98 protein-coding genes and 1 riboswitch (2 of these 99 cut by a window edge) are annotated in these 115,343 nt (G+C 39.5%); of the genes, 67 read left to right on the forward strand and 31 right to left on the reverse strand.

Annotated features, from left to right (window positions below):
• The 6 genes from HS960_RS00245 to HS960_RS00270 all read left to right on the forward strand — a co-directional run.
• Positions 1-682, forward strand: partial view of a hypothetical protein gene (locus HS960_RS00245; RefSeq protein ID WP_159728221.1) — the end only. The gene continues 983 nt to the left of window position 1, outside the view; only the last 682 of its 1,665 coding nucleotides appear in the window; its start codon lies off the left edge, out of view; its stop codon occupies positions 680-682.
• A 257-nt stretch (positions 683-939) separates the two neighbouring features.
• Positions 940-1,122: a hypothetical protein gene (locus tag HS960_RS00250; protein ID WP_120336403.1), complete on the forward strand. Its 183-nt coding sequence runs from the start codon at positions 940-942 to the stop codon at positions 1,120-1,122.
• Between the two features lie 103 nt (positions 1,123-1,225).
• Complete coding sequence (locus HS960_RS00255) at positions 1,226-2,398, forward strand: helix-turn-helix domain-containing protein (RefSeq protein ID WP_153846465.1); 1,173 nt, start codon at positions 1,226-1,228, stop codon at positions 2,396-2,398.
• A gap of 258 nt (positions 2,399-2,656) precedes the next feature.
• Positions 2,657-4,246, forward strand: a complete 1,590-nt coding sequence (locus tag HS960_RS00260; RefSeq protein WP_182330942.1) for a TonB-dependent receptor plug domain-containing protein — start codon at positions 2,657-2,659, stop codon at positions 4,244-4,246.
• 92 nt (positions 4,247-4,338) lie between these two features.
• The gene (locus HS960_RS00265) at positions 4,339-5,457 is read left to right on the forward strand and encodes a TonB-dependent receptor domain-containing protein (RefSeq protein ID WP_182330943.1); all 1,119 of its coding nucleotides are present in this window, start codon (positions 4,339-4,341) and stop codon (positions 5,455-5,457) included.
• A gap of 9 nt (positions 5,458-5,466) precedes the next feature.
• Positions 5,467-6,705: a Ca2+-dependent phosphoinositide-specific phospholipase C gene (locus HS960_RS00270; protein ID WP_202883724.1), complete on the forward strand. Its 1,239-nt coding sequence runs from the start codon at positions 5,467-5,469 to the stop codon at positions 6,703-6,705.
• A 180-nt stretch (positions 6,706-6,885) separates the two neighbouring features.
• Here HS960_RS00270 and HS960_RS00275 read toward each other — a convergent pair whose 3' ends face one another.
• From HS960_RS00275 to HS960_RS00290, 4 genes are all read right to left on the reverse strand, one after another.
• Positions 6,886-7,686: a 3-keto-disaccharide hydrolase gene (locus HS960_RS00275; RefSeq protein WP_153846462.1), complete on the reverse strand. Its 801-nt coding sequence runs from the start codon at positions 7,684-7,686 to the stop codon at positions 6,886-6,888.
• A gap of 152 nt (positions 7,687-7,838) precedes the next feature.
• Positions 7,839-8,519 (reverse strand): hypothetical protein, encoded by a 681-nt coding sequence (locus tag HS960_RS00280; protein ID WP_202883725.1) that lies wholly within the window; start codon positions 8,517-8,519, stop codon positions 7,839-7,841.
• A gap of 122 nt (positions 8,520-8,641) precedes the next feature.
• A complete protein-coding gene (locus HS960_RS00285) occupies positions 8,642-9,004 on the reverse strand; it encodes a VOC family protein (protein ID WP_153846461.1) in 363 nt (120 codons plus the stop codon).
• A 43-nt stretch (positions 9,005-9,047) separates the two neighbouring features.
• Positions 9,048-9,212, reverse strand: coding sequence for a hypothetical protein (locus HS960_RS00290; protein WP_202883726.1), 165 nt, complete (start codon positions 9,210-9,212; stop codon positions 9,048-9,050).
• 197 nt (positions 9,213-9,409) lie between these two features.
• Between HS960_RS00290 and HS960_RS00295 the strand changes: the two genes are divergently transcribed.
• Entirely contained in the window at positions 9,410-11,428 is a 2,019-nt protein-coding gene (locus HS960_RS00295; protein ID WP_182330944.1) for a recombinase, read from the forward strand.
• A gap of 87 nt (positions 11,429-11,515) precedes the next feature.
• Here the strand turns inward: HS960_RS00295 and HS960_RS00300 are convergent, their stop codons facing one another.
• On the reverse strand, positions 11,516-11,746 hold the full coding sequence (locus HS960_RS00300; RefSeq protein WP_182330945.1) for a hypothetical protein: 231 nt from the start codon (positions 11,744-11,746) through the stop codon (positions 11,516-11,518).
• A gap of 97 nt (positions 11,747-11,843) precedes the next feature.
• Positions 11,844-12,752: a diacylglycerol/lipid kinase family protein gene (locus HS960_RS00305; protein WP_182330946.1), complete on the reverse strand. Its 909-nt coding sequence runs from the start codon at positions 12,750-12,752 to the stop codon at positions 11,844-11,846.
• 51 nt (positions 12,753-12,803) lie between these two features.
• On the opposite strand from HS960_RS00305, the gene surE reads away from it, so the two are divergent.
• Both surE and HS960_RS00315 read left to right on the forward strand, forming a co-directional pair.
• Positions 12,804-13,529, forward strand: coding sequence for a 5'/3'-nucleotidase SurE (surE, locus tag HS960_RS00310; protein ID WP_182330947.1), 726 nt, complete (start codon positions 12,804-12,806; stop codon positions 13,527-13,529).
• Between the two features lie 31 nt (positions 13,530-13,560).
• Positions 13,561-14,589: an aldo/keto reductase gene (locus HS960_RS00315; RefSeq protein WP_182330948.1), complete on the forward strand. Its 1,029-nt coding sequence runs from the start codon at positions 13,561-13,563 to the stop codon at positions 14,587-14,589.
• Between the two features lie 93 nt (positions 14,590-14,682).
• Here the strand turns inward: HS960_RS00315 and HS960_RS00320 are convergent, their stop codons facing one another.
• The 6 genes from HS960_RS00320 to HS960_RS00345 all read right to left on the reverse strand — a co-directional run bounded on the left by HS960_RS00320 (position 14,683) and on the right by HS960_RS00345 (position 22,635).
• Positions 14,683-15,879 (reverse strand): GAF domain-containing sensor histidine kinase, encoded by a 1,197-nt coding sequence (locus HS960_RS00320; RefSeq protein ID WP_182330949.1) that lies wholly within the window; start codon positions 15,877-15,879, stop codon positions 14,683-14,685.
• Between the two features lie 38 nt (positions 15,880-15,917).
• Positions 15,918-16,097 (reverse strand): lmo0937 family membrane protein, encoded by a 180-nt coding sequence (locus HS960_RS00325; protein WP_075993737.1) that lies wholly within the window; start codon positions 16,095-16,097, stop codon positions 15,918-15,920.
• A gap of 175 nt (positions 16,098-16,272) precedes the next feature.
• On the reverse strand, positions 16,273-16,974 hold the full coding sequence (locus HS960_RS00330) for a hypothetical protein (RefSeq protein WP_153846454.1): 702 nt from the start codon (positions 16,972-16,974) through the stop codon (positions 16,273-16,275).
• A gap of 10 nt (positions 16,975-16,984) precedes the next feature.
• A complete protein-coding gene (locus HS960_RS00335) occupies positions 16,985-18,868 on the reverse strand; it encodes a hypothetical protein (RefSeq protein WP_153846453.1) in 1,884 nt (627 codons plus the stop codon).
• 280 nt (positions 18,869-19,148) lie between these two features.
• Positions 19,149-20,831 carry an IPT/TIG domain-containing protein gene (locus HS960_RS00340; RefSeq protein ID WP_182330950.1) on the reverse strand — a complete coding sequence of 561 codons (1,683 nt, stop codon included), beginning with the start codon at positions 20,829-20,831 and terminating at the stop codon, positions 19,149-19,151.
• Positions 20,832-20,904: 73 nt separating this feature from the next.
• Complete coding sequence (locus tag HS960_RS00345) at positions 20,905-22,635, reverse strand: IPT/TIG domain-containing protein (protein WP_182330951.1); 1,731 nt, start codon at positions 22,633-22,635, stop codon at positions 20,905-20,907.
• A 79-nt stretch (positions 22,636-22,714) separates the two neighbouring features.
• On the opposite strand from HS960_RS00345, the gene HS960_RS27080 reads away from it, so the two are divergent.
• The 6 genes from HS960_RS27080 to HS960_RS00375 all read left to right on the forward strand — a co-directional run bounded on the left by HS960_RS27080 (position 22,715) and on the right by HS960_RS00375 (position 29,306).
• Positions 22,715-22,861 (forward strand): DUF4377 domain-containing protein, encoded by a 147-nt coding sequence (locus tag HS960_RS27080; protein ID WP_227550211.1) that lies wholly within the window; start codon positions 22,715-22,717, stop codon positions 22,859-22,861.
• A 157-nt stretch (positions 22,862-23,018) separates the two neighbouring features.
• Positions 23,019-23,891, forward strand: a complete 873-nt coding sequence (locus HS960_RS00355; protein ID WP_153846450.1) for a helix-turn-helix domain-containing protein — start codon at positions 23,019-23,021, stop codon at positions 23,889-23,891.
• 124 nt (positions 23,892-24,015) lie between these two features.
• Entirely contained in the window at positions 24,016-25,236 is a 1,221-nt protein-coding gene (locus HS960_RS00360) for a TCR/Tet family MFS transporter (RefSeq protein ID WP_153846449.1), read from the forward strand.
• A gap of 241 nt (positions 25,237-25,477) precedes the next feature.
• Positions 25,478-27,826 carry a TonB-dependent receptor gene (locus HS960_RS00365; protein ID WP_153846448.1) on the forward strand — a complete coding sequence of 783 codons (2,349 nt, stop codon included), beginning with the start codon at positions 25,478-25,480 and terminating at the stop codon, positions 27,824-27,826.
• Positions 27,827-28,026: 200 nt separating this feature from the next.
• Complete coding sequence (locus tag HS960_RS00370; protein WP_182330952.1) at positions 28,027-28,392, forward strand: transposase; 366 nt, start codon at positions 28,027-28,029, stop codon at positions 28,390-28,392.
• A 29-nt stretch (positions 28,393-28,421) separates the two neighbouring features.
• Positions 28,422-29,306, forward strand: a complete 885-nt coding sequence (locus HS960_RS00375) for an IS3 family transposase (protein WP_182330953.1) — start codon at positions 28,422-28,424, stop codon at positions 29,304-29,306.
• Positions 29,307-29,424: 118 nt separating this feature from the next.
• Here the strand turns inward: HS960_RS00375 and HS960_RS00380 are convergent, their stop codons facing one another.
• Both HS960_RS00380 and HS960_RS00385 read right to left on the reverse strand, forming a co-directional pair.
• Positions 29,425-30,333, reverse strand: coding sequence for an IS3 family transposase (locus tag HS960_RS00380; RefSeq protein ID WP_182330954.1), 909 nt, complete (start codon positions 30,331-30,333; stop codon positions 29,425-29,427).
• Positions 30,330-30,728 (reverse strand): COG3415 family protein, encoded by a 399-nt coding sequence (locus HS960_RS00385; RefSeq protein WP_182330955.1) that lies wholly within the window; start codon positions 30,726-30,728, stop codon positions 30,330-30,332. The genes HS960_RS00380 and HS960_RS00385 overlap by 4 nt, the downstream gene beginning before the upstream one ends.
• Positions 30,729-30,872: 144 nt before the next feature.
• Between HS960_RS00385 and HS960_RS00390 the strand changes: the two genes are divergently transcribed.
• On the forward strand, positions 30,873-31,328 hold the full coding sequence (locus tag HS960_RS00390) for a hypothetical protein (RefSeq protein ID WP_182330956.1): 456 nt from the start codon (positions 30,873-30,875) through the stop codon (positions 31,326-31,328).
• A gap of 48 nt (positions 31,329-31,376) precedes the next feature.
• Here HS960_RS00390 and HS960_RS00395 read toward each other — a convergent pair whose 3' ends face one another.
• Together HS960_RS00395 and HS960_RS00400 are read right to left on the reverse strand one after the other, a co-directional pair.
• On the reverse strand, positions 31,377-31,889 hold the full coding sequence (locus HS960_RS00395) for an STM3941 family protein (protein ID WP_153846446.1): 513 nt from the start codon (positions 31,887-31,889) through the stop codon (positions 31,377-31,379).
• 201 nt (positions 31,890-32,090) lie between these two features.
• The gene (locus tag HS960_RS00400) at positions 32,091-34,553 is read right to left on the reverse strand and encodes an outer membrane beta-barrel protein (RefSeq protein ID WP_182330957.1); all 2,463 of its coding nucleotides are present in this window, start codon (positions 34,551-34,553) and stop codon (positions 32,091-32,093) included.
• Positions 34,554-34,828: 275 nt separating this feature from the next.
• Here HS960_RS00400 and HS960_RS00405 point away from each other — a divergent pair, with 275 nt between their 5' ends.
• The 5 genes from HS960_RS00405 (at position 34,829) to HS960_RS00425 (ending at position 39,069) form a co-directional block, all read left to right on the forward strand.
• Positions 34,829-35,470 (forward strand): MarR family winged helix-turn-helix transcriptional regulator, encoded by a 642-nt coding sequence (locus HS960_RS00405; RefSeq protein ID WP_182330958.1) that lies wholly within the window; start codon positions 34,829-34,831, stop codon positions 35,468-35,470.
• Between the two features lie 113 nt (positions 35,471-35,583).
• Positions 35,584-37,062, forward strand: coding sequence for a phytoene desaturase family protein (locus HS960_RS00410; protein ID WP_182330959.1), 1,479 nt, complete (start codon positions 35,584-35,586; stop codon positions 37,060-37,062).
• A gap of 4 nt (positions 37,063-37,066) precedes the next feature.
• Positions 37,067-37,903 carry a phytoene/squalene synthase family protein gene (locus HS960_RS00415; RefSeq protein ID WP_182330960.1) on the forward strand — a complete coding sequence of 279 codons (837 nt, stop codon included), beginning with the start codon at positions 37,067-37,069 and terminating at the stop codon, positions 37,901-37,903.
• Positions 37,904-37,912: 9 nt separating this feature from the next.
• Positions 37,913-38,371 carry a sterol desaturase family protein gene (locus HS960_RS00420; RefSeq protein ID WP_182330961.1) on the forward strand — a complete coding sequence of 153 codons (459 nt, stop codon included), beginning with the start codon at positions 37,913-37,915 and terminating at the stop codon, positions 38,369-38,371.
• Positions 38,368-39,069, forward strand: a complete 702-nt coding sequence (locus tag HS960_RS00425) for a lycopene cyclase domain-containing protein (protein WP_182330962.1) — start codon at positions 38,368-38,370, stop codon at positions 39,067-39,069. Before HS960_RS00420 ends, HS960_RS00425 begins: the two co-directional genes overlap by 4 nt.
• A 441-nt stretch (positions 39,070-39,510) precedes the next feature.
• On the opposite strand, the gene HS960_RS00430 is transcribed toward HS960_RS00425, so the two are convergent.
• Together HS960_RS00430 and HS960_RS00435 are read right to left on the reverse strand one after the other, a co-directional pair.
• Positions 39,511-41,022 (reverse strand): SusD/RagB family nutrient-binding outer membrane lipoprotein, encoded by a 1,512-nt coding sequence (locus tag HS960_RS00430; RefSeq protein WP_182330963.1) that lies wholly within the window; start codon positions 41,020-41,022, stop codon positions 39,511-39,513.
• Between the two features lie 10 nt (positions 41,023-41,032).
• Positions 41,033-44,086, reverse strand: coding sequence for a SusC/RagA family TonB-linked outer membrane protein (locus tag HS960_RS00435; RefSeq protein ID WP_182330964.1), 3,054 nt, complete (start codon positions 44,084-44,086; stop codon positions 41,033-41,035).
• Between the two features lie 149 nt (positions 44,087-44,235).
• Here HS960_RS00435 and HS960_RS00440 point away from each other — a divergent pair, with 149 nt between their 5' ends.
• Complete coding sequence (locus HS960_RS00440) at positions 44,236-45,129, forward strand: helix-turn-helix domain-containing protein (RefSeq protein WP_182330965.1); 894 nt, start codon at positions 44,236-44,238, stop codon at positions 45,127-45,129.
• Positions 45,130-45,274: 145 nt separating this feature from the next.
• Here the strand turns inward: HS960_RS00440 and HS960_RS00445 are convergent, their stop codons facing one another.
• Complete coding sequence (locus HS960_RS00445; RefSeq protein WP_182330966.1) at positions 45,275-45,682, reverse strand: DUF5367 domain-containing protein; 408 nt, start codon at positions 45,680-45,682, stop codon at positions 45,275-45,277.
• Between the two features lie 486 nt (positions 45,683-46,168).
• Between HS960_RS00445 and HS960_RS00450 the strand changes: the two genes are divergently transcribed.
• The 3 genes from HS960_RS00450 to HS960_RS00460 all read left to right on the forward strand — a co-directional run bounded on the left by HS960_RS00450 (position 46,169) and on the right by HS960_RS00460 (position 48,689).
• On the forward strand, positions 46,169-46,735 hold the full coding sequence (locus tag HS960_RS00450; RefSeq protein WP_182330967.1) for a Crp/Fnr family transcriptional regulator: 567 nt from the start codon (positions 46,169-46,171) through the stop codon (positions 46,733-46,735).
• Between the two features lie 90 nt (positions 46,736-46,825).
• A complete protein-coding gene (locus tag HS960_RS00455; RefSeq protein WP_182330968.1) occupies positions 46,826-47,431 on the forward strand; it encodes a GNAT family N-acetyltransferase in 606 nt (201 codons plus the stop codon).
• 388 nt (positions 47,432-47,819) lie between these two features.
• The gene (locus tag HS960_RS00460; RefSeq protein WP_182330969.1) at positions 47,820-48,689 is read left to right on the forward strand and encodes a hypothetical protein; all 870 of its coding nucleotides are present in this window, start codon (positions 47,820-47,822) and stop codon (positions 48,687-48,689) included.
• Between the two features lies 1 nt (position 48,690).
• On the opposite strand, the gene HS960_RS00465 is transcribed toward HS960_RS00460, so the two are convergent.
• Positions 48,691-49,287, reverse strand: a complete 597-nt coding sequence (locus tag HS960_RS00465) for a hypothetical protein (RefSeq protein ID WP_159728165.1) — start codon at positions 49,285-49,287, stop codon at positions 48,691-48,693.
• A gap of 118 nt (positions 49,288-49,405) precedes the next feature.
• Here HS960_RS00465 and HS960_RS00470 point away from each other — a divergent pair, with 118 nt between their 5' ends.
• The 3 genes from HS960_RS00470 (at position 49,406) to HS960_RS26970 (ending at position 52,648) form a co-directional block, all read left to right on the forward strand.
• Positions 49,406-49,714: a hypothetical protein gene (locus tag HS960_RS00470; protein ID WP_075993720.1), complete on the forward strand. Its 309-nt coding sequence runs from the start codon at positions 49,406-49,408 to the stop codon at positions 49,712-49,714.
• A 307-nt stretch (positions 49,715-50,021) separates the two neighbouring features.
• Positions 50,022-52,244 carry a glycosyltransferase gene (locus HS960_RS00475; protein WP_182330970.1) on the forward strand — a complete coding sequence of 741 codons (2,223 nt, stop codon included), beginning with the start codon at positions 50,022-50,024 and terminating at the stop codon, positions 52,242-52,244.
• Positions 52,245-52,525: 281 nt separating this feature from the next.
• Entirely contained in the window at positions 52,526-52,648 is a 123-nt protein-coding gene (locus HS960_RS26970) for a hypothetical protein (RefSeq protein ID WP_257787001.1), read from the forward strand.
• Between the two features lie 197 nt (positions 52,649-52,845).
• Here the strand turns inward: HS960_RS26970 and HS960_RS00480 are convergent, their stop codons facing one another.
• Complete coding sequence (locus HS960_RS00480) at positions 52,846-54,021, reverse strand: GAF domain-containing sensor histidine kinase (RefSeq protein ID WP_182330971.1); 1,176 nt, start codon at positions 54,019-54,021, stop codon at positions 52,846-52,848.
• A gap of 378 nt (positions 54,022-54,399) precedes the next feature.
• Here HS960_RS00480 and HS960_RS00485 point away from each other — a divergent pair, with 378 nt between their 5' ends.
• The 6 genes from HS960_RS00485 to HS960_RS00510 all read left to right on the forward strand — a co-directional run bounded on the left by HS960_RS00485 (position 54,400) and on the right by HS960_RS00510 (position 59,605).
• Positions 54,400-54,984 (forward strand): YciE/YciF ferroxidase family protein, encoded by a 585-nt coding sequence (locus HS960_RS00485; protein ID WP_153846429.1) that lies wholly within the window; start codon positions 54,400-54,402, stop codon positions 54,982-54,984.
• A gap of 110 nt (positions 54,985-55,094) precedes the next feature.
• Positions 55,095-55,466 carry a response regulator gene (locus tag HS960_RS00490; RefSeq protein WP_075993718.1) on the forward strand — a complete coding sequence of 124 codons (372 nt, stop codon included), beginning with the start codon at positions 55,095-55,097 and terminating at the stop codon, positions 55,464-55,466.
• A 703-nt stretch (positions 55,467-56,169) separates the two neighbouring features.
• Positions 56,170-56,844 (forward strand): PIG-L deacetylase family protein, encoded by a 675-nt coding sequence (locus HS960_RS00495; RefSeq protein ID WP_182330972.1) that lies wholly within the window; start codon positions 56,170-56,172, stop codon positions 56,842-56,844.
• Positions 56,841-57,950 (forward strand): glycosyltransferase family 4 protein, encoded by a 1,110-nt coding sequence (locus tag HS960_RS00500; RefSeq protein WP_228280140.1) that lies wholly within the window; start codon positions 56,841-56,843, stop codon positions 57,948-57,950. The genes HS960_RS00495 and HS960_RS00500 overlap by 4 nt, the downstream gene beginning before the upstream one ends.
• A 42-nt stretch (positions 57,951-57,992) precedes the next feature.
• On the forward strand, positions 57,993-59,105 hold the full coding sequence (locus HS960_RS00505) for an amylo-alpha-1,6-glucosidase (RefSeq protein WP_182330973.1): 1,113 nt from the start codon (positions 57,993-57,995) through the stop codon (positions 59,103-59,105).
• Between the two features lie 188 nt (positions 59,106-59,293).
• Positions 59,294-59,605, forward strand: a complete 312-nt coding sequence (locus tag HS960_RS00510) for a hypothetical protein (protein WP_153846425.1) — start codon at positions 59,294-59,296, stop codon at positions 59,603-59,605.
• A 283-nt stretch (positions 59,606-59,888) separates the two neighbouring features.
• Here HS960_RS00510 and HS960_RS00515 read toward each other — a convergent pair whose 3' ends face one another.
• From HS960_RS00515 to HS960_RS00525, 3 genes are all read right to left on the reverse strand, one after another.
• Entirely contained in the window at positions 59,889-60,977 is a 1,089-nt protein-coding gene (locus HS960_RS00515; RefSeq protein WP_182330974.1) for a PepSY-associated TM helix domain-containing protein, read from the reverse strand.
• A 2-nt stretch (positions 60,978-60,979) separates the two neighbouring features.
• Positions 60,980-63,121, reverse strand: coding sequence for a TonB-dependent siderophore receptor (locus HS960_RS00520; RefSeq protein WP_182330975.1), 2,142 nt, complete (start codon positions 63,119-63,121; stop codon positions 60,980-60,982).
• Positions 63,122-63,194: 73 nt separating this feature from the next.
• Positions 63,195-63,569, reverse strand: coding sequence for a hypothetical protein (locus tag HS960_RS00525; protein ID WP_182330976.1), 375 nt, complete (start codon positions 63,567-63,569; stop codon positions 63,195-63,197).
• 279 nt (positions 63,570-63,848) lie between these two features.
• On the opposite strand from HS960_RS00525, the gene HS960_RS00530 reads away from it, so the two are divergent.
• From HS960_RS00530 to epsC, 32 genes are all read left to right on the forward strand, one after another.
• On the forward strand, positions 63,849-64,409 hold the full coding sequence (locus HS960_RS00530) for an RNA polymerase sigma factor (protein ID WP_182330977.1): 561 nt from the start codon (positions 63,849-63,851) through the stop codon (positions 64,407-64,409).
• A 55-nt stretch (positions 64,410-64,464) separates the two neighbouring features.
• Positions 64,465-65,457 carry a FecR family protein gene (locus tag HS960_RS00535; protein ID WP_182330978.1) on the forward strand — a complete coding sequence of 331 codons (993 nt, stop codon included), beginning with the start codon at positions 64,465-64,467 and terminating at the stop codon, positions 65,455-65,457.
• A 12-nt stretch (positions 65,458-65,469) separates the two neighbouring features.
• Positions 65,470-68,493: a TonB-dependent receptor domain-containing protein gene (locus tag HS960_RS00540; protein WP_182330979.1), complete on the forward strand. Its 3,024-nt coding sequence runs from the start codon at positions 65,470-65,472 to the stop codon at positions 68,491-68,493.
• A 4-nt stretch (positions 68,494-68,497) separates the two neighbouring features.
• On the forward strand, positions 68,498-69,847 hold the full coding sequence (locus HS960_RS00545) for a DUF4876 domain-containing protein (protein ID WP_182330980.1): 1,350 nt from the start codon (positions 68,498-68,500) through the stop codon (positions 69,845-69,847).
• Between the two features lie 10 nt (positions 69,848-69,857).
• Positions 69,858-71,432, forward strand: coding sequence for a DUF6850 family outer membrane beta-barrel protein (locus HS960_RS00550; protein ID WP_182330981.1), 1,575 nt, complete (start codon positions 69,858-69,860; stop codon positions 71,430-71,432).
• Positions 71,422-72,591, forward strand: coding sequence for a cytochrome-c peroxidase (locus tag HS960_RS00555; RefSeq protein ID WP_228280142.1), 1,170 nt, complete (start codon positions 71,422-71,424; stop codon positions 72,589-72,591). Before HS960_RS00550 ends, HS960_RS00555 begins: the two co-directional genes overlap by 11 nt.
• Positions 72,592-73,016: 425 nt before the next feature.
• Entirely contained in the window at positions 73,017-73,640 is a 624-nt protein-coding gene (locus tag HS960_RS00560) for a TetR/AcrR family transcriptional regulator (RefSeq protein ID WP_182330982.1), read from the forward strand.
• Between the two features lie 282 nt (positions 73,641-73,922).
• On the forward strand, positions 73,923-75,026 hold the full coding sequence (locus HS960_RS00565) for an efflux RND transporter periplasmic adaptor subunit (RefSeq protein WP_182330983.1): 1,104 nt from the start codon (positions 73,923-73,925) through the stop codon (positions 75,024-75,026).
• Positions 75,027-75,076: 50 nt separating this feature from the next.
• Positions 75,077-78,244 carry an efflux RND transporter permease subunit gene (locus tag HS960_RS00570; protein WP_182330984.1) on the forward strand — a complete coding sequence of 1,056 codons (3,168 nt, stop codon included), beginning with the start codon at positions 75,077-75,079 and terminating at the stop codon, positions 78,242-78,244.
• A gap of 32 nt (positions 78,245-78,276) precedes the next feature.
• Positions 78,277-79,710 carry an efflux transporter outer membrane subunit gene (locus tag HS960_RS00575; RefSeq protein ID WP_182330985.1) on the forward strand — a complete coding sequence of 478 codons (1,434 nt, stop codon included), beginning with the start codon at positions 78,277-78,279 and terminating at the stop codon, positions 79,708-79,710.
• Between the two features lie 31 nt (positions 79,711-79,741).
• Positions 79,742-80,203, forward strand: a complete 462-nt coding sequence (locus HS960_RS00580) for a TetR/AcrR family transcriptional regulator (protein ID WP_182330986.1) — start codon at positions 79,742-79,744, stop codon at positions 80,201-80,203.
• Between the two features lies 1 nt (position 80,204).
• Positions 80,205-81,104, forward strand: a complete 900-nt coding sequence (locus tag HS960_RS00585) for a helix-turn-helix domain-containing protein (protein WP_182330987.1) — start codon at positions 80,205-80,207, stop codon at positions 81,102-81,104.
• Positions 81,105-81,936: 832 nt separating this feature from the next.
• Positions 81,937-82,533 carry an RNA polymerase sigma factor gene (locus HS960_RS00590; protein ID WP_182330988.1) on the forward strand — a complete coding sequence of 199 codons (597 nt, stop codon included), beginning with the start codon at positions 81,937-81,939 and terminating at the stop codon, positions 82,531-82,533.
• A gap of 171 nt (positions 82,534-82,704) precedes the next feature.
• Entirely contained in the window at positions 82,705-83,733 is a 1,029-nt protein-coding gene (locus tag HS960_RS00595) for a FecR family protein (RefSeq protein WP_182330989.1), read from the forward strand.
• A gap of 26 nt (positions 83,734-83,759) precedes the next feature.
• Positions 83,760-87,320, forward strand: coding sequence for a SusC/RagA family TonB-linked outer membrane protein (locus HS960_RS00600; RefSeq protein WP_182330990.1), 3,561 nt, complete (start codon positions 83,760-83,762; stop codon positions 87,318-87,320).
• A gap of 10 nt (positions 87,321-87,330) precedes the next feature.
• The gene (locus HS960_RS00605; RefSeq protein ID WP_182330991.1) at positions 87,331-88,695 is read left to right on the forward strand and encodes a RagB/SusD family nutrient uptake outer membrane protein; all 1,365 of its coding nucleotides are present in this window, start codon (positions 87,331-87,333) and stop codon (positions 88,693-88,695) included.
• 10 nt (positions 88,696-88,705) lie between these two features.
• Positions 88,706-90,709, forward strand: a complete 2,004-nt coding sequence (locus tag HS960_RS00610; protein ID WP_182330992.1) for a TlpA family protein disulfide reductase — start codon at positions 88,706-88,708, stop codon at positions 90,707-90,709.
• A gap of 21 nt (positions 90,710-90,730) precedes the next feature.
• Positions 90,731-92,365: a S41 family peptidase gene (locus HS960_RS00615; RefSeq protein WP_182330993.1), complete on the forward strand. Its 1,635-nt coding sequence runs from the start codon at positions 90,731-90,733 to the stop codon at positions 92,363-92,365.
• 28 nt (positions 92,366-92,393) lie between these two features.
• On the forward strand, positions 92,394-93,536 hold the full coding sequence (locus HS960_RS00620) for a TlpA disulfide reductase family protein (RefSeq protein WP_182330994.1): 1,143 nt from the start codon (positions 92,394-92,396) through the stop codon (positions 93,534-93,536).
• Positions 93,537-94,002: 466 nt separating this feature from the next.
• Positions 94,003-97,032: a SusC/RagA family TonB-linked outer membrane protein gene (locus tag HS960_RS00625; RefSeq protein WP_182330995.1), complete on the forward strand. Its 3,030-nt coding sequence runs from the start codon at positions 94,003-94,005 to the stop codon at positions 97,030-97,032.
• Positions 97,033-97,037: 5 nt separating this feature from the next.
• A complete protein-coding gene (locus HS960_RS00630; protein WP_182330996.1) occupies positions 97,038-98,375 on the forward strand; it encodes a RagB/SusD family nutrient uptake outer membrane protein in 1,338 nt (445 codons plus the stop codon).
• A gap of 13 nt (positions 98,376-98,388) precedes the next feature.
• Positions 98,389-99,726, forward strand: coding sequence for a DoxX family protein (locus HS960_RS00635; protein ID WP_182330997.1), 1,338 nt, complete (start codon positions 98,389-98,391; stop codon positions 99,724-99,726).
• Positions 99,727-99,745: 19 nt separating this feature from the next.
• A complete protein-coding gene (locus HS960_RS00640; RefSeq protein WP_182330998.1) occupies positions 99,746-101,353 on the forward strand; it encodes a hypothetical protein in 1,608 nt (535 codons plus the stop codon).
• On the forward strand, positions 101,346-101,957 hold the full coding sequence (locus tag HS960_RS00645) for a c-type cytochrome (RefSeq protein WP_182330999.1): 612 nt from the start codon (positions 101,346-101,348) through the stop codon (positions 101,955-101,957). The genes HS960_RS00640 and HS960_RS00645 overlap by 8 nt, the downstream gene beginning before the upstream one ends.
• Positions 101,958-101,963: 6 nt before the next feature.
• Positions 101,964-103,220: a sulfite dehydrogenase gene (soxC, locus tag HS960_RS00650; protein WP_182331000.1), complete on the forward strand. Its 1,257-nt coding sequence runs from the start codon at positions 101,964-101,966 to the stop codon at positions 103,218-103,220.
• 46 nt (positions 103,221-103,266) lie between these two features.
• On the forward strand, positions 103,267-103,716 hold the full coding sequence (locus HS960_RS00655; RefSeq protein ID WP_182331001.1) for an NAD-dependent epimerase/dehydratase family protein: 450 nt from the start codon (positions 103,267-103,269) through the stop codon (positions 103,714-103,716).
• 69 nt (positions 103,717-103,785) lie between these two features.
• Entirely contained in the window at positions 103,786-104,175 is a 390-nt protein-coding gene (locus tag HS960_RS00660) for a Rossmann-fold NAD(P)-binding domain-containing protein (RefSeq protein ID WP_182331002.1), read from the forward strand.
• A 48-nt stretch (positions 104,176-104,223) separates the two neighbouring features.
• Positions 104,224-105,480 (forward strand): YeiH family protein, encoded by a 1,257-nt coding sequence (locus HS960_RS00665; RefSeq protein WP_182331003.1) that lies wholly within the window; start codon positions 104,224-104,226, stop codon positions 105,478-105,480.
• A 226-nt stretch (positions 105,481-105,706) separates the two neighbouring features.
• Positions 105,707-105,800, forward strand: a riboswitch (SAM-I-IV-variant riboswitch).
• Between the two features lie 34 nt (positions 105,801-105,834).
• Positions 105,835-106,098, forward strand: coding sequence for a 5-oxoprolinase (locus HS960_RS00670; RefSeq protein WP_182331004.1), 264 nt, complete (start codon positions 105,835-105,837; stop codon positions 106,096-106,098).
• Positions 106,099-106,286: 188 nt separating this feature from the next.
• On the forward strand, positions 106,287-107,210 hold the full coding sequence (locus HS960_RS00675) for a family 2A encapsulin nanocompartment shell protein (RefSeq protein WP_182331005.1): 924 nt from the start codon (positions 106,287-106,289) through the stop codon (positions 107,208-107,210).
• 23 nt (positions 107,211-107,233) lie between these two features.
• Complete coding sequence (locus tag HS960_RS00680; protein ID WP_182331006.1) at positions 107,234-108,952, forward strand: family 2A encapsulin nanocompartment cargo protein cysteine desulfurase; 1,719 nt, start codon at positions 107,234-107,236, stop codon at positions 108,950-108,952.
• Between the two features lie 80 nt (positions 108,953-109,032).
• A complete protein-coding gene (gene epsC, locus HS960_RS00685) occupies positions 109,033-109,842 on the forward strand; it encodes a serine O-acetyltransferase EpsC (RefSeq protein ID WP_046675172.1) in 810 nt (269 codons plus the stop codon).
• A gap of 300 nt (positions 109,843-110,142) precedes the next feature.
• Here the strand turns inward: epsC and HS960_RS00690 are convergent, their stop codons facing one another.
• The gene (locus tag HS960_RS00690) at positions 110,143-110,352 is read right to left on the reverse strand and encodes a VOC family protein (RefSeq protein ID WP_376778395.1); all 210 of its coding nucleotides are present in this window, start codon (positions 110,350-110,352) and stop codon (positions 110,143-110,145) included.
• 280 nt (positions 110,353-110,632) lie between these two features.
• Here HS960_RS00690 and HS960_RS00695 point away from each other — a divergent pair, with 280 nt between their 5' ends.
• On the forward strand, positions 110,633-111,775 hold the full coding sequence (locus tag HS960_RS00695) for a cysteine desulfurase family protein (RefSeq protein ID WP_182331007.1): 1,143 nt from the start codon (positions 110,633-110,635) through the stop codon (positions 111,773-111,775).
• Here HS960_RS00695 and moaCB read toward each other — a convergent pair.
• The 6 genes from moaCB to HS960_RS00725 form a co-directional block, all read right to left on the reverse strand.
• On the reverse strand, positions 111,772-112,680 hold the full coding sequence (gene moaCB / locus HS960_RS00700) for a bifunctional molybdenum cofactor biosynthesis protein MoaC/MoaB (RefSeq protein ID WP_182331008.1): 909 nt from the start codon (positions 112,678-112,680) through the stop codon (positions 111,772-111,774). The genes HS960_RS00695 and moaCB overlap by 4 nt on opposite strands.
• Before the next feature lies 1 nt (position 112,681).
• A complete protein-coding gene (locus tag HS960_RS00705) occupies positions 112,682-113,122 on the reverse strand; it encodes a molybdenum cofactor biosynthesis protein MoaE (RefSeq protein ID WP_182331009.1) in 441 nt (146 codons plus the stop codon).
• Positions 113,115-114,221: a HesA/MoeB/ThiF family protein gene (locus HS960_RS00710; RefSeq protein WP_182331010.1), complete on the reverse strand. Its 1,107-nt coding sequence runs from the start codon at positions 114,219-114,221 to the stop codon at positions 113,115-113,117. The genes HS960_RS00705 and HS960_RS00710 overlap by 8 nt, the downstream gene beginning before the upstream one ends.
• 3 nt (positions 114,222-114,224) lie before the next feature.
• Positions 114,225-114,452: a MoaD/ThiS family protein gene (locus HS960_RS00715; protein ID WP_172840724.1), complete on the reverse strand. Its 228-nt coding sequence runs from the start codon at positions 114,450-114,452 to the stop codon at positions 114,225-114,227.
• Between the two features lie 132 nt (positions 114,453-114,584).
• The gene (locus HS960_RS00720; protein ID WP_182331011.1) at positions 114,585-115,319 is read right to left on the reverse strand and encodes a sulfite exporter TauE/SafE family protein; all 735 of its coding nucleotides are present in this window, start codon (positions 115,317-115,319) and stop codon (positions 114,585-114,587) included.
• 7 nt (positions 115,320-115,326) lie between these two features.
• Positions 115,327-115,343 carry the final stretch of an NTP transferase domain-containing protein gene (locus HS960_RS00725; RefSeq protein WP_228280145.1) on the reverse strand. The gene runs 1,753 nt beyond the window's last position, so only the last 17 of its 1,770 coding nucleotides appear in the window; its start codon lies off the right edge, out of view; the stop codon is at positions 115,327-115,329.

The following is a 115,343-nucleotide window of genomic DNA, read 5'->3' on the forward strand; positions in this document are numbered from 1 at the left end:
TTTCAATATTACACCGGTATTAGGAAACAGCCATCGTCTATTGGTCAATTTGTTAGAATCACCTTTAACTGTGGACGGAGTAAGATGGGCGAGACAGAATATTTACTATCAGGCAGGGCATAATCCATATCGTTTTCACCATACCTATGCACATTCAAATGCCAGAAATACTTACTTTTCATTCAAAGGGCTAGTGCCCGATCGATTTGGCGTCAATAGTGATCCTTGTAACGAAGTTTATCCTAAAGGTATGTGGCGCCAAGCTAGTGAAAGCGATTTTCGGAAGCTGACCGGCTTTTTGGGAATCGGTGGTCAGAGTCCGACATACGGGACAAGTAACGGTAGAGGTTATTTTGAATATAACGCAAGTGGAACAGCAGCACCATATCCAAATAACAAACTTCACTTCAACTTCAATGGGGGTAGTACCTCTTTCGCTGTGGTGAATGGTCTTGTACAGATCAACCTGGGCAATTTCGGAACTCGTGCGGAAATCTGGACCGGTTCCTCGGGTATTAAAATTGGAGGACTACTTGGTTTGGGTGCGTGGTATTACCACGGTGAAAAAGGAATCTTCGGGAATAATAGTGCGGATCTGACAGCAAATCTACTCAACATATCTGTCATTGGCATAGACTTGATCGAGACACAGATGAAAAATGTGCGTTGTGTAAGAAATTAACATCGCGTTCTTATGATGATTAATGAGCTATTTAATTAGAATTTTGGATTTCGTTTAAATAGCGATAAAAGCGACCTGTTTTACAGGTTGCTTTTTATAATCATAGTGACCTGTTATGTTCCCATATCGTTAATTAAAAAAGCGAGATTGTGTTAGTTCTTTGTGTTTGAAATTTATGAAAACCTTGAAATTTCAATCTTCATTTGACTTTAACGCGATATGAGCTTTCTGAATAGCCAGTTATAAAAAACAATTTAATGAACGAAAATAATAAAGTTAGACCCCGATTCACAAAAGAAGTGAAGACGGATGTGATCAACGCAATTGTTAATGGCGAGTTGTGGCTTGAAGAAGCCATGGCGAAATATAATGTACAGGATAGGAGGACAGTCATCATCTGGCTAAGGAAATATTTGCGCGATAGGTGTAAACTTGCTTAATTCTTTATTATGTCAAATACTGAATAGGGAGTGGATAGCATATTTAACAATTTGATAATACCTGATTCTTAACTTTGCGAAACAGCTTAGTCAGATTAAGGACGTGAATTATATTATTATTGTAGGGGCCACCCAGGCTTTATTGGCATTGGGTGTTTTATTAAAGAATAAAAAAAATAATGGACAGCATGATAATATTCTTTCTTATTTATTGGCCTCCATATTTTTGCATTTGGCAATCAGTTTTGCTCTGAATGTTTTTTGGCCACATTCAAAAATCCACCAACAGTTTAATACATTTATTGCTTTAGCCTATCCAGGGTTACTATGGTGTTATATGCGCTATCTCGAACATCGCGGGAAACCCATTGATATTCTCCTGGCTATGCTTCCGTCGATATGTGCTTCAATTGGTTATTTTTGGATTGCTGCTTATGTAATTAACAATGCTGGGGAGCTACCACCATTTATAAAAAAATACAATTCAATGTCAGGTTATGCTTATACGGTATTATATATTGCTTATCCTGCAAAGATTTTGGCTCAGATAAAGTCGATATCGGTGTTCTGGAAATTGGAAAAAGGTATGGTTAGGTTAGCTGCGTTTTTGCTCTTACTAATAGGTCTTGCATTTCTTATCATCACGATTTTGACTCAGCTGTTCGATATTACTGCTTATTTTTCTTTTATCCATTTGTGGCTTCGCGTCTTTATCTATTCGATATTGGCGATTATCTGTATCTCGATTATTTATGTAAAAATAAGCTCTTTCCTCTATGTCCATGTTTATCAGCCGGAAAAACCTAAGGAACAGCTATCTGTCAATGAAGAGGAAGAACTGATCCTCGTCGAAAGTAAAAAACAGCACTCTTTTCCTGTGGAAGAAAATGAAAAGAATAGCAGCTTGGACTACGCCGGTATTTTGGCTAAGGTAGAGTATTTGATGTCCAATCATAAAGTTTTTTTGGATCCCGATCTGACATTGGAAAGTCTGGCCGCAAAAGCGGATGTATCGCGCCATCACCTTTCAGAAACCTTAAATCAATACAAAGAAAAGTCTTTTTATCAGTATATCAATGAGTATAGGATTAAGGAGGTGGTGATGCTGATGGATAAGTGCAGAAAGAAAGGCGAAAGTATTAATATTCTCTCATTGGCATTTCAGGCCGGCTTCCATTCCAAATCTTCATTTAATCAATATTTTAAAAGAGTCCAAGGTTGCACTCCATCAGCCTACCTCAAGGACGCAGCGCATTTCAATCTACTCAAGGCCTAATGTAATGGCTTACTGCAGCATCTCCGAGTAACGTTATACTTTTCGCTATGAATTGGCAAAGGAGTATTTCTGCGTCGTTAGCCAGGTGCCAATTTATCGATAACCTAAGCTTAATACAAAATTAATTCTTGTAAACAGCATAAATACAGTTGTTTACGTGGTTTGTCGTAAGTGGTGGGTTCTTCTTTATCGAGGAAGACGATCGGTAGTTAATGAAATATCAATTTCGTGTCAAATAACAAAAATTGATTACATGATATGAAAAGAACGTTACTCTTTTTGATTGTGTTGATGCCTTTTTTTTTACAGGCACAACAGATTACGGGATTAGTTACTTCAACGACTGATGAAGTATTGCCCGGGGCAACAGTGCAAGTTGGAAAGCTGGCGGCACAAACCAATTTAGATGGTAGATTTACATTGATTTTAAAAGAAAAGGGACGTATTAAGCTTTCTATTTTCTATACCGGCTATCAGGTGTTCACACTTGATACAATAGTTTCCCATGAAGGGATTCATTTAGGGAACATTAAATTAGCGCCTTCCAACAATAGCCTCGGTGAAGTTTTTGTTGTTGGTTCTTCTGCGGGCTCTCAACTCAAAGCATTGAACATCAAGAAAGGGGCAAATGCTATTATGGAAGTGTTAGCGGCAGATGCCATTGGTAAACTGCCCGATCGGAATGCTGCCGAAGCTGTACAGCGTATTCAGGGGGTCTCAATTGAGCGGGATCAAGGGGAAGGACGCTATGTTTCTGTACGGGGGACACCAATCCAGTGGAGTGCTTCGTTGTTAAATGGAAATAGACTTCCTTCAGCTAGTCTTGATTATGCAGATAGGAGAATTCAGATGGATATCTTTCCCTCGGAAATGATTCAATATGTACAATTGTCAAAAGCTATTACTCCTGATATGGAAGGAGATGCTATTGGTGGATCCATCAATTTTATTACCAAGGCTGCCCCCCTTAAACGTACGCTCAACATCAATGCTGCCGGTGGGTATAATGAACAATCTCAACGAGGCTCATATAATGGTTCTGTCCTTTTTGGAGATCGTGTTGCGAAGGGTAAATTAGGGTACATTCTTTCTGCAGTAATCTGGGACCGAACAGCTGCCCAGGATCGATACAATCTAAACTATGATTTTGGAAACAGCAATAAGACTCAAGCTTTTTCCATTACAGATCTTCAACTGCGAGATTATATTGCCCACAGACGTACTGTTGGGTTTAATGGAGGGCTGGAATATGCCTTCAACGAGAAACATAAAATTATGGTCAAGGGCTTGTATAGTGAATATCTAGATGCTCAACGCGTACGGGAAAACTACTTCTATTTTAATACCAAGACAGCAACAATTACAACAAGGACGGCAGATTATCATACAAATCTGTATTCCGGAGAGCTGAGCGGACAGTCCGTTTTTTCAGAAAAATTAGGCTTGGACTGGGCAATTAGCATGGATCAATCTTCATTCAAATTTAAGAATCCAGATTATTACCCGATGGCTACTTTCTCCCAGAAAGTTTCCTACGAAGACATGGCTACAGATGGAAAGAAATACTTGGCGATGGATTCACCTGATGGAGTAGGGGATAATATTGATCGGATCCTACCACATCTTTCACCATCCTCTCCAATTAGTGCCGAGGCTATGAAGTTGACACAAGTCGTCAATATTAGGAGTAAAAACAAGGAGAGCAACAAACGTGCTGGCGTCAATTTAAAATATACGCCGAACAATTCATTGGCTGTTAAATTTGGCGGCAAATATATTCACAAAGACAAGAAAGTAGAAAACCCGTATAGTATTTATGTAGCCGGTGTTTCAGGACCCCGACCTTAGCTAGTTTAGGGACTGAACCTTATCCGTATCGTGGGGGTTTTTTGACCGAAATAGGATCACCTTATGACAATGAACTCATTGACCAGATTTCTATGGAATCCGTAAAGCAGCTTGCTTCACCAGCAGGAATTGCTGGTAACAAGTTGTATCCCTTCCGAGTCGATTCCGCTACAAATGCCTCTGGAGCGGCCAACTATTACAGTGGAAGGGAAAATGTCTACGCTATTTATGGCTCCGCGGAGTACAAACTGACTGAGCAGTTTACCCTTATTGCTGGTATACGGAACGAATATAACAAAGTCACTTTTTCGGGGAACAAAGTATCTACGCTTGCCGATAAATCTACTCATGTCGAAGCTATCAATCAGGACAATAGCTATAATGCCTTTCTGCCTATGTTGCATGTGAAGATCAATGCGACAAAAAACGATATTATTAGACTTGCATTTACGCGAAGTTTTGCGCGCCCCGATTTTGGGAATCTCAATCCAGGTACAGTTCAGGATGATATCAACCGTGTGATCACACGCGGAAATCCTAATTTGAAACCCACTTTTGCCAGCAACTTTGATCTGATGGTTGAGCATTATTTCGGTGGAATAGGGATGGTCTCAGCAGGCGCATTTTATAAAAAGCTTTCCAACCTGATTTATTCCAATCAGTCTACACAAAATATCAATGGCATCATGTTCAATGTCAACGAACCGGATAACCTCCAAAATGCTTGGCTCGCAGGCTTCGAAGCCGGCATATCAAAGAGGTTTACCGATTTGCCCGGAATATGGAAGAGATTTGGAATCGATGCAAATTATACGTTTACAGATTCAAAGGCTACAGTTCCGCGCTTCGACAATGGAAAATTAATAGAAGATAAAAGTGTGATTCCTAAACAGGCCAAGCATCTTTTCAACGTTTCTCTAATCTATGAAAATAGCAAATTTATGGCTCGTATTGCAGGGAATTATAAAGGGAAATACCTTGATGCTATTCGGCAAATAGCTGGACCTGAGCATTATCGATGGTATTCGAGTAATTTTTCGGTAGACTTTTCTTCTTCTTACGCTATTAACGCCAAGTTTAGGCTATTTGCCGAACTAAACAATATTACTGGTGCCCCAGTACGCTATTACCATGGTGTATACGATCGTGCTGAGCAGGCTGAATGGTATTCAGTCCGTGGTCAAATTGGTATCAGTGCAAAACTTTTTTAAATGACAACAATGATGAAATTGAAACAAATCACTTTAATCGCAATGTCCCTGCTTGTAGTGGGCATTGGAACAAGCTTTGGCCAACAAACCGAACTGGCAGAACTGGATCAACTAAAGATCAATCAGATTCAAGTCCTTGGGACACACAATAGTTACGCCAGACCCGTGGATCCACGTCTTTCGGCTTATGCAGACCCTATTTTTTCAAAGATGATGGAGAAGATGTCAACGTTATTCCCTCCAGATAAACTTAATTCCTTTAAGGAGTTTCACCCCAATGCGATGTCTATGAGTGAAGGATTAAAATACGACCATCCGCCTTTTGATGTGCAATTAGATAGTGGAATCCGTAGTTTAGAAATGGATGTATATTATGACCCTACTGGACATCGCTTTGATAAACCTGCAGGCTATGAACTCCTAAATAAAATGGGAGTTTCGGATCTCGCTCCATATCAAAAAGAGGATTTGGAAAAACCTGGTTTCAAGATGCTTCATATTGCTGATTTTGATTTTCGATCACATTATGCAACATTCCGTGCAGGTCTTGTAGCGCTGCGAGAATGGTCCGAACAGCATCCCCAACATCTCCCTATATTTATTATGGTCGAGGCCAAAGACAAGGGGATCCCGATTTTTCCTAATGGTGCTGAAGTACTTCCATTTGATGATAAAGCTTTTGACCAGCTGGATGCCGAAGTTGTTGCGGTATTGGAAAGAGAAAAGCTCATTACACCTGACGATGTACGTGGAAATTACAGTACTTTACGTGAAGCAATACGTTCTGGTCATTGGCCCACTGTTAAGGCTTCTCGAGGGAAATTTGTCTTCCTGCTGCTGCCAGCAACAGCAGGAATGAACCTTGAATCTGCCTATGTTAAAGATAAACCTAATCTTGAGAAGCGTATCATGTTTGTCCAGTCGGAACCCAATGATAGTTTTGCTTCTTTTATACTATTGGACAATGCTTTGGTTCGTCAGGAAGAAATCCAACGTCTGGTGAGGGAGGGGTATATCGTACGTAGTAGGTCTGATATTGAAACCTATGAAGCAAAAATAAATGATTACAGTAGGGCTAATGCTGCTTTCAGTAGTGGAGCTCAGATCATTTCCACAGATTTTTTTAGACCTGGAAATGGTTATAATACTTCTTATTATGTAAGGCTGCCCAATAGTAAGGTGGCCCGCCGGAATCCTGTAAATAGCATGATGAAAAAATCTAAGGACATGGTATCTACAAAACGTTAGGTCTATTGGTCGCTATTGCAAATACACTTGAATAAATTGAACAAGTAAGGTCACTCTCAGAAGTTTTTCGAATGATCTTACTTGTTCATACAGGATTTTTCAGAAATTGAAATAATCTGAACGGTTGTTTTTCTCTTAAAAAACTCCATTTTTGAACCTTTTTCCTTGCCTTAACCTCTTTTACTTCTTTGGTTTAGGTAGTTCCTTAATCCATATATTCTTAAAATCTACGGGTTGACCTTCACTCTGTAATGCGATAAATCCACTGCTGAGCAACTTACCATCGATCTTAATTTTGGGGTCATACCCATTGGCTGTTCCACCTCCAATCTGAGGTCTTGAATATTCTAGTACGGTATCTCCGTTAATGATATGTTTGATTAACGAATCTCCTAATACAATCAACTCCCCTTTAACCCATTGATCACCATCATAGGTCTTCGAAGTAGAATTTAAACAATGTGAGGAAGCTATTTTGCCCTGATAGACCACATTGGTTCCAGGAGAACACATATTGCCTGTAGGGCGGGGCTGACCATCGCTCAGTCCTCCCAAAAGTTGCATTTCGACAGAAATGGGCCAATCCTGTTCTTTCAACATTGTTCTGGGGTCCTGCGAATGAAACATAACGCCGCTATTACGAAGTGTATAGGAGGGGGCACCTTTATGAAGCTCGCCTACAAATCGATATTCAAATTTTAAATGATAATATGAAAAGGGTGTTTTATAATATAAATGGCCAAATTGATCATTAAAATCATCATACTGATCATATCTGACCTTAATCATTCCATCTTCAACTCTAAAAGTATTTCCGTAGTTCACACCAACATCATGATGATGAATTTTGACAAACCAATCATTGATGTCCTTTCCGTTAAACAAGGATTTCCAGCCATTATTATCGCCCTGACCTTTCATTCCTGCGCATCCTGTAAAAATAAGACCGATAGCTACTATTGAATAGATAATTCTTCGCATTGAAGTGATATTTGGTTTAAAATTGGATAGCAAGATACGATATATTCCATTAAACTTTACAGTCTAAGAAATATCGTGGACAGCCGTAGCTCATTGCCGTTAAGCGCTGGCTAGATCATAATAAGACAATTTAAACGACGAATCAGTATATATTAAGCAAGTTTCGCTTCTCTTGTTAATTTACTTTTGTCAAGGTATAGTTCACTACTGAACAGGTCTGTCAATACTTTTTCAATCTCGATTTTATTGCATGTGGTAGGGTTTCGTCTCGATTTTAAATAATTTTCCGTTGTCATTTTTTTTGCCAGTTGTCCTACCGTCTGCAAGTCAAGCACCTTACCGGTTTTGTGTGCAATCCAAAGCGAAGTGTGCGAAAACACAAGGCCTGTTAGTCCAATTGGCCAATTAAAGTAAATACCAGCTAAGGAAGAAACATAAAAAATCGCGAGTATTAGCGTTAGCCAGAAAGGGGGGCGTAGGATGTCAAGTTTAAAGCCTAAATGTCTTTCGAGTTTTTTTACCGTTAACCGCCGACTATGTTTTGGGAAAATGTCCGTAAGTACATTGTTTACCGTGATCGTTTTAGAATCGATTTGAGCTGTCGAAGCTATTGCTTCACGTAGCTTATAAAAAGCCTGTTGATTTGTACAGTCGCTTGAATGATCAAGTTGGATCTTATTTGTGATATGATCGCATAGCTCACCAAAAGTTGAGATATGCATAAGTTCTGTGCCCCTAAACTTAATGTCAAATGATTTTTCGACTTTAACGAGTACATCGCCAATATCGTCTGGGTCTATATTTTGAAGTTCACAGTCTGTCATCGCATTCATAGTATGAATTCGTTAAGTTATACGAATATACTTAAATGTTCATTTGCATAGTCATGGTATCTGCCTGAAAAAAATAAAACCCTGTTTATGAATATAAAACGTTCAGTTGGAATGTCTACTCATTAAACTTTAATTGATTTGGAATAATCTGTTATTCCAAGTTTGTTTCCGAATGGATCATTAAATTCAACCGCTAAACCCGTCATGATCTCAAATGGCTCGCTTAGAAATACGACTCCCTTTTCCTTTAAATATTCACATGTAGTTTTCACATCGTCAACAGTAAACCAAATAGTCGGTTTGTTATGTTGTACTGTACTAAGAATGATTGCAGGTTCATTTTTGCCTATTTTGAACGCAATCATTCCCTTATCCGAAAAATCGAATTTAGTTTCAAGACCAAGTTGATTTCCATAAAATTCCTTGGCGCTCTCCAGGTCCTGTGCTGGTAGAAAGAAATTGTCGTAATCTAAGAGTAAGTTCATGATGGTTACGCTTTAATTTGTGATAAGTCAACACCAAATGCTGTCAATTGGGATTCTCCGAGTTCGGTAATATAGAGGTCTTTATCGCTGGGATCGTTTTTTCTAGCCAGCCTTTTGCTATTAACGCCTCCAATAAGAGCTGGCCGAGTTTTCCGCCGATATGTTCGTAACATAATTTTGCGGACTTTACTTTATCGTAGTTTTTCATTTTTGTTTTTTTTACGTTGGGCTTAATTTTTGATTTATAGTTTCTTAGCTATAAAATTATGAAAATGCAAAGGGAAGCAAAATGATCAAAATCATCTATTCAAGTGGCTATTTGGCACAATGTGGCGTGTTATTCTTTTAGATTAAAAAAACAAAATGTGCCTAAATTTGGTATCTAAATCAGGGATTTTATAATTTATGAAAAAAGAACAGGATAAAGAGCAGCAGGTAAGCAGTTTGTTTATACGATATAAAACTCAATTAGAAGATTCTGCTTATGTAAGTGTCGATTTTTTGGTTCTACTAGTGGATATGATTCGTCCCAAGCATACCAATCTGCTTTATCAGATCGATATTCAATTTTTACTGGACTATCTCAATGCCGCACCCGAGGAGCTGGAATGCTTTCAGCTTTATTTAAAAAGAATTCTGGCTAGTAAAGATTTTGATCAGTTGATTTCAGATACAGGAATTATCAGCTATGCGGATTTTTTTTATGAACTTAAAAAAAGGATCACCGAGCGATACTTACCTTTTCAGCCACCCAAGTCTACTTTGCAATATATATTAAATCAGGTTTTTTACAAACCTCGTGATGCTGATTGGATTGCTACGGTTTCGCAAGAGCAGGTCGATGAACTGTTTCGTTTATGTAGATTCGAAACAATTTATGATGACGAAACTGGTTTTGGAATGATCGAAATATTGTATGGATTGGAACTGTTGGTTCAACGTATTACGGGGCGTGCAATGGAAACGGATGTAAACAAGATGGTACCTGAGTTTCAAAATTTTGATAGTCCATTTATAGCCATTATGCGGGAATTCACCGAATTGAATGACCGTATTTTGCAATCGGATGATAAGTTTATCTCCTCGGATGATCTGTCTTATAAACAAATTTTGGTACTTCATAAGCAGTGCGAATCGTATATTGAAACTGCCTTCGATAATTCACATCGTTTCGGAATTTCCATAAAGGTTAATCAATCACTTTTGCGCATGCGGCAGCAACTTGAAAGGATCCGAGAAATCTTGCTTTTTTTAGTGATTGATAATCCGGAAGAAAAAAAGGAAAAGACGATTGCACTAGCAATGACCCTTATTGGTTACAATTCCCGAAAAAGCAATATTCGCAAATTGGTAGGGCAGAGTACACAGCTTTTAGCGTACGAGATTACTCATCATACTGCACAGACTGGAGAACATTATATTACTTCAAGTCGGCAGGAATATTGGAAAATGTTCCGTTCTGCCTGCGGTGGCGGCCTCATTGTGGGCGTAATGTGTATCGTTAAATTATTATTAGGTAACGTACACAGCAGTGAGTTTGGTCATGCATTTTTATATAGCCTGAATTATGCTGTTGGCTTTACGTTAATTTATCTCTTTGGTGCTACCTTAGCCACCAAACAACCTGCAATGACAGCTTCGGCATTGGTCAATGCAATTGAGCAGGGGATTGCCGAACAGGCGACCAACAAGCATCGATATTGGATATTTGCTGAATTATTTGCACGATTATTTCGGTCTCAGTTTATTGCTTTTGTTGGTAATGTTTTGATGGCTTTTCCGATGAGTCTTTTTCTTGTTTGGGTGATTCAACAATTGTTTCAGGTCAATATCGCGAGTGCCAAGTGGTTGCATCTGGTCAATGACCTCAATCCGATAAAGACGCCCTTGGTCTTGCATGCCTCTATTGCAGGTGTTTTTTTATTTCTTTCCGGAATTATTGCCGGCAGTATTTCAAATCGGGACAAGCATAACTCCGTATATTATCGTATTCAGGAACACCCCATGTTGAAAAAGATATTTGGACAAGCAAAAACAAACAAAATAGCTTCGTTTTATGAAAAAAAATGGGCAGGAATCGTGTCTAACGTGTGGTTCGGGATCTTTATGGGGTCAACAGCTTCCATCGGACTTTTTTTAGGTTTAAATCTTGACATTAGGCATATTACATTTGCCAGTGGAAATTTGGCCTTGGGCTTATTTGGTCATGGGATGGAGCTCTCTACCGACATATGGGTTTGGGGCATTTTAGGGATTGGAATTATAGGGTTCTTTAATTTTATGGTCAGCTTTTCGCTATCCTTGATGTTAGCCTTCCGCTCGCGAAATCTATCGTCGAAAGAATTGATTAAAATGGGAAAGGCTGTTTGGATCTATTTTAAAATAAATCCAAAACTGTTTTTCTTCCCACCTCGAAAAGGTTAAGGGACTTAATATTATAGTTGACTGCGATGTTTCGATGCCGAGAGGTATATGCCCAAACGTAAAGATATAAGATGATTTTGCTATGATCTAAACATTGATGTCACCAGAAAGGTCGGGCTTATCTTCGTCATCTTTTTCTTTCTGTTCGGCTTGTGCTTCCTCCTTGTTATGGGTGCGATCGTCTTTGAGACCAGATAGATTGGTGTTAGGGCCCTCTTCTTCTTCTTTAGAAGCTTCCTCTTCCTGTGACTCGGACAAGTCTGGGCTTGGCTCACGTGGATCTGGATTTGGGATAGCAGTCATGAGAAGAAGCACCATGCCTAGTTTATTGTTTATGTTTTTTGATCCGTTCATTTTAACTCGTTTTTTAAAAGAGAACATTTTTCGAACCATTATCGTTGGCTGAAATCGTATCTTATTTATTGCCTGTGATAATTTCAACTATACCTTCCAGCAAGGTAAGCTTCAATTGTTGGCCGAAGTAACTCTTGCGCTCATCATCGATGTGTATTTCTTTGCCTTCCCATTCCATCGCCAATCGACTAGCCCGGATAGGTATTATTTTAAATTCGACGTTGGTTCCATTCAATAGTCCATCGATATAGCTTATAAGTTCCTGACGTTGATCGACAGTGACAATGATGATATCAAACTGTCCATCTCCAGGATCAGCATCAGTAGCAAGCACTAGCCTCGGTCCGATGCTTGGTATATTCATGATCTCAACTAGTATGCACTCTTTTTCATAGTTATTTCCAGCCACTGTAAGTCTCAGTGTGGTAGCGGGGAATGTTTCCACCAGTTTTCGGAGCTGTCTTAGTGCGGTTTTGATTTCATCTTCTGCACTAAGATCTTCCGTGTTTTTTTTATCCATTTTTTTCATTAGTATAGGAAATACCCCAAAACCGATAGATTCAATAAAATATAGGGGCTTTCTTTCTAATCCTGTGACCATCCCTACATCGAATTTTTTAAGTAGAGAGTTTCTCCATAGACCAATAGCTTTTTCAAAGTCTAGAGGAATACCAAGAGAAATAGCAATATTGTTTGCCGTGCCTTGTGGTAATATGGCGATCGGCCTCTTAAATCTTAGCTTTTTTTCCAGTAGACCCATAACGGTCATTCTTATGGTACCATCACCGCCGGCCAAGGCGATGATATCTGTCTGTGGGTCGATCTTTTTGACAGCATCTTTTTTTGTTACTACAGTGCAATTGTGGCCAAGATCTTCAATCAATTGACATAGTTCGTCTTTGTCTCCATTCGAGTCATCCCCAGCGGCAGGATTGTGTACTAACCTTATGTTTTTGCCATGTTCTTTCATAACAGCAGAACAAAGCATGCTTGAGATTGGTTTTCATAGAAAAGGACAGCTATGAATATACTTATCACCAATGACGATGGTATCTATTCACCGGGGATTGCGGCACTGGCACAGACGGCGAAAGAGTTTGGAACGGTAAAGATTGTTGCCCCCGATGTTGAGCAGTCGTCAATGGGGCATGCTATTACGCATTCTCGCCCCTTAAGCTATCGGCGTGCGCCTGTTACTTTTGCAGATATTGAGGCCTTTAGGGTCAATGGCACGCCGGCAGATTGTGTGGCCTTGGGTTTACATATGTTTCCAGATACGCAGGTTGTGCTTTCAGGTATTAATATGGGCCCAAACCTAGGCAATTCAATGTGGCACTCAGGAACATTGGCTGCGGCGAAGCAGGCCACATTGCTCGGGATTACTGGTATAGCATTGAGTACACCTGTTGGAAAGACAGAACCTGATTTTGAAGGGCTATCTTGGTGGACAATCGAGGTACTCAAGATATTACTGAAAAATAAGGGCCCTGCTCTTTATAATGTGAATTTTCCACCCAAACCCGAAGGGCTTTCCTGGACAAGACAATCAGTACGTTTATATGATGGCAGTGTGGTTCCTGGACAGGATCCCATGGGAAGGAAAAACTATTGGATCACAGTGGTGCCATTAGAACCAGCTGAAAAGGGGACTGATCGCTGGGCAGTAGAACACAATTTAGTGTCGATTACGCCTTTACGTCTTGACCTAACTGCACATGATGAACTTGCGGCCAGACAGACTAGCTAACATAAATAATAGGAAGTAATAAAAGAACAAGATGGTAACAGCCGAAAATTTAATACAAAAGAAAAAATTCCGTCCCGCCAACAAAGCTGGATTTGGCGGAGTGGCATTGGGAAATGGATTTCAGCACAACTCAGATGTCGAATGCTTAAAGGCAGTCGAAGCCGCCTGGAATGCAGGGATAAGATTGTTTGACACCTCGCCATGGTATGGTTTGGGTATCAGTGAACGTAGGATGGGCTTATTTTTAAAAGATCAGCCTCGAGAAAGTTTTACGCTGTCAACAAAAGTAGGCCGATTAATGTTGCCGCAGGAGGATTTTAAAATGGAACAATCGTTATGGAAAGGAAAATTAAACTTTGCTTACCAATATGATTATAGTGCTGCAGGAGTGAGAAGAAGTATTGAAGATAGTCTGCAGCGCTTGGGATTATCTTCCATTGATATGGTATTTATTCATGACCTTTCACCTGACAATGGAGATATGAAAGACAGCTATACACATTATTTTGAGCAAGCTATTCATGGAGCAATGCCCGAATTGACTAAGATGCGAGAAGAGGGAGTTATTAAAGGTTGGGGACTGGGAATTAATACCGTTGCGCCTATCTTACAGACATTGGAAGTTGCCGATCCAGATATTTTTCTTTCGGCCTGCCAGTATTCATTGATAAAACATGACGATGAACTGAATCAGGTTTTCCCGAAAGTTGCTGAAAGAGATATTTCCATTATTGTAGGAGCTCCATTATGTGCTGGATTTTTATCGGGTAAAGATCGTTATCTCTATGACGGGAAGTTTCCTGCCGGTGTTAAAGAAAAGCTAAATGCTTTGCAACAGGTAGCGAAAAATCACGCTGTAGATCTTCGTACAGCAGCATTGCAATTTGCAGCCGCTCCCGACGCAGTGTCTGGTGTTATACCCGGAGCACATACCGCTGAGCAGGCCGTGCAAAATGCACATTCCTTTGAGGCAAAGATTCCCGCCGACTTTTGGAAAGAGTTGAAACATGATAAACTTATTGAAGAACACGCACCGGTACCCAATCTCCAACATAACTGATAAGACTAAGGGTGTGATTAGCGCACCCTTTTTCTGTTGAATAAAGTATCTCGGCGAAAACTAATTCTCGCTGAAATCATTGTCTATACTTTATTATTGAACAACTGTAGTTGAATTTATGGGGATCATCAGGTTAAAAGTAATTTTATTGTCCTTTAAATTTACGACTATTTTTCCCTTATGAATTTTTACTATTTCACTCACAATAAATAATCCTAATCCGAGCCCATTACTATTCACTCCTTTTACGAAAGGCTTAAATAGATCTGTAAGATCTGAATATTGAGGATAGGCGACCTCATTTGTAACACTAAAAATGAAATTTTCTTTTTGAATGCATGCATTTATTTCGATATTTTCATGAGGATTACCATGTTTTATAGCATTTCCAATTAAATTAGCGAAAGCCCGCCCCATTTTCTGATGATCACAGGGTAAATCAACTGGAAGGTTGATGTTGGCGATTAGTGCTCTATTGTGTAATACTTCAAATTCCGATAAGATTTGCTTAATCAATGAATCCATGCGGTAATGATCATTAATTCTAATTAGCCTGTCTTGAAGACGGATACTACTGAAATCTAAAATATCATCTATCACACCTTTTACCCGTGATGAAGCCTCCTCTATTTTCTTTATTAAGTTTTTTTGGCTTTCATCTTTAATGTTTGCGCCAAGATATTGTGATATCACTTTTACGATGCTGACGGGATTATTTAAATCATGGGCCAAGGACGATAAAACGAGTTCTCTGTTTTTGGAATAACTAAGTTCCTGTTCTAATTTTCTTCTCGTATTTCTACGTTCAATTACAGTTTTAAAATCTATTGCAATCAAATCACTGCAAACAGGGAGCAACGTCTCCAATTTAATTGCGTCGAAGTGTACGGGTTCCGCATTCATGAAACTCAAATGTCCAACAATAGAATTATTTTTGTTAATAATGGGGTAAGAGATATAGCTTTTTAAACCGAATTCATGAAGAACTTGTGTCCATTCGTCGACAGAACATTGCTCGCTATCGTCAATGTAAATAGGTGAGAAACCTTTCCTTATTTCCTGATATATTTTAACGTAGTTTTCACTGTTTTTATTGACGATCTTCTGAGAATGATAGTCATAAACGCACCAATTCCCCCATTTACGGCCAATTTTCCTGCGTATCATGCCATACCTCATTTTCGTGTGGCCACATAAAGCCTCCAAAATTCTTTGACAGGAGTCGAAGTCGCTCTTCTTCGTATGCCTATCGTACCATTGATTTTGATTTAATTGGTTTGGGATTGTCATTTTTACTGCCGGTCTATTTGTTTACTAATAGCTTTGACTTACTGTTGAGGTTGGTGCACCTTAGAATTACTAATACCCTTTATTGCACGAAATATAAATGCTATAGCTGCAATAATTAAAAGAATATGAATAAAATCTTCTGTTATGAATCCGCCCACAAAAGTAACCGCCCAAACAATCATTACGCTAATAGCTACCGAATATAATAGGTCTTCCATATAATATTATTCTTTATTGAAGAACAATATCTAAATAGAATCGTTTCATAATTTTGTAACTTGATAAGAAAACTTACAAAAAAAAAGCCGTTTTACATTAGTATAACGGCTTTTTTTTCAATTTCTACGACTTAGGTCTAAAAAGATTTAATTTTCCAAATGATGAAACTATTCATTAATGGATCAGCTTATAATTTAGACCTAGCCCAAAGCGAGCGCCAGACCAGTCAATCTTGGTATCTCTCATTTCACTACTTTTACCAGGTATTTCAGCATTATATCCTAAACCTAGGTTAATGCCCAGGGCCTTAACTATATTCCACTGAATACCAACATAAGGAGTGATCGAAAAACCTGTGGATTTGGATTCAACAAGGTGCTTTTTGTCAATTTCATTGCGGCCAGATTGAGTTTGATAATAACCGTCTGATGTAATATTATTGATGGTTATCGCAGGAGAGATCTCTGCAAAAAGCGATAAATTTTTATCCTGTCCTTCATTTGTCTGGAAGAAAAAATTACGATATACCGCTCCGATACGATAGGCGTTCGCATTCAAGTTATAGGCAATAGCTCCGGAATAATCCGAATAGGCCAGTCGACCCCCTGTGGATAGATAAGTGAAATTGACACCATAGTCATTCTTTTTTACGGAGTATGTAATTTCACCGTAATTGGTATAATGATTTGGGAAATTATCAGTAACTGAAATAGGAACTGGATAGTCTAATTTAATTCCGCTTTGAATAACATTTAATAATGAACTCATATCGGACATTTTATAGCTACCCATGCCAAATCGATATCCGAATCCAATTTGAGCCATCGAGGTTATCGTAATGAATAACAAGGCAATACTTAAAAGTAGTTTTCTCATGATTTTTAGGCTATTGGACGATATTAACATAATTGTTGTAAAGAATAATATTGTTGTTTAGAAGTCGTACTTGATAAGGTTGGAAATAATTGCCTGTCGTCATACTAAAGAGGACATTACTATACTTATTATCTAACACATTAACGATCGAATTAGAAGAGAAGTATTCATCCTTAAAAAGGATATTTCCGGTGAATCCATCAAAGCAAAGAAATTCTCCTTGTACTTTTTTGATTACTTTTAAAGTAGGTAATTCACAAATTGAGAAATAATTATCATATGATTGAAGAATAACCTGATCTTTAATTAACGGGTGAAATATGATCTCATTTCTAGTACGGCTTCCTTTTTTCTCAGCAATCAATGTAAACTGATCATTTTCATATTTATAGATTTTGTACCAACCATTATCATAGCTTCCAGAACTTGAGGTGTATCTACCGTCTTGAGAAATAATAGGAAAGAACTGTCCGTTGTTTTCCCTTTTTTCACTCAATAATTTACCTGAATTTAGATCATATATCTCATAGTGATATAAATCATTGTTACCGACAAGGATTTTATCATCACTGGTCAAATAGTAGACTGGAAAATCATCACTAGCATAAGTTCTAAGTTTTTTACTGAACGTAAAATCCGAATACACTTCGATTTTTGGCTTCGTTTCATAAATATCACTTCTCAAATGAACTGCAACTTTTCCTGTAGCAGGAGAAACTTTAAATGAGCTAATATAATAAGGGTATTGCACAAGATCAGTATTGTTACTTTTCATAGCGAGATCATCAATTCCATAACTTCGGATTCCAAAACCATTTTTTACGCCGCGCATGGAAAGGATTAATTTGTTTTTAATATCTCCCTCAGCCATGATCATATGCGCATATTCTATTTCAGCTTCGTATTTTTGTTCTTTAAAATAGTTGATGATCTTCGGGTATTTAGCATAATCCCATTCATTAGCCTTTTCGGGCAAAATATATAATTCATAATATTGCTCTTCTTGAAAAGGGAATGCAGGCCTGTAGACCTCAGCACTATTTTTACCTACTGGGATTGTTTGTGTATTTCCTTTCCATACAAGAATATACTTGTTTGCAATGCCATCTGGGTGAGTCCACTGTATGTTCAGATTTAGATTTTTTAAGGTTTTTATTTTGAAATAATCGCTTGTGAAAACCTTATATTTTACAGAATAAAAATCTTCTTTTGGTGGAACTTTGTTACCCTTGTATTTTGTTATTATTTTATATGTTTTTGCTCCATAGGAATAATCATCGTCAACAAAGCTATTCTTATCAGGATCTGAAATTCGGTTAATCAGGATTTGATCCAAATTGCTGAAATTGTATATTTCATAACTTTCAATTTCAGCACCTTCTATGGCTGGTTTTGTCCAATAAATCTCTAATTTTTTTGAAGAATTAATCCGTTGGTTAATATTCAAATTTACCTGAGGGTTTATGTATTTTATTGGGTAGGTGAATTCAAAAGCAGATTTCTCCTGTCCTAAAACCTCAGCTAAACTTCCGGTTCCTGAAGAGAGTTCTACTTTTACTTTCAATATATCCGACGTTCCTCCTGCAAGATCGGAAGGCTTTATGCGCAATACTGCCTTTTCACTACCCACAAGTTTATTATTGAGATAAAACTCTTGTTTAGCGATAGATCCTGATGTAGCATTGATTGCATACGATAAATCGGTTGGAGCATAAATATAAACGGTTTGACCATTTGGTACGTCTGCTAGATTCATAGAAACCTTAGCATCTTTATCTGGTGGTTTAATTTCATGAAAATTAAGATCTTCGCTGTTATATTTACAGGAAATAAGACATAAAAAATTGAAACACATGTATAATTTAAAAATACATAGTAGGTTCTTACGACGCATATAGATTAATTTATGGTTTTTATTTGAGGTACAAAATAAGTTAAAATCCTTCTAAAACTAGATTTATTTTTTTAAAAATTCACTTTATGGTTAAAAAAAATGAGCTTGAAAAACGGGTCTTTTGAAGCATGATGATCAAAAGTTCTTTTTTCCATAAAAAAGAACTTTTGTCTTTTGATTATGCTAACGATCCAGTTTGTTTTGCTATTGGCATGTTGCTAGTTACCTACATATCAATGAAGATAATAATGGCACACATAACATTTATTAAATTTTGCGGTTACAAAACCTCAAAAAGCTCTTTATATTTAATCGTCGTACCGTTCAAAGTCATTACAAGAGCTGATTTACCTTTAGGTGCAAATGCCGGGATGATAAAACGGTGTTCTTCTGAGCTTCGAGAGATACTTGTTGCATAAGCGCCGCCAACAGTTATCTGTATGGAGCCAAGGCCTTTTCCTTTGATCGTTATAACATCTCCAGGATAACCCTTTAAAGGTGTAATGTCGCTCACTTGAAAATCGTTTATATACAGGGGCTGTTTTTTAGGTGCGTAAAAAGATTCATCGTAATTGATGTCGACACGGTAGCCAATTTGAATTTCTGTCCGCCCAATTATGTTTGATGGCAGAGTAAAATTTATTTTACCATCTTGCGCTATAGGATGTTCGTAAATTCCATCGCCTGATACCAGGTATTCGTGATCATCAATGAAATTACCCGTAATTGTAAAAGTTTCTCCAACAAATCTCGATGTAATTGGGGGAGTAACCCAGGTCAAGTTTCTGACTTCAACCTGCTCGGTAGTTGTTGCAGTATAGAAGGGATTACTATAACTGAAATTGTACAGGCCATTTGGAATATTGCGCACAGCAAAAGATTCTGTATTTCCGCGCGTACTGTAAGGAATATGTGCTATGTCATGCTTACCAAGATAATATCTTGCTTTTTCAGATACTGTAATGTAGGAATAGAAATCGACTCCAGTCATTTTCATTAAGTACGGAGAATGAATAATCTTCTTTTCAAAATGAATATTACTACCGATAGGTTTGATCAGTTCGATAGAGTCTTTGAACACAACAGAATCCTTTCCATTGTGGTATCCCAGTTGAAATTTAGTTCCTTTTAGATTCTCTATATCAAGTAGATAGATGTAGTTTTTGTATTTAATTTTTTTGCCATTGATCAATATGTACAAGGGAGGATCCATCCAAATCCGTTCCGGATCTAATCCTGTTCCTTCTATTGGTAGATAATCGCTGAGATATAGTTGAGTTTTTGTTGGCGGATTTACGGTTCCCAGTATCTGGATGCGGGCGATGCCTCTACTAATTTCCTGACCGGATTTGTCTTTATAGCGGAGAAAAAAGAATATCTTATTTCCATGATTGAAACTACCTGATTTTGGAAAAGTAAAGATTAGGCTCTTTCGGTCACTTGCGAGTTGATAAGGTACAATATATTCCTTCTGATCTAAACCATCGTAGTATAATTTTACATTTTCGGATATGAACTTGAAATCGCCAGTAACTGTTATTTTATTGTTATTGGGTACAAGCATGTCTTCCAGGTAATTGATTTGAAGTCCATCTGCTTCAAAAATACTACTTTCACTGCGGTAAAATCCGTTTTTTGTTTTGACGTATAAGGTATAACGAAAACGGTCTCCAACTTCAAAATCACGGCTGTATTGATATTTAAAAGAAACCTCACCGGTGGTTACTTTATTGCCTAGACTGATTAAGATTTCCTTTTCATTATCCTTATTGTTTTCTATCTTTTCGATAATAAACCCATGGTCTTCTACCGGCACCCCATTTAACCGTTCTATGAGACCATGTAAAGTAACGGTTTTCCCCTCCAGGTTGCTAAATGAGCCAGCCTTTAGCGATACTGGGCTATAATCGACTACCTCCGTAACTTCTTTCTTTTTACATCCAATAAGAATGTTCAAACTCATAATGAATAACGAAAAAAGGAAAATTGCTGCGCTATGGATAGATCTTGTCTTCATAATAAATTATCGTTATCGGTTAGTTGATTTCAAGATAGTCTGTCGCCGTAATAGTATTGTTTTTCCCGAAATTGGTAAAACTAATATTGATGCGATATTTACCTTTAGGCAGGTTATTTGGAATTTCGAATTGAATTTTATTGTTCTGGGACAGGGTATGTCGTGCTTCCACCGTTGCAATTTGCGCTTGATAACCTTTTAGTCCATCTCCCTCAATCGTAATCAAATCACCTGTAGAGGCTTTCAAAGGATATATGGCAGTGATTGTTGTCGCTTTAATTTCCAAGGGAATGCTATTGGAATAATAAGATCGTTGATAGTCCATATCACTTTTATAACTCATCTTGATTTGATATTTCCCGGCCGTCATAAATTGGGGGATTTCAAAATTTACTTCACCGGTCGTTGTGCAGGTTGTTGAGCTTGTATTAGTTTTATCTATTTCAAGTGTATAGGATTGCCCTTTTACAAATGTGCCCTTTAACGTTATTTTATCTCCGGCATAGGCTTCACTAGGGCTACTTGAAGCAATATTCATTTTTTTGACCTTAATTGTATTGGCACTTTTATAGGTGAAGTGATTATTGTTCATAATCATCGGATAATCACCTTCAGGGAGATCACTTATTGTTAATTCCCCTTTTTTTGCGTTTCTGTCTACTTGGTTATAAATGACATGCTGATTCCCTACAGTTACGTGCCCCCCAAAATTGAATTTGTCCGGGCCACTTCCAAATACTTCAAATTTTGTTCCTGGGTGTACATACGCTGGTATTACCTTGAATTCGTTTGGATCTGGCTCGATAAGTTGCAACGGTTGGGGAAAGGTTATGGTGTCACGTCCATTCGTATAACCCATAGTGAATTTTTTTCCTTTTTGGTTATCAATAAGATAGCGAAGATCCATCTCATCGCTATGTCTTAAAAAAATATTACCGACAAACACTTCTAGCCCTGGTTTTTCTGAATAATCTGTAAGATAGGGGAGACGAAGAATATCATCGTAATAATATGAATAAGAAGTCGGTGGGGCTAATGTCCCAACAATAAAAGCCTTAGCAATGATAGCAGCTAGATGCGGTTCCTCCTGGTTTTTGCTGATCAATCTAAATGTGACATTATAGCCTTGTTTTACACCCTCGGGAACCTTGAAACGAATGGCTTTTCCCGAATTGACAATTTCAAAAGGCATTTTTTTATCTTCGTGGAAGGAATAGTAGAGATCATAATCTTTTTCAATGTTGGTAAACTCACCTTCTATCGTAATAATTTCGCCTGCAGCTATTTTAAGATCCTCTTTGGCAATGACTTTAATGTTATTGATTCTAAACTGATCAGATTTACTTAGGTATGTCTCTTTTTCTGACTTTACAAAATATTTGTAACTGTAATAGTAACCTTCTTTGTAAATCTCAGGGTCGGGGATTTTGTACGTAAATGAGCCAGATTTTAAAGTCGAAGCAATAGGATATTCTCTTTTTATATAAGTATCTCCACTTCTTCCGTCGACCATAAAACCATGGGATAGGATAATATCACTATTATTTAAATACCTTACTTCGGCGGATAAAGTCAAATTATTGCCCGTATTGCTTAAGGGAGCTAAAAGAACGACTTCTGTCGGATTTGTATCTGGTGGGATTATGATAACATCCTTTGCACAGGAAAATAATAATAATCCAAGGAGGTTACAAATACATGTTAGTACTCTTAATTTCGTAAGTTGGTTGATCCAAGTATGAAAATTCATTAGATAATATGCTGGCTAAATATTAGCTGCAAATATGATGATAATATCTTATAAGTAATTCACCCAAGGTTTTTTTATTATTTATGAAAATATCCAGGGATTTAACTACGAATCAGGATACGAATATGTGATCAAAGTAAAAGTTGAAGAGGTCAGGAACCCTCCTGCTGATGGTTCATCTCAGCAATATACACTGATAACTCAAGTGTCGAAAACAAAAAAGTAATTTGATAATACACGAAAGAAAGTCCCTTTTTGAGAAATTGGGACTTTTTATTTTCTTATCCCGGCTGCCAAGCGGAAAGGACGTTGATTCCCTTAGGAAAATGGTAAAAGTGATGAAAAACACATGTTATGCTGTTTTTTTTTAACGACATTTGAACATGGCTCTATTAATAACTTTGGATAATGTTTATCAATTGTATAATCTTGACCTTTCAAAAAAGACGGAAGGCATAGTTATTCTTAGTCAACGACATGGCCCTGGGAAGAAGTATACAAGTCATAGCCGCATATTTGATGGTTTATTATTAGGTTTTATGGTACAGGGATCTATGAAATCTCAAATCCATTTCTTAGAATATGACGTAAATAAAGGGGACATTGCTATTTTGCAGCCACAAGTGATGATCGACACAAAATCATTGAGTGAAGATGCTGAAATTATAACAATCGGTCTTTCATTGGATTTCATTACAGAATTTCCTGTTCTACGGGAATTTGTAATGAACAATCAAATAAGATGGCAGCCAATTATTAGACTTCAATCGGAAGAAATTAAACTCCAAAATGAATTATTGACCCTTATACAAAACTTCTACCATAAAAAAGCAAGTCCCAATAAGACACAAATGCTACGGCATCTCGTCATGGTGCTAGTTAGTATGATTTCTGAAGTCTATTCTAAATTACCAAATAACAAAAATTTGGTGAAAAGCCGTACGCATGAGATTATCGATGAATTTTATCTGCTTGTTTCAAAGTATGCCGGGCAACAAAGAAGTGTTGTATTTTACGCTGAAAAACTACATTTAACACCTCAATATCTTTCAACTTTCCTCAAACAGAAAACTGGAAGATCGGCATTACAATGGATTGATCATATCACAATTCTACATGCTAAAACATTATTAAAATCTTCTAATTTATCAATCAAAGAAATCAGTAATGAACTTCATTTTGAAGAAACAAGCGTCTTTTGCAGATACTTCAAACGAATTGTTGGTTTGTCACCAACAACTTATCGAAACGTGTGATAGATGGTATTCGTTTAACTATCGAAGGCATTTACAGATTTTCGAGTAGAATTAGCTTTCAAATGGTACGTAAACACCATTAAATTGTCAATAGCTCCTTTTCTCGTCTGTTTAATTTTACGGCATGAAAAATACAGGAAAAAAAGCAGCTATTGGGTTTATATGTATTACCCTGTTGATTGATATTACAAGTTGGGGCATTATACTTCCAGTTGTTCCTAAACTCATTGCAGAACTTATTCATGGAGACCTTAGCGAAGCAGCAAAATATGGAGGATGGCTCGGCTTTGCTTATGCTGTTACACAATTTATATGTGCGCCTATAGTGGGCAATCTCAGTGATAAATATGGTAGACGCCCAATTATCTTAATTTCTCTTTTTGGATTTGCTATCGACTATATATTATTAGCATTGGCGCCATCTATCAGTTGGCTCTTTTTGGGAAGAATCATTGCTGGGCTGACTGGGGCTAGTATTTCAACCGCTAGTGCATACATCGCTGATATATCCACGGATGAAGATAGAACCAAAAATTTTGGTTTAATAGGCGCAGCTTTTGGTATGGGGTTTATCTTGGGCCCGGTAATCGGTGGTTTACTTGGATATTACGGCGCTCGAGTACCCTTTTATGCAGCCGCATTATTATGCCTAGTGAATTTTCTCTATGGGCTGTTTTTCCTGCCGGAAAGTTTAGATAAGGATAAACGACGACCATTTGATTGGAAACGTGCGAATCCTATTGGAACATTTAATTTTCTGAAAAAACAATCGAAAATAGCGCGCCTTGTTGTTGCCTTGATTTTGGTCTATATCGCTCTTCACGCCGTGCAGAGTAATTGGCATTTCTTTACCATGTATAAGTTTAGTTGGACAGAACGGGCGGTTGGCTTATCACTTGGGTTGCTCGGATTATTGCTTGGATTAGTACAGGGGTTTCTAATAAGATGGGTAAACCCTAAATTAGGCGACGAGAAAAGTGTATATTTTGGATTATTCTTTTATGCGGTCGGTCTTATGCTATTCGCATTCGCTAGTGAAGGATGGATGATGTTTGTTTTCCTTATCCCATATTCTTTAGGCGGAATCTGTGGACCCGCACTGCAATCCATTATTAGCAAGAATATTCCTTCAAATGAACAAGGTGAACTTCAGGGAGCGTTGGCAAGTTTGGTAAGTGCAACATCTATTATTGGACCTCCAATAATGACAAACTCATTCTACTATTTTACACAGGATAAAGCGCTATTTCAATTTTCGGGAGTGCCATTTTTTCTGGGATCCATTTTAATTTGTATGAGTGGAATCATTATATATTTTGTTTTTCAACGAAATAATAACCATTAAGAAATGGAGATAACGCCTGCCAGTTGTAATGAGAAATTGTTACTTGTGTCGATAATGGGCTCATATTCTAAATTTCTAGCTTTAAGTATTTCCTAACTTTACTATATTTGCCGTTAATAATAATTAGTCTAAATAGTAATTATATCTTTTTCAGAACAGGCTTTCCCAGATAGAAAGGTTTGGAAATAAACAGATATTAATATGCGGACAGGACGAGTGATTTTTTAAATACCTTCAACACGTGAAAACAACAACAAGATCTTGGTTTATTACCCAAAAAACAACATTGGCGAGCAGTCTATTGGTTTTAAGTTTTTCCATAATTCCAGCAATAAGTTTTTCAAGGGAAAGACCGATTGCTGTTAGGAAAAATGGTAATGATCAAGAATCGGGGACAATTAAGGGCAAGGTGAAAAATTCAGAGGGGAAAGGTTTGTCCAATGTGTATATCAATATTGACGGGATAAATAGCGCCAAGACTGATCATGAAGGGAATTTTATTTTTTCAAAGATTCCTAAAGGAATTCACTCCATGACCGTAAAGCATATTGGTTTTCAAGAAATCAAATCGCAGATCGCACTGGAAAGGGAAACCCTGGAGCTCCCAGACTTTGTCATGGAGCAAACAAGTAATCACTTGAATGAAGTTGTCGTAACGGCGAGCCGACTGGCTGAAAGTATTGACGAAGTGCCATCATCAATTACCTATATCGGAGGTAAGACCTTAGAAGATCAGCGTCTGATAAATGACAACCTACCCAATATTTTGATGCAGAAAGTGCCAAGTATCTCTCCCAGTGAGGAAAGCCAAAACAATTTTATTGCTAAAATACGTGGTCGGAATTTTTTGGTACTTATTGATGGAATTCCTCAATCTACTCCTTTAAGAAATGGCGGAAGAGATATGAAGACGATAGACGCTAGCGCAATTGACCATATTGAGGTCATCAATGGTGCTTCTGCAATGTATGGAAATGGCGCCGCAGGTGGTATAATTAATTATATAACAAAGAAGGCAAAGACAGACAGGAGTTTTCATTCTTCAACCTCTTTAAATAATTCCCTAAGCTTGGTCAGACCAGATGAAACATATGGGTATAATTTGGCACAAGTATTTTCTGGATCGAAAGACAAGTTTGATTATGTTGTGCAAGGAAAGATTGCGCGAACAGGTGTCGTACGTAGCTCCGATGGTACCATTGTAAGTCCATTTTATGGCCTGGGCGAGACAAAAAGTTATAATGCCTTAGCGAAGATTGGTTATCAGATTAACGATAATCATCGTATTGAACTTATGGGGAACTATTATAGAAGTGTTCAGGATAGTAAATATGTCGGTACTAAGGGAGAGTTTGGCAGTAAACCTGCTATAGGGATACCTTCAGATACAGTGATTAACGGTGGGACACCTTACAATAAAGCTTTTCATGTAAAGTATGATGGTAACTTTGGTAGAACCTCAGCAAATATGAGTCTGTATTATGAAGATATGAACACGGTATTTGAAAGCTACAACCAAACATATTCTGATCATAAGGGAGCCAGACTAAATTTTAGTACGCCCTTTGATCTATCCAACAGCAATAAGGTAACTTTAATTTATGGAGTAGATCTTTTAAAGGATCACACGGTTCAAAAAACGTTGGACGATGGATTAGTGACACCCGATATGAACATGAAAAGTGGTGCCCTATACCTTCAAAGTAAATTTAATCTCGCCGATTACTGGATAGTGAAAGGTGGTGTGCGATACGAAAACTTGGATTTCAAGGTAGGAGATCTAACAAGAGCAGGGAAAGTCACTCCTGGAGATAAGAGCAACTCAAACGCATTTGTATTCAACTTGGCAGGAAGGTATAATAAATTAAAATACCTGCAGCCCTTTGTATCATTTTCACAAGGGTACTCTATCGGCGATGTAGGACTTGTATTACGGAATGGAGTACCTTTGAGTCAAATTGATCCGAAGCCTGTAGTTGTCAATAACTTTGAGTTGGGGCTAAATGGAACCTATGCTATGTTAAGTTACCAATTGACAGGGTACTATAGCTCTTCCAAAAAGGGTAGCACTTTCGCAGAAACTTCAACGCCAGGTAATTATGAACTGATTCAAGTGCCTCAACGTATTTATGGTTTGGAATTTGTAGTCGATGTAACCCCTGTTGACTGGTTGAAGTTTGGTACTATACTCGGGTATATGGATGGTAGGCAAGATTTGAAAAAAGAGGGAAAATATAAGGATAAATTGGACAACTCCATTATTTCACCTTTTAAAGTAAATATCAATGCAGATTTCAAATTGACAGATCGGTGGAATGTCTATCTGCAGTATTTACATTTGGGGAAACGCGATGTGTTTCAACCTTCTGAATATAATTATGGCAAATATCCGATTTCCGGCTATGGTCTGATGGATTTCCAAACACGCTACAAATTAAAGAATCTGGCGTTCATTTTTTCAGTTAATAATATCCTTAATAATGATTACTTTCCACTGCACGCGGAGGTGAGGGGAGCTACAAATGAAGGCCGTTATTATGTAAAAGGAAGTGGAACAATAGCGAATTTAGGTATCCAACTGGATTTGTAATACAACAATTTGATACGATTAATAGAAACAAGCCCCTGTAAGATTTTATAGGGGCTTGTTTATGACCATATTTCTTGTCACCTGCTTTGCGATTTAGCGCGTTGAAAAAGAGCTTTGAATATGTCTCGTCCTGAAAAAACTTTACAGATGGTCTTATACGTCTATAGCTTTACAGTTTTGGTTAAAAACGTAAAGGAAACATGAATGAACAAGTTTTGTCTCGATTTGAATTCGAAGAAGAATTTAAAGAGAAATTAGTAGAGCTGGTGCTTTATAAAAATGTGTCAGCAGAACAAACTGCAAGAAAGTATGGACTGCCCAATACGACGATCTTAATTAATTGGATTAACAATTATAAACGCAAATTAGAAAAGGGAGCCGTAACTTTAGTACCTATGGAAAAGCCAGGAACAAAAGACGTTACCGCTCTAAAAAAACGGATCAAGGATCTGGAGAAAGCTTTAGAAAAAGCCAATGTGCTAATTTACGGTCTTAACTTTATGATTGACCATGCTGAAAAGGAGAACAAAATTGCGATCCGAAAAAAGCGTGGTACCAAACAATAAAGCTAATCAAAGAAAAGCATGTGACAAGGATGGGAGTCGGTCCACTTTGTAAATTGTTTGGTAAAAGCCGACAAGCTTATTACGATCATATATGGCATCTTCACGACCATACTGATCAGGAAAATCTGGCTGTAGACATGGTTCGCCTTGTTCGCCGTGAACTACCTGGGTTAGGTGGTCACAAGCTTTATAAATGTCTATATACTCCTTTCCGAAGTAATGGAATAAATATTGGTAGAGACAAGTTATACAAGGTGCTCAAAAAACATAGATTATTGATAGACAGGAAAAAGAAGCGTACGCCAGGAACCACGAATTCAAATCATTCCTATCTGAAATATCCTAACCTAATCAAAGAGTTAGCACCTACGCGTAGTAATGAATTATGGGTTTCAGATATTACATATATTTCAGTAGGCTATGATTTCAATTATCTTTCTCTCATAACTGATGCATACTCAAGAAAAATTATGGGCTATTGCCTTCATCCCCAGCTGACTGCTCAAGGGGCAATTAAAGCTCTGCAAATGGCACTGAAGGAAAAACCGGTCCCCAATACTCTGATTCATCATTCGGATCGAGGTGTGCAGTACTGTTCCTTCGACTATATACTAAGGTTGAAAAAAGCGGGTGTAAAAATCAGCATGACAGAAAACGGAGAGGCCTATGAAAACCCTATTGCAGAAAGAATTAATGGTATATTAAAAACAGAATTTAAACTCAAAAGGGTATTTTCTTCAAGGAGTGAAGCCCTGTTGGAAGTGACTAAAAGTATAGAATCGTATAATCATTTGCGTCCGCACATGAGTTGTGATTTTCTAACACCTGCGGTAGCACATGTAACAGATGTACCATTAATCAAGCGTTGGAAAAACTGTAGGAAAAAATACAAAAGTTTACAAAAAAACAATTAAATTCATAATATCAATTCACCCACCAAAACTGTAAAGTAAGAACCGTATTAGACCAACTGTAAAGTAAGAACCGTATTAGACCATTATACAAAGTACTTTTCACATCTAAAATATTGATTTAAACTTCCGCTGTTATAGCCACCGATTTTCTAGGATATCGCTTCCATCTCTTTTTTATTTCACCAGTTTTAGAATGTGCATTTTTGGGAGTCTGGAAATCCAAACTGCTGTGTGGGCGCTGCAAATTGTAAACTTTAATAATCTTATCAATGTTTTTAGCCGCATCCTTATGATTTTGGTATACTCGTTTAGGATAGAATTCATTTTTAAGAATACCGTTAACGCGTTCAGCTAGAGCGTTATCGTAAGGACTACCGCTCTGCGTCATACTAATCGCAATGCCATAACGCCGGAGCATTTCTGTATATTCATTGCAACAATACTGGATACCTCGATCGGAATGATGGATGAGATAAAACGGAGATAAATGCTTCCAACCTGTTATCGCCATTTCCAATGCCTTTAAGCAACCAATCGCCTCTAACGTTGGATGCAATGAATAGCCGACAATCATTCTTGAGTAGGCATCCGTAATCAGACTAAGATAACTAAACCCATGCAAAGTCCGAATATATGTGATATCGCTTACCCACAGCTGCTCGGGGCCAGTTATCATTAGTTCCTTTATTAGGTTTGGATACCTTTTATAAACATGATTGGAATCTGTTGTTCGCGCGATGCGCTTGCGACGTCTGATCAACAGGCCATGAAACCGAAGTAAATCAAAAAGATGGTCTCGCCCCATCTTAATGCCATGCTCAATTAACTTTGGTTCCAGCACGTACATTAGTTTTCTTGTTCCCAACATTGGCATCTGACTCCGTATTTCTTTTACCAGAGTCAGCACCACCATATTTGCAATAGTAGCTTTTTCAGCGTGTCGGATAGCGTCATAATAAGCTTGTCGTGTTACGCCAAACAGTGCACAGAGATCCCCTAAACTCACATAGGAATGGCTCTGCCTCATTCTTTTGACTGTTTGGCACCATGCTTTTTTCTTATTTTGATTTTAAGTTCTTCTTCGCTAACCTGGATTAAAGTTTCTAATCCATTAATTTTTAGGTTGGCCTTCTCCAAGGCTTTCTGCAATTCTAAAACTTGTTTGGATAGTAGCTTTATCTTTGAGCTTTCATTTGGTTCCTTCATCGGCTTTTGAGTCGGTCGTATCAAAGGAAGCAAAGAATCTTGAATAACCCAGCTATTAATCGTATTTCTACTTATGCCATAAATTTTTGCCGCTGTACGATGACTATGAAAGCCAGATTTTATCTCACCAACGATTTTGCGCCTTACATCTTCTGGATAGGATGTACCGCTCTTTTTAACGGGCTGTTTTAAACTCTTTTTTCGAGTATTTTCCATGTTCTTTACAATTTTGGTGTAAAGCTATTTAAGGACGAGACAGGATAAAAAAATAATATCTTAGAAAGATAGGTTTGTTTTTTTTTGATATCAAGGGATTTTTAATCTAAAAACAATTACAACCCTCAAAAAGGATAATGAAATATGTTTGAGAAAATCAATAATTCGCTTAATTTTTTGTCTCCGCTTGAAAAGGGAGCAATTCTTTTGAGCATAATATTGTTGATTAGCTCCTTGACTATGCCTGCGTTTTTTGTCGATCGAGGAGGAACCCAACCTGAAGAGGTTGGGAGTTTGGGCATCTTTTTAATGGGATGGATGGGCCCTCTGGGCGGAGCAATCATACCATTCTTATTTTGGTGTGCCAATCCGATCTATCTGTTTTCTGTTTGTCTTTTCTTAAATCGGAACAGGAAACAAGCTGTTTTTATAAGTCTCGATCCCTGCGTGATCGCACTTGTATTCCTGCAAATGGACAAAATTATGATTAGCGAATCCGGCTCCGAATCACCCATAACATCACTTGGACCAGGTTATTTTTTATGGTTGAGTAGTTTTCTTGTCTTAAGTATTGGAACTGGAATAAAATTCAAAAAATAATCTTTAAACCGACTATGAAATTTCGTTTCTCGGCCAGTCTTTTCCCTCTTATTGTCCCTTATACCGCTCATAATACTCTTCTATCAATTTTTTGAGTGTATTGAAATCAAGCGACAGTTGATCTGCTGAAACGGCTATTCCATTTTCGAGTACATGTTGTTGTACTTGTGGAGAGAACTGCTGCATATAATTTTCGGGATGGTGTAGCTTCAAAAAAACAAAATGGATGCCATGGGCCATTCCTGTCGAGACAGATTTAATAGCAGTCCATTTTACAGTCCCAGCCTTTATTCCTACTGGCGTACCATTATATCGAATGCCATTTGCGTTCAATATTAGGCCAGTGCGATCTTTAACAAATAGGCTTTTTACACCGCCAATTAGACAATAACATCCCAAGCCCCCTAAGGTCAACATCAGTGCTCCAGGGAAAATTCTTATTTTTTCAGCGACAAAGAAAATATAGTAAGCAAATGCCAAAGCCGCTATCGTCAACAGCAAGCCAAATAGCGCTAATTTCAGACGTTTTTTGTTATCGAATTCTATGATAGTCTCATTCATAATTAACGTTCTCTTTCACATGTTTATAGGACTAAGTTAAAACAACGCTTTTCAGATTTTCATGCGAATTTCAATTCGTATGGATTCGTTTTAAATTCGCAGTATTTTGAGGTCTATCTGTATTTAAGCTATTTTCTAAGCTTAATTATATCCAGCGCTATGCTTCCACGAATCATCTTTGACGATTAAAGTATTGATGGATTAATCTATCCTCGAATCTTTTTCCAGCTTTTTGGTCTGTTTTGCGGAGAAGGTCTTTCCGAAATTGTAACTGAAACTCAATTTTGCATAGCGTGACTTCAATTTATTCACTGTTTCAATGCTAATCACATTGCCTAAAATGGAAATAGGTGCTTTTTGTAAGTTGAAAATATCCTCAATCGTCAGGGATATGTTTAGCTTGTCCCGAAGCACTTTTTGTTGTAAACCCGTCGTGATGTATCCTGTTGCCCCATATTGCATTTGAAAACTATTTCTTTTCGAAGCATAAAAGCCGAATATTTGAACAGTAGTCTTTGGCAGAATATTAATAAAGGTGTTGATCGACCCACTAAAGTTGACAATCCCAGGTAACAAAATATCTTCTGTCTTATTCGATCTGAAAGTCGGTCGTTGGGCCGATAAATATGTACTGACATTCACGCTGCTTCCAAATTTGTTTTGCGACATGACATAACCTCCAATTTGGTTTAGATTATAATCATTATAATAGTTAAACTCCGGGCTTCCAACCTCCTCATTATATCTTGAGATATAGGTAAACATATTCTTCGAGGAGTTTCCATATAAAGAAAAGATCAGTGAGTGGTTGCTATTCCACTTATGTGAATATTGCAAATCTAGTCTATTTGCAAAATATGGCTTCAACTGTGTGTTGCCGTTGGTAAAATAGATGGGATTATTGGTCACCGCAAATGGATTGAGCATGTTATAACCTGGTCGTTCGATTCTTCTGTTCCCCGATAAAGTAATACTGTTTTTAAGGTCCTCGAAATCATATCGTACATTAAAGTTGGGAAATAGATTAAGATAGTTGTTTTTAATCTGTTCGTCAGTTGAAAGGGATCGTAATTTATAATCGAATGATTCTAGTCGCAAGCCTACATCGAAGGAGAAGTGTTTATATTTACCACTCAGAGAAGAATAAGCAGCAAGTATATTTTCGTTATATTGAACCTTATCTTCAATATTTGCTTCTCCTCCGACGATATTTCCATCTGTGGTCAGATTCTTAAAGAAGCTTTCTGTATTTGCACGGGCATATTTTACACCAAATTTTAGATCTATACTCCTTCCAATGTTAGTTTTGTAATCTGTATTGAAGGTCCAGATTTCATATGGTCTCTTAATAATAAAATTTCTGCTATCATTTTCTGAGGAATTTATTTCCGTGTTAGAAAAATCATATGCCTTTCTCCAGAATGAAGTGTTATTCTCATTCGAGTATTTAGCGTAATTCATGCCGATCGAAAGCTTGTTTTTCTTTTTAAAATCTTTGTCGTAGATCAAATCGACGATATGGAAATTATTGTCTAAAAACATGAAGTCCCGCTGTTTAAGCTGCCTTTGAAATTCATCTTTCCGATTATAGATCGTGGCGTCTCGTTCATTTGGAAATTTACCATAAAAGCTGGCGTACCAATAATTAAAAGAGAGCGTACTTGTTGAATCAATATTATAAAGTGTATTGATTTTCATGGAATGTGTCCTTTGGGATCTTTCACTAACCTGTTCTTGTCTATAGAGATAACTAGAATCAGGTAAGAAATAGTTTTTTATAAGATCGTTTCGTTTATGCAAGTTTTCACCATATGAAAAATTATAACCCAATGAAATTTCAAACTTACTTTTTTTTAGATTTAAATTAAGCGATTGGTCCGTTCCCCAAAGGGTAGAAACACTTGTACTTGCCGACCCAAAGAAGCCCAGATTGGAATTTTTCTTAAGTCTGATATCTAACACACCTCCGTCTCCTGCGGAATCATATGCTGCGCCTGGACTGGTAAGCACATTAACAGACAAGACCTCGTTGCTCGGTAGAGATTTCAGGTAGTTCAATAAATCCTGACCACCCAAATTGACTTTTCGACCATTTATCAATACAGTAGCCCCCTTTCCGAGCAATTGTAATTTGCCTTCCATTTCATCAACGGTTAATCCCGGTACCTGCTTGAGCAGTTCTGCTATATTTGTACTATTGCCTAATATATTGTTTTCCGCATTAAATCTATACCCACCGGTAATTAGCTCCAAGGTAGGTCTCTTGGAAGAAACCGCAACCTCCTCAAGTTTATTGTCAATCTTATGAAGCCTTATAGTACCGATATCTATATTGCTCCCGCTCGGCGTCTCGATTCTTTTTATCTGAGGCTGAAAGCCAAGGTGGTTGATTTTTAGGTAAAATGAGCGCTGACTATAGGTTAATTGGAAGTCTCCGCTTTCATTTGTCACCACTGTTTTGACAGGGGTGCTGCTACTTTGATGATCCATCAGGTATATTGAAACTAAATGAACGGGATCTGTGGTAATAGAATCGATTACTTTGCCCGTAAGAATAAAGGTTGAATCAATAAGAGAAATCTTAGTCGTGTTACATGAAGCATGAGAGATAGCAAAAAACAAGAGATTTGGGAGAACTAGGGCAATTTTTTTTAAGATATTCATATATTTAAGTTGCTTGTATTAAAGCCTGATGACAATTGTTTGTAGTTAATGACTATAGGTTAGTCGAACTCATAGAAAAAATGTTGCACGATTTATAATAAACATGATTATGCCACCTAGGTCTTCTTATTCTCAAAGCACAGCCCGATATGGGATGCAGTTTGTCAAAATTACCACTCAAATAGAGATTTCTTTTGGTTTATTTTTATTCTAAAAATATTCTTTTTTAAAATAATTAAAACAAATATAGTATATTTATGTTCTAAATAAAGTGTATGAAATATCAGCTTTTAAAAGAAATCATTGTATTAGTTGAAGAATTTGAACAGGAAAACGTAGATGGAATCTACAGCACTGACGCTGATGGATTTAAACGTTGGATAGTAACAAAGGAAACCGATGTTCTAGTCGAGCCTAATTGGGACGGTAAGGAAAATGGGCGTAGTCCAGAGAGTGTAATCAGCACATTAATAGTGCATATGAATAGGTTTGCAAAAAGTTATTCAAAGGCTGCTATTTGGGAATCTGATTTTTCCACACAAGAAGAGTTTATATACCTTATTACCCTACGATCCTTTGGTGAGATGACAAAAATGGAGTTGATCAGAAGGAATATTCATGAAAAGCCGGCCGGCATGGCTATTATAAACCGTTTGATCAAACAAAGATGGATCGGTCAACAAGATTCAAAACTGGACCGGAGAAGTAAGGTGCTTTATATCACGGAAGATGGCTTATCGGCATTGGATCGACAAATGGGGAAAATACGTCATGCTACGCAGATTGTTTCAGGTGATTTGACCTATAGCGAAAAAATAACACTGATAAGTTTATTGGATAAATTGAGCAAATTTCATCAATTAATCTATGATAGAAATATTTCACCAGAAAAATTGCTGGAGCAAGTGAAGTTATAGTCCATACCGTAGTGGGATAGAAATAACAAAAGCACTACAATGTGTACATTACCATATTGCAGTGTCAGTAAATCTATTGGGGGTATTACTCAAGTTCAGCTAAAAAAACAGAAATGAAAAAGAAGGTAGCAGTTATTGGTGCAGGTTTTTCGGGTCTTTCAGCGGCGGCCTATCTTGCGCAGGCAGGATACGATGTGCATGTTTTTGAGAAACATACGCAGCCCGGTGGAAGAGCGAGGCAGTTTAGTACAACAGAAGGGTTTAAATTTGATATGGGACCAAGCTGGTACTGGATGCCTGATATTATTGAGTCCTTTTTTTCGGATTTTGGATGCAGTACAGCTGATTTTTTTGAGCTTGTATCACTCAATCCACAATTTGAAATGATATTTAACTCCGGACAGATTCGAGTACCTGAATCCTATCAGGAGTTAAAACAATTATTTGAACAGATCGAATCTGGGGCGGGTACGCAATTGGATCGATTTATGGAGGCTGCAAAATTTAAGTATGAAGTCGGCATGCGTGATTTTGTCAATAAGCCCTGTCACAATTGGAGTGAATTCCTTTCTCCAAAAATTGCACTTAGCGCTTTGAAGCTAGATTTGCTTTCCAATTTTCGATCCTATGTTGCCAAATATTTTAAGGACCAAAGATTGCGGACATTGATGGAATTTCCGGTTATATTTTTGGGCGCTTCACCCAAGGATATTCCGGCATTATATAGCCTGATGAACTACGGCGGTTACGCACTTGGAACTCATTATCCGAAAGGAGGCTTTTTTCAGTTAGTACTGGCGATGCAACAAGTAGCGGAGAGACAAGGAGTCACTTTTCATTTTGATCATAATGTTGATGGGTTCAAGATTGAAAAGAATAAGATCACTTCATTAGTTGTTAATGGTGTGAATCATCCATTTGATCTCGTGGTTGCATCGGCCGATTATCACCATATCGAAACACTACTTGCCAAGGAGTTGAGAAACTACGATGATGATTATTGGAAGAGCAGGACCTTTGCCCCCTCAAGTTTGATCTATTACCTAGGGATGAAATCGTCCATTCCAAATCTAACACACCACACACTTTTCTTTGAGCATCCGTTGGATGATCATATTGACTGTATCTATGGTGAAAAAAAGTGGCCTGAAAATCCGTTGTTCTATGTATGTTGTCCATCCAAAACGGATCCTCATGTTGCTCCTGCAGACAGTGAGAATCTCTTCTTATTAATGCCCTTGGCGACCGCTATCTCGGACGATGATGAAACACGTGAAAAATACCTAATTAAGATGTTAAAGCGTTTGGAAAAGCATACCGGTACAAAAAACCTATATGAACAGATTGCATACAAGAGAAGTTACTGTGTAAGCGACTTTATCAGCGATTATAATGCTTACGCTGGAAATGCTTATGGACTTGCAAATACATTGAAACAGACAGCGGTATGGAAACCCAAGATCAGAAATAAGAAAGTCCATAATCTTTTTTATTCAGGTCAGCTAACGGTTCCTGGTCCCGGTGTGCCTCCATCCATTTTATCAGGGAAAATTGTTGCCAAAGAAGCCATTGAATTATATCGTAAAACATAAGACCATGAAAAAGCTATTTGATGAACTCGCTTATGAAGTAAGCAAAAAAACAACTGAAAAGTATAGTACAAGTTTCTCGCTCGGTATATTGGCACTCAAACCCAGCATTAGGGCTAGTATTTATGCGATTTATGGCTATGTAAGACTGGCTGATGAAATCGTGGACAGTTTTCATGGTTATGATAAGCAGCGACTGTTGGCGCGGTTATACCTCGAGACAAACTGTGCGCTAGAGGAAGGTATCTCATTAAATCCGATATTACAATCTTTTCAGGAGACGGTACATAAATATGCTATTGACATCGAGCTAATCCGCCAATTTCTACATAGCATGGAAATGGACCTGAATAAAGTCGACTATAATTCTGAACGCTATAAAGAATATATTTATGGTTCGGCGGAAGTGGTTGGATTGATGTGTTTACAGGTTTTTACGGAAGGTAATAGACAGCGCTATGAGGAGTTAAAACCTTACGCCATGAAACTGGGCTCTGCATTCCAGAAAATAAACTTCTTGCGGGATCTTAAAGACGACTACCATGTTCTTGGTCGCACCTATTTTCCGAATCTGGATATGGCAGTCTTCGATAATGCACTCAAAAGCCAGATTGAGGATGAGATACACAGCGAATTTAAGGAAGCGCTTTTGGGAATTAAAAAATTGCCTGCATCGGCAAAATTTGGCGTCTATCTAGCTTACAAGTATTACCTTTCACTGTTTGCAAAGATTCGAAAAAAATCCTCAAAGGAAATTTTGGAAAGCAGAGTTAGGATACCAAATGTACAAAAAGCCTATGTTGCTTTCAAAAGTTATCTGCGTTACAAAGCTGCTTACTTATAATATAGAGCTATGAATTTTATTACAGTATTGATCACTTTTATCGCTATGGAGGGCGCAACCTGGCTTATCCATAAGTACATTATGCACGGCTTTCTCTGGATATTACATCGCGATCACCACGATCATAGCAATTCGGGTTTTTTGGAAAAGAATGATTACTTTTTTATCATTTTTGCTCTTCCCACCATCGCATTGATGTATTTCGGTTCGTTAAGGGATTACAATTATCTGTTTTACGTCGGATTAGGGATTATGCTCTATGGTATGGCGTATTTCTTTGTGCATGATATATTTATCCATCAACGCTTCAAATGGTTGAGTAAAGCAAATAACCGTTACTTTTTGGCGCTTCGTCGTGCCCATAAACAACATCATAAACATTTAGGTAAAGAGGAGGGCGAATGTTTTGGCTTTTTATATGTTCCGATGAAATACTTTAAAATGTATACTAACAATGAAAAAATATGATGCCATATACTTACTCGCTTATCTTATTTTTTACGGTCATAATCTGTTTTGTCGCATCTTTCGACAAGCGGCTTCGATTCGATCGTGAGTTTGTCCCATTTCTAAAGGCAGCAGCTCTTGTTGCTGTATTTTTTATAGCTTGGGATGTCTGGTTTACCAGTAAGGGAGTATGGTGGTTTGACACAAGATACACCCTAGGCCTGGTTATAGCAGGATTACCATTGGAAGAATGGTTATTCTTTATCTTCATCCCTTTTTCTTGTATTTTCACCTATTTCTGCATTGATAAATTTTTTAGATTACAATCGCTATCCGCCTTTAATAATATTGTTGTCTTTGTGAGTGTCATTATATGTGCTGTGGTGGCACTTCGATATACTGACAGAATCTATACAGTTGTTACCGCTACTGTGACCATCGTGACATTAATGCTGTTTCACTTTGCATTTCGGATACAATGGATTACGCAGGCCTCTGTAGTCTTCACCTTGCTTATGTTGGGCTTTTTACCTGTCAATGGTATACTCACCGGAACAGGGTTGGAGTCTCCGATAGTCAATTACAATCCCATGGAATTTATGGGGATCAGGGTACTTACGATTCCGGTTGAAGATGCGGTGTACGGATACACTCAGTTTTTGTGGGTTCTTTACTTTTTTAAAAAATTTCAAAGTAAGTCGCATGAATCCAATCAATAAAGAAGAGTTAACCATATATTCCTGTGTGAAAATAAGACCGATCATATTTTCCTGTGGATCGACCCAATAATGTGTATTGAATGTGCCCCCGGAAAAATGTGCCGACATTAGCGGAGCGGACAAATTTATTTTCTGGCGTCACCAGCCAAGATCCAAGGCCAAAATAAAAGTTAAATTGCTATCCATCGCAAAAGCAGGTCGACCTGTCTCATTATAACTTGTAGGGGTATTATAACTACCTGATTCACTAAATGTAATTGTAAAAAAATGAGCATTAGATATGGAGAAATCTTGACGGTTATTTTGGAAGTCTAGGAGGTGAAAGTGCAATTTGTCATAAAAAGAACGGGGCCCATTCAATGGACCCCGTCTGACAAATAATGCTACCCACAATTGATAACATTAGCTCTCTAATCTAAATTTCTATATTGATAAACAATACTATTTTGTATCCCACCATACCCTTGCCAGCAGGACTCCATTTTCTCCTTGTGCTTGCACGTTGGCGTTGTTGGTATTGATTTCTGTCTCCGGATACATAAAGCGCAATGGATACGCTCCTGAACTTGGCGATGACAGTGAATTTGGTATTGCAGGATAACCCAGACGTCTATAATCGTTCCATGCCTGGATATTGTTGATGTTGTGCAATGCAAGCCATTTCTGGGTTATGATCTGTTGAATTTTGTTACTCGCTTCCGTATAAATGACACTTTTCTGGTTTATGTAGGATTGCGCATTGTAATTATTTTGGTTGAACAGATAATTAAATGAGGCTTGAATTCCCTTTTGGTAGGATTCACTCGCGTTGCCACTAATCCATTTCCGCTCGATGGCCTCTGCTTCTAAAAAAGCAGTTTCCGCTAAGGAAATGAGAATGGTTGACTGGCTAAATGATTTTATAATCCCAGCGGGCTGATTACCATTCTCCAGCGGACCCTTTAAGGCTGAAGTATTAAACGCTGCAAACTCCTCAACTATGGTATTATTTCCAAAAAGGACACCTTTAAACTCCCCGCTGACCTGCGTATAGTTTTGTTGTAAGCGCGGGTCGTTATAGGCTTTGTAAGTGTTGATCAAAAATTGTGTTGGTCTGATGTTGGCATAATTTGCTATTGCCACACCTGCATTGTTCCGATAGAAGGTCTCGTAAAAAGGATTCATCTTTGCTGCAGTGTTGAGATAACCCGGATTGACAGCTGCATTCTCGGAAAGAAATCCTGAACCTTCTTCGATAATTTTGGATATTTCCTGTTTAATATAGGATTCTTGACTAGAAACTTCCGATTGTTTTAGCAAGGCTCTTAATTTGAGTGTGTTGCCAAATTTGGTCCATTTGCTTTTATCTCCTTTGAAAAGAACGTCGTCTGTTGTAGGCAACAGAGAGGCAACCTTGATATCTGCAATACCTTCGGTAATTAGATCAACGGACTTGGCATAAACATCTTTTCCTGATTCATATTTCGGATGCAGGTTAACAGAGCCGTTTAAAGCATCACTGAAGGGAACATTATTGTAAAAGTCAACAAGTGTAAAGAAATGGTGAGCCATCATGATTTTACAGATCCCCGCATAAAATCTTGCATCTTCGACATTGGCCTGATCCAAAATTTCTTTGTAATACAGTAGGTTGTTATAATTGGATTCCCAGACAGGTATGCCGTCTCTTGTATCCCTTATCGCAGGACCATTATAGGTCTTTAATGCCGTAAAAGCACTCACTCCTTCATTTGAAGTTCCCCAATAACCTCCCCACAAACCACCGATCTGATTCAGTTGAACAGATTCATTTACGGCAGATACGACCAAGGCAGCAGGAAGCTTGGCATTTAGGCTTAAATTTTCCTTTATTGGCGCATTCGGATTATCATTTACATCAAGAAAGTCTTTACAGGAGCTCGCTGTAAGTAAAGTAATTGCAAATAAGGCTGATTTTATGATAGTGTATTTCATCTCCGTAGTATTAAAAAGTAATGTTGACATTAAAACCCATTGATCTTGATGTCGGAATCTGTCTGAAGCTGTTGTAGCCATCTGTTTGATTATAAAGTGCCTCTGGGTCGCCGATTGTATTGGAAGAATGCCTGACGATGAAAAGGTTGTTTCCCACAAAACCAATGCTTGCTTTTTTGATCATCCGTTGCTGGGATAGCCACGATTGCGGCAAATCATACCCGATATAGAGTTCCCTAAGCTTTAGGTAATCTCCTTTAGCGGCGGTGACAGATTGTATATTTCCGTATGCTGTCCACCACGCTTTATCTCCCTTAGAATATACCTCATTATTTTCGACAATTGATCCGTCGGCCAGGCGTACCATAGAATTAGGCATAATAAAAGGCTGTCTATCGTATTTAGCAGTTTCCGGATGTGTTCCGGCAGCAAACATCCTCGGGATTACCTCCGAATACATCCAACTTCCCAGTCTCGCATCAATCTGAAAACCCATTGTAAAGGATTTATAGTTGAATTTGGTATTAAATCCAAAAAGATAGGGCGGTACCATCGTTCCCATTACCTTTTCTTCTTCCGAAGGGATTACATTCCCGTTTGGATCCAAAACGATTTTCCCGTCTTCTCTTAAAAAGTCAGTCATGCGAAGTGTTGGATATTGTAGGCCTTTGATAGCGTAAGCTTGTCGAAAGATGTTAAACTCGTCGCCTGCATATAGATTTTTGGCTTTTGTGTCGGTATAACTGAAATTAAGGCCAAACTGTAAATTCAAATCTTTGCTTTTAATTGCAGTTCCATTGATCATGATTTCATAGGTCTTATTGATGATCTGTCCAGCATTTACGATCGTTGAATTGAAGCCCGTTGCACGCGAGATACCAGCATCAAATATTTGTCCATCCGAGTCGGAATAAGCATAAACAATATCCGTCCGCAAACGGTCGTTAAAAAATCCGAGCTGGGTACCTACCTCAAATGATTTAACAAATTCGGGTTTTATCGATCGGTTTGGCTCAGATAGGGAAGGAGTAAATCCGACCAAACTACCAAATGGAAAACCCGCGGTTTGGCTATAACTCAGGTTCAGACGATAAGGATCTAAGGTTACGTTTCCTGTCTTATTAAAAGAAGTAAAAATACGACCGTAGCTCAATACCCTGCTCTTCTGCAGGCTCGCGATCGCATCTGTAAATACAAAAGAGGAACTTACACCTGGAGAAAAATAGCTGTTGTTTCCTGGATCAAGCACCGAAACCTGATCATTTCTCCCTGTAAACGTTAGAAAAAGATAGTTTTTATATCCAGCCGTAAATTCTCCGTAAGTCGCGAGCGAACGGTATTTTGTAATTGTTGAACCACCGACCAATTCGCCAGTGCGAGAGCCCTGATTGAATATATCTTCAAATAATAGATTTGTAGCACTGATATTGATAGATTTCGTATCATCCATTCGAACATTTTGTCCGACCAAAAACTTGGTAGAGAAATCACCAAAGTTCTTATGAAAATTCAGGATCAAATCATTGTTGAAACGGGTAAAGACTCTATGTGTATCATTTACGCTCCCATTTATATTTCTTGTTGCTATATTAGAAACCAATTTTCTGTTCGTCACACGACCAGGTTCTGATTGGAAATATAGGCCAGTACGGAAAGTCGCATCTAACCAATCTGTAAATTCATAATTAAACTCCAGTTTTGAATTTAATGTATGCTGATCAGACGTATTTCTGTTATTGTCGGCCATGAAAATGGGATTTCTAGTCCCGGCAACTGGATTATACCAGTTTAAAGGATGATTTGGAGAACTTGGATCCTGCCAGTTTCGTGCATCTTTATAGTCGATATTGGCGGGTTGTGTATAAACAGATAACCATGGGCCATCACTTGTCGTATTGTTCTTGAAAAAAACGTAATTTGTATTGAAAGAGGAATTCAACTTGTTAAATCGACGCGACCCATTAAATCGTACTCCAGTACGACTTGATTTGTCGCCAGGAATCACACCTTTGATACGAACATCCTGCAAAGAAACGTAATAAGATCCCTTGTCATCGCCAGAAGAGAATGAGAGATCGTTTTGTACTGTTACGCCCGTATCGAAAAAATCCAATCGGTTATCTTTATCCGGAGCACTATATACCTTCGTTGGTTGTACACCATTGATGGGTAACCCAAAATCTCGGACCTCACCATTAAAACGATCACCCCAAGATTCATTTGCTACAGGACTGTACACACCATTTTGTCCTTGACCAAAACGCTGTTGAGCAGGGGGTAGCAGGAAAACCTTGGAAAACAGCGTACTATTACTATAGTTGATCTGCCCTCTTTCTGCCCGACCCGATTTTGTCGTGATCATAATTGCACCATTGACACCTTCAGATCCATATAACGCAGCAGCATTAGCTCCCTTCAGTACAGTAATGTCTTGGATATCATTGGGATTTATTCGGGTAATATCGGGCAATGGTACACCATCCACAACATATATGGGATCATTTTTTGACCGGTTTAAAGAACGTGTTCCTCTTAACCTAATTTGAATCCCCGGGTCAGTTTTTCCTGTTGTTAAGTCTGTTGCATTGATCCTTAGTCCGGCAACTTTACTCGATAACGCCAAAAGAGGATTTACGACCTTACCAAGATTCAATTCTTGATTGTCCACAGATTGTGCCGAAGTACCGAGTTCTCGTGCTTGCCTTTTTATCCCCAATGCACCAGTTACGTTTACTTCGGATAACATGTGTGGGTCTTCAGCTAGTCGGATGACAAGATTGGATTGTCCACTACGAACCTGAATTTCCTGTGGCATATAATTGAGATGTGAGATCACCAATGTCTGTCCCTGATGAAGGCGGATACGAAAACTGCCCTGTGAACCTGTCATCACAGAACTTGATTTGATACTTTCTTTCACACGGATTGAAACGCCACTAATAGGCTCTTCGGTTTTTAAATCCAGGATACGCCCCTCTATGGTAAAATTAGTCTGTGCGGCCACCTCTTCATAAAACTGCGAGGTGAAGAATAGAAATAGGATTAACAAGTAGCTTTTTAACATTTTTTAATGTTTAATTGAATAAGTAGTATGATTTCAATACCTTTGATTATATTAAGTCTAAATAAATATCTTACGAAGGTACTTGCTAAGATAATTTACCGAATAACGCAATCGGAAATAAGACTTATACTATTGGAAATTTCTATTCGATGGAGTTACTTCAAGCAGAAAAAAAAGCATTTAAATACGATCATCCGGATTATAAAGTAAGGATGGTCTATCCGTACACAGACCATAACTTTGTCCCGGAAGATAAGAGCTATCTTGTTATTATAGCTATTGAAGAGGGCTGCAGCTTGTCAACTGGGCCGAAGAGAATTGTTTTGAAAGAGGGCAGTAGTATGTTGCTGCGATTGCATGCGAATACAGTCAGCATCACATCCAAACATAGAAATTCGCGCTGTCTCATACTGCTATATCGAGACTCTTATCTTAAGCAAATGGATATTTCCGAGCAGCATATAGCTGCGATAAATGATGCAATACTAAATGCGGAGAAAATTTCAGAGGAGACGTCGCTTATAACGTATGTAAAAGCTAAGGATCTAATACGAATGAATGGAAGCAGTTTGTTATTACCTGCATTTTATAAGTCCAAATCACTGTTTATTCTCTCAACCCTAATGGATGCTGTGCAGCCCGGTATTCCATCCAATAAACTGGAACTACGCGAATCAGATATTGAGAAAATTAGCCAGGTGAAATTGCTTATCGAAACAAACCTTCATGAGACCTATACCATACATAAACTTGCAAAAGAAGTTGGGACCAATGTTCAATATCTTAAACAGCACTTTAAAAGCTATTATGGAATAACGATATTCAATTTTGTGTTGAAGTGTAAAATGCAGCGAGCACAACATCTATTAAAAGATCACAGATTAACGATCAGCGTTATTGGAAATAAACTTGGTTATAAGCACGCAAGCCATTTTACTGCAGCGTTCAAAAAATTCTTTGGTTATGTTCCTAATAGTTTGCGTTATCTATTGGTCATGGGATGTGATGAATTGGATGCGATTATAGAGATGGGGCTTATTTAAAAAATCAATAAGCTCAGGTAATATTCTATTAACCTTTGGCAGTGTACGCTGTTGGGAACACGATATAACTATAAAACATATTGAAATAGGCATTCTGAAGAGAGGGCGCTAAACGGTATTTATTACCATAGCGCAGGTCCGTTCTTCAGTCCCCGCCAAGCATCCTGTTTTGTCGCAGCCCCGTAACGACTGACGTAAATAATACAACGCTATAAGCCCACATGAGCCAAGAACCAAATGTTGCAGCTCGGCTTGACGGCATATTGGGAAAGATCTGTTCAAAAAATTGAATAGCGAATGTATCGAGAATCATTCCTGGCAATACCAATAGCACGCCAGCGACTATATTTTCAAAACCTGAAAGTCTAAATTTTTTAAAAGTTAAGACTGTAATCAAAATCAATATAGGGATTACTGCTGCATATAAACTAGTAAGTACGACTGGTGAATCGGTAATAAAAAAGAATTGTCCCGCAAACCGAAAAGCTAACGTTGCCAAAAACCAAATTAAAAATCCGATAGCAAGAACAGGTAAAATAAACGTTTTTTTCATTTTTGAAATTTTGAATAAAAGTAGTATTGGAAAAAAGTAATATTCAGTAATCCCCGCCATCTAAACTCACTTACATACGTTCATACTCATCGAGAACTATTAGTACACCTACACACTATCATTTAGCTGAATTGGACGACTTTCATCTCACATATATGGCAGATTATAAAAATTGAAGCTAGATCAATAACATTATGGTGGATAATGCCCAAGTTACGAATAGGTATTGTCCATTTTTTGAGATTTTTCTCAAGGCCCAATATACAAATTAAAGTACAGGATTACTGCGATGAAGGGGCCATTTATTCTTCTTCGCCATTTTATAGATTTATTAAGTAAATTAGATCTATGAAAGAGAACTTAATTGCCTTTTAATGTCTTTTGACTTTTAAACTTTTCTCCTCTTCCAGAATTTGGATTGCTCTAAGGAGAAAATCGAAGATGGAGAAGGTTGAGTTATGGTGTTAGTTTATTTCATAATTTTAGATGATGCTCTACAAAAATTTCGCAACCTCCGTATTGAAAGATCTAAAGGCCGCTATTGACGATCAGATGGCTGATTTTGTTGAATTGGTCGAATTCCCCAAGAACTCACTGCTGCTTTCCCCTGGACAACGAAACCTGTATTATTATGTGGTGGAATCGGGGATTTTAGTGAACTATTATATAAGGGATGGTGAAGAGGTTGTTACGAGTTTCACTTTCCCTGGGGATATCGTTGCAGACTTTAGAACAGCCGTATTCAAGGTAGCAAGTACCGATTATATCAAAGCACTTGGCCCAGTAAAGGTTTATCGTATTTCTGTTTCTGATTTTGATAAGTTAAAAAAAGAAAATAATCTTCTATTGGAGTTGGAGAGGCAGCTGATTATTGCTTATGCTCTTCTTTTAGACGAACGTCTGAGATTTATCCAGCATACAACTGCCCTAGAGCGGTATCAATTTTTGATGGACCATTACCCACAATTGATCGCTACAGTGAGTACCCGTTATATTGCATCCTATATTGGAGTGAAGGTCGAAACATTAAGCCGGATTCGCAGTAAGATTTAAAATATTAGCGGTTTAATTCTATTTTTTGTCTTCCAATTTTATTGACAATTGTCATGTTTATTGGGACTTTAATTTCTGTTTTTTGTAATTATGAAAAATAAGAAAGCCGATAAAAAAGATTCTAACCGTTTGGTAGATATTATTTGTAGTTCATTTGTAAACGATCCTTGTTTTAGGTGGATGATCGGTCAGAAAAACTTTGAAAAAAAGATTTATTTTTTGGCTGATTATCTAGTTGAAGAGACATTGGCTAAAGGTGAGGTATTTATCGGGCCGACTGGAGATGCTGCAGCACTTTGGCAATCTGAAAAGAAAGAGCGGTTATCGTTAGCAGTAATTTTCAGAAATTTAAAATTCTTATTTAATATGGGACTTCCAACAGTTTGGCGATCACTTAAGCTTTTAAAGCTAAAGGATGCTCATATCTCTAATCAAAATCCATATTTATACTTGGCATGTATTGGTGTAATGCCATCGGAGCAGGGGAAGGGTTTGGCTAAAGCCTTATTGGATCCAGTTTTAGCAGATGCCGAAAATTCAGGAAGAGATGTTTATCTCGAAACTGCAAATCCTTTGAATGTAAACATCTATAAAAAAAGAGGTTTTGAAATCATTGATGAAGTCGATTTATCTGAAATTAAAATTACGTTTATGGTAAAGCGTTGTTTAACTTCAAAGAAGGCCAAGACCTTCTAATGTAACAATATATATGTTGTTACATTAAATGAGGACTCTACCTTGATAACTTGAATTTTCGAATTTAAAGAGGTTTTTATAGCTTATTTTTAGAACTTTTTTTAAAGAGCAAAGAGTTTTTAAGTACATTTAAATATCAGCATCGAGTTCTTAAGTAAGGAAAATTGGACTTAACTATTCGATTTCAACAGTCCACTGGAACCAAAATTCTTCTTTCATTAAAAGTATGATATACACGAAACATAATCTTAGCTACTTCTTAACCCTTATTTTGTTTTTTTGTATTGTGACTGTAGGAAAGGCTCAGGTACTACCATTCTATAAGGTCACCCCCTTGGAGGACGATGATTATTTTACAAAAACTGTTTTTTTATTCAATCCTGCTTTTATGAAAAGCAATAAAGTAAAAAGCATTCTACTGCAGAGTGAAGAGAAGATTGGGATAAAATATATTTACAATTTTAACCCCGACGGCATGGTGGTAAGTATGACGAGCATAAGATATAATAACGAAAAAACTGATACCGCTTTTTATACCAGATATTATTATAATTTAAACCGACTCATCGATAAAAAAGCAAGGATAGATTATTCCAATGGCATCGTAAAAGTGAGTAGCTTCCAATACAATAAGAATAATAAAATTGATATCATCCGGACCTTCACATTGAATGCTCAGATGCCAAATAGGCCACAAAACAATGATTGGCAGGGAAAGCAATTTCCCAGAGTAGACAACATGATTTTAGAGGGCGCCTTACCAGACGAAAGCCTTTGGAAGAAAATGACAGCGAATAATGATTTTTCTTCCATGCAATATCGTTACTATACCGAAAACGAATTCGAGGCAGAAGAACGTACCGAATATTTCAATTTTAGTAAAAATAGCGGCAGTCCAGATACGTGTTATCAAAAAAAGACGTATTACTATTTGAAAGGGCATCCGGTAGTGTTGTTTCTACATAATGACTGTGCTGTCGAGAAAACACCATCTGAATTGTATCAATTCAAAGACGGACTTTTGGTAGAGCTCACTGATGCACCTTCTTCCCTTGATCCCAAAACCGAAAAGTATGTCTACGACCAAAACCGAAACCTGAAACTAATGGAAGATAGTTGGAACGGACGAAAAGTAAGTGAACTGGGAATGAGTTATGATGAAAAAGGCTTTTTGGTTTCCATACAGCGAAAGTCGGATGCTGCTAAGGCTCATTATTTTGAAGATCGCATTCTAAAGGCAATTTATAGTTTTTACTAACTCAATAACCATTGCTTCTTTTCCATATTCCATTTTCATCGAGAATTTTTAAATAACTTTTAGGCGACTCGTCTGATTGACAACATTGAACCAGTTGATCGGTTAAGGCAGTCAGAAAGTCAAAACAAACAGAAAAGTCCTCTTTTGAGTTATAAAAGCCACCCCACTCATTTAAGCTCCAACAAAATATATCGCCCCTGTCGGTCGTAATCGAAATCACGATGTTAGGGGTATCTACGTCGTTTTTTTTGTAGTAATCATAGTTTTCTCCGCCCAACAACGATATTTCACGGGCAGGAATGTTGATTGCACTTATGTTGGAAAATAAAACCGAACCAAAACAGGCACTTGTAAATCCGTCCTTATTCAGCGTTACTATTTCTGTCGATTGTCGTTCGGAGGCCGTTTTAAATAGCTTATAAATAGCTATTAGGAGGAACGGAAATAATATCAGTAACAGCCAGCTCGAGAGATCATGTGCAGGGCGTACAAGAAAAAGGGTGGTTGTCAGTGTAATAGCCAATAAAACCGTAAAAAACCAAACAAGAATGGCCGAGGTTTTGCTGCGGTTATTAAAACGAAATTGATAGCTCTTCATCGTAAGTTGAGTAAGGTGAATTTCTAATAAAAAACCATAGGCTTCAATAATAAATATATGGATATTTTATTGGTATATAGTAAATTGCATGTAAATTGCTCTTGGATTACATACTTTTATGAATGAGATCGATGAAATGTTATCCCTATATGGGCTGAGCGAAAAGCGCAGTATTTTACGCTTGCTCGATGATTTTCAGGACGAGGCGGAAATTAAAGAATATTGCTGGAAGGTTTTGAGAACTTACCCTGACCTTAAGAAAGAAGCTTGGTTAATTGGACTGGAAGGGGGCGATTATATCTACAGTTTTGAGGGACATTACGTTTTCATCACGGATGATATCTGGAGTTTTAATTTAATCGCGATGAAACCAGTATTAAAGTTGCTGGTAGAAAAGATAAAAGCCTTAAAGGCATCAGGTGAATGATAGACTTCAAAGTTCTATAACCTGTAAATAAGATGTCTTCATTGTTGGATGTTATAATCAACTTATCATCGATCGTAAGGACTGCCGATTTATTAAAAAAATAGTTAGGCGAACAGCTCCAGCAAACTGTTTCCTGCTTGTTAAATTTTGGCAGCGTTAAATTATCGGATATATATTACTCTTGTTACCCTCATAATAAAAATTTTCTTTCAATTTATTTTTGTATATTTATAAACCTCCCTACGTGCAGCACCTTGTCAAAGATACAAGAAGATCGTATGCAAGGACTTCACTTAAAAATCCAACAATGATTTCAGCAACAAAAAGAGGAATAGCGTTCCTATCCACTTATCCTCCACGCGCCTGCGGTATTGCAACTTACACAACAGATCTAATGAAGGCTATCGCGAGTAAATTTGAAGTGTCTTATCGACTAATTCCTATACCGATAGTAGATGACAATACGTCTCAGGAAGATGGTCCACTAGGGAAACTGGATATAACAAACCCGCTCTCTTTCGATACCATTCTTGAAAACATTCTGTTTGATCAGGATATTAAATTGATCTGTATCGAACATGAGTTTGGCCTTTTCGTTGGTCAAGAAACTGAGTTCATAACTTTTCTCAAGGATCTTAATTCAGCACAGCTTGCTATTGTCGTGACTTTCCATACGGTGTTGCCAGCACCAGACCGCATGCTGCTCGAACATGTATATGCCATTGCTTATAATTGTTCGCAAATCATCGTGATGACACAGGGATCCGCCGATATCCTTACGAGTACTTACAAAATTCCTACCAGTAAAATAACCGTAATAGCGCATGGCACGCATTTAGCTCCAGCGACGGATAAACACGCCATTCTTGAGCGATACAGTCTCGTGGACAAAAAAATCCTCAGTACATTTGGTTTACTTGGACCCAGTAAGAGTATAGAGACTACACTTTATGCGCTACCCGCTATTATCGAACAAAATCCAAATGTAATGTTCCTTATTTTGGGGATGACACACCCCAATCTTTTACGATATGAGGGAGAGACGTATAGAAACAAACTTGAGACAATAATAGACCGATATAACATTTCAGATCATGTCCGTTTTGTTAATGAATTTCTCTCAACAGAAAATTTATTGTCCTATCTGTCGATCACCGATGTGTATCTTTTTACGTCAAAAGACCCTTTACAGGCGGTTAGTGGAACATTTTCTTATGCGCTGAGCTCTGGCTGTCCCATTGTGTCGACACCAATCCCTCACGTAAAAGAGGTTTTAAAGGAAGATATGGGGACCATAATTGATTTTGAAGCTTCTGACCAGCTTGCGGCTGCAGTCAATCAAATTTTGGATGATGAACTTAAATTAGGCAAGATTCATCGTGTGAATCTTCAAAAGATGGTTAAAACCTCCTGGCAGAACGTTGCTATAGCTCATGTTTATCTTTTTGAGTTACTTATAGATAAAAAGAGGGAAATGATATACTCAGTTCCCCCCGTCAACCTGGATCATATTTTTCGGATGTCTGAAGAACGTGGATTTGTTCAATTTGCGGATATCTCTACGCCCGACCTTGCAAGCGGTTATGCGTTGGATGACAATGCAAGAGCACTTATAGCGATGTTACATCACTATAAAATATATGAATCATATGAAACCATTGCTCTGATCCAGAAATACCTGGATTTTATAGGTTATTGTATGCAAGAAGATGGTACATTTCTGAATTATGTAGACAGGAGCGGCAATTTTACAATACAAAATAAACAGGAGAATCTTGAAGATGCCAACGGCCGAGCTGTCTGGGCTTTGGGTGAAGTGGTGGGCATGGCTAATCTTTTGCCTGAAAGGATAGTAAAACTTGCAATAGAGCTTTTGGAGCGGGCATCCAAGCATGCATTAGTTTACTATTCGACAAGATCGATGGCCTTTACCATTAAGGGCCTAAGTTTTATGAAGGGCAAAAATTATAAGGCTATCATAGAAGTCCTGGCAGATCGTCTAGCAGCTATGTTTGAACATGAGAGCTCTTCAGATTGGCAATGGTATGAATCTTATATGACTTATGGCAATAGTGTTATTCCAGAAGCCATGTTGATCGCCTATGAGACAACTAGGGACAACAGATATAGAGATATCGCCTATCAATCCTTTGATTTCTTATTGAGCAGGATTATTGTCGACGAAGAGATTCATGTGATTTCCAACAAAGGCTGGGCACATCGTGGCCAGCTGAGAACTGATCCCAGGGGCGGAGAGCAGCCCATTGATGTTGCTTATACTATTATTGCACTAGATAGATTCTATAAGTTTACAAAAGATGAGCAATATAAGAAGACCATCCGAATAGTATTCGACTGGTTTTTGGGACGGAATCATATTAGACAGATTGTTTATAATCCTGTTACCGGAGGCTGTTTTGATGGACTGGAAGAGCATGCTATCAATATCAATCAAGGCGCAGAATCCACCATAAGCTATCTAATGGCAAGACTTAAAATGGAGGATCATACGCACGAACCTATGAGTTAGTTTCTTTTGAACAGTAGTTGCTTCATTGTCAATTATTATTTGTATATTTAATACTATGATCTACTATTTCATATAACCCCATTTCGTAGGTCCAATATGATAAATACACTTGTTTTATCTTTAAATTCTCCACAATATATTTTCCGGAAATTTTTAGTTCAACAACTAGCTGCTAGTGTACCTCAAAGAGAGAACACGTTTTAGTTTACTTTTATTCCTCCCGATCAAGTATAAACATTGAAAAGGGAAAAGGATAATACGCACTATAAAATCCATACATCATGAGTAAAGACATTAAAAAGGAAAAAAGCACAAAAGAGAAAACGCAATCTTCTTATCAAAAAGAAAAAGATTCTGTTTCGAAAGACTTAACGGAGAATGTTTTCCGTAAAAAAAAGAAATAGGCAATTGAAAAGATAGCTTATTGTTTGCTCTTGCACAAAGGTAGATTAATTTGGAGCGGGTACAAAGGCTGGATTATTAGACCAGGCTTTTGCTCGCTTTTTTCTTTAACAAAACTGAATTTGAGTATTGTATATTATATCTTTATGATGCTTAATTGTCGAGCATAAATCCCATAAAAATATGATCAAAGCATCTATCATATTGGTATCCAAAGGGTAAAAACCACCTTTTCATCAAAGCATTTGACATGGATATCACCGCTGTGAGCTGTGATTATCTGTTTGGAAATATAAAGGCCCAATCCCAGTCCACCTTCTTTCTGGTTTTTTCTTCCAACAAAGGGCTTAAATAGGTTATTGAATATAGGCGCTGCTATCTGATGGCCATCATTTTCTATCTGGAAGATAAATCTGTCACTTTCAATAGAGGACTTTATAACGATTGTATTTTCTGCCAAACCATGTCGGAATGAATTTCCTATGAGATTTGAAAACACCTGTGCCATACGCTCATGATCGCATGTTACTGGATGTTTTGCTCCGAGATTTGTCTGTACTTTTCTGTGGGGTGCACTTGTTTGGATCTCACGAAGGGCCTGAAGGATCACTTTATCTAATTCGACCAGATTTTTGTTCAGATGTATTCCCGTGCCGAGCTTACTCCGGGCAAAATCAAGCATGTTATCTATTAGACCTTTCATTCTATAGGACGAATCATAAATAAGCTTGGCCGTTTGTTTATGTTTTGCATTCTCGAGTTTGTCGGCGAGATATTGCGATAAGGTAATGACAGCACTCAATGGATTTTTTAGGTCATGCCCCAACACGGATAATAGCGTATCCCTGCGTTCAGAGTATTGTAATTCTTCACCTAACAGGGCTTGGGTATTTTTTATTTTGGCGATCGAACCCAAATGAAAACTGATCAGTTCAGCTAGAAGTTCAAATAGTGGTGCTATCCGTTCTCTATCAATTGATACGGCTTTATAATCTATCGTGCAGAGGGTTCCAAAGAACAATCCATCATTGTCAACGATCGGGAATGCAATATAACTTTTAAAACCTTTTGCATGCAATTTTCTTTTCCAATCTTCATTTTCACAGTAGTCGATATCGGGGATAATGATAGGAGCATGTTTATCATGTGCCTCATCTCCTAAGGTATAATGTAATTCGAGCTGCTGCCCCGCTGTTACTCCGACTCCGAGCGAATCCCGTACAGCACAGGCTATCCATTGATGGCCATTGTGAGAGGTTACCAGTCCTAGATCCATTCCTGTATATAGACATATGGTGTTCAATATATTCTTTACTGCAGGAATATCTTCGATCCGCATGAGCAAATGGGAGATGGCATCATTATTTTCTTTCATATCTGTTACTGTTGGTGAAATCGAAGTCAATATCAACGACTAAAATATATCACTTTGTAAGGAATGACTATATAATTACAAATTGGAGAATAAGATGTTTGATTTTCTGTTCGAATCTTGTGTTAGCGGACTTTATGTCTAAATATAAGCAAAATTTAATCGTTTTTTAGAATCTAATTGTATCAGAGAGGGGTGGATCCCAATTGGAGATACTTATTATTCCGGTTAAAAAGACCTTGATTTTCAATACAAAAAAATGTTTTTATACGTCTTCGTCGGAATATACACGTGAAATACAGGTGATAGCTCTGATAATAGAACTAACACTGTTCGATGGATGTTCTAATTTAAAAGCTCTAGGGCAATAAACTTTAAAAAATGGAAACAACAACTAAAAGTAACGCAAGTGAAAATACTGGAAATGGAACGATGACGAAACAATCCACAGACCACACGAAAAAGCGTTCAGGATCCGATGCTGCAAAAGATTTGGCCGAGCTATTTGAAGACGGGCTTAAAGATATTTATTGGGCGGAAAAAGCTTTGATAAAAGCATTGCCCAAAATGGAAAAAAACGCTACCGCGGAGAAATTAAAAAAAGCGATTTCCAAACACCTTTTCGAAACCGAAGATCATGTGAAACGTTTGGAACAGTGTTTTGAGATTTTGGAGCTGAAGCCTAAAGCAGAGCGATGTGCTGCAATGGCAGGGTTGATCGAAGAAGGTGAACATATTATCGAGGAGACCGAAGAAGGAACCGTTAGAGATGCAGGTATTATCGCTGCTGCCCAAAAGATTGAGCATTACGAAATTGCCACATATGGTACCCTCGCGGCATTTGCTAAAGTCTTGAAGTACAATGAGGCTATTCAGCTTTTGCGTGAGACCCTTTCAGAAGAAAAAAAATGTGATTCTGATTTAACTGCTTTAGCGGATACCAACCTCAATACAAAAGCTAAATAAGAGTTACTAAACAAAAAAAATGGATGGATCTTACGTCTGTAAGATCCATTTTTTATAAATGATGATCTCTGAAAATGCATCTCTGATCAATAGAATTTAAAAAACTCAAGATGAAGAAGAAAATTGTGGTGTGTGATGATGATATAGAAATACTGAATGCATTTTCTATAGTATTGGAGGATCAAGATACGATAGTTATAACGGTAGCGAATAGCTTAGTTTTGATAGACGTGTTGGACAGTATAGATGCTGATATTCTTTTTTTGGATATTCATATGTCTGCACGTAACGGAGACCAAGTACTGCGAGACCTCAGGAGTTCATCTAAACATGATAAGCTGCCCGTAATTATGATTTCAGGTCATATCGATGGACGGAGTATTTCAGTGGAATGTGGAGCCGATGGATTTTTAGCTAAACCTTTTGATCTTATCGACTTGGAAAACTATATACGGAGATTTGTTTATGAAAGTGAATCTTAATATCGTATTTGGTCTCAAACCGTTTAAAATTCCGTGATCCTTGCATCGTAAATCAAATGAGTAGCAAACAATTATTTAAAAACAAATTATAAGCAAGCTTCGTTTAACATATGATGACTTTAATCCCAATGGATATGCAGACAGGAAAATAATCATTCAAAATATGGTAAGCCGTCGTTGCAAAATGATGGTAAAGTCTGAACTCGACAAATTGGGAATACTTTATAAATCCATTGAATTAGGGGAAAAACTCCTATTAAGAAAGCGAAAAAATCTCGAAGAACTTTAGTATTATATCGGAAAATCTACCAATTATATAACAAATTTGTCTAAATGTATAACGTGTAGTGGGGTATAAATCAGAACTTTATTATGAATCGATAATACTATTATTTAGTAAATTTTAAGCGATGGAGACAGGTATACAATTGAAGATCAAGTTCCTGAGTGAATAGATGGACCACCTACTCATTTAGCAAAGCAAAAAACTACTGAAGATTCAAAAAGTACAAACAGATTATTTAGCACATCTTTTAAGAGAGTTGAAGAAAAAATAGTAACTAAAGAACGATAGCTGATATGAGATACAAATTAGCAGAAATATATACGGATTATAGTGTGATAGTGGAGGAAGGTTCATCCGATGACAATATGCTAGATTCTAGCTGATACATCAGCCTAAGAAAATTAAAGGATAAAAGAGATGAAAAATGTTATTCCATCCATTGTTGCCGATACAGCCTCGGCAAAAAAAAGAATAGCTGTAATCGTTGCGCATCCCGACGATGAGACACTTTGGGCGGGCGGTACAATTCTCGAACATTTTGATTGGCAGGTGTATGTAATAAGTGTATGTCGGGGGGATGATACCGACCGTGCTTTAAAATTCGACGCTGCACTTAGAGTGCTACGAGCAAATGGTGCAATGGGATGTCTTGATGATGGGGTCCGACAGGTGCCGTTGCACGAATCCGAACTTCAACAGACTATTCTCGCACTGTTGCCACCTATTGTTTATGACCTCGTGATCACACATAATCCTTCAGGCGAGTATACTTATCACAGACGACATGTTGAAGTTAGCGAAGCCGTGATAAAGCTCTGGAAAAACCGAAAGATAAAAAGCAAGGAACTTTGGACATTTGCCTATCACGATGGCAATCGTCAGTTTTATCCGCGGCCACATAAAATGGCTCCGATAAAAAATCAGCTCAATCTTGCAATTTATGATACCAAATATGATATTATGAATAGAATATACGGTTATCCAAAGGAGGGCTGGGAGGTGATTACAACCCCGAGTACAGAAGCGTTTTGGTCATTTACAGATACCGGAAAGGCTATGGTTTGGTTGTCTAAAGGAGGAGTATTGGTATGAGAGTCTTATTATTATACGATTACCCACCATCTCCGGGGGGCTTGTCCACACAGGGCGATCTACTTTATAAGGGATTGCAGGCAATAGGTGTTGATGTTCATGCGGCGCATTGGCAATCTTGTCAGGAGAAAGAATGGTATTATGATTGGTTCAAGCCAGATGTTGTCGTTGGTATTGGATATTGGGGGCATGTTCCGTCGATCGTCGTGCATCCGCAACTTTTTGGAAGAATAGCTGTACCATGGCTTGTAGCCGATGGATATATTGCGAATTATAATGAAATACTTAACGAATTACCACTTATTTTGGTTACTTCTAATTGGGTTAAACAAATGTATGTTAGGGACGGCATTTCAGGAGATAAGATAGAGGTGCTTCCTGTAGGTTGTCCTACGGATTCTTTTGTCCCACATGCGTATTACGATCCCAAAATCGTTGCGGTACGAAAACAGCTTGGCGTGTCACTAGACGAGATTATGATTCTGACTATTGGTGGAGATGCAGCTTCTAAAGGCGCAAATGAAGTTATGGAGGCACTTGCCTTAATCGACAGGGATGTGCTTCCATGGAAATATGTTTGTAAAGTATGGCCACAGCCGCGCACCTCTTTTCAAAATCAATCTGATAACGACCTCGCCGAACGATTAGGGATTAGTAAAAAAGTAATATATGCAACAAATACCGTTTCGCGCGATTTTATGCCCTATCTAATCGGTGCTTGCGATATCTACGCAGCTCCTTCCAGATTGGAGGGCTTTGGTATGCCACAGGTTGAGGCAGGGGCATGCGGTAAACCTGTTGTTGGTATCCGTGCGATGGGCATGCTTGATACACTCGTTCATGGAGAAACGGCTCTTTTAGCAGGGGTAGCCAAAGAAATTGTCGTTGACAACGTTATACTAGGTACTGAATCCGGTTATGAGGACAATCATATTATCCATTTTGATATACCTCGTACCGTAGATTACAGGGCGGACGTTAATGATATTGCAGATTGTTTGTCTAGATTGATGCGAGATTCGTCCCTTCGTACTACAATGGGAGCAGCTGGGCGAAAAAGAGTAAGAACGATTCGACTACAGGGTAGTAGCCAAGCGATTTGTTAAAATCATGGAAAAATATTTCAAGATCAACTAATTAGAGGAGCAATGCTTACCGAAAAACAATTTGAGGAGATCAATGCTGCAAAGCTAGCTGCTGAAGGAGTATTGTTAAATAATAGTAGTGGGCCATTCCATCACCTTCCGCGCACGGCGGGCTGGGGGTATCCGGAACCCTATACCCGGGATCTTTTATTTTCAATCCTTGGCATTGCTAGTACTCATAATATGCAGCTTTATGATAGTATAAAGAGTGTTTTGGAAGTTTTAGCAATCACCCAGACAGTACATGGCCATATACCATCCATTGTCTATGATCCTAACAATTTGGGGGCAAGTGATACAACACCGTTGTTTCTCATGGCTGTAGGAATATACCGCAAAATGACAGGAAATACAAATTTTCTAGGGCGTGCCGTTAACAAGTCGCTACGTTGGATGACGTACCAGAGTCCTACGGATGACGGGGTTGTTGCCCAGCAACCCACCAGCGACTGGCGGGACGAACAGTGGGTATTGGGGTATGGGTTGTATGTTAACGCCATATATCACAATGCTCTTCAATTATTAGGTTATCAGGAGCGTGCTGATAGGCTCGCAAATGGAGTGAATATTCTATTTGCTAATGAAGATCAGTATTATGCCCTATGGACATATAAATTATACCATAGCGGAAAGTTCGATCTGCTGGGCAATAGCCTTGTCATACTTAGCGGGATAGCATCTTCCCAAAAGGCAGACGCCATCATAGATTGGGTGGAATCCTCCTGCAAGTCTATGCAGAAAGAAGGACAGTTAGCTATAGATCTGCCCCCTAATTTTTTTCCATTTATTTATCCGGGAGATCGCGAATGGCATGAACGATATAACCAGTACAATCAACCTGGCGATTATCACAATGGTGGAATATGGCCTTTTGTCTGTGGTTTCTATATTGCCGCTTTAGTGAAAGCACAGCGATTTGATCTAGCAGAGGTAAAATTACTCTCACTCACAGTGCTTGTTAAGAAGGCTGTAGATTTTAGATTAGAATACGGTTTCAACGAATGGATCAAAAGTCAAGATGCAATACCTAGTGGACAGGATTGGCAGACCTGGAGTGCAGCTTTATATCTATATGCTGCCAAATGCGTTGAAAGTCGGACGGTGCCTTTTTTGTAAATGTTCTATTCACCGTTACTCCAAATAAAGTAGATGCACGTTTAAATTTTACAGCGCAAATTTCCATTTTGACTGTTAAACTTAATATCGAGATTGTAACATTTTTATTTCCCATTTTTGGAAGTCATCGGTTCCTAAAAAACAATATTCTGTTCAACGCTGTCTTATATATAACATAAACAAAGCAAATGAATTTTGATCTCATTAAGTGTAAAGACCTGCAGCAGGCGATACATATACCCAATACTACCGACGACCATAATGAAGAAACATGGTTTGTAAAATTTGGTGAGGAAATAATAGGTGTTGGCCTTTTTCCACAACAAAGCACGAGCTGCGTTTTGGCAATTGTTGGTGATGCTTATGATGACAAAAAGTTAATTGGCGATGTCGGTGCACATGATAAGCTGATTATTGAAGGATTGAATATCGCTTTTGAAGGTTATTTAAGATCTATTCGTGGCGATGTTGTGATCGGGGAAAAGCAAGTGGATGATTAGCACAAGAAATATCTATTCACCCAATTACCTAGGAGCTCAATAGCACCTTTTACGCTATCAGGTTTTCTTCTAAATCTAAGTTTTATACATTATTATTCTCCCGCTCCCGCGTTGTATGATAAGGAAGCAAAAATTGAGATCCGTAACTGGCCCGAAAAAGTCAGGCTAGTTTTTATCGAATATAAAAAATGGTTTAATGATGGTCGCTATAGTTGGCCGCGAGGAAAAAAACTCGTTTTTCAAAAAATGATGAATTGATTGATTATTATTAATAAAGCGTAATTTACCAATTTCGTTTATACCATAGATAGGTGCCTGTCATAGTAAGTAATGCTGGTGTCAACCCGATTAAAGCATAGATAAACTTTACGAGGTAACCACCAAATCCGCCAATATGCAATTGATAAATTGCCCAGGAAATTTTTTTTAAAAAATCTGCCTTTTCAATATCCATGTGCCCTGTAAGGTTTGCATGAACAGGATCGAAAGCAAAATTGCTCGCCTTTCCACTAAACAAAAAGAATGTGGTACTTGGCAGGTGGCCACGGACCAAAATAGGGGATTTGTTATCCTTTGGAATATTTATCGCAATGGGGTCAAATCCCGGAGCAGCTATTTTGCAGTAGTTTAGCAGTTTATCTAAATTTGGTTTTGCCTTGAATGAACCCTGTTGCTGCACCATGGTTTGGTGGTCAGAAAAAAGGGGCTGAAAAACGGGGATATTCATCCATACACCTGTTACCAGCAAAACTATATTGATCAAGGCCGACCAAACCCCCACTACCCGATGCAAGGAGGAGTATAATCGTCGTCCCTGCTTGTACAGCGGTACCTGAAATAAAATAACTTTCCTTATATATTTCCGATAGACAACCAGGCCCGAAACTATCGTCAATAAGAGGAGTATGCCGACAATGGCGCAGATAGCCTGTCCGATGCGACCGAGTAAAAAGCTGTAATGCATGGCATATATCCATCTAAAAAATGAACCGCCAAGCTCCTCGTAGTTGCCTTGGCGCAGGATTATGCCCTGATGTGAGTCTACAAAAGCAAAACTCAAATGATTATTGTAGGGACTTTTGGTCTTTCGATAAAGCATAAATTCATAGGGTTCTTCCGATGATAGCGGAAAGTCGTGCAAGACAATTTTTTCCAAACCCGGAAAAGCTTCTGCGACGATTCTATAGGCGCTGTCTGCAGAGATCATAAGCCCGCTGTCGGGCCTATGATAGATGTCTGGATTGAGTGCCCTGTCAAGATCGTGCCGGAATAGCAGCAATGACCCTGTAATCCCCAAGATTAGAAAGAATAGCCCCGAACTTAGTCCAAGCCATCCATGCCAGCGGAATGCCCATTTGGTTATCGTCTTCATGGCTAGAAATTATAAGATACATTCAACCGGAACTCGCGCGGGGCATAGGGCACATAGGCGTAGAGACCTATTGGCCTTGTCCAGGCACTCCCATAATTGAATCGGTTGGTCAGGTTATTGATAAGACCATTGATTGCTATTTTGCCGTTTGTCCAACCTAGACCGGCATCCAGGCGAAAGAGCGCTGCAATGGAAGGAATTTCATCCTGCGGATATCGGCCAGCTCTATCAGCTTGATATTGGTAGCCTGTCGAAACACTCAGTCCAGCCAGTTTCTCAAAAGGAAGCCGATAATTTAGCCACGTGTTTTGTATATGCCGTACGCGATAGGGGGTAGCCTTACCTATCAGTGCTGGATTGGCATCGGCGGAAATATAACTATCCGTATATGCATAATTAATGACGGCATTCAACCCCTTGACAATTTCACCTTTGAGGTCAAACTCGATTCCTTGGGACTTGGTCTGCCCAATTTGTGATTGCAGGTTTGTCGAAGGGTCTGTCACCAAGATATTGTCGCGGGTAATATGGTAAAGGGATAGGGTACTGTTCCATTTGCCATCCCACCAGTCTTTTTTTAAACCAATTTCATAATTTTTCCCCCGTAGTGGGTCGAATGTTCTCCCATCAGCACTCAAGCCACTCTGTGGCGTAAAGGTATGGTCATATAATGCATAAATTGAGGCGTTTGTGCTGAGTGCATAATTTACACCGAGGCGTGGTGTAAGGACGAGATCCGAAACACTGGATTCTGCAGGGATATCGATATGGCTTGTCGATTGTGTTAGACGCGCTGCCAAGGTTAAATGTAGTCGATCTTGTAAGAAACCAAGCTCATCCTGTAGGTAAAAAGCAAAATATTTTATCTGCTGTTTGTTTGTCGCAATGCTTTCGAGTGAACCTGACTTTTTGTTGTCATCGAATGGTGTACCATACACGGGGTTATTAACATCTAGCGGATATAGCGTTTGGTTGGCATTTTTGTCATTATATCCTGAATAGCCAAGCAACGACTTTCGATTTCCGTCCAAGCTGGCCAAAATGTGATGATCGAGCTCACCTGTTTTGAATAGACCGTTCACAAAGATCTGGATGGATGCAACATCGGTCGTAAATCTTTCATAAGTAACACGTCTTTTGATTTCGGACGGTCGGTTTTTATCATAGGCAGATACAAAAAAATAGTTGCCATCCATGTGGCTATTGGCGTAAGCAGTTTTCGCTGTCAGGCTCCAGTTTCTGCTTAGTTTTTTTGTATACGTTAAAAATGCGCTGTGTTCCACTGCCTGTACAGGATCCTTCTGTGGGTCAGCAATACTGAAATCGCGTGGGAGGGATGCGAATCCATAGGGAGAGAATACCGTGAGTAGATATTGCAGGAAGGATTGTTTTTGAAGACTATATTCCGCCGTTAGGGAGGATGTGGAGTCTATACTGTATGTCAGGCTCGGATTGACCACGACCTTGTCATTAAATGCAAAGCGTTGAAATGAACGCGATTTTTGTCCTACTGCATTTAATCTATAGCGCCACTTTTTATCCTTATCGAAACTGCCGTCCAGATCAGTGCCAAGACGGTAGAGATCCCAGCTTCCTGTCTGAAAGAAAACTTGGTTGGATGTGATACCTGTTGGTTTCTTGGTGACGAGGTTAAAAGATCCGGCGGGATCACCGATTGCATTCATAAAGCCCGAGGGACCCTTGATAAATTCCAATCGATCGATCATATTGGCGTCTTCCGGCATAGGCCCGTAATAGATCATGGACATGTCAACACCATTGCGTAAGGTATTGATCCCAGCCCCGCGCATAAATAGAAAGGGACCATAAAAATCGGCGGTATTGTTGCGCATGACACCACTGACATTCCTGCTAATGGCTTCGTTGATATTAATTGCCTGCTGGTCAGTAATGATACTATGGTCTATTTCCTGAATATTTTGTGGAAGTTGGAGTAGGGGAACCTGTAGCTTTAAAGTGTTGGATGCAGCATCCAATTTGTATTTTCTGTAATATTTGGAAGTGACAAGAGCTTCGTCAAGCCTGATGCTGTCGCGTAGCCTAGATGATGAATCTGGTAAAGAATGTTGTGCATATACTATACTGCCTGACAATGCAAGCAATACGGAAAATGAGTATTTCATGAATTTATGTTGCCTTTGATGATTTTTTCTAAGAATAATTCAATGGCCGATAGTGCCATTGTAGGGAAAGTAACTAGGCAGCAATAGGGGGGCGAAATAAACGATTTGAGTCTATACTGTGATATTTTGTAAAAACCGGTCCCAGTGGAATCGATTTTATTTCAACGGAAGCTGGAATGAAGGAAAATAGTGCATACGAATTAATGAAATCATACACTTCAGCCTTAAGCTTCGCTGTTGGATTCTGCTTTTCTTTCTCCTGTGCCTTCCTGATTTTTTTCATTAACACACAATTTCCATTACAGTGCAATTGTGGTTTATCGCGGTTTTCACAAAGATACTTCGCAATGTAATCTTTGTTTACATAAAATGCACCTATGACAACATAGCCCCAGCTAGCTTGGACGAGCAAGGAAATTGTCAAGAAGTATAGGAGCACTTTTTTCATTTGGCCAAACTTAGATAAATTGTTTCTGAAATACAATTTAATTTTTTGGAAGTTAATTATTGCCTTACTGAACAGTTCGTATTTCCTGTTACTTATCCACATGGTAAGGGGGCGCTAGATAATGTTCTACAATAGTAAAAATACTGTCGGGTTTTGACTAAAAGAAGACTTTTCGAATATTGGTTTAGCATCAATTTCTCTACTCAAAGTGAATGAGAAGTGGTGTTAATTGCTTAATATTATTTGGAATAAATCTAAATAATTATTTATTTTGCGCACTTGGATGTACTAAAAACATGGGATTCGATTAAAACTGGCGATAGCGACAGTTTCTTGGCTTTATACGACTCGTTGTATAAAGCGCTGTTCCGCTACGGATTGAAAATTAATACCGACCGTGAAGTTGTAAAAGAATCAATCCATATCTTATTCTGTGACCTATGGGAAAAGCGGGAAAATTTACCCATACTAACTACAGATCCAAAATATTATCTCTTTGTATGGCTAAAACGTCTGATCTATAAACAAGGCGCTAACCAAAATATACCACTGGAAGAACTGTTGCACACACCGATAGAAGATTCGATCGAATCGCAAAAAATAGCAATTGAAGAAACATTGGAACGGGATCAGGCCCTAAGCGCGGCTATAGGCAACCTGACAAAAAAACAGCAGCGTTATATTGAGCTAAAATTTTTTTATAATAAGAGTTATGAGGAAATCGCGGAAATGGAAAATGCAGCACTGAGAACAGTTTATAACGTTGTTTATGAAGCAATAAAAAAATTAAAGAGTTCATTGTCAGTGATTTTATTGCTTATTTTAAATTTTTCCAAATAAAAACAGGTAAAAAATTGAGTTTTTGTGCACTACTGTGTAAACACAATATCGAGGAATGGAACAACCTACTTTGGAAAAACTGATCTGTAATGAATCCTTTATCAATTATTGTCTACAAGCAAGGCTTGAGGATATGGAATATTGGAAACAATGGGTTGAGGCAAATCCACAGCACCGGAAGGTTGTAGAAGATGCGAAAGGATTAGTCAAACTGATGCAGATCGGTCCAAGTCAGGCCCAGATAACAGAAGAGCGTGTCAGACTTCAGGCCTTTATTAATAAAAATGGCGCTCCAGTGCATCGTTTACGAAACTACAGATGGATTGGCTATACAGCAGCCAGCCTCTTATTGGTATCTATGGGTTTTCTATTCTTAAAAAGACAGTTGCCGATAGCTGAAAATGCCACTCAAACTGAACTTGTTAGCCAACAGGTACCGACCGGTAAGTATATGAATGTACTTTTAAGCGATAGTACCAAAGTGAAGCTCGGCCCAACGTCTACACTGCGATATCCAACGCATTTCAATGGAGATAAGCGAATCGTTAGTCTCAATGGTGAAGGCTATTTTGAAGTCAGTCATAACATCCATAAACCTTTTATCATCCAAACCCCTGATCTTGAAATCAAAGTTTTGGGAACTTCCTTTAATGTACACGCTTTTGAAAATGATGAGCTGTCAAAAATAGCATTGTTCACTGGAAAAGTAGAGGTATCAAAAGGAACAAAGAGGCTACTGCTAAGTCCGGGGCAGGCTATTGTTTATCATAAGGACAAAGCAACCTTTGCAGTAGAATCCTTTGATTTAGCCAAAGAGAAGGAAAATATGACGGGTGTTTTGCATTTTGAGAAGGCTACTTTCAGCGAAATAGCCAAACAGCTGAACCGAAAATATGGAATCATTGTGCAGGACCGATCGGATATTGAACTGATGTATTCGGGGACCATAGGACATGAGTCATTGGAAATGGTGCTTGAAAAACTCTCCCAGACAACAGACTATCGGTTCAGTATCGAATCCAATACACTTATTGTTCGTAAAAAATAACATCATATATCTATGTTTTCTAAATCCATCAATAGAAGCGCCCTGCTTCTTGGTGTAATTCTTTCTTTCCAGGTGTTAGCTGTAGATGCACAACAACTGAAGATTGAAAGTAAAAATCAACCACTAAGGTCTGTTTTGAAGCAGATCGAAGAAAAATCGGGTTACAGTTTTCTCTATGACGAGTCTCAGATCAATATGGATCGCCGCATCAATATCGAGGTAAATGGAGCGCTTCCACAGGTTTTAAATCAACTGGAACAGTTAACTTATCTTAAGTTACAGATCTCAGGTAAGAATATTCTGATAAGTAAGGCTTCTCTGGGTGTTTTATCAGGTAAAGTTGTCGATGAGGGTGGGAAAGGAATACCATTGGTAACCGTGCATCTTAAAGAGCTGAACCAGTATTATTTCACGGATAATAATGGGTCGTTTAGATTCCAGTTTCCTGCCCATCGGCTGAAGTCAGCAAATTTGCAGTTTTCCATGATAGGAAAACAAGGGACCTCCATTACGACTGTTTTAAATGGGGCAAATAATGCTATTGCCGACATCATATTACCAACGTTGAGTGTGGGGCTGGAAGAAATAGCCGTCACTCCCCGGACTAATAGGCGACTGGAAAGCAATAGTTCACTTTATATCAACCGCGAAGTGATCGAACAGTCGGGCGCATTAAGTATTAATGATTTATTAAGCCTTATTCCTGGACAAAAGATCGCGGCGCCCTCTTTACAACAGGTCCAGCAAGCTAATTTAAGAAGCGCAACATTGGGCACAAACTCTTTTTCCAACAAAGATCCATTTACACTCAATAATTCTTTTGGTGTAGCACTGATTATGGATGGTATCGCATTGTCTAACAACACCAATATGCAGACCTTAAATGCTGGAATCTATGGTATGGGAAATTCTTATGTCAATGGCAAAATATCTGGACTGAGTGGGAGTGACGTCGGCACGGATAATTATACCGGAGATTATACTTTTGGAGGTACCGATCTCCGCCAGATTGCGACAGACAATATAGAAAGCATAGAAATTGCTGCCGGTGTACCTTCCGTGAAGTATGGGGATATGACAAATGGTGCTATTATCATCAATCGTATTGCTGGCAAAACACCGCTCAATTTTAATGTTCAACTCCGCGACAATGCAACCGTTTACGGAATTAGTAAAGGTTTTGATACCCGTAAGTTTGGGGCTTTCACTATTGGTGGAAATTTCACGCGCTCCTTTGAAGACAACAGAGACAAGTTGAAATCCTATGACCGTCTAGGCGGAAATATCATGTGGAGTACCTTCGCCGGAAAAGAAAAAGCTTTCACCAATACCTTATCCATAGATTATGGTCGCAACATGGATAAAGTCCGTCGTGATAGCGATGATCCAACAGCTGCGGTCATGCGTTTCAAATCATATAATTTCTCTATTGGAAGCCGCGCCAATTATCGGATTGACCGAGGTTTTCTTTCCAATATCGGTTTGAATGTCCGTTATAGCGAAACTTATCAGAATACATACAAAGAACAGGACGTCAACGGCACTTATATTATCTACTCAGATGCCACAGAAACGGGAGTTCATCAAGGCCAATATGCAAGCGGAATCTATCAGGCTGTAACCAATATTGAGGGTAAACCCATCGATTTAACAGCACGTCTAGATCTGACGGGCACATTTCAGACGGGCGAGCTGCTGCATCAAGTGAATTTTGGTGCATTTTTAAATTACTCAAAAAATATAGGAAAAGGACAGATTGTCGATCCATCCAGACCACGTAATAATACTATCGCGGCAAATGCTGATATTCGCAAAGAACGCTATTACGATGTCTCACTAATTCATGGACAACAACAGCTGGGATTTTATGCAGAGGACCTTTTTACGGCGAAAATAGCGCATCGAGACCTGAATATCCGTATTGGTACACGGTTGGACAAATTTGAAAAATATGTTACATTTTCACCACGCACGAATATTAACTATGCAGTTACCCCAGCGCTGACAGTGGGTGTTGCGTATGGCTGGGCAAGTAAGGCGCCCGCATTAGCGCAATTGTATCCAGGACCGGTATTTTATGAAATTCCTTTATATCAGCATACTGCTTTTAATGGAGGAAGTGTCGATGAGGCAAATAGCCTTTACCTGATGTATGTAGATAAATTTACACCGGATAATAGCAAGCTTAAGCCTTCGTTGTCCGAGCAGCTTGAATTTTCAGCCACCTATGAATATAAAGATTTTAAATGGGGGGTGAACGTTTATCATAAAAAGAATTATAGAGATGTCGTTACCGTTAACAGTTTTGAGAAAATCCTGCTGGACAAATACGACGATAATCCAGATCCCAATGCGGAAGTTCCTTATATTATTGAGGGGACAAAACAATATAGGCTATCGCGCTTTGAATTTATGAATGCTGGCGACAAAAGAACTCAGGGGATCGAATTCATGCTATCTACCCCAAAATGGACGGCGATCGCTACCTCATTTAATCTAAGGGCGGGATTGACTAAATCAACCTATAGACCCTTGCAAAACATGGCGACATTTACCAACAACACCGACAATCCTAATCGTGCAGAATCTGCAATATATCCAACACAGCGCAGGACGACTACGGTGAGCAACGCTGCAATTACTTCAAGTACGCATATTCCTAAGGCTAAACTGTTGATCAATTTCACAACCGAACTTAACCTCATGAATAAAACGAATACCGATGCGTCCGACGGCATACCTATCGGCTATTATACGCAGGATGGAACCTATTATGCCATAGACAATTTTGATCGTAATAATGTCAATTACGCTCATACGCTAAGGCCTATAGAAGAAATCAACAATCAGAACCAGCCTGCTGTCTATACAAATTTCCACTTAAATGTATCGAAGGAAATCAGCAAACGGCTAAGCTTGGCTTTTCATGTCTATAACGTATTTAATTATCGTCCACAGTACAAACGTTCTGATAATTCCATGATCATTCCGAATGGTAAACCTACTTACGGTGCACAACTCAGACTTAAACTATAACGCCATGAAAATCATCATTAAACTTATACTTTTAATCTTTGGCTCCAGTTATCTTTTTAGCGGCTGTCAGAAAGACATCTATGCCGAAAATGGATCGGTAGACATCTCGTTGAGTACATCTTACGAAAGTGAAACCTATGCCAATAAATTACCGTTAGATGATATTACTTTAAATCTTTATACCTTGAAAGGCAAACTGTTGTTGACGGTAAAATCTGATGAAAATGGTGTAATTGAGTTCGTGGATCTGGCGCCTAATACGTATAATGTTCAGGTCGTGAAAAAATTCAGTGCTGCAGAATTCAATCAGCTAACGGGGCAGCGTGAAGACAATGAGGTCACTTTTAGTTCGGTGATACGCCGAATAGAAGTCGTAAAAGGGTCGGCGGAGACACATTGGGATCTTTCTCTCCTGACCGGTAATAGTAATGAGGAGGGCCTGGTTATCAAGCAGATTTATTATGCAGGTTCAGACGCCAATCAAGGCGCTAGTTTTAGGGATCAATTTATCGAAATCTATAATAATTCAGATGAGATCCGCTATGCAGACAGTCTCTATATAGCCGAAGCTTTTGGTACTACAAATGCGAGTACGACCTATGTATACCAGCCCAATAGTGGACAGTATGATTGGAGTAAGTCGTATCGTATGCCACAGGATATTGATGCCAATAATGATTATGTCTATGCTCATCTGATCATCCAGCTTCCGGGCAGTGGAAAAGACTATCCGATTCTGCCGGGCGAGAGTATTGTTGTTGCCTCAACAGCAGCTAACCATCAGTCGCCCTATGTAGGAGCTGATGGAGTCGCGATCTCCGTAAAGAATCCGAGCCTTACCATTGATCTCAGCAAGGCAGATTTTGAAGCTTATTATGTACCCTATCTTGGAAGTACCAAACCTTTGGCATCTGATATCGATAATCCAAATGTCCCCAATATACGCCTGATCAACCGGGGGAATGGTGCTGACATGATTATGAACCAAGCGGGTCAACGCAGCTGGATCATTTTCCGTGATCAGAACATGGGACCAGTAATCAATTGGAAGGGCTATATGCCGCCATATGCCGATGGACGGGAAAATTTGGGAACAGATTACCTTCAGATTCCAGTAGCTAATATTTTGGATGGTGTGGAAATTCAGTCCTCAACCTCAACACAATATCCGAAACGATTTACGGCAAAAATCGATGCTGGATCTATCGCTGTAGACGGAGGTGCGCGTTCCTCAAATTCAGTTATTCGGAAAACAAAAGAGATCATCAATGGAAGAAGAATATTGGAGGATTCTAATAACTCAAGTGATGATTTTTTGTCAATGAAGGCAAATCCAAAGGGATTTATTGATTAAGCGAAGAAAAATGAAAGATTATATTCAAGTTACCTTATGCCTATTTGTTGGGGCGTTGTCCCAGCTTCCGGCCAAAGCGATAGCAAGACAAGATACCATATCCTATATTCAATATATTGATCAAGATAGCATGCAATTGCGCTTACGGCAGTATGCTATCGATAACCCGATGTGGCTGGAAAAGAAGGTGCCGCAGCGTTACAGTTTGATTAGTATGGGATATAATTCCACCTCGGGCGATTATCACCGTGCCCAGGACGCACAGCGGGTAAATACGCTGAATTTTAGTTCGGAGGGAGCTGTTACTATTAAAGATGTACGCTTGTGGGGGCGTTTCAATTATACGAGATCTGTCGAAGATAGTACGAGGTTTGCCCATCAGACCAGAGAAAACACCTCTTCCCCCTGGTATTTTGGCTCCTATGGTTACAATCATTATGAACGAACGACCTATCGTATCCAGACAAGGGGACAGCGTTATTTTGCAGATAGAAAATATGCTGTCTTTGGTGGATTCGATTACCAGGTAGCAAATCATTTTAGCAATAATGATCCGAGAGGTAGCATACGCGTAGCGCAACTTAACGGTACGCTAGGCGGTAGTATGCGTATCGTCAAAAACGTTGATATTGGTCTCGAAGGGAAGTATGGTTATGGGCAGGAGGACTTTGAAATCGCTTATAAAAATGGAAATTCGGCCACAAGCGCTGTGGAATCGCCCTACATGAACTATATTATCAGAGGATACGGATGGAAGGTGAGTGACTGGCTACTGGAGCAGAAGATGTTCTATCAGAACGACATGAAGCGCTTTGGTGGTAAATTTTACTCCTCATTGAATTCTTCAATAGGGGATTTTTATGGCAATGTAGCTTATCTACGTGAGGAACAGAAATATCGACAAACGCTGCGGAACGAGTCTCGCATCAATGAACTCAGTCAGTATAATTTAAATCGACTAGACTACAATTTGGTATGGCAGCTGTCAACAGGAAATCAGACTTATATGGCATCACTTGATTGGTCCAGTACACGTGGAAAGGACCAGGTAACAGAAAGTGGAAATGCACAGAATTATGTTTACCAGAATGATAATGGAGCATTGAATTTATCTTATATGCTTGCGAAGAAAAAGTGGCGACACTATTACGGGGGTAAAATTGGTTTATTGAATGAAATCAGAAGGGATGGCGGCACTGGCACAAGTCTGGACTATGAGCATTTAAACTATCAACTCAATGGAGCGTGGACCTATATAACCGCTGCGAATCAAGAAATAGAATTTGGTCTCACAGGTTCTCTTCGCCAAAATATAGGAACATCCTGGTCGCTACCGCTAATCAATGAAAACGTATTCCATCAATATGTTTTTTATCATGATGTCCTTTATAATCGTGCAAATTTATATGGGAGTAAAGTAAAATTGGGTTTCAAACAGCGCTTAAAAAAGGGAAATTTCATTCACTTGGTAGCAGACTATAATTATCAAAAAGCGGCATGTTTATCTGATCTAAATCGCGAGAATCTTGCCCCTATAGGGACCACCCGGAAACAAGTGAATTTAATGATAGCATATGGATTTTAGGAAGCGGACTTTGATGAAGAAGAATACACTGATTGTTATCGCAATCTTTATTGCACCTTTGTTGATTTCGGCATTTGCAGATCGTATTGACGAGCAGGAAGAACTACAGGAATTGCGCGAACGCTACAGTAGTGGACGTCAGGAACTATGGCCCAAACCACATATCGATTCGGCTGTAAGGCCTGGTTTTGTGGATATCGGGGTATTGCCCGAGGTAAGCTATCCGGCAGATAATACTTATAGCAAGGAAAAATCGCTGCTCGGAAAGTTATTGTTTTTTGACCCCAGACTTTCAGCATCAAAGCAAATCTCATGCGCAAGCTGTCATGATCCGCAATTGGGATTTGGAGATGGAAAAAGTCTCGCGCACGGACATGGAAGGCGAGAGGGAAAAAGAAATGCGATGACATTGTACAATGTCGCATTTTACAAGTCTTTAATGTGGGACGGCCGTGCTAAGAGCCTGGAAGATCAGGTCTTGCTACCGACACAAGACCATTTGGAAATGAATACACCGTTGGATACTTTAATAGCACATGTAAAAGCTGTGCGCGGCTATGCGAAATACTTCGAACAAGCTTTTGGGGATAAACAGATTACCTTGCGCCGAATACAACAGGCGCTCGCTACCTTTGAACGTGGTATTGTGAGCCATCCAACAAAATTTGATCGATTTGTACAGGGGCAGGCCGATGCATTGAACGATGAGGAACTTACCGGCCTACATTTGTTTCGTACCAAAGCACGTTGCATAAATTGCCACAACACACCTTTGTTCTCTGACAATCTTTTTCATAATGATGGACAGGCACTGTACGGAAGCAAACAACAGGATTTTGGTCACTATCATCTCACAGGAGATCAAAAAGACATTGGCGCATTCCGTACGCCATCGCTTCGAAATACAGGTCTGACAGGTCCCTGGATGCATCACGGCAACTTTCCGACCTTGCGTGATGTGGTCGAACTCTATAATCTTGGTAATCCAGCACCTATACAAAGGCATGTGAAAATTGATGAAAAGACAAGACCTATACATTCACCGTTGTTAAAAAGATTGAATTTATCGCGACAGGAAGTCGATGCTGTCATAGCTTTTTTACAGGCTGTAAGTACACCAACACAGCGTCGGATTGCGATGCCGGAGCTTCCAGAATAAAAGGTGAAAACCAAAGTTATGTCTAATGTTCCTCAGTAGGTGCTGAGTAAAGTTCGATCCGAAGTAATTGTGCTCAATATGAGATGAAAAAGGATGCCGATCGATAAAAATAGCCAAATCTTTAATTTAGATTTGGCTATTTTTTGTTTGAAACTCTGATAGCATTTGATTTCAGATAAACCCAAAATATTTAACTGGAGAAGCTAGTGTCAATATTATTTTTAGATTATTGATAGTTAGATTAAGGGCTTTGGAATTCTGAGTAGCGGTGAAAAATTGAGCTCTGGGTAAGTCTTTACGTTTTTTTATTTAAAAAGAGTCTTTTTTATAAGTTTTGGAGTCATTCGTGATTTTAAATCTGCTTTTGAAAAAAGAGATTTAAAAACTAATGGTGTGCAAATACATTTATAAAATTGATAAGAGGTATGAAGAGCAAATTAAATGGCAAGATGGACAACAGGAGGGAGTTTGTCTTACAAGTCGCTAAAGAAATGTTTTCGATCAACGGATTTCATAACACGAGTATAAGGGATATCGCAGGTGTTGTACCAATGAATACGTCAATGGTATCTTATTATTTCCAAAATAAAGAAAACCTACTTGTTCAGATTTTGGAAAATATACAAAAAGATATCTTGGAGATATTTGCAGCAATAAAACTCCATGCTGATTACAAGGAAAAGTTAAAATCTTTTATTAATCGCTGTATTGATTATTCATGCGCTTCGGCTAATGGTGTGAGATTGCTTTTTCAAACCTTAGTGATTGACGTCAGTGAGCCAATCGTGAATAAAGCACGTGAGATAGTCGCCATGTTTCAGAGTTTTTTTGTTGATCTGATCGATAAAGGCAAAATAGAAGGTAGTTTTTCTACAAGTGAAAGTAGCAATATACTTTACAATTTTGTGTTAGGTACAATAAATAATGCACTTCAATGCCTGGAAATACAAGAACTTAAAAATGAAAACGATTGTAAGTTAGTGATGAAAGATGTCAATCTATTTGTTATCAATGGGTTATCATATTATTTGGGCTGTGATTTGACATAAGATGTTACATAAGCTACTATTAATCCGTCTTTTTACTAATTAATAGCTTCTTTTTGACTATTCATTTTATAAATAATGCATTAATTTTAGTTATTATTATAAGGACAACGAAAGGGACTTCATCAACAAGGTGATTGTCCCTTTTTTTTACTGCAATACTCATTATCTAATTTAAGTCATAATGAATATTTACGTCTTTTTACCAAGTTGATGGATCTTCCTGTCTTTTTAGACGCAAATATGGCCTCTATATTTGTACGCATCAAAAATAAAGGAAAATATATGAATTTAAAGAGCGGTCTGAACACTGTTGTAGGATTAGGAGTACTCGTCAGTTTTTTTTCATGCCAGAGTAAAGGAACTCCGGCGACAAATTCCGCTGCTCCCGAAGTTTCGGTGCAGCAAGTTCAAACTGGAAGCGGTGAAGCAAAAAATACCTATGCAGCGTCAGTTGAGGGAATTACAAACGTTGAGGTAAGACCTCAAATTTCAGGTTATTTAAATAAAATATTTGTTGATGAGGGAGCTTATGTCCACACTGGTCAACTGCTCTTTAAAATTGATGACCGGCCTTTTGTTGAGCAATATAACACAGCGAAAGCTGCAGTTCGTGTCGCTGAAGCCAATCTTAAAAACATTAAAATTGATCTTGATAGAAAAGTTGAATTGGTAGACAACAAAATTGTCTCTGATCTACAAGTGACGCAGGCCAAAGCATCATATGAAGCATCTTTAGCGAGCTTAGAACAGGCCAAAGCTACAATGAATGCGGCGAAGATCAACCTCGACTTTTGCCTCGTTAAAGCTTCTGTGTCCGGATATATCGGTCGGATTCCCTATCGTTTAGGGAGCTTGGTCAGCGCTTCATCAGTAGAACCGCTGACATTATTGACAGATATCAATCAGGTCTACACATACTTCAGTATGAGTGAAAGCGATTTTGCCAATTATCAGACAAAACAGGAGGGAAATCAGCGAAAAGACTCTGTGGAACTCACGCTGTCTAATGGTAACAAATATTCCCAAAAAGGTATTATCGATGCTGTGACCGGACAATTTGATAAAAATACAGGATCTATAGCTATTCGTGCCCGATTTAATAATCCTAAAAGGGAATTAAGAGCGGGAAATACAGGCCGCATCGAAATGACTACGGCACTTGATAATGTACTACTTGTTCCTATAAAGGCTACTGTTGCAGTGCAAGACAAAATATATGTGTATAAGCTGGATAAAGACAATAGAGCTAGTCAGGTCGATATACAAGTTGGAGGGAAGACCACTGAAGATTACTATGTGCTATCTGGGGTGCAAGCTGGAGATCGCATTATTACAGGTGGTTTAGGTTTTGTTAGGCCTGGAGCGATCGTTACGCCTAAAAAGTAAGTTGTCTGTCGTAGTTATACGATATTCTGAGTCTTATTTATCAATTTATTATGTTAAAAAAAATAATTAAACGGCCGGTACTAGCGACCGTAATATCAATATTATTGGTTATTCTGGGCGTGGTGGCAATGACATCATTACCCATTACCAAATTTCCTGAAATTGCGCCGCCCACCGTAACGGTGACAGCAAATTACCCAGGTGCTAGCGCTGAAGTTATCGCTAAATCAGTAGCCCCTCCCTTAGAAAATGCAATTAACGGAGTGGAGAATATGGATTACCTTTCATCGACCGCTAGTAATGACGGTAGTTTGATGATCAATGTGGTATTCAAGTTAGGAACCGATCCGGATCAGGCTTCTGTCAATGTGCAGAATAGAGTCTCTCAGGCGACTAGTATGCTGCCTTCCGAAGTGAACCAGATCGGTGTGACCACTATGAAGCGCCAGAATAGCATCGTCGCTATGTTGACCTTATATGCAGACGGAGGTAACGCAAATGAGCTGTTTTTGGAGAACTATGCCAAAATAAATATTGTTCCTGAGTTAAAACGCATCACTGGAGTTGGAGATGCACAGGTATTTGGAAATAAGGATTATTCGATGCGTGTATGGATGGATCCGCAACGTATGTCTACGTATAATATTACGCCAGAGGAGATTGCGGCAGCCATACAATCTCAAAATAAAGATGCTGCTCCAGGCAAATTTGGTGAAAGTTCTAAGGAATCTATTGAATACACGATTCGCTATCAGGGCAAATATACCGAGCCTGAACAATATGAGAATATCATTTTGAGAGCAAACAACAACGGATCTTCTTTACTATTAAAGGATGTTGCTCGTGTTGAATTTGGCTCCTACACGAATACCGTTACAACCAGCTTTGACAATAAGCCGGCGATTATGGTAGCAGTTTTTCAGACAGCGGGATCCAATGCAAATGCAGTCGAAATCGCGATGAATAATCGTTTGAAAGAATTATCCGCATCCTTTCCTCCAGGAGTGAAATACAAGATCCCGTATAGCTCTAAAGAATCTTTGGATCAATCTATCAAACAAGTTTTGAGCACCTTGTTGGAAGCCTTTATTTTGGTGTTTATCGTCGTGTTTATCTTTTTACAGGATTTTCGCTCGACGCTTATTCCTGCCATTGCGGTTCCGGTTTCTATTGTGGGGACATTTTTCTTTATGCAGGTATTTGGCTTCTCGATCAACCTGCTGACATTGTTTGCACTGGTGCTAGCCATTGGTATTGTGGTAGATGATGCAATAGTCGTGGTGGAAGCCGTCCATGCTAAAATGGAGAAAAAGAAGCTAAACCCGCGCTCTGCAACAATGTCCGCCATGAGTGAGATTACCGGAGCTATTATATCGATTACTTTGGTGATGTCTGCCGTATTTATACCCGTGGCGTTTATGGATGGTCCCACCGGAGTATTCTATCAACAATTTGCATTGACTTTAGCAATGGCAATCTTGATCTCTGCAGTAAATGCTCTCACGTTGAGCCCGGCTCTTTGTGCAATTTTACTTAAACAACATGACCATCACGAGCAAGAAAAAGTATCCTTTAAGCAACGCTTTTTTACAGCGTTTAATGCAGGCTTTGACAAATTGACCAATCGTTATGCCAAGTCCATTATATTTTTGGTCAAGAAAAAGTCTGTGGCTTTTGCAGGACTAGCATTATTCATCGGATTGTTTGTATATGCATTCCGATCCACGCCGACAGGCTTTATACCAGATGAAGATCAAAGCTTTTTAATGGTATTGGCTAATGACCCTCCCGGAGCATCGTTGGATCGGACGGGAAAGCATCTTAAACAGGCTGAAAATATGTTAAAAGATCATCCTGCCATTGAAAGTATCATCAATATATCAGGGCTCAATATGATGAGTTTCAGTACATCATCCTCAGCGGGAGCGATCATGCTTCGTTTGAAACCATTGAAAGAGCGCGGAGACGTAAAAGATATCAATCAGCTCATTGGTCAGTTTCAGGGAATATTGTCCCAACAGGATGAGACCACATTTTTGGTGGCAGGGATGCCGACCGTACCAGGGTTCGGGAATACTTCTGGACTTGAAGTCGTGTTACAGGATCGGAACTCGGGTACTCTGCAAGCCTTCAATGATGTTTCCAATGCATTTGTTGGAAATCTGATGCAAAGGCCGGAGATAGCTTTCGCCTTTACGACATTTAATGCTTCTTTCCCTCAATATGAAATGAAAGTAAATGAGGGATTGGTCAAACAGCTTAGTCTCAATGTGAGCGATGTATTGACCGCTATGCAGGCCTATTACGGAAGTATGCAAGCGTCTGATTTCAATCGTTTTGGTAAATATTATCGTGTGGTGCTGCAGGCAGAACCGGGCTTCCGCGCTGATCCCAAGTCGATTGAAACAATCAGCATTAAAAATAAATTAGGACAGATGGTACCGCTCAAAAGTGTTGTAGAGCTAAAACCTGTTTCCGGACCAGAGAATGTCGAACACTTTAATCTCTTTAATGCGATTAATCTAACCATTATGGCGGCACCGGGTTTCAGTACAGGACAAGCAATGGCGGCCATCGAAGAAGTAGGTAAATCTTCACTTCCGCAGGGGTTTACTGTAGATTGGAAAGGAATGGCTCGTGAAGAGCGTGGGGCTTCTGGCCAAACAGCTGCGATCTTTGGATTGTGTATTATTTTCGTTTATTTTCTCTTATCAGCACAATATGAGAGTTACATTTTGCCTTTTGCAGTGTTGCTGGCGATTCCCGTGGGATTGCTGGGTGTATTCTGGGGAATCTCCTTGGGTGGGCTTTCCAATAATATCTATGTACAAGTGGCTTTGGTCATGTTAATCGGCTTGCTGGCTAAAAATGCGATTTTGATTGTTGAGTTTGCATTGCAGCGGCGGAAAGTAGGAAAACCATTGGCAGCGGCAGCTATTGAAGGTGCGAAAGCACGTTTGCGTCCTATTTTGATGACTTCATTGGCCTTTATTGCAGGTTTGTTGCCGCTACTGGTTGCGGTTGGTCCTTCAGCGATAGGTAACCATTCTATTGGTTATGCAGCTGTATTTGGGATGTTGGCCGGGACTGTCCTCGGAGTTTTCTTTACGCCAATTCTATTTGTGGTATTCCAATACCTGCAGGAACGCCTCAGTGGAAAACCGATAGACCCAGAAGATTGGGAATATGAGCAACATGAATTGGAAGGGCAGCATTAGAAGAAATACTACAGAAGCATAAGAATTAAAAAATGAGATCAAAAAATAATATATGTTTGGGTATTATATGTAGTTTGTTACTGCTTTTAGGCTGTAAAACAAATAAAGAGATTCCAACCTTGCAGAAAGAGCAACTGCCCCAACAATTTTTAACAAAAAATGAATCGGTTGAAGTCGATACAGCTGCGGATCTTGCCGCGCTTTCCTACCGTGATTTTTTTAAAGATGAAAAGTTGATTGCACTAATAGATAGTGGACTGCTGCATAATAATAATTTGCTTGTAGCCGTAAAGCAAATCGAATCGGCACAAGAGACGATGAAAAAGATGAAATGGGGCTATCTTCCTGTCGTAGATCTGTCCGTTGGAGCGGCCTCCATCAATAGACCATCCAACAATAGCATGAATGGTATGATGGCAAGTCAGTTTATGGGCAAATCCTATATGGAAGACTATTCATCTACACTCACCTTATCTTGGGAAGCGGATATATGGGGTAAGATTAAAAACCAGAATGCCGGCGCTCTCGCGAGCTACCTCGCCCAGAAGGAAGCGACCATTGCGGTACGTACTGGATTGATCGCTGGAATAGCACAGGGCTATTACAATTTGCTTTTATTTGATCAGCAAAAGTTAATTTCTCAACAGAATCTGGCTATTGTAGACAGTACGCTCCAGATTACCCAAGTTCAGCAACGTCTTGGTCTGAGTACCTCCCTCGCTGTTCAGCAGATGGAAAATAGCCGTGATAATCTCTTGAAGTCCATACGCGTCATTGAAGAGAACATTGCGATACAAGAAAATGCATTGCAAGCTCTTGTTGGACAATTTCCTAAAGACGGTATTTCAAGAGGAGATCTTTTGAGTTTAGTGGAGCGGGACGTTTTTGCGACAGGTGTTCCTGCCGATATGTTGAGCCGTAGACCAGATATCAAACAGGCTGAATATACATTTTTACAGACAGTTTCTGATATCAAAGTGACCCGAGCGAATATGTACCCCGCCTTACGTATTACAGCGCAGGGCGGTCTCAACTCATTTACCGCAAGCAATTGGTTTACTGTTCCTGGGTCCTTATTTGGTATGCTGTCTGGTTCATTGACGCAACCGCTATTGCAGGGTCGTCAATTAAAAACTGCCCATAACCAAGCGATCATAAGATCTGAACAGGCAGAGTTGCAATTTAAAGAAACGGTTTTGCAGGCTGTAGGTGAGGTGTCAAATACGTTGGAGCAAATCGCATCACTTCAAGATCAACAACGATATAATGATCAGCTTGTAGCGCGCAATCAACAACTCGTTAAACAGGCCAAAGTATTGTTTAAGAATGATATGGCTACCTACCTTGAGGTATTAACTGCACAACAGAGTAAATTACAAGCCGAACTTGATCAGATGCAAGTGAAAAGTAAAAGACTGTATACCGAAGTAGTTCTTTACAAAGCTTTAGGTGGCGGTGCTAATTAGGGGTGTAAATTGAAAGTAACAGGTAGTAAAGATGGAAGACAATGGTTTTATAAGGCAAGCAATTGAAGATTTGAAGCCACTGTTGATTGACAGTGGATTTCAAAACCTTAAATTGGATGCTATTTTAACATCGTTAAATATTTCGAAAACAAAATTCTTTCGGTATTTTGGAAGTATGGGAGGTATCATGGAGCTGACTGTTTATCATGAACTCAGCGCATGTTACCGTTCATTAGCATTGAAGATCCGACAGGAAAGGAATAAAGAGCATGTGTTATATAAGATTATAGCGCACAGAAAGAAATTTATTGACAATAATCCTATTCTGCATATTTATTATGCCACAAAAAAGCGTTTTACCAGACGCTTTGAACCCTTAAAAAAAGCTGTCGTTCAAAATGAAAATGATCTTTTGCATGGGATGCTAGCACAGTGTTTTTATTCCGAAGCTGACATCGCATTTTTCAAACAAAACATCACAAATGAGATCTGATATGGTAAATAAGATAGCAAAACTCACTTTTAAAGACTATTTAAATGAGAAGATCCTAGGTAATTGCTATTATTCGGGACTTCTAGTCTCTAAGTCGACGAAAGCTGAGGTCGTAAATTATTTACGTCAGACGCCAGTACGTTTTGACCATTTGGGGATGTGTTTAGTGAAAAATGGTCGTGTAAAAGTATCCCTCAACTTTGTCGAATATACCCTTGAAGCAAATACACTTTTCTTTTTGTCACCTATGGTGGTTATGCAAGTAATCGATTGTTCGGATGACATTGAGATGCACACACTTTTTACAGAATTTGATCTCTTTCAAAAGGTAGGTTTACCCGTTTACAAAGCATATTCTATGGAAAAGATTGGTCGGGAAAACGATACAATTTTACGGCTTGATACCAGGGATTCAAGCCGTATTTTTGAATATTTTATGAATTTGGAACGACAGAATACAATGGATTCGGAAGCTATGTTCCGTTCGGAAATTATTAAAATGACACTGATGCTTCTGTTTTATGAAATCAGTTCAAAAATTAACGGTAATCTGGCTCGCTCTAGTGCCGGATTTGAGCGTAAAAATCGAATGGTAATGGATTTTTTGAATTTAGCTTCATTGCATTTTAAAACAAATCGCTCTGTACAATATTACGCAGATAGGTTATTTATCTCTAGAAAGCATCTAACTCGTATCGTCAAAGATGTTACAGGACTCGGCCCCAAAGCCATATTAGAAGAAATTGCTATTTCTGAAGCAGTTATTTTGATGAATGTATCAAGTATGTCCGTGAAAGATGTAATGCAGGAACTAAATTTTTCAGATTATGGTACTTTCAGTAAATTCTTTAAGTTACATCTAGGGCAGTCGCCTATGACCTATCGCAATCAAAGTCTTTAACAATCAAGATCAAAAGATGCGGGGAGTAATATTTTTGCGTGTCGGTGATCTGGACTTAAAATTCAAGCCGATGCCAACATTTCAAACTACTTCCATTCCCTAAGTAAACAGGATATTCGAAAAGGCAAAATAGGAGTAGATCAAGCTTATCCTGCCTAAAAAATAACACCTTCGGGACTACTGACTACTTAAGTGAAAATAAATGTAAGTAGATTCCGGTTCTTCCAAAATTTTCTTAACATTTGTATATATTTAAGAAATACCAGCTATAATATGAATTCTAAATCAAAATTGATATTTTTTTTTTATTTTTATTAACTCTAATCTTAATAGTAGCGGCATTTTACGTCACTTTTTCCAATGTAGTCGTTCCATGCTGGAATACATTAATTATCCCTGGGCATATAGTTAAGATCTCCGTCATGACAATACTATCGATTTGGTCAATATGGTTGGGAATAGTTTTCTTGTCAAACATAACCAAATCTCGAATCCGATAGTATATAAATTTATTGTTGATTAGTTGGCCACTGGATAAAACTGGAGATTTCGGGCATTGAGACCATGCGATTCCGAGGCGAATAGACCACTTTAAATAAAAATATAAAAGTAAGTAAAATTCAAATGGTCAAAATTGTCCGGATTAACTAGTCAGCGGTTTTCGAATCTGGATGGTCAACGGTCCTGAAATCTTCAGCTTGGCTAGAGGAAGGCGAATATTCGCTTTTCAGAAGTAGAAATATTGAATCGTATGTTGATAGAAAAAAATTACTAGATTTGAATGTAAATTTTATCTACTTAAACTGAAAAGCAAGAAGTCGCGCATTAATCAATGAACTCCGATCAACAGATTTGGCAAATGTTTCAAGTTGGGCATGAACCATCGTTCAAAATACTTTTTGAACGATACAACCAACTGTTGTTCAATTATGGGTTTAAGTTTACACAAGATGAGGTGATTATCGAGGATAGTATTCAAGAGTTATTTGTTAAATTATGGTGCAACAGAGAGAACTTAAGTACAGATGTTGCGGTCAAAAACTACCTATATAAGGCTTTCCGTCGTACGTTGGTAAAGAAAATCGAGCAATCACTTCGGCGGACAGAAGTGACCAATTCTTCCGTTGATTATTTGCCATTTACCATTGAGCTTCCACATGATCTTACTATAATCCGTCAGGAACGTGCTATGAAGATTCGGGATAGACTCGATCAAGCACTGCAACAGATGACCGCTCGTCAGCGCGAAATTATTCATCTACGTTTTTTTGAAGAATTGCCCTATACAGATATAGCCGAAATAATGGGGCTTTCGACCAAAGACACCTATAAACTATATTACCGCGCGCTGGACAGTTTGAAAAAACACTTTAGCGGGTTTAGTCTTTTGGTACTGCTCTATTTGCTCAACCAGCTACGATATCAATAAATCTTACATCTTACTGTAAGTTTTTCCACAATATATAAAATAACCAGTATTAAATTGTTCTGAATGGCGTTTGCACCTTTTGGGTTGATTTGACTGGCATTGCTATTTTAAAAAAAAATAAAATTTATTGGGGTAAAATTTTTGTGAAGGGTGTAACCTATATAAAACAGTATGAATTCTAGGTTAGCAAAATATAAAGATTATACGGCGACGGACTTTTTTTCGGATGAAGACTTTGCGCAGGCTATGTTTCAGAATGAAGCTGCACAACAGGATTTTTGGCAGGAACTGGGCAATCATTACCCAAATTTGACTGCCGAAATGGAGGTTGCAAGAACGTGGATACTGTTAATTAAAGCACAGAAACCTGTTCAAAGCAGCTTAAATAGTCATCAGCGTTGGACGAACATTCAAAACCAGATTCCAGTTTATGAAAGGAAACAGGGGCAAAAATCGATTATTAGAACAATGCTTCGATGGGCAGCTTCAGCTGCGGCACTGCTGCTTTTTGGAATATTGAGTTATGAAATTAGCCAATTTGGTACAAAAGCGTCTAATACCGCATTTGGTGAACAACGTGAATTAGCATTGCCAGATTCTTCTATTATTAAATTAAATAGTAATTCCCGTATTTCCTATGTACGCAGTTGGAAGACCGATAAACCGCGGGAAGTCTGGTTTGAAGGGGAAGGTATGTTTGAGGTAAAACATACTGCAATTAAAAATCGCCTGCGCGAAAACGATCTCTTTGTGGTGCATGTGGGTAAACTTTCATTGACGGTGTTGGGGACAAAGTTCAATGTGAAGGATCGCCGTGGACGCATCGAAGTGGCCTTGTTTGAAGGGAGCGTACGCGTTCAGGGGCAAAATGGAGAGGATCGTGTACTGGCACCAGGGGAGATGTTCATCTACGACGAAAATTTAAAAACTAATGAGATTGTTTATAATGATGCCAACAAAGTGCTATCCTGGACTCGCGGCGAATTGAGCATTGAACACAGCAACTTAGCCAATATAGTAAGCGTGTTGGAAGATAACTATGGCTACCAAGTCGTAGTTGAAGATCCAGCATTGCTCAATAAGCGGTTTACTGGTGTCATACCCGTAAAAAAGATTGATGACATTCTCTTTGTTATCAAACATACGATGAATGTAAACATTGAAGTGAAAAACAAACAGATTGTAATAAAACCTAACTAAAAACAACTAGTAATCAATCAAAATTTATGAAAACTAAACTTCTTGTGCCTATTGTCTGCCTGATGAGTACCACAGGTAGCTTTGCACAAAAAAGAGCTAGTCTCGGGCAGGCTCTTAGCGAGGTAACTCGCATTTACGGAACCAAATTTTCTTATGAAGAGGGACTAATCCGGGATTCTTTTGTCAACAGTGATCTGATCCCGAAAAATAAGAGAATTCCGGTGGAGACTGTATTGAAAGAACTTCTCTATCCAAACAATTATCTCTTTCTCTACGTTCAAAATAATTATTTTACCATTATTCGTGACAATAGAGATAAGGTAAGTAAAGATGGTAATGACCTGTATTGGAAAACTATCTCTGGATTTGTGAAAGATAGTAAAGGTACACCCTTGGTTGGGGCTACGGTCATATCTGATGGACATGCCGTGCGTTCGGGGGTGACATCAAGTAGCGATGGAAGTTATACACTACGTCTTACAGAACCTGCTGATGCCATTATTTTTTCTTACATGGGTATGGAGCCTCAACGCCGTGTAATTGGTGCTAGCAATCAAATTAATGTGACGATGGAACAGGTCGTCAATGTGTTGGATGATGTTGAAGTGGTGTCTATGGGGTACACTAAAATCCCCAAAGAGACAGCTACCGGTTCATTTGGAAACGTGACGGCCAAACAATTACAGGAAACACCAGCAATCAATATTCTTGAACGAATACAGGGCCTCGTACCGGGGATGTATGTAGATCCACGGACAAATAACATACAGATACGCGGTATAAATAGTTTTGGTACCGGGGGAACTCCAAAAGAACCATTGATCGTAGTCGATGGATTCCCGATGGCAGAAACAGTTGATGCCCAATTTTCGCTTACGAATAAGGGCAATACACAGAGCTCTGGTGGTGCGGTATTAAGCCGAATAAATCCGAACGATATCGAAAGCATAACTGTATTGAAGGATGCTGCGGCATCATCAATCTGGGGAGCCAAAGCTGCAAATGGGGTAATCGTTATTGAAACTAAAAAAGGAAGAGTTACCCCAACATCAATCAATTTTGGTACTTCCTTAAGTATCGCTTCTCCGGCTGATCTTAATAAAATGGACAGGATGTCTTCGTCGCAATATATTGACCTTGAAAAACAATTGGTCGAGGAAGGCTTTATAGCAGACAATATCGAAAAAAATAGCTGGGACGCATTTAATAGTAACAAACCTCACTCTGAATCACTCGAATGGATTTTTCGTTCAATACGGGGGACAGCAACTGAGCAGGAACGCGATGCAGCACTCTCAAGACTTGCATCTACTGATAATCGTAATCAAATCAAAGACTATCTATTGCAGAAAGCGACTTCCCAACAGTATAATCTTTCGATCTCGGGAGGAGCCAATAAGAGCACCTACTTTGTCTCCACCAATTATACAAAAGATGTCCCCGTGTTTCGCGCAAATAAAGCAGAAAGCTTCAATACAACGGCTAATCTTACCAATATGCTTTTCAACGACCGCGTTAAGTTAGCTACCGGTATTACGTATAATTATGGGAATTCCATTGGTAATTCGGCCGTAATCAACGCTCTATCATCAAATATTAGTTCAGGCGGCCTTCTCCCTTATGATCTGTTGAAAGATGAGAACGGAAATAACATACGACGCTATATTCAATTTAGACCTGAGGTCTCGCAGGATTTTGAGAACAAAGGTTATATGGATTGGGCTTATAATCCAATAGAAGAGCTTACTGCTGCAAATTATAATAATCAAAATCATGGGTTGCGGATGCATATGGATATCAATACCAAACTGACCAGTTGGGCAGATCTCTCGGTAATGGGGCAATGGCAGCGGCAGCTGAACAACACGGAAAATGTTGACGGGGTAAATAGTTATAGCCAGAGAAATCAGATCAATATCGGTACTACGTTCAATGCTAATGGAAATTATGTATATGGCTATCCGATGGGAGGTCGATTGGGCATTCAAAATTATAATGGCTCCCAGTACGTTTTCCGTTCGCAGCTGAATATCAACAAAGCTTTTGGCAGGTCTATGGAGCATAATTTGAATTTTCTCGCCGGTGCCGAATGGAAACAGAATAATTACCGGTCATCCGGAGATAACTATTTAGGATTCAACGCTGATACCTATTCATTTGCCGTTATAAATCCAAGAGGAAGTTACTCGACGATTTATGGTTGGGATAATTATTTCAGTTCCAATGCTGCTATTGCAAAGAATAGAAACCGAGCGTTATCTTACTATTCCAATGGCGCTTTTTCGGCCTTTAACGGTAAATATGTACTTTCTGGAAGCATTCGATTTGATGATTTTACGCTAGTTGGTGCTTCTAAGAGTGAGCGCGGTAAGCCACTTTGGTCTGTAGGTGGAAAATGGGATGTTAAAAAAGAAAACTTCTTAAAGGCATCGACATGGGTAGATGCTTTGGGGATTCGTATGACCTACGGAGTCAACGGTATTTTGCCAACAGGTGCAAATAGGGTAGTTGTTATCAATACAAGTAATGATAACATTACAAATGAAGTAACGGCAGAAATTGTATCTCCTGCTAATAGTCAGATTAGCTGGGAAAAAGTCCATACACTAAATATTGGCGTAGATTACGGCATCTGGCAAAACAGACTACAGTTTAACGTAGATTATTATACGAAGAAATCTTCTGATATTATTTATGATTTTCCGTTCAACCCAACCTATGGCTGGACGCGTCTGAAATTTAATAGCTCGACAATGTCCGGGCAAGGTGTTGATTTAGGCTTAAGGGCTGTTTGGTTGCAATCTAAGGTGAAATGGAATACATTATTCAATTTTGGTTATAATACCAATAAAGTCACAGATTCGCGTTTCAGCAATCCGACTCGGGTGCTTGACTATATCAATGGAACTATTCCGATTGTCGGAAATTCAATAGATTATGTCTATGCCTACCGATGGGCAGGATTAGATAATCAAGGACGTTCGCAGGTATACAAACAAAATGGAGAAATTGTCAATGCTGATGCACCTGCTACAGCTATTTCACCCGAAGACCTTGTGAAAGTGGGGCGTACCACACCGCCCTATTTTGGTGGACTATTCAATACATTCTCCTATCGTAATTTCACCTTGGGAGTTCGTATAACCTACGAATTGAGACATGTATTTAGACGACTTTCCGTACAAAACTATCCAGATTATGCTCCCTATTCTGGAGTCATCGGTCTTCAGTCTGATTTAGCAAAGAGATGGCGTCAACCTGGAGATGAGGCTTTCACAAACGTACCAGGGTTGAGTAAGCAAGGATACCAATACAATAGTTTGTCCCGTTATGCCAATTCGGATGCGTTGGTAATCAGTGGTAGTAATGTTCGCTTGCAACAGATTGATCTAGGTTATAGTTTTCCATTCAAAACCTTGGAACATACACCGTTTAAATCTGTAAACGTAAATGCGAGTGTTCGCAATCTGGGCTTACTTTGGCGAAAAAATAAAGATGGAATTGATCCAAGTTATCGGACATTGAATAGTTATTCAAATCTTCCGCCCTCACCAACGTATTTTATGAGTCTAAACCTATCTTTTTAAACCTGAAATCATGAAAATCAAAAATATTATCCTCTATAGCCTACTATCCTCGAGCGTATTATTGGCAGCTTCATGTCGGAAATTTGTAGAAGTAGATCAGTATGATAAACGTACCCTGAAGACAACCGACGATTTTCGTTATCTTCTCAACAATAAGGGTAACTTTGAAAGTTCGTATATACTGCCACTTATCACAAGTGATAATATCGCTGCGGAAGTCCCAACTACAGCTTCATTGGCCTGGGGCGAGAATTACCAAAGAGCTTATATCTGGAATGACTATTTCTATGTAGACAATCAGCAAGATGTAGCCTGGAATAATCTGTATAAACAGATTTACATTGCCAATGAAATTCTTGACGGGGTGATGGAAAGCCAAAATGGCACAACGTCACAAAAGCTTGCTGTAGCTGCTGAAGCTCGTGTTCATCGCGCGTTTGCCTATTTTTCTTTAGCCAATCAGTATGCCCAAGTATATGACCCCACAAAGGCCGAAAGCCAACCCGGATTACCATTATTGCTGAAAGCAGATCTTTTTGAAAACCTAAGTCGTGTGTCGCTAGCTCGGATTTATGAACAGATGATCACAGATTTAAGTTTGGCTACGGAAAATCTACCTAATTATCCGACTTTTAATTACCATCCTTCCAAAATCGCCGCTTATGCCTTGTTATCAAGAGTATACTTGACAATGCGTAATTTTGAAGAAGCAGGTAGATATGCCGACTTGGCCTTAGCTTTAGATCCTACAGTGTATAATCTGGAGGACTACGTTTCAGGCTCCTATCCTCGGTTGATTGATGATAAGGAAGTACTCTTGTCAAAGTTAAGCTCAGGATTTATACGCGGTCCGATAAATCCTGAACTTATCGCACTGTACAAAGCTGATGATCTTCGGCTGAAATTATTCATTGGTACCGATGTCAATACCTACAAAGGATCGGTATACATCAAACCTTTATTTAATAACCCTTATTATTACAACTCTTATGTAGGTTTGAATAGCCCTGAAATAATTCTAAATCGGGCAGAGGTATACGCTCGTCAAAATAATGTAGCCAAAGTAGTCGAATTGCTAAATCTATTGCGCAAGAAGCGTTTTGCAGCCAGTAAATACATCGCACTTTCACCGACAGATATCAGTGGTGACTTACTACAGTCGGTCGTCGACGAGCGTCGTCGCGAATTTGTTGGAACGGATCTACGTTGGTACGACATGCGCCGCCTTACGTTGGATGGTAATTATTTTAAACCTGTTAGCCGTACGTTAAATGGACAGACTTATACCTTGACGGCTTCAAGCCCACGTTTGATATACCCCATTAACCAGGAAGTGTTGACTCTTAATCCTGAAATTGGCCAAAACCCCAGATAATTTATATAAGATGAAAAAACAGATGATCTTTTTAGTACTGTTGTTTGTCCAGGCTGTGTTATATGCGCAGCCTCGATTTGACAGCAGCGTTTTCAAACCGGCAAAACCCCAAACGACAGCGCCTGTTCAGGTGGTCTACAGCGCCAAAGACAAGGATCTTGAATTTAGTGATGCAATACATGCGACATTCTTTTTGTTTGAAGATTTTGACTGGAAGCAGATAAGCCTTTCCATGCAGAAAAATGCGACAGGGCTATGGACAGTAGCGGTACCGGTTAAACCGACGACGGCTTTTATAGCAGTAAAATTCTACCAGGGAGAAGCTGATCACCCGGATGCAATTGACAACAATCAGGATCGTGGCTATGCTATTGCTCTAGTCGATGGAAAAGGAAATTCCGTAGAGGGGGCATATTTGGGAGAAGCTGCTTTTCAGGTACCTACAATAGCTGGTGGTGGAATCTTTTCATATTATAGTAGTCAGCCCCCTGCGTTGCCAGCTGCCTATCTGAAAGGATTAGCTGAAAAAGAATTTGCTTTGTCGGGAAATCGTTACCTGCGGTATTTTCAGCCTTTTATGAACTTACAAAAATTGGCTTTGGAGGGCGCGTTTCCGGCATACGCCAAGAAGTTGATAAACGATGAACTTAAACAAAAGGATATCTCTGATCAAAACCTTAACCAACTCTATAGTTTTGCGAGCGTGCGGCTTCAGGATAGAGCCTTGACCCAATTGATCGAGCAGCGTGTAAACACCGACTTTCCAACTGGTGCGACGGCCCGGTTTATCGCTTACAGCAATACCATGGGAAGCAGTCCAAACAAAGCGGAGGTAATTGCTTCGTATGAGAATTTTTTACAACGTTTTCCTGTTCAGCAATGGCGTCAGCATCCCAACGGTCAGGGGTTTATCTATTATGCAGTATACCGTGGACTGGGATCGGCTTACTTCGACTCCAAACAACTTGACAAGTTTGCGAAACTGTATGACGATATCGATTTCCGTACAGGAAACGAATTGATGCGCTGGAATATCATGCGTGCATATATGTTTAAAATGGTTGGTAAAGATAGCCTTTATCAAGTATCAGAAGCAATTCTGCCCAAATTGATCGCGCGTAAAGGAGACAACTCCTATCAGGAAGATTTTGATCGGCAGACACAGGCAGATTCCAATGTCGTTAAAAATTTGGATGACCGTCTTTTTACCCATATTTCTTTATTAAATGATCTCAAAAAGTATCAAGAAGCCAGAAAATATTTCTTGCTGCTTTCCGAAGATGGTAAATACAATAATGCCGAACTCAATGAAATTAATCTTCAGGTGCTGGACGGTTTAGGCGATGACAAACAAATCTTACCCTTACTCGAGATGAGTGCAAGATACAATGCAATGACACCACGTATGTTTGATAAGCTCAAAGCAATTTATTTAAAAGGACATGATGGTGATGAGGCTGCTTATCAAACTTACTTGGCGGGATTAAAATCCAAGGAGGAAAAAGCTGCAATACAGGCCTATGTGGATCACAATTGGGTCAATCATCCTATGCCAGATTTTCGATTGGAAACTGCCGAAGGACTGTTTATTACACCAGAAGATTGGAAAGATAAAATTGTTGTTGTGGATTTTTGGGCTACCTGGTGCCGCCCATGTATTATGGCTTTTCCTGGGATGCAGCTCTTGGTCGACAAGTATGCGCAGGATAAACATGTTGCCATCTATATGTTAGGTACCATGCAGACCGGAAATTATAAAGATAAATCAGTGAACTATGTTCGTGGAGAAGGTTTTCGATTCAATTTGTTGCATGATTCCGTCAATCCAAAGACGAATGAGCAGGATTTGGTGTTCAAACAATTGGTACCTCTATTCGGCGATTCATCTATTCCGCGAAAAATCATTGTGAAAAATGGTCGGGTGCGTTATTGCTCGGGAGGTTACTCAGGAAGCCCCAGCAAATTGATGGACGAACTTTCCCTGGCTATCGAAATACTTAAAAACGAAAAATAGACTATTAAAATATTAGATAATATGAATAGGAAAGCAACGACCTTACTCGTCGGCATGTTTGGTCTGGGATTGTCCTTACAGGCTCAAATGAATCCAAAGTATAAATTTGAGGAAGCACTGAAGCTTATTCAGCAGAATTATGTCGATCAGGTCAACGAAGAACATCTGGTGGATGCGGCTATCAAAGCGATGATATCGGATTTAGATCCACATTCCCGCTATACAAGTCGTGAAGAGGCTGAACAGATGCGTGTCGCCATGAGTGGAAGCTTTGCTGGGATAGGCATTCAGTTTCTAAAAACAAAAGAGCAGACTTTTGTCACCAAAGTCAATCCTGATGGACCTGCCATGCGTGCAGGAATACGTGTCGGTGATCAGATCCAAGGGATAGACGGAGAAAGCATTCTTGAGCAAAAATGGGGCAATAAGGAGATTATGGAAAAATTGCGCGGTGAAAAAGACGTGCCAGTACTCCTTACAATTGCGTCTCCGGGAAGCAAGGAAAGCAAGAATATTAGTATTGTTCGCGAAAATATATTGGAGAGATCGGTTCGAGAAAGTTATATGGTAGATCAGGAGATCGGTTACATTGCGCTTTCAGTTTTTAATAGAACTACACGTCAGGAGATTGATGCTGCTCTAAAAAATCTGAAAGAACAAGGAATGAAAAAGCTGATCCTTGATTTGCAGAGCAATGGTGGAGGCTATGTCGAATCTGCAATTGGTGTTGCCGATGAGTTTTTGCCTAAGGAGAAAATTGTCTTTTACTCAGTGCCCAACGAAGGAGGAAAAGACTATTACTTTACGGGCGGATTTGGCCAGTTCTACGAAGGACATCTTGCGGTCCTTATTGACGAAGCTACTGCTTCATCCAGTGAAATTGTCACTGGCGCGCTTCAAGATTGGGATCGTGCTGTGATCATCGGCCGCCGTAGTTTCGGAAAAGGACTGATGCAAAAACCGGTAGCCCTATCGGATGGCTCAGAAATGCAGCTTACAGGTGCGCGTTACTATACCCCATCAGGACGTTCTATTCAAAAGCCCTACAATAAAGGGAAGGATGATTATTTCCAGGATTTTAACCGTCGAATGGAATCAAAAGAATTATTGGAAGAAGGACATATTTCATTTCCGGACTCTTTAAAATACACGACACTTGGAAATAAAAGGATTGTTTTTGGTGGTGGTGGAATTATGCCAGATCGTTTTGTTCCCATAGATACCAATGAATATAGTACGTGGATGACACAACTGATGAACAGTGGGCTTGTTGCCAAAGGTGGATTTGAGTTTGTCCAACAAAATCGTGAGGCTCTGCTCAAAGCGTATCCAGACTTCGAAGCATTCAACATAAGGTTTAAAGTTCCAAAAGAAGTACACCAGCAACTGATCACTGCCGCAAACAAAATTGCTGTAGCAATTCCACCTCCACAACAGCTTGACGCGCATGCTACTATTGATGTTGAATTTAAAGCACAAGTAGGTTCATTATTATATACTGGCGGTGATTACATGGCCCGGGTCCGGAACGAATCCAACCAAAGTTTTAAAGAAGCATTGTCTGTACTACGGGATGAAAAACTTTACAAACAATTATTACAGACAGGAACGGTCGGACAGCCTGCTAAAAACAGTCTGACGAAATTAGTGAAATAGATTTTTGAACGAGAAAAACTAAATAATTATGAAAAATATGAAATGGGCGCTAGCATTAGCTTGCGTATTGCCAGTATTAGGATATGCACAACAAAATTATACACTGCAAGGAGCAGTGGGCAAGTTAGACAAACCTGCGAAAGCATATCTGCGTCTTAATTATGACGGAAAAGAACGCATTGATTCCGTAGATATGAAAAACGGAAAATTTGAATTTAAGGGAAGCATCCCTTCCCCGATGGAAGCGCATTTACGTATTATTCACGATAATGCTCCTTTTGACCCTGCTAAACCACCGAAACAAGACATTCTTCCTTTTTTTATTGAATCAGCGACGATCAAATTTGTAGCGGCAGATTCAATTAAACATGCAAAAATCTCTGGATCCCCTTTAAATACAGAAAATGAACGGGTAAATACGATGTTGAAACCGATATACGATCAATATGAGGTTTTAAATAACGAATATAAAGCTAAGTCGCTCGCAGATCAGCAAGATCCTAAATATATCAAGACATTGGAGGATCGCGCGAATGCGATACAGCAACAGACCATCGATGCAAAATTGGACTATGTGGCTAAAAATCCTAAAAGCTATATGGCTTTAATGGCTTTTAATTCTACTTTGCCCCCTGAGTTTGATGCGCTCAAAGCCGAAAAGATATTTGCTACGCTAGATCCTAGTCTGCAGAATTCGATCCTAGGAAAGGACTTGGCCAAACGAATAGCCTTGGTCAAAAAAACAAGCGAGGGGGTAGAAGCCCAGGATTTTACACAGCCCGATGTTAATGGTAAGCCTGTGAAATTATCCGATTACCGTGGCAAGTACGTGCTGATTGATTTTTGGGCATCCTGGTGTGCACCATGTCGACGTGAAAACCCAAATTTGGTTAAATCCTATGCTAAATACCAAAAACAAGGATTTGAAATTCTAGGAGTATCCATGGATAAGGCCGCCGATAAGGCGAAATGGTTGAAAGCAATTGAGGATGATGGCCTCTCTTGGAAGCAGGTCGGGGATCTCAAAGGTTGGGAAAATGAAGCTGGAGTCATGTATGATGTCAAGGCTATTCCCATGAATTTCTTGGTAGACCCTAATGGTAAAATCATTGCGAAATATTTACGTGGTGAAGAATTGGATAAAAAATTGGCGGAAATTTTTTCCAAATAGTTTTCCAATATGCGTGAATCCTTACCTGGGTTGGCTTATATTCGGTTAGAAAGAGAAGGCTGTCATTGAGTACAGCCTTTCTTTTTGATTTTAATGCAGTCTATATGTGTCGAATCTTTGTGTCTTGCAATATGTTGTAGAACTATATAATCTTCAGTTATTTAAATAAAGTCTATTAAAATAGTAGTCTTTGTAAAAAATATTTTTATATTAGCATCGTTCGTTTCAATTGGCGTTGGCAACGATAGAATCTAAACCATTAATAAAACGTATGAAAAATTTACATCAAACCCGATTTTCTTCTCTTCGTGCAATATTTGATTTTGTTAATCACTATTGTATTCCCCACCGAATGTGTACCTAAACTGACAAAGGGAAGTAAATAACCTCCCCTTGATTTAATAAGCAAATAACAAGTTCAATTGGCGTTGGCACTTGCAGTATTCACTATCAAACACCCAAAACTATGAAATATCGTAGAGTATTTTCGTACTCGCTTTCTATTTTTTTTATCTGGGCCTCTATCGCAGCAGTGTGGGCTCAAGAAACAAAACCGATTATCAATGCTTCTCTTTCGGGAACGGTAATTGATGCCGCGACAAAAGAGCCCATAGAAGGTGCCACCGTTCAGCTGGAAGCAGTAACTCATAGCGTGAAAACAGACCGAAAAGGGAAATTCTCCTTTGTAACAGGACAAAAATTGCCGTTTAAGATAATCGTTACTTCGGTTGGTTATACAACTCAAAACCTTGTCATTGAAACGTCTCCGGCAATAATTGAACTAAATAGAGCCATTGAAAGTTTGGATGAAGTCGTTGTTGTTGGGTATACAACTATAGCGAAAAAAAATCTTATTGGTGCCGTGGATCGGGTATCTCAACAAGCTGTAAAAGACATCCCCACAGGCAGTTTTGATGCACAGCTCCAAGGGAAGGTGGCTGGCATGCAGGTTGCGGCCAGTTCAGGAATACCAGGAGATGCATTGCACGTCCGTCTGCGGGGCGCAACCTCTATCAATGCAGACAATAATCCTTTGTACGTCATCGATGGTGTATTTCTAAATTCAGAGAGCCTCCAAACAATCAATACAGGAGGCAAGGCCACATCTCCCATTGCAGATCTGAGCCCTTCGGACATCGAATATGTTGAAGTACTGAAAGACGCTGAAGCAACTGCTCTGTATGGATCACGGGGTGCTAACGGTGTTATTTTAATTACAACCAAACGAGGAAAAAACGCACAATCGGCAAAGATTGACATCAACCTTTACGCAGGAAGCGCAAAAGCCGCCAAACTGTGGGAATTAACCTCAGGCCCCGAACACGCCGAACTCGTAAATGAGTATTTTAGAAATATTGGTCAAGCTGAACCATTTAGGCCTGTTGCAGACGGCGGGAGAGGATTACCTTCTGAACAACAGACGTACGATAGGCTTTCGGAAGCTTTTCGGACCGCTGGTGTATATAATGCAGATCTATCTGTCTATGGAGGAAGCGACAATACAGCTTACTATTTGAGCGCCGGGTATAACAAACAAGAATCCATCTTAAAACCAATATCTTTTGATCGAGCTAACTTTCGTTTTAACATAGACCAGAAGATAAACAATAAACTTAAAATAGGATCGAGTAATGGTATTTCTAGGACGGGACGTAACCAAGGTCGTGCAGGGGATGGGCCTCAAGGAGGTATTTTACAGGCAGCTTTGCATACGCCGACCTATCTATCACCCTACAATGACCAAGGTGTTCTGGTCGGTAGAGCCGGATTTGACAATCTAACGCTGTTATTAGAGAATTATGATGTGGGATCAACAAGTTTGCGCTACATCGGAAATGTTTATGGTGAGTATCAGATCACACCAGCATTGAAGTTTCGTTCGACATTTAGTGTGGATTATAACAATTACAATGAACACGAGTACTGGAATAAATTGCTAATCGCTGGAAGTGGTGTAAATGGATTGGCCACTTCTGCAATTTCACAAGCAACAACCTGGATCAATGAACAAACATTGACATACCGGAAAAAATTAGGCTCCCGCCATACCATTGGCGCATTGTTGGGAAATACGTTACAGGGTAGTTATTTTTCGCTCACCTCAGCAGAAGGTCGGGGCTTTGCAACAAATGACTTTAAACTAATCAATACCGCTGCTACAACAACAGGTAACCAAGACTGGGACCAATACAAGCTGGCATCCTTTTTCGGAAGGGTAGATTATGCCTTTGATGACAAATATTTATTGGATCTTTCCTTACGCGCAGATGGGTCTTCAAAGTTTAATAAAGGATATCAATGGGGTTATTTTCCGGCAATCGGTGCTGCTTGGCGCTTAAGTAAAGAAAGCTTTTTACAAGATGTTGCTTTCTTGGATGACCTTAAGCTAAAAACCAGTTATGGTCTCACAGGAAATCAAAATGGCATCAATTCCTTTGCTTCAAGGCAATTGTGGTCAGGTGTAGGGTCGTCGTACCGAGGAGTTGCTGGAGTTTTTCCTGAACAATTGGCCAACCAGCAGCTTAGCTGGGAGACTACATCTCAATTTAATATCGGTTTGGATGCGGCTTTACTGAACAATAGATTAACTGCAGCACTAAACTACTATTACAAATATACAAAAGACGGATTATTGACGGAAGTGTTACCTGGAACCACAGGTTTTGGCAATTTTACGAATAATGCTGTAGAGATCAGTAATAAAGGTTTTGAGTTGAGCATTAGCTCGTTAAATCTTAGAAGTGATGTCTTTTCTTGGAGCACCTCCTTTAATATTGCCCGAAATATAAACAAGATCGAGAAATTAGCGACACCTCAAAATTATGGTAGTAGAGACCTTATTCAATTCAAGGAAGGATATCCAATGTATTCTTTTTGGTTATACAATCAATTGTATGTCGATCCGCAAACAGGAAATGCCGTGTACGAAGATGTGGACGGAGACGGACGTATAACAACTGGAGACAGGCAGATTTTGGGTAGCATCTGGCCAGATTATTTCGGGGGATTAAGTAATGATTTTTCCTATAAAAATTTTGATCTGAGTACATTCTTTACATTCTCAATAGGCAACAAAATATATAATCACAATAGATTCTTCGGAGAAGCCGGCGGTGCTAGAGATGCTGCGCGGGTCATTTTTAAATCTAATCTCGACCGGTGGCAAGAGCCTGGGGATATCACCGATGTTCCGCGTTCTGATGGAGTCAATAATAATAATTACAAAGATGGTGGTGGTAGATGGCTCGAAGACGGCTCTTATCTGAGATTCAGAACATTAAGTTTAGGGTACAATTTCACCTCGAAGAGCTTAGGAAAATCGCCATTTTCAAAGTTGAGAATCTATGTGCAGGCAACCAATTTATTCACGATTACGAAATACACGGGGCTTGACCCCGAATCGGCAGCAAACAGCGCAGCAAATCAACAAGGAATTGATTTGGGAACCCCGCCTCAGCCCAGAAGTTTCCAGCTAGGTGTTAATTTAACTTTATAAGCGTCATGAGAACAAAATTTATTTACATATTTTACCTCCTCTTATTTACAAACTGTTCTTCGTTCTTAGAGGTTGACCCCAAGTCGTCTATATCGGGAGATGGCATCATCAAAGACGAAACATCCGCCAATGCAGCTATTAGTGGGGTGTATGATGCATTGAGAAGTTACTACAGTGTAAATTATCAATCTATTGCTTATTTATCGGGTGATAATGTTCAATGGACAGGGTCACAGTCACAAATACAGGAGTTTATCAACCATAAAGTCAATCCAGAGAATGGAACAATAGCATCTACCTGGAATGGGATTTACACAACGATAAATCGTGCGAATAACGTCATTCGCGCAATTGCGAGTTATGAAGGCGATGGAATACCGACAGCCGTCAAGGATAAGGTGTTGGGACAAGCATATGCCATCCGGGGATTGGCCTATTTTGATTTGGTGCGTGTCTGGGGTGGAGTTCCATTAATTAAGGAACCGACAGCGAAAGTAGGCGATAATATCGGTATCGCACGTAGTACAGTTGAACAGACGTATCAGCAAATTCTTGATGACCTCAACTTGGCCGAAGGCCTTTTAACAAGCACAACAGATCGATTTGCTTTTACAAAAAAAACCGTATGGGCTTTAAAGGCCCGATACTATCTCTATCAGAAGAATTGGGAGAAAGCGAGAGATTACGCAAAATTATTGATCGATGACCAATCCGATTATGAATTAATAGCTCCTTATTATGCCTTTTTTAAAAATGACGTTACCGGAACCAGAGAATCGGTATTCGAACTATTTTACAGTATCAACGAACCAAATCCGCACAGGGCTCAATGGCAACCGCAAACGAATGGAGGTACAAGACAATGGGCTCCTAGTGACCCGCTGATTGCCTTATTGACAAATACGAGTACAGCGGGCGCGCGGAGTGTATTAATAGCTAAGGATAACCAAAATCGTTGGTACGGTGATTTATATTACAGAAGTTCAGGTGCCGATCCGACTTATGTCATCCGAATTGCTGAACTCTATCTTATTCGAGCTGAAGCCTATGCTGAATTAAACGAATATAATCTGGCCTTGGCGGATCTCAATAAAGTTAGAAAACGAGCTTTGCTTCCAGATAATTTATTCACAACCAGTAAAAGTAATCTCTTGCTATGGATTGAGAACGAACGCCGTCTTGAATTCGCTTTTGAGGCACATCGATGGTTTGATTTGGTTCGGACAGGTAGAGCACAGCAGGTATTGGGAATAGGCGAATCATTCCGGTTGTTGTTGCCCATCCCATATAGTCAGATTCTCGCCGATCCGGCACTGAAACAAAATCCAGGTTATTCATCCTAAATATTGACATCAGATGGCATTATTTTTTCAAAAACACAAGCTGGAGAAGTATCTTCTTCGTGTGAGCATACTCTTTATCTTGTTGCTCAGTCTGCCCTTGCAGCCAGAATTCTATAAAACGTTGTTTACGATCAGCTGGCAATATTTTATTGTGGACGTATTCAAGTTGGTGACATTTTTGCCGCACTATTTCGGCGAACAGAATAGTATACAAGATTGGTTATTGATCTTGATTATCGCATTAGCAGGAGCTGCTATTTGGTTGAAAAGGGACAATACCGACAGTGATGTTAGGGAGCAGTTATACTATTATTATCTAAGAATATTTGTGCGCTTTAAGCTAGCTGCTATATTGTTTGTAGCCGGCTTTCTCAAGCTGTTTCCCATATTTGTTCCCGAGCTATCCTTGAGTCATTTAAATACAGCATATGGTTATTTTGCAGATTGGAAGCACCTATTGTTAAGTTTATCGGCAGCTCCGGCATATCTGGTTTTTTTGGGTATTGTTGAAATTGTTGCCGCGCTACTTTTGCTCTTTCGGAAAACAGCTTTTTTGTCTGTTATTTTTGTCATTCCATTCTATGGAAATGCATTTTTGGCCGATTTGGCCTATCAAGGGCCCACCTATTTTGTTTCTATTTATATTATCTTATTGACTTTGCCCATTTTACTATATGACGTGCAACGTTTGGGGTCACTGATTGTATCTCTTAAAGAAACATTACCCGCCAGTTGGAAATTGGATTGGAAAACAGTACGCTGGTCAAAATGGCGGATAGCGCTCAAAGTGGGTTTCGTGTTCGTGTTTGTTGTATTGGTGGCAGTAAGATCTTATTCGCTCTACCAGCACCCGGACCGATCGCTACATTATCCGAACCAAGCTGGTTTGCCAGCTATCGAAGGAAAATATCTAGTGGACACTTTTATTGTTAATGGCGATACATTGGCGTTTTCGCCAACTGACAGCGTAAGGTGGAAGGACCTCGTTTTTGAGCGATGGAATACAATCAGTGTACGAAAAGTAAATACAGTTTTCAAGGATATAGCCCCCGCCGCCTTTCTCGAGCGGGAAGATCAGCAAAGAGATTATGAGTTCACCCAGACTGGAGACCGTCTCTATTATCGGTATACGATTAGCGGCGACACGATCGCGCTTAGAAATCCAAATAAAAATTATCCCAATGATACTTACCGCTTTAAAGTAGAGCGACCCGACAGCCTCCATGTGAATTTGGTCGGTGTTAATGCACGAGGAAACACTGTGAAGGCCAGTCTCAGTAAGGTAGATAAAAAATACCTGCTCTACGAAGTAAAGAAGATCGGACGGCGAGGACTTGGATACAAATTATAAACCTTTAAACTATTTGAAGATGTCAATAAATAATTCGTCGTTAGGTAGGACCCGATGGACTACCTTTCAGCTCATTGCATTTCGCGTCAGCTTTATTTTCTTTATTATAATAGCTATACCTAATAATCCGCTGTGGTATAAACAAGTATTTTCGATTGACTGGTTTAACTTGGATTACCGCGATCTGTATGATATCTGTCGGTTCGGTTCTGGTGTAAATTGGTTTGGCAAAACTACATTTGGCTATCGTTTAGAGGGGTATAGTATTTGGGTGAATACCTTGTTTTTTTCTATCGTAGCAGCATTGATCTGGACATTTGTTCTACGATTGCTCAAAAGAGAGCGATCTGAATATAACAGGGTGTTTTATTGGCTCAATGTTGTGGTACGTTATAGAGCTGGTTTGGGTATTATAGGCTTTGGATTTACAAAACTTTTTCCGGTACAGATGCCTTATCCCTCTTTGGGTATTTTGGATACCGATTATGGTGATTTAACTGCACAGAAGATCTTTTGGCTTTCGTTTGGAATTGTGCCCTGGTATCAGGTTTTTGCAGGTATACTCGAAGTGAGTGCGGGTACGATGCTTTTTTTCAGGAAAACGGTACCTATTGGTGCGGCATTGTTGGTAGGTGCTTTGGGGGCGATCGTTGTTGTGAATTTTGCCTATGATGGCGGAGTTCATGTTTACAGTTCGTATTTCGTCTTGCTGAGTTTATTTTTACTTGTGCCTTATTACAAGCCGTTCTATAATTTATTTGTCAAAGAAGTTGCTGCTAAGATCGAGCTGTATTTACCTACATTTAAGCCTGGTATTAACGCTATTAGAATCGGCCTCAAAGCTCTTGTTTTATTTGTTTTTGTTGGCATCTTTTTCTATCTGCAATACATCGATTTTCGGTATGACCCTTACAAACAGCCTTCGTCAGCAGGAGTAAATGAATTACGGGGAACGTACAATGTAACGGAATTCAAGTTAAATGGAGAAACAAGACTTTTTAGTCCATACGATAGCATCCGTTGGCAATCTGCGACGTTTGAAAAATGGTCCACACTCACCTTTCGGGTCAATCGGCCTTTACGGTTAGATCTTTCAAATGGGGGGGGCGATCCGAAACGGGATGTAAACCGAAGTTTTGAAATTTCAGGTGTGGCCGGAGGTCAACGTGTTTTTCATTATTACGCCGATAGGGATAACAAAACATTGTACTTAGAGGACAAATTTAAGTTGATTCCCGATGAGCGGAATGTAACAGCTGGCGAAGGTGGCGATGGCGGCGTTCGAAACTATCTGAAAGAGCAAAAGTTATCTACCGACACGCCAGCGATTTCCTTAGCAGAATGGATTCCCGATTCGGTGAAATATAAGTTTGCCCATGAGGTAAATGATGTACATCCAAAAGCGCGGACGACACGCCGCATCCGAGAATTTGCTAAAGCAGATGAATTAGCGAGGAAAGAAACGAGACAGCGTTTCGTTCTTCATTATACGGTATCTGATCGGGGCAATAGGGTCATATTGAGCGGAATTGACGAAAATCGTGACTCGCTTTATGTGGTGTTAGATAAGGTTATAAAAGATTATAAGCTTACCCCGGGTAAATTGGTTGCTGGACAGTATGACTAAACGTGGAGCAGTATATTTTTCGATTGGCGGCACGATAGCTTTCCTCCTATGTTGCGAAACGAGTGATCGAGTCCCATCTGCAGCGAGCTTGAGGCAGAGTGAAACAGACTGGTCTGACGGACTTGCTGCATATCAGGCAACATGGCCGGATAAGTTTGGGATAGGAAGCCCTGCAGATAAAAGTTTTATCGCCAAATGGGATATCGATGTCCGCCCTGACGGAAAAGGCTTGCCCAATGGCGAGGGAACCGCTAAACAAGGTGCTTTAGTATACCGACAAAAATGTGCCAGTTGCCATGGCGCCAATGGCTATGAAGGGCCCGAAGATAAGCTGGTCACAGATTCAACGGGGAGCAATACCATTGGTAATTACTGGCCCTATGCGACAACAATCTTTGATTATGTGCGTCGTGCGATGCCATTTAACGCCCCGGGTTCACTAACAGATCAAGAGGTTTATGATATTACAGCTTATCTGTTGTACTTGAATGGAATCATACATGAGGAGCATAAAATTACAGCAACAACTTTACCTCAAATAGAGATGCCCGCAAGGAAAAGATACGTGTTAGATGATCGCCACGGAGGGAAGGAGGTTAGATAAAAGAATATGTCTGAAGGAAAAGAATATTTAAAACAGATACGAAAGCTTGTCCGTTTGTTGACGGTCACAGTAGCTTTCTTTTTAGCAATTTCGGTAGGTTTTGTGGCCTATCAGCATATATCCAATCGGGTTGTAGAACCTGATTTCGATTCCAAAATTACTGTCGATCCCAGCAAAGTACAGGGGAGGCCATCATCTGAAGTTGGCTATCGTTCTAAATTCGATAGCCCTAAGCGAATAGCTACTTACGCTACAGCTTCCCGTACGCCTTTAGAAGATCTGCAAGGCACAATTACGCCCTCCGATCTCCATTTTGAGAGACATCACGCCGGTATACCCGAACTCGACCCCGAGCAGCATGAGTTACTTATCCACGGATTAGTAGAAAAGCCTATCCGATTAAAACTTTCGGACCTCAAGAAATATCCTTCCGTATCGCGGATATGCTTTATTGAATGTTCTGGCAATTTTCGTTATGGAAAACGGGAAATGACGCCTGGAGAAGTCTGCGGTTTAACAAGTCAAAGTGAGTGGACAGGTGTATTGCTATCGACCGTTTTGCGCGATCTAGGTGTTAAACCCAAAGCCAAATGGCTGTTGGCGGAAGGTGCAGACGGCGCTTTAATGGCGCGCAGTGTACCCTTGCAAGAAGCACTGACGGAGGCGATCATTGCTTATGGTCAGAATGGAGAGGCTATTCGACCACAGCAAGGTTATCCAATGCGGCTGGTCATTCCCGGATTTGAAGGAAATACTCAAATCAAATGGTTGCGGCGTATTGAGGTCACAGATAAACCTGTGATGACTAGAGAGGAAACATCAAAATACACCGAGAAAGTTAAAGGTGGGAAAATCCGGATGTTTAGTTTAGTAATGGATGCCAGATCTATTATTACCTTTCCCGCCTATCCGAAAAAAATTGAAGAAGGCTGGCAAGAATTACGTGGTATAGCGTGGAGCGGCCGTGGAAAGGTAACAAAAGTGCTGGTGAGTACAGACAATGGTAAAACATGGAACGAAGCACATTTACAAGGACCAGTATTGGAAAAAGCACATACCGCCTTTAAATTCATGTGGAATTGGGATGGAAAACCGACACGTGTCCTCAGTAAAGCAATTGATGAGACAGGGTATATACAGCCAACATACAATCAACTGGTCAAAGCGCGGGAATCGAAGTCTGGTTATCATTTCAATCCAGTTGTAGGATGGGATATTGAGAAAACAGGGGAGGTTTTCCTTGCTGATGTCGAGGGTATTTGATCTTCGCATTAAATTTAAACGACCATTTTAAAATCGATTTGAGGATATGAGAAAAGTTGTACTTGCTGGAGGGACCGGTCATCTTGGAACAGTGCTAAAGAAAAAGTTTTTGGAATCGGGGTGGGAAGTGTTGATTTTGTCCCGAAAACAGCCTGAGAAAGAAGATGGGGTAAGTTATCTGTTTTGGGACGGAGAGCATTTGGGTACATGGGTTCATGTACTGGAAAGTGCAGATACCGTGATAAACTTAAGCGGCGAAAGCATACGACGTCGATTTACGCGAAAAAATAGAGCAATTCTGACCGATTCACGGCTTTTACCGACGAATGCAATAGGAAAAGCAATAGCAGCTTGTGATAAACCCCCAAGGCTTTGGATAAACTTTTCTGGTATATCTCTTTTTTCTGGATTAAATGAACTGCAGGATGAGACAAGTACTGCGGTTGGAGAGGGGTATCTTGCTCAGCTCACCAAAAGATGGGAAGCTGCTTTTTGAGCATATGCCCTGCCTGAGACGCTTAAAGTGATACTTCGTGTCAGCCCTGTGTTGTCAAAACAGCAAGGTATGCTAGCTGAATTACATCCGCTGGCTAGAAGGGGATTGGGCGGTAAAATTTCTAACGGACGCCAATGTGTGAGTTGGATTCATGAGCGCGATCTTGTACGATTAGTGATGTGGATAATTGAGCAGACACAACCACGGTTTATTTATCATGCATGTAGCCCCCGTCCCGTTACCAATGCTACATTTATGAAAGCGCTCAGAGCGAGTTCGGGTGCATCTTTTGGCTTGCCTATACCTAGGGCAATTGCCCGTATCGGATCGTTCTTGAAAGCTGTAGATTCAAGTATTCTTCTCCAACCTGTTCCCGGGACAACCAGGTTCACCCTGGAAGATGGATTTGATTTCGACTTTGCGGAAATTGAATGCGCATTGAACGATTTAATAAAATAACAAGAATAAATTGTCAGTCAATTTAAAAAAACTTAACTATATAGTATTATGTCATCTTCCAAATCAAGAGCCATTATTAGCGAGGACTGGACAGTCGTCATCCTCGGATTAGCTCTAATTTTTTCAGCACTCTTTGGTATCATCGTACCTAGCCCAAGTTTTTCGTGGAATTCGGCGGCAGATCTTTCTGCAAAAGTCCTGTCTCCTGAGAATCTTTTGGCGATCGGCGTCCAATTTTTGTTGGTCTTTGTTACTGCTCTTGTTGGGGCCGTACTATTAAGAAAACCGTTAAAGTCACTTTTAGTCGTTTTTCCTTTCATCTTTGTATTAACGATACTCGCATTGGTTTTAGCTGGCAATAGTACGGTAAAGGAGTATAATCTGGAAGCTGTTATTTTTAGCTTGGGTATTGGTTTGCTGATCAGCAACTTGTTCAAGCTGCCCTCCTGGTTCAAAGAAGCACTTTCTACAGAATTATATGTGAAAATTGGCTTAGTGCTATTAGGAACAACGGTTATATTTGGCGAGATATTAAAAGCTGGAACTTTAGGGCTTATTCAGGCTTTGGTCGTTGTATTGTCAGTGTGGTATTTTGCATTTTGGCTTTGTAGGAAATTGAAAGTGGATCAGGAAATGGCGTTGATGCTTTCGTCGGCTGTTTCAATTTGTGGTGTATCGGCGGCTATTGCTACATCTGGAGCCATTAAAGGAGATCCTAAAAAGCTATCTTATGTTGTTTCTCTTGTTTTGATTACTGCGATCCCCATGATGATTTTAATGCCTTACTTTGCAGCATGGATGGGCTTATCGCAAGAAGTTACCGGAGCCTGGCTGGGAGGGAGTATCGATACCACTGGAGCAGTCGTTGCTTCCGGTTCGCTGGTAGGTGAGGAAGCGTTAAAAATTAGTACTATAGTAAAATTTTCTCAAAATGTCTTACTTGGCATTGCCGCCTTTGCTATCAGTGTTTATTGGACATATTCGCATTCCAAAAGTGCAGAAAATGCGGAGAAACCTACATTAAAAATTATTTGGGAGCGTTTTCCGAAATTTGTCCTGGGTTTTGTCTTTGCATCTTTGCTATTTTCTTTTGTAATTAACGCTGAGCAAATCAATAGTGTTAAAGCAGAATTAAAAAGTATACAAGGCTTGTGGTTTGCACTGGCTTTTACATCGATAGGTCTGGAAACGAATTTTAAAGAACTGTTTGTACATAATAATAAGAAGCCATTGTATGCATTTCTGATCGCACAGACTTTCAATATCATGCTCACATTGGTAATCGCCATACTGTTATTTAGGTAAATTTTAGTGCTACTTTTTTCCATGTTGTTGCATTCATGTTTCTCGGGTATTTCTTGTGGTCTATTGATTTTTATCTCAAAAATATTTCCGCACATAAATAATAACCCTTGATGCATACAACGGTTAACAGAATAGGAGGGATAGAACGAATAATTGACTCGGGGGAAGTAAATAAAACTTTTATTTTCAAAAAGATATGGATATTTAAATAAAATCTACTAACTTTATAGAGTATTCAGAATTGCATCGCGCGATACCAACCGAGTAGAATTACCACGGTGGTTAAATAATATGGGTTTCGGCCAAAAAAACTGAATACAATTTATAGTTTAACCCTTTAAATTTTTAAATTGTATGGCAACAACAAAAAGTCTTTATGAACACTTATCTGAAACGCTTATTCATTATTCGATTAACGAATTAATCCAATTTAATAATGATACGGTGTCGGGCCGGGGGTGGGGATCATCCAAAGCCATATTTCGGGCCGCTCTGTTAAGCACCCTTTCCAAAAAGGGTCTTGATCTATCAAGTATTGTTTCGAGAGAAGACGGTTTTACATCGGTAAAACAAGTTGCGGTGAGATTGGAGGACAATAGGCTTGTGCCGATTGCTTAAGAATTAAAGTACTTATTACGACCTTTCTAATTGATTTATTAAACTAAATAATGAGGGGCAGACTGAAAAGTCTGCTCTAAAATTAAGATAGACTTTCTATCCTTCTTTTAAAAAAGAGTCTACTATCGAATTTACACTCTTTTTCAGGTGTTCTTAATCTATTCCAAATTTCATTAAACTTTTACAATATGAGTGAAAAACCAACACAACAGACCGCCTTGGGCGATGTCGCTGCACGACACCTGGCAATTGCCACCAGAACCGTTCCACAACTTGAAAGTATCTCACCCCGATGGCTAGTACACTTATTGCAATGGACACCTGTGGAATCGGGCGTGTTTCGATTAAACAAAGTTGTCGGCGAAGACAGTATCCAGGTAGACTGTTCCAGACGTGATGAGAGTGTTTTACCACATACATTTGTTGATTATGACGAAAGTCCACGGGAGTATAATTTAAACGCGGTCAATACACTGATAGACGTACATACGCGGGTTTCTGATCTCTACAGCAAGCCCTATAATCAGATCAGTGAACAGTTACGTTTGGCAATTGAGAAAATTAAAGAAAGGCAGGAGAGTGAGCTCATCAACAATACTGATTACGGAATCTTGAGCAATGTCGCGTCCAAACAGATTATTAAGACCAGATCTGGAGCTCCTACACCCGATGACCTGGACGAATTGATCACAAAGGTATGGAAGCAGCCTGGATTTTTTCTGCTTCATCCCCTCACCATTGCGGCCTTTGGGCGCGAATGTACACGTCGTGGTGTCCCACCACCCACGGTGTCACTTTTCGGTTCACAGTTTTTAACCTGGCGCGGCATCCCATTGATTCCCAGTGATAAAGTGCCTATTGTAAATGGGAAGACCAAAATTCTGTTAATCCGCACAGGAGAAGCACGTCAGGGAGTAATCGGTCTTTATCAGCCTAACTTACCGGGTGAACAAACGCCGGGCCTATCCATCAAGTTTACTGGAATCAATGATAAAGCCATTGCCTCTTACCTGATATCTTTATATTGTTCACTGGTCATTCTCGTAGACGATGCTGTGGCTGTATTGGACGATGTTGACATCACACAATACCACAGCTACAATTATAAATAAATCATTCCTTAAAAAATTTTACTATGTCTCATTTAGATATTGATTTCGAAAGATTTCTAACGGAAGAAGCAAATAAGTATTTTAAGGCAGTTCCAACGGAAAACCTCGTATCTCGGGATCTTCCCCGACATGAAATCCATGCTGAAAAACCGGGCTCTAATCCTGAACTGAGAGAATTCCGGTTAGAAGATCCAGCGATCGGTTTTCATGATCCAAGTTTTCATAGGGGAAATGCTACTATCCCTGTAGCTGGGAATGGCAGGCAGCCAGGTATTTACAACCCAGTTCTTCCTCCTGCTACGGGTGTTGATATAGAACCACAGGTCAATAAATTACCCTTTGCAGAAACGCATGAAAAGCCACTTGACACACTAAGAGGAGCATTGCAGCAATTAAGTGGTTTTAAACATACTGCCCAGATACCACTGGCCGATAGTGCCAATTCATTCTATTTCATAAAGTCGGGGGCTGCCTTTGAAAATACGTCTTCCTTGCCTTTCGATACGTTGAAACCCCGTTTTGACGTTCAGTCAATTCGTCGCGACTTTCCTATTCTGCAAGAAACTGTGGGTGGAAGGCCACTTGTTTGGCTGGACAATGCCGCGACGACTCAAAAACCACAAGTGGTTATCGATAGGATATCGCGCTTTTATAAGACTGAAAATTCCAATATACACCGTGCTGCACATGAACTTGCTGCACGTGCTACAGATGCGTACGAAGAATCGCGAAATGTCATTAAAAACTTTCTAAATGCAAGTTCACCCAATGAAATTATATTTACGCGTGGCACGACCGAATCTATCAACCTTGTTGCCAATAGTTGGGGAGACCAGCATTTAGGCCCAGATGATGAGATTATAATTAGCTATCTGGAACATCATGCCAATATAGTTCCCTGGCAGCAATTGAGTCAAAAGAAAGGTTTTAAGATCCGGGTAATCCCTGTTGATGAGCAGGGAAATTTGCTTTTTGATGAGTATAGCAAACTGCTCAGTTCTCGGACGAAATTAGTCTCTTTTACTCATGTCAGTAATGCACTGGGTACAATAACACCGGCAAAAGCCATTATTGATTCGGCACATCGTGTAGGGGCCAAAGTACTGTTGGACGGGGCTCAGTCGGTCTCCCATATCGCGATAGATCTCCAATACCTAAATCCCGATTTCTTTGTGTTTTCTGGACATAAAATATTTGGCCCGACAGGAATCGGCGTGCTCTATGGCAAAGAAGACATCCTAAACAATACCCAGCCTTACCAAAGCGGAGGAAACATGATCCGAGATGTCTCTTTTGAAAAAACAGAATTTCATGCTGTGCCCAATCGTTTTGAAGCCGGTACTGGCAATATTGCCGATGCTGTTGGCCTGGGGGCTGCAATCCGATATGTGCAGGCTATCGGCATTGATAACATCTATCACTACGAGCATGATCTATTGGATTATGCGACCCGTTCGTTGAAACAGATCGCCGGGGTTACTTTGATCGGTACAGCGACAGAAAAAACCAGTGTACTTTCCTTTACCCTTTCAGGATACAGCAACAGCGAAGTCGGTCAGGCATTGAATGAAGTCGGTATAGCCGTTCGGACAGGTCATCACTGTGCACAGCCAATCCTGAGGAGACTGGGGTATGACTCGTCGGTAAGACCCTCCCTTGCCTTCTACAATACACATCAGGAGATCGATCTCCTCGCGTTGACGGTGGAGAGATTGGTCAGTCGAAACAAACGATTTTACTAATTAAAAGTATGGCAGCTGGCGGTTAGGGGGATCGTTTAGCTGCCAGCTTTTTTTCAGGATATCAGTATAAAAAAGAAGAAATGGAAAAATTTTATAGCACTTTATTTGCCAGACAACAGGCTGCGCATGATATGCCCAGCAACGTTCGTATCTGGGAATGGGCAAGAGATGTATTTCGGCTTATGTTTCCAGAACGTAATTCGAAAAAGCTGCTTACGGTAGAGGCCGTTAAAGCAACTTTTACAATTTTGGAAAATGAGCTATATGATCTTTTGCTGAACAGTAAAGACTGTATAGGCTGTGATCATCGCGAAATTGTCCAACGTTTTTTTGAAAACCTCCCGCATATCTATCATCTGATGCTTGAAGATGCTCAGGCTATGCTGGATGGCGATCCCGCTGCCAACAATCTAAGTGAGGTCATACGTACTTATCCAGGGTTTCTTGCGATTTGCATGTATCGCATGGCACATCAGCTCTGGTTAGATCGGGTACCCTTGTTCCCCCGTATTTTGACCGAGTATGCGCATGAACGTACAGGCATAGATATCCATCCGGGAGCGACCATTGGGCGTCACTTTCATATCGATCATGGAACGGGTCTGGTTATAGGCGAAACTGCGGTTATCGGCGATCACGTAAAGCTGTATCAGGGGGTTACTTTAGGTGCCCTTAGTGTTGACAAGGTTTTAGCCGGTCAGCGAAGACATCCGATTATTGAAGATCACGTAATTATTTATGCGGGAGCAACAATTTTGGGTGGGAATACTCGTATTGGACATCATTCGGTGATTGGGGGAAACGTCTGGATAACAAGCAGCGTACCACCAGACACAACTGTGTTCCATAAACCACAAATACAATTTATCCATTCAAAAGTTGATCGCTGAGACTTTTTTGTAAATCTATCCGATGTAATCGACGATATGGATTTGCTGAAATAGGGTATACCATTGATTAAGTACTTTTAAAACAAAAAAGGTTTTCAAACGGGGAGAATGAAAACCTTAAATAACCAATTATAAACCTAAAAATTTTATGATAGTCAAAGATAATTATAAAGAATCACAAATTCAAAAAAAAACTACCTTTTTAGTAGTCTTTTTTTTGTTACCTCTGTATTCAAATTGAAATTTATAATAATGAGACCATTTTTTACCTATGGACTTTTTCAACCATCTTTATTCTGTTTAGAAATCCGCAATAATGATCTTTTTCATTCCCATCATTTTTTTGAATGCACCCGGTCTTTTGTTGAGTTCCGCCCAATTTTCAGGACAAACCTGCCAGCTTAATCCGTATTTGTCTTTCAGCCATCCGCAAACGCTCTCCTGTCCTCCATCCGATGTGAGTGCTTCCCAATAGTAGTCTATTTCAGTCTGGTCTTTGCAGGGGATCATCAGCGAAATAGCCTCGTTAAATTTGAATATCGGTCCGGCATTGATCCCGATAGTTACCAGAAATTATATCATCACTGGCAATAGTATCTCAGATAAATGTGAATATGGTATAGCATTCCTGTACATGCTTACAGATTAGACTTTTATTCAAGACAAGAGGTTTTCTGACTGTTTTGAAAAAGGAAACAATTATAAAAAAGTTAACTTTAAATAATGAAAAAAATTGGAACACTATTGGCTGCTTTGTTATTAACCACAAGTATCAATAAATATTAAATAAATGGACAGTATAAACTCAAACTTTATCTATCTTGACTATAATGCGACCACCCCGGTAGATGAGCGTGTTTTAAATGAAATGCTTCCATTTTTTAGAACGGAGTATGCCAATCCAAGTGGGGCACATCTATTTAGTTTAACCATACAGGATGCGATGGATCAGGCGAGCGAAGATATCGCTGATAGACTGGGTATGCAACCCAAGAATATCATTTTCACTTCGGGTGCTACAGAATCAATTAACCTGGTCCTAAAAGGACTCCAGTTTTCGTCCAGAAAACATATTATCAGCATTTCCACAGAGCACCGAGCTGTTTTGGATAGCTGCGCTTTTATGGAGCGATTGGGATTTGAAGTTTCCTATTTAATGGTAGATCCTCAAGGCATGCTCGATCTCAGATTACTTAAGGAAAGTATTCGCGAAGATACGCTGTTAATTTGTACCATGCTGGTGAATAATGAAACGGGTATTATCTTACCGATAAAACAGATCAGTGAAATAGCGCATCAGGGCCATGCATTTGTTCTTTGTGATGCAACACAGGCGGTTGGGAAAATGGACATAAGCCTCCAGCACCTTGATGTTGATTTTTTGGCTTTTTCAGCACACAAATTTTATGGACCCAAGGGTATCGGGGGACTGTATATCGCCAGTCGGGTTAAAGAGCATTTGATACCTCAAATCCATGGCGGCGGACAGCAACAGGGCTGGCGCAGCGGAACTGTCAATACAACCGGTATCATTGGGATGGCTGCTGCTTTGCGAATCGCACTCGAAGATTTAACAATAGATCAATCCCGTGTAGAACAGCTCCGAGATTATCTTGAAAGCGAACTTCTTACTATACCAGATACATTTATAAATGGAAGTACATCCCATCGGTTATTCAACACGACGAATATCTGTTTTACAGGTGTGCTTTCAGAGCAGCTGATTACCAAGTTAGGAACAATTTCGGTATCCAGCGGTTCGGCCTGTTCTGCAGTCACCTCAAGGCCCTCACATGTGCTTAAGGCTATGGGGTTGTCAGATTTGGATGCCTTATCGTCCATTCGATTTAGTCTGGGCCGATTTACGCGTGAAGTGGAAATCAGCCAGACCATTATGCGGATCAAACAGCTTGTCGAAAAACTGAGGACTTAATGTCCAACGTTTTCCCTCACTTCAAAGACATGCAGCACCTGTGGAAATAATGCGCCTATACTTTCGCGTACACCATTCGGTGATCCGGGCAGGGTAAGCACCAACATGCGATCGGCAAATCCTGAAATACCTCGTGATAACATGGCTGTTTTAACACGCTGCTGCCCGTATTGTCTTGCCGTTTCCATAATTCCGGGAATATCTTTGGTAATATATGGTGCCACAGCATCTGGCGTAATATCTCTGTCCGAGAGTCCTGTGCCTCCCGTAAATACCAGAAGATCTATACCAGCTTGCCCATAGTGTTCCACACGTTCTTGTACTGCACTCGTTTCGTCAGCAATTACCGCATAGGCAATATCGTGCAAGCCTTGCTTTTCCAAAAGATCGCACAGAAGCCTGCCTGAGATATCTTCTTTTTCTCCTCGGGTTACCGAATCGCTACAAACCACGACTGCAGCTTTAAGCGCTGCGACCCAAGGCAAGGATTCATTGCTCTTACCGCCTTTTTTCTCAAGTAATCGGATACCACCTATCTCCACCTGTTTGTCTATGGGCTTAAGCATATCATAAATAACGAGCGCTGCAACAGAGGCGCCGTGCATGGCTTCAACCTCCACACCAGTTTTATAGATCGTATGTACTTCAACTTCAATATGAATTTGTAAGCCCGCTACGGTATATCGGATCGCAGCATATTCTACCGGCAAAGGGTGACAATCAGGGATCATATCGCCAGTTTTCTTGATCGCAAGTAATGCAGAGGCACGTGCAAATTCAAATATGTCGCCTTTCGGAACCTGTCGCTGTTCAATAAGCCTGACGGTATTCTCAGAAGAGACAAGTACCGTGGCCATTGCTATTGCCTTCCTCAGCGTCGCACTTTTATGTGTAATATCAACCATATTATCTATTAATTTTCCATTGATGCGTATCGTCTTCAAATAATTCTTTACCCCAAATGGGCATTTCTTTTTTTATGCGTTCAACAAGTTCGTCACAAGCATCCATCGCTGCACGCCTGTGTGCTGACGACGTGAATACAAAGAAGCAAATTTCGCCAACCTGTACTTCGCCTTCGCTATGATAAACATGCATACAGGCTAATGGATACTTATCAAGCACTGCTTCGCGGATCTCCGCCATTTTAAGTAAGGCCAGTTCCCGGTTTGTCGTATAATCAATAGATTTTACGGCCTTCCCATCGATCTGATCAGCCCTGATCTGTCCCAGGAAGATGCTATGTGCACCAATTTCAGGTTTATTATAGTGCTTTGAGATAGCTTCCGCAACCAAAGTGGCCGGAATTGGTCCTTTAAAAAATATGTCGTTTTTTTGTTTAGTCATTTATATAGTTTTCTAAGGCGACCATGCCGCCGTCCAGATGGAATATTTGTTGTCCGGCATCTGTCTGCTCGTAAAAGTACTGGGCAGCCAATAGGCTCCGTTTTCCGCTCTGACAGATAAAAACAACGCGTGTATTATCGATATTTTTGATTTGTGCAGGTAATGTTGAAAGCGGAATGGATAGATGTGGCTGGGACAGACGCGGAAGTTCATTTGGATCGCGTACATCGACAAGCACAACATCCTCTGCGGACCACATTTCAACAAACTCTTGTGCATCTATGGCCTGTATAAATTGGCTCTCCGAAGCACAGTATTGCTCATAGTTAAACGTACTCAACTCAGCTAAAGTTTGTGGATAAATGGTTTCTGCGGATGCCGCAAAGGGGATTTCAAAGATATAACTGCTATTATCAAGCATATTGACCGTCATTAATTTATTGATCAAGGCGGTACCGATGCCGGTTAATAGCTTGATGGCTTCTGTTGCTTGTAATATTCCGATCATACCGGGCAATACACCCAATACCCCCGCTACATTGCAGTCGGGAGCTTCCAAGGTGGTTGGGGCTGTAGGGAATAAATGCCGATAATTTGTCTTTATGCCTTCTTTGTCGGCCACATTGAATACAGCTACCTGTCCCTCATATTGATAGATTGCAGCAAAAATCAACGGTTTATCCAATAAACGGCAAGCATCGCAAAGTAGATATCGTGCAGCAAAATTATCTGTACAATCCATGATCAGGTCGTACGAACTGATCAGGTCGGCGACATTATTCGAATGCAGTTGTTCCGCCCAATAGCGGATCTCAATTTCAGGATTCTGCAGCCTGAGCTTACCCGCTGCTACCTCAGCTTTAGCTCGGCCGATGTCGTTGGTATCATACAGAACCTGACGGTGCAGGTTGCTCAGCCCCACATGATCATGGTCAATAATACCGAGGGTTCCAACCCCTGCTGCTGCCAGATATTGGAGTACAGGGCAGCCAAGCCCGCCAGCGCCAACGACCAGTACGCGGGCAGTTTGCAGCTTTTGTTGGCCTAATTCACCAAAACCGGGGAGGACATAATGCCTCGAATACCGTTCATTCCGCATCGCTTATCCTCCTGAATAGGGTGGCATTAAGGCAACTATATCATTTTCCTGAAATGTTACCGGTGTCTTAATAATAGTATTGTTTACGGCTATCAATAAGCTGCGCTGTGCCAATTCGGCATGGTCGCGCGATAATGTTGCCAATAACTCTGTTGTATCGTTAGCTGTTATATAAAATTCCTTTGCCAATATATCGGTCAAGGAGCCAAAGGTCTTTACGTGAACTTTCATTTTTTCATTCATTTTTTATCAAAGTTTCGCCTCTTTTATCCTACTTTGTTCATCTCACAATTGAAAGACTTGTTCGCTTTCTTTATGTTATCCGATTTGGATAAATAGATCAGCCATATTCTTTTAAATTAATTAGGCTGATGTAAACAATAATTTATAGGCTGCAACCAAAAGAACTGTAGCGAGTACATACTTCAGCGCATCCTGTTTTAATTTTTTTGATCCAAGATAGGCTCCGAGTAGACCTCCAAGGAAAGCTACCACAACGTATCCCCACATATGGGCATTGAACGAAATACTTTTTGTGAGCATACCACCAAGTCCCGACAATGAATTTACAAAAATAAATGCAGCACTGATAGCCGCAGTTTGTTTTTGATCGGTCCATTTAAGCAGGATCAGAAAAGGGGAGAGGATAATTCCGCCGCCAATACCGATCATGCCTGAAAGTAGTCCCACAATGCCACCAATTACCAGTGCACCAAAACTGTTGTACGGTTTGAGCTCATCTTCGGCAGGGCTCTTAAAAAAGAAAAATCGAAAAATAGGAAAAAGCAGCAGTAGCCCCAGCAACCTCTTGTACAAATGATCTTCCAAGGTGATCATGCCGCCTATAAAAGCCATGGGAACAGAGGCAATGGCGACCATCAAAAACAGATTTCGTTTGAAATAATGCCCCCTATAATACTGTATAAAGGATGTTAAAGAAACAAAGAGGTTAAGCACCAGTGCTGTAGGTTTCATTTCCTGCGGCGCAATTCCATAGAGTGCCATCAATGCCAGATAGCCACTTGCACCGCCGTGCCCAACCGATGCGTAAAGAAAAGCCAGAATAAAAAGAAAAAAATAAAAAAGCTCAAATTGCATGGCTCGATTAGGTTAAAAGATGGA

Source organism: Sphingobacterium paramultivorum (assembly GCF_014109745.1).
GTDB classification, from domain to species: Bacteria; Bacteroidota; Bacteroidia; order Sphingobacteriales; family Sphingobacteriaceae; genus Sphingobacterium; species Sphingobacterium paramultivorum.

Bases quoted from the DNA above. Each gene is read 5' to 3' on its own strand.
- HS960_RS00250 (WP_120336403.1), top strand. From the start codon at position 940: ATGAACGAAAATAATAAAGTTAGACCCCGATTCACAAAAGAAGTGAAG.
- HS960_RS00260 (WP_182330942.1), top strand. From the start codon at position 2,657: ATGAAAAGAACGTTACTCTTTTTGATTGTGTTGATGCCTTTTTTTTTA.
- HS960_RS00265 (WP_182330943.1), top strand. From the start codon at position 4,339: ATGGAATCCGTAAAGCAGCTTGCTTCACCAGCAGGAATTGCTGGTAAC.
- HS960_RS00270 (WP_202883724.1), top strand. From the start codon at position 5,467: ATGATGAAATTGAAACAAATCACTTTAATCGCAATGTCCCTGCTTGTA.
- HS960_RS00275 (WP_153846462.1), bottom strand. From the start codon at position 7,686: ATGCGAAGAATTATCTATTCAATAGTAGCTATCGGTCTTATTTTTACA.
- HS960_RS00280 (WP_202883725.1), bottom strand. From the start codon at position 8,519: ATGAATGCGATGACAGACTGTGAACTTCAAAATATAGACCCAGACGAT.
- HS960_RS00285 (WP_153846461.1), bottom strand. From the start codon at position 9,004: ATGAACTTACTCTTAGATTACGACAATTTCTTTCTACCAGCACAGGAC.
- HS960_RS00290 (WP_202883726.1), bottom strand. From the start codon at position 9,212: ATGAAAAACTACGATAAAGTAAAGTCCGCAAAATTATGTTACGAACAT.
- HS960_RS00295 (WP_182330944.1), top strand. From the start codon at position 9,410: ATGAAAAAAGAACAGGATAAAGAGCAGCAGGTAAGCAGTTTGTTTATA.
- HS960_RS00300 (WP_182330945.1), bottom strand. From the start codon at position 11,746: ATGGTGCTTCTTCTCATGACTGCTATCCCAAATCCAGATCCACGTGAG.
- HS960_RS00305 (WP_182330946.1), bottom strand. From the start codon at position 12,752: ATGAAAGAACATGGCAAAAACATAAGGTTAGTACACAATCCTGCCGCT.
- surE (WP_182330947.1), top strand. From the start codon at position 12,804: ATGAATATACTTATCACCAATGACGATGGTATCTATTCACCGGGGATT.
- HS960_RS00315 (WP_182330948.1), top strand. From the start codon at position 13,561: ATGGTAACAGCCGAAAATTTAATACAAAAGAAAAAATTCCGTCCCGCC.
- HS960_RS00320 (WP_182330949.1), bottom strand. From the start codon at position 15,879: ATGACAATCCCAAACCAATTAAATCAAAATCAATGGTACGATAGGCAT.
- HS960_RS00325 (WP_075993737.1), bottom strand. From the start codon at position 16,097: ATGGAAGACCTATTATATTCGGTAGCTATTAGCGTAATGATTGTTTGG.
- HS960_RS00330 (WP_153846454.1), bottom strand. From the start codon at position 16,974: ATGAGAAAACTACTTTTAAGTATTGCCTTGTTATTCATTACGATAACC.
- HS960_RS00335 (WP_153846453.1), bottom strand. From the start codon at position 18,868: ATGCGTCGTAAGAACCTACTATGTATTTTTAAATTATACATGTGTTTC.
- HS960_RS00340 (WP_182330950.1), bottom strand. From the start codon at position 20,831: ATGAGTTTGAACATTCTTATTGGATGTAAAAAGAAAGAAGTTACGGAG.
- HS960_RS00345 (WP_182330951.1), bottom strand. From the start codon at position 22,635: ATGAATTTTCATACTTGGATCAACCAACTTACGAAATTAAGAGTACTA.
- HS960_RS00355 (WP_153846450.1), top strand. From the start codon at position 23,019: ATGGCTCTATTAATAACTTTGGATAATGTTTATCAATTGTATAATCTT.
- HS960_RS00360 (WP_153846449.1), top strand. From the start codon at position 24,016: ATGAAAAATACAGGAAAAAAAGCAGCTATTGGGTTTATATGTATTACC.
- HS960_RS00370 (WP_182330952.1), top strand. From the start codon at position 28,027: ATGAATGAACAAGTTTTGTCTCGATTTGAATTCGAAGAAGAATTTAAA.
- HS960_RS00375 (WP_182330953.1), top strand. From the start codon at position 28,422: ATGGGAGTCGGTCCACTTTGTAAATTGTTTGGTAAAAGCCGACAAGCT.
- HS960_RS00380 (WP_182330954.1), bottom strand. From the start codon at position 30,333: ATGAGGCAGAGCCATTCCTATGTGAGTTTAGGGGATCTCTGTGCACTG.
- HS960_RS00385 (WP_182330955.1), bottom strand. From the start codon at position 30,728: ATGGAAAATACTCGAAAAAAGAGTTTAAAACAGCCCGTTAAAAAGAGC.
- HS960_RS00390 (WP_182330956.1), top strand. From the start codon at position 30,873: ATGTTTGAGAAAATCAATAATTCGCTTAATTTTTTGTCTCCGCTTGAA.
- HS960_RS00395 (WP_153846446.1), bottom strand. From the start codon at position 31,889: ATGAATGAGACTATCATAGAATTCGATAACAAAAAACGTCTGAAATTA.
- HS960_RS00400 (WP_182330957.1), bottom strand. From the start codon at position 34,553: ATGAATATCTTAAAAAAAATTGCCCTAGTTCTCCCAAATCTCTTGTTT.
- HS960_RS00405 (WP_182330958.1), top strand. From the start codon at position 34,829: ATGAAATATCAGCTTTTAAAAGAAATCATTGTATTAGTTGAAGAATTT.
- HS960_RS00410 (WP_182330959.1), top strand. From the start codon at position 35,584: ATGAAAAAGAAGGTAGCAGTTATTGGTGCAGGTTTTTCGGGTCTTTCA.
- HS960_RS00415 (WP_182330960.1), top strand. From the start codon at position 37,067: ATGAAAAAGCTATTTGATGAACTCGCTTATGAAGTAAGCAAAAAAACA.
- HS960_RS00420 (WP_182330961.1), top strand. From the start codon at position 37,913: ATGAATTTTATTACAGTATTGATCACTTTTATCGCTATGGAGGGCGCA.
- HS960_RS00425 (WP_182330962.1), top strand. From the start codon at position 38,368: ATGATGCCATATACTTACTCGCTTATCTTATTTTTTACGGTCATAATC.
- HS960_RS00430 (WP_182330963.1), bottom strand. From the start codon at position 41,022: ATGAAATACACTATCATAAAATCAGCCTTATTTGCAATTACTTTACTT.
- HS960_RS00435 (WP_182330964.1), bottom strand. From the start codon at position 44,086: ATGTTAAAAAGCTACTTGTTAATCCTATTTCTATTCTTCACCTCGCAG.
- HS960_RS00440 (WP_182330965.1), top strand. From the start codon at position 44,236: ATGGAGTTACTTCAAGCAGAAAAAAAAGCATTTAAATACGATCATCCG.
- HS960_RS00445 (WP_182330966.1), bottom strand. From the start codon at position 45,682: ATGAAAAAAACGTTTATTTTACCTGTTCTTGCTATCGGATTTTTAATT.
- HS960_RS00450 (WP_182330967.1), top strand. From the start codon at position 46,169: ATGATGCTCTACAAAAATTTCGCAACCTCCGTATTGAAAGATCTAAAG.
- HS960_RS00455 (WP_182330968.1), top strand. From the start codon at position 46,826: ATGAAAAATAAGAAAGCCGATAAAAAAGATTCTAACCGTTTGGTAGAT.
- HS960_RS00460 (WP_182330969.1), top strand. From the start codon at position 47,820: ATGAAAAGCAATAAAGTAAAAAGCATTCTACTGCAGAGTGAAGAGAAG.
- HS960_RS00465 (WP_159728165.1), bottom strand. From the start codon at position 49,287: ATGAAGAGCTATCAATTTCGTTTTAATAACCGCAGCAAAACCTCGGCC.
- HS960_RS00470 (WP_075993720.1), top strand. From the start codon at position 49,406: ATGAATGAGATCGATGAAATGTTATCCCTATATGGGCTGAGCGAAAAG.
- HS960_RS00475 (WP_182330970.1), top strand. From the start codon at position 50,022: ATGATTTCAGCAACAAAAAGAGGAATAGCGTTCCTATCCACTTATCCT.
- HS960_RS26970 (WP_257787001.1), top strand. From the start codon at position 52,526: ATGAGTAAAGACATTAAAAAGGAAAAAAGCACAAAAGAGAAAACGCAA.
- HS960_RS00480 (WP_182330971.1), bottom strand. From the start codon at position 54,021: ATGAAAGAAAATAATGATGCCATCTCCCATTTGCTCATGCGGATCGAA.
- HS960_RS00485 (WP_153846429.1), top strand. From the start codon at position 54,400: ATGGAAACAACAACTAAAAGTAACGCAAGTGAAAATACTGGAAATGGA.
- HS960_RS00490 (WP_075993718.1), top strand. From the start codon at position 55,095: ATGAAGAAGAAAATTGTGGTGTGTGATGATGATATAGAAATACTGAAT.
- HS960_RS00495 (WP_182330972.1), top strand. From the start codon at position 56,170: ATGAAAAATGTTATTCCATCCATTGTTGCCGATACAGCCTCGGCAAAA.
- HS960_RS00500 (WP_228280140.1), top strand. From the start codon at position 56,841: ATGAGAGTCTTATTATTATACGATTACCCACCATCTCCGGGGGGCTTG.
- HS960_RS00505 (WP_182330973.1), top strand. From the start codon at position 57,993: ATGCTTACCGAAAAACAATTTGAGGAGATCAATGCTGCAAAGCTAGCT.
- HS960_RS00510 (WP_153846425.1), top strand. From the start codon at position 59,294: ATGAATTTTGATCTCATTAAGTGTAAAGACCTGCAGCAGGCGATACAT.
- HS960_RS00515 (WP_182330974.1), bottom strand. From the start codon at position 60,977: ATGAAGACGATAACCAAATGGGCATTCCGCTGGCATGGATGGCTTGGA.
- HS960_RS00520 (WP_182330975.1), bottom strand. From the start codon at position 63,121: ATGAAATACTCATTTTCCGTATTGCTTGCATTGTCAGGCAGTATAGTA.
- HS960_RS00525 (WP_182330976.1), bottom strand. From the start codon at position 63,569: ATGAAAAAAGTGCTCCTATACTTCTTGACAATTTCCTTGCTCGTCCAA.
- HS960_RS00535 (WP_182330978.1), top strand. From the start codon at position 64,465: ATGGAACAACCTACTTTGGAAAAACTGATCTGTAATGAATCCTTTATC.
- HS960_RS00540 (WP_182330979.1), top strand. From the start codon at position 65,470: ATGTTTTCTAAATCCATCAATAGAAGCGCCCTGCTTCTTGGTGTAATT.
- HS960_RS00545 (WP_182330980.1), top strand. From the start codon at position 68,498: ATGAAAATCATCATTAAACTTATACTTTTAATCTTTGGCTCCAGTTAT.
- HS960_RS00550 (WP_182330981.1), top strand. From the start codon at position 69,858: ATGAAAGATTATATTCAAGTTACCTTATGCCTATTTGTTGGGGCGTTG.
- HS960_RS00555 (WP_228280142.1), top strand. From the start codon at position 71,422: ATGGATTTTAGGAAGCGGACTTTGATGAAGAAGAATACACTGATTGTT.
- HS960_RS00560 (WP_182330982.1), top strand. From the start codon at position 73,017: ATGAAGAGCAAATTAAATGGCAAGATGGACAACAGGAGGGAGTTTGTC.
- HS960_RS00565 (WP_182330983.1), top strand. From the start codon at position 73,923: ATGAATTTAAAGAGCGGTCTGAACACTGTTGTAGGATTAGGAGTACTC.
- HS960_RS00570 (WP_182330984.1), top strand. From the start codon at position 75,077: ATGTTAAAAAAAATAATTAAACGGCCGGTACTAGCGACCGTAATATCA.
- HS960_RS00575 (WP_182330985.1), top strand. From the start codon at position 78,277: ATGAGATCAAAAAATAATATATGTTTGGGTATTATATGTAGTTTGTTA.
- HS960_RS00580 (WP_182330986.1), top strand. From the start codon at position 79,742: ATGGAAGACAATGGTTTTATAAGGCAAGCAATTGAAGATTTGAAGCCA.
- HS960_RS00585 (WP_182330987.1), top strand. From the start codon at position 80,205: ATGGTAAATAAGATAGCAAAACTCACTTTTAAAGACTATTTAAATGAG.
- HS960_RS00590 (WP_182330988.1), top strand. From the start codon at position 81,937: ATGAACTCCGATCAACAGATTTGGCAAATGTTTCAAGTTGGGCATGAA.
- HS960_RS00595 (WP_182330989.1), top strand. From the start codon at position 82,705: ATGAATTCTAGGTTAGCAAAATATAAAGATTATACGGCGACGGACTTT.
- HS960_RS00600 (WP_182330990.1), top strand. From the start codon at position 83,760: ATGAAAACTAAACTTCTTGTGCCTATTGTCTGCCTGATGAGTACCACA.
- HS960_RS00605 (WP_182330991.1), top strand. From the start codon at position 87,331: ATGAAAATCAAAAATATTATCCTCTATAGCCTACTATCCTCGAGCGTA.
- HS960_RS00610 (WP_182330992.1), top strand. From the start codon at position 88,706: ATGAAAAAACAGATGATCTTTTTAGTACTGTTGTTTGTCCAGGCTGTG.
- HS960_RS00615 (WP_182330993.1), top strand. From the start codon at position 90,731: ATGAATAGGAAAGCAACGACCTTACTCGTCGGCATGTTTGGTCTGGGA.
- HS960_RS00620 (WP_182330994.1), top strand. From the start codon at position 92,394: ATGAAAAATATGAAATGGGCGCTAGCATTAGCTTGCGTATTGCCAGTA.
- HS960_RS00625 (WP_182330995.1), top strand. From the start codon at position 94,003: ATGAAATATCGTAGAGTATTTTCGTACTCGCTTTCTATTTTTTTTATC.
- HS960_RS00630 (WP_182330996.1), top strand. From the start codon at position 97,038: ATGAGAACAAAATTTATTTACATATTTTACCTCCTCTTATTTACAAAC.
- HS960_RS00635 (WP_182330997.1), top strand. From the start codon at position 98,389: ATGGCATTATTTTTTCAAAAACACAAGCTGGAGAAGTATCTTCTTCGT.
- HS960_RS00640 (WP_182330998.1), top strand. From the start codon at position 99,746: ATGTCAATAAATAATTCGTCGTTAGGTAGGACCCGATGGACTACCTTT.
- HS960_RS00645 (WP_182330999.1), top strand. From the start codon at position 101,346: ATGACTAAACGTGGAGCAGTATATTTTTCGATTGGCGGCACGATAGCT.
- soxC (WP_182331000.1), top strand. From the start codon at position 101,964: ATGTCTGAAGGAAAAGAATATTTAAAACAGATACGAAAGCTTGTCCGT.
- HS960_RS00655 (WP_182331001.1), top strand. From the start codon at position 103,267: ATGAGAAAAGTTGTACTTGCTGGAGGGACCGGTCATCTTGGAACAGTG.
- HS960_RS00660 (WP_182331002.1), top strand. From the start codon at position 103,786: ATGCTAGCTGAATTACATCCGCTGGCTAGAAGGGGATTGGGCGGTAAA.
- HS960_RS00665 (WP_182331003.1), top strand. From the start codon at position 104,224: ATGTCATCTTCCAAATCAAGAGCCATTATTAGCGAGGACTGGACAGTC.
- HS960_RS00670 (WP_182331004.1), top strand. From the start codon at position 105,835: ATGGCAACAACAAAAAGTCTTTATGAACACTTATCTGAAACGCTTATT.
- HS960_RS00675 (WP_182331005.1), top strand. From the start codon at position 106,287: ATGAGTGAAAAACCAACACAACAGACCGCCTTGGGCGATGTCGCTGCA.
- HS960_RS00680 (WP_182331006.1), top strand. From the start codon at position 107,234: ATGTCTCATTTAGATATTGATTTCGAAAGATTTCTAACGGAAGAAGCA.
- epsC (WP_046675172.1), top strand. From the start codon at position 109,033: ATGGAAAAATTTTATAGCACTTTATTTGCCAGACAACAGGCTGCGCAT.
- HS960_RS00690 (WP_376778395.1), bottom strand. From the start codon at position 110,352: ATGATCCCCTGCAAAGACCAGACTGAAATAGACTACTATTGGGAAGCA.
- HS960_RS00695 (WP_182331007.1), top strand. From the start codon at position 110,633: ATGGACAGTATAAACTCAAACTTTATCTATCTTGACTATAATGCGACC.
- moaCB (WP_182331008.1), bottom strand. From the start codon at position 112,680: ATGGTTGATATTACACATAAAAGTGCGACGCTGAGGAAGGCAATAGCA.
- HS960_RS00705 (WP_182331009.1), bottom strand. From the start codon at position 113,122: ATGACTAAACAAAAAAACGACATATTTTTTAAAGGACCAATTCCGGCC.
- HS960_RS00710 (WP_182331010.1), bottom strand. From the start codon at position 114,221: ATGCGGAATGAACGGTATTCGAGGCATTATGTCCTCCCCGGTTTTGGT.
- HS960_RS00715 (WP_172840724.1), bottom strand. From the start codon at position 114,452: ATGAAAGTTCACGTAAAGACCTTTGGCTCCTTGACCGATATATTGGCA.
- HS960_RS00720 (WP_182331011.1), bottom strand. From the start codon at position 115,319: ATGCAATTTGAGCTTTTTTATTTTTTTCTTTTTATTCTGGCTTTTCTT.